Origin of the sequence: Bradyrhizobium dasycarpum, from assembly GCF_042019905.1 — a bacterium.
Taxonomy (GTDB): domain Bacteria; phylum Pseudomonadota; class Alphaproteobacteria; order Rhizobiales; family Xanthobacteraceae; genus Bradyrhizobium; species Bradyrhizobium japonicum_B.
In genome coordinates this window covers 3,808,144-3,922,176 of the sequence record NZ_CP169574.1, presented here as the reverse complement: position 1 = coordinate 3,922,176, position 114,033 = coordinate 3,808,144, and the positions used below count along the sequence as shown (strand labels likewise).

Annotated in this window: 92 protein-coding genes, 1 tRNA gene and 10 pseudogenes (2 of these 103 cut by a window edge); 56 read left to right on the top strand and 47 right to left on the bottom strand. The window is 64.8% G+C overall.

The features are described 5' to 3' along the window. Both ACETMP_RS18915 and ACETMP_RS18910 read right to left on the bottom strand, forming a co-directional pair. A protein-coding gene (locus tag ACETMP_RS18915) for a di-heme-cytochrome C peroxidase (RefSeq protein WP_375157366.1) crosses the window boundary here: on the bottom strand, window positions 1-2,392 show its 5' portion. The gene continues 368 nt to the left of window position 1, outside the view; 2,392 of the gene's 2,760 nt are visible here — the first part of the coding sequence; it begins with the start codon at window positions 2,390-2,392; the stop codon falls past the left edge of the window. A gap of 184 nt (window positions 2,393-2,576) precedes the next feature. Next, window positions 2,577-4,373, bottom strand: coding sequence for an adenylate/guanylate cyclase domain-containing protein (locus tag ACETMP_RS18910; protein ID WP_375157365.1), 1,797 nt, complete (start codon window positions 4,371-4,373; stop codon window positions 2,577-2,579). 221 nt (window positions 4,374-4,594) lie between these two features. Between ACETMP_RS18910 and ACETMP_RS18905 the strand changes: the two genes are divergently transcribed. After that, entirely contained in the window at window positions 4,595-5,227 is a 633-nt protein-coding gene (locus ACETMP_RS18905; protein ID WP_375157364.1) for a LysE family translocator, read from the top strand. Window positions 5,228-5,283: 56 nt separating this feature from the next. Next, window positions 5,284-5,694: a GFA family protein gene (locus tag ACETMP_RS18900; protein WP_375157363.1), complete on the top strand. Its 411-nt coding sequence runs from the start codon at window positions 5,284-5,286 to the stop codon at window positions 5,692-5,694. 2 nt (window positions 5,695-5,696) lie between these two features. Here ACETMP_RS18900 and ACETMP_RS18895 read toward each other — a convergent pair whose 3' ends face one another. Further along, window positions 5,697-6,449 (bottom strand): sulfite exporter TauE/SafE family protein, encoded by a 753-nt coding sequence (locus tag ACETMP_RS18895; RefSeq protein ID WP_375157362.1) that lies wholly within the window; start codon window positions 6,447-6,449, stop codon window positions 5,697-5,699. A gap of 89 nt (window positions 6,450-6,538) precedes the next feature. Between ACETMP_RS18895 and ACETMP_RS18890 the strand changes: the two genes are divergently transcribed. Then, window positions 6,539-7,429: a LysR substrate-binding domain-containing protein gene (locus ACETMP_RS18890; protein WP_375157361.1), complete on the top strand. Its 891-nt coding sequence runs from the start codon at window positions 6,539-6,541 to the stop codon at window positions 7,427-7,429. Between the two features lie 241 nt (window positions 7,430-7,670). On the opposite strand, the gene ACETMP_RS18885 is transcribed toward ACETMP_RS18890, so the two are convergent. The 3 genes from ACETMP_RS18885 to ACETMP_RS18875 all read right to left on the bottom strand — a co-directional run bounded on the left by ACETMP_RS18885 (window position 7,671) and on the right by ACETMP_RS18875 (window position 10,870). Continuing rightward, complete coding sequence (locus ACETMP_RS18885; RefSeq protein WP_375157360.1) at window positions 7,671-8,636, bottom strand: Bug family tripartite tricarboxylate transporter substrate binding protein; 966 nt, start codon at window positions 8,634-8,636, stop codon at window positions 7,671-7,673. 22 nt (window positions 8,637-8,658) lie between these two features. Then, window positions 8,659-9,441: a histidinol-phosphatase gene (gene hisN, locus ACETMP_RS18880; RefSeq protein ID WP_375157359.1), complete on the bottom strand. Its 783-nt coding sequence runs from the start codon at window positions 9,439-9,441 to the stop codon at window positions 8,659-8,661. A 538-nt stretch (window positions 9,442-9,979) separates the two neighbouring features. After that, window positions 9,980-10,870, bottom strand: a complete 891-nt coding sequence (locus ACETMP_RS18875; RefSeq protein ID WP_375157358.1) for an N-formylglutamate amidohydrolase — start codon at window positions 10,868-10,870, stop codon at window positions 9,980-9,982. 333 nt (window positions 10,871-11,203) lie between these two features. Between ACETMP_RS18875 and cpdR the strand changes: the two genes are divergently transcribed. The 6 genes from cpdR to ACETMP_RS18845 all read left to right on the top strand — a co-directional run bounded on the left by cpdR (window position 11,204) and on the right by ACETMP_RS18845 (window position 13,517). Beyond that, complete coding sequence (gene cpdR, locus ACETMP_RS18870) at window positions 11,204-11,563, top strand: cell cycle two-component system response regulator CpdR (protein WP_007597092.1); 360 nt, start codon at window positions 11,204-11,206, stop codon at window positions 11,561-11,563. A 75-nt stretch (window positions 11,564-11,638) separates the two neighbouring features. Continuing rightward, a tRNA-Val gene (locus ACETMP_RS18865) sits at window positions 11,639-11,713 on the top strand. A 198-nt stretch (window positions 11,714-11,911) separates the two neighbouring features. Continuing rightward, the gene (locus ACETMP_RS18860; RefSeq protein WP_375157357.1) at window positions 11,912-12,139 is read left to right on the top strand and encodes a DUF2945 domain-containing protein; all 228 of its coding nucleotides are present in this window, start codon (window positions 11,912-11,914) and stop codon (window positions 12,137-12,139) included. A gap of 31 nt (window positions 12,140-12,170) precedes the next feature. Next, a complete protein-coding gene (locus ACETMP_RS18855; RefSeq protein WP_375157356.1) occupies window positions 12,171-12,707 on the top strand; it encodes a DUF488 family protein in 537 nt (178 codons plus the stop codon). Between the two features lie 73 nt (window positions 12,708-12,780). After that, window positions 12,781-13,266, top strand: a complete 486-nt coding sequence (locus tag ACETMP_RS18850; protein ID WP_375157355.1) for an L-2-amino-thiazoline-4-carboxylic acid hydrolase — start codon at window positions 12,781-12,783, stop codon at window positions 13,264-13,266. An 8-nt stretch (window positions 13,267-13,274) separates the two neighbouring features. Next, entirely contained in the window at window positions 13,275-13,517 is a 243-nt protein-coding gene (locus ACETMP_RS18845) for a hypothetical protein (protein ID WP_375157354.1), read from the top strand. A 211-nt stretch (window positions 13,518-13,728) separates the two neighbouring features. Here the strand turns inward: ACETMP_RS18845 and ACETMP_RS18840 are convergent, their stop codons facing one another. Continuing rightward, window positions 13,729-14,202, bottom strand: coding sequence for an NUDIX hydrolase (locus tag ACETMP_RS18840; RefSeq protein ID WP_375157353.1), 474 nt, complete (start codon window positions 14,200-14,202; stop codon window positions 13,729-13,731). A 143-nt stretch (window positions 14,203-14,345) separates the two neighbouring features. On the opposite strand from ACETMP_RS18840, the gene ACETMP_RS18835 reads away from it, so the two are divergent. The 5 genes from ACETMP_RS18835 to ACETMP_RS18815 all read left to right on the top strand — a co-directional run bounded on the left by ACETMP_RS18835 (window position 14,346) and on the right by ACETMP_RS18815 (window position 19,929). Continuing rightward, a complete protein-coding gene (locus ACETMP_RS18835) occupies window positions 14,346-15,278 on the top strand; it encodes a hypothetical protein (RefSeq protein ID WP_375157352.1) in 933 nt (310 codons plus the stop codon). A 158-nt stretch (window positions 15,279-15,436) separates the two neighbouring features. After that, the gene (locus ACETMP_RS18830) at window positions 15,437-15,607 is read left to right on the top strand and encodes a hypothetical protein (protein ID WP_375157351.1); all 171 of its coding nucleotides are present in this window, start codon (window positions 15,437-15,439) and stop codon (window positions 15,605-15,607) included. Window positions 15,608-15,629: 22 nt separating this feature from the next. Then, on the top strand, window positions 15,630-16,367 hold the full coding sequence (locus ACETMP_RS18825) for an ABC transporter ATP-binding protein (RefSeq protein ID WP_375157350.1): 738 nt from the start codon (window positions 15,630-15,632) through the stop codon (window positions 16,365-16,367). Next, window positions 16,364-18,727 carry an ABC transporter permease gene (locus ACETMP_RS18820; RefSeq protein ID WP_375157349.1) on the top strand — a complete coding sequence of 788 codons (2,364 nt, stop codon included), beginning with the start codon at window positions 16,364-16,366 and terminating at the stop codon, window positions 18,725-18,727. The genes ACETMP_RS18825 and ACETMP_RS18820 overlap by 4 nt, the downstream gene beginning before the upstream one ends. After that, a complete protein-coding gene (locus tag ACETMP_RS18815; RefSeq protein WP_375157348.1) occupies window positions 18,724-19,929 on the top strand; it encodes an efflux RND transporter periplasmic adaptor subunit in 1,206 nt (401 codons plus the stop codon). The genes ACETMP_RS18820 and ACETMP_RS18815 overlap by 4 nt, the downstream gene beginning before the upstream one ends. A gap of 86 nt (window positions 19,930-20,015) precedes the next feature. Here the strand turns inward: ACETMP_RS18815 and ACETMP_RS18810 are convergent, their stop codons facing one another. Further along, on the bottom strand, window positions 20,016-21,107 hold the full coding sequence (locus tag ACETMP_RS18810) for an enolase C-terminal domain-like protein (RefSeq protein ID WP_375157347.1): 1,092 nt from the start codon (window positions 21,105-21,107) through the stop codon (window positions 20,016-20,018). 194 nt (window positions 21,108-21,301) lie between these two features. Between ACETMP_RS18810 and ACETMP_RS18805 the strand changes: the two are divergent. After that, window positions 21,302-22,863, top strand: a pseudogene (locus ACETMP_RS18805) (adenylate/guanylate cyclase domain-containing protein). Between the two features lie 17 nt (window positions 22,864-22,880). Here ACETMP_RS18805 and ACETMP_RS18800 read toward each other — a convergent pair. From ACETMP_RS18800 to ACETMP_RS18780, 5 genes and pseudogenes are all read right to left on the bottom strand, one after another. Then, window positions 22,881-23,801: an alpha/beta hydrolase gene (locus ACETMP_RS18800; protein WP_375157346.1), complete on the bottom strand. Its 921-nt coding sequence runs from the start codon at window positions 23,799-23,801 to the stop codon at window positions 22,881-22,883. Between the two features lie 247 nt (window positions 23,802-24,048). Continuing rightward, window positions 24,049-24,618, bottom strand: coding sequence for an alpha-ketoglutarate-dependent dioxygenase AlkB (locus ACETMP_RS18795; protein ID WP_375161935.1), 570 nt, complete (start codon window positions 24,616-24,618; stop codon window positions 24,049-24,051). A 315-nt stretch (window positions 24,619-24,933) separates the two neighbouring features. Continuing rightward, window positions 24,934-26,510, bottom strand: a pseudogene (locus tag ACETMP_RS18790) (ATP-binding protein); the annotation flags it as partial. Beyond that, window positions 26,507-27,211 (bottom strand): response regulator, encoded by a 705-nt coding sequence (locus ACETMP_RS18785; RefSeq protein WP_375157345.1) that lies wholly within the window; start codon window positions 27,209-27,211, stop codon window positions 26,507-26,509. The pseudogene ACETMP_RS18790 and the gene ACETMP_RS18785, both read right to left, overlap by 4 nt. 13 nt (window positions 27,212-27,224) lie before the next feature. Further along, window positions 27,225-28,735, bottom strand: a pseudogene (locus ACETMP_RS18780) (DUF4153 domain-containing protein). 188 nt (window positions 28,736-28,923) lie between these two features. On the opposite strand from ACETMP_RS18780, the pseudogene ACETMP_RS18775 reads away from it, so the two are divergent. Beyond that, a pseudogene (locus tag ACETMP_RS18775) lies at window positions 28,924-30,266 on the top strand (glycoside hydrolase family 3 N-terminal domain-containing protein). Window positions 30,267-30,326: 60 nt separating this feature from the next. Here ACETMP_RS18775 and ACETMP_RS18770 read toward each other — a convergent pair. After that, window positions 30,327-31,598 carry a DUF892 family protein gene (locus ACETMP_RS18770; protein ID WP_028134261.1) on the bottom strand — a complete coding sequence of 424 codons (1,272 nt, stop codon included), beginning with the start codon at window positions 31,596-31,598 and terminating at the stop codon, window positions 30,327-30,329. A gap of 90 nt (window positions 31,599-31,688) precedes the next feature. Then, window positions 31,689-32,297 (bottom strand): TetR/AcrR family transcriptional regulator, encoded by a 609-nt coding sequence (locus ACETMP_RS18765; protein ID WP_375157344.1) that lies wholly within the window; start codon window positions 32,295-32,297, stop codon window positions 31,689-31,691. A 101-nt stretch (window positions 32,298-32,398) separates the two neighbouring features. On the opposite strand from ACETMP_RS18765, the gene ACETMP_RS18760 reads away from it, so the two are divergent. The 3 genes from ACETMP_RS18760 to ACETMP_RS18750 all read left to right on the top strand — a co-directional run bounded on the left by ACETMP_RS18760 (window position 32,399) and on the right by ACETMP_RS18750 (window position 33,791). Further along, entirely contained in the window at window positions 32,399-33,094 is a 696-nt protein-coding gene (locus ACETMP_RS18760; RefSeq protein WP_375157343.1) for a PspA/IM30 family protein, read from the top strand. A gap of 39 nt (window positions 33,095-33,133) precedes the next feature. Beyond that, the gene (locus ACETMP_RS18755) at window positions 33,134-33,409 is read left to right on the top strand and encodes a YiaA/YiaB family inner membrane protein (protein ID WP_257176388.1); all 276 of its coding nucleotides are present in this window, start codon (window positions 33,134-33,136) and stop codon (window positions 33,407-33,409) included. A gap of 175 nt (window positions 33,410-33,584) precedes the next feature. Continuing rightward, entirely contained in the window at window positions 33,585-33,791 is a 207-nt protein-coding gene (locus ACETMP_RS18750; protein ID WP_028134265.1) for a hypothetical protein, read from the top strand. 153 nt (window positions 33,792-33,944) lie between these two features. Here the strand turns inward: ACETMP_RS18750 and ACETMP_RS18745 are convergent, their stop codons facing one another. Beyond that, complete coding sequence (locus ACETMP_RS18745; protein ID WP_375157342.1) at window positions 33,945-34,790, bottom strand: SDR family NAD(P)-dependent oxidoreductase; 846 nt, start codon at window positions 34,788-34,790, stop codon at window positions 33,945-33,947. A gap of 191 nt (window positions 34,791-34,981) precedes the next feature. Here ACETMP_RS18745 and ACETMP_RS18740 point away from each other — a divergent pair, with 191 nt between their 5' ends. The 4 genes from ACETMP_RS18740 (at window position 34,982) to ACETMP_RS18725 (ending at window position 40,298) form a co-directional block, all read left to right on the top strand. Next, a complete protein-coding gene (locus ACETMP_RS18740; RefSeq protein WP_375157341.1) occupies window positions 34,982-36,478 on the top strand; it encodes an aldehyde dehydrogenase family protein in 1,497 nt (498 codons plus the stop codon). A gap of 118 nt (window positions 36,479-36,596) precedes the next feature. After that, a complete protein-coding gene (locus ACETMP_RS18735; protein ID WP_375157340.1) occupies window positions 36,597-37,724 on the top strand; it encodes an alkene reductase in 1,128 nt (375 codons plus the stop codon). A 146-nt stretch (window positions 37,725-37,870) separates the two neighbouring features. Continuing rightward, on the top strand, window positions 37,871-38,374 hold the full coding sequence (locus ACETMP_RS18730) for a GFA family protein (protein WP_375157339.1): 504 nt from the start codon (window positions 37,871-37,873) through the stop codon (window positions 38,372-38,374). A gap of 262 nt (window positions 38,375-38,636) precedes the next feature. Further along, complete coding sequence (locus ACETMP_RS18725; RefSeq protein WP_375157338.1) at window positions 38,637-40,298, top strand: thiamine pyrophosphate-binding protein; 1,662 nt, start codon at window positions 38,637-38,639, stop codon at window positions 40,296-40,298. A 144-nt stretch (window positions 40,299-40,442) separates the two neighbouring features. Here the strand turns inward: ACETMP_RS18725 and ACETMP_RS18720 are convergent, their stop codons facing one another. Continuing rightward, window positions 40,443-41,822: an LLM class flavin-dependent oxidoreductase gene (locus ACETMP_RS18720; RefSeq protein ID WP_375157337.1), complete on the bottom strand. Its 1,380-nt coding sequence runs from the start codon at window positions 41,820-41,822 to the stop codon at window positions 40,443-40,445. Between the two features lie 303 nt (window positions 41,823-42,125). Between ACETMP_RS18720 and ACETMP_RS18715 the strand changes: the two genes are divergently transcribed. The 6 genes from ACETMP_RS18715 (at window position 42,126) to ACETMP_RS18690 (ending at window position 47,853) form a co-directional block, all read left to right on the top strand. Beyond that, a complete protein-coding gene (locus ACETMP_RS18715; RefSeq protein WP_375157336.1) occupies window positions 42,126-43,523 on the top strand; it encodes a M20 family metallopeptidase in 1,398 nt (465 codons plus the stop codon). A gap of 87 nt (window positions 43,524-43,610) precedes the next feature. After that, complete coding sequence (locus ACETMP_RS18710) at window positions 43,611-44,522, top strand: amino acid ABC transporter substrate-binding protein (protein WP_375157335.1); 912 nt, start codon at window positions 43,611-43,613, stop codon at window positions 44,520-44,522. Window positions 44,523-44,636: 114 nt separating this feature from the next. Next, on the top strand, window positions 44,637-45,368 hold the full coding sequence (locus ACETMP_RS18705; protein WP_126259516.1) for an amino acid ABC transporter permease: 732 nt from the start codon (window positions 44,637-44,639) through the stop codon (window positions 45,366-45,368). A 2-nt stretch (window positions 45,369-45,370) separates the two neighbouring features. Beyond that, window positions 45,371-46,063: an amino acid ABC transporter permease gene (locus tag ACETMP_RS18700; RefSeq protein ID WP_375157334.1), complete on the top strand. Its 693-nt coding sequence runs from the start codon at window positions 45,371-45,373 to the stop codon at window positions 46,061-46,063. Window positions 46,064-46,075: 12 nt separating this feature from the next. Then, window positions 46,076-46,807, top strand: a complete 732-nt coding sequence (locus ACETMP_RS18695) for an amino acid ABC transporter ATP-binding protein (RefSeq protein ID WP_028134276.1) — start codon at window positions 46,076-46,078, stop codon at window positions 46,805-46,807. Between the two features lie 185 nt (window positions 46,808-46,992). Further along, the gene (locus tag ACETMP_RS18690) at window positions 46,993-47,853 is read left to right on the top strand and encodes a D-amino-acid transaminase (RefSeq protein WP_375157333.1); all 861 of its coding nucleotides are present in this window, start codon (window positions 46,993-46,995) and stop codon (window positions 47,851-47,853) included. Between the two features lie 124 nt (window positions 47,854-47,977). Here the strand turns inward: ACETMP_RS18690 and ACETMP_RS18685 are convergent, their stop codons facing one another. Genes ACETMP_RS18685 through ACETMP_RS18675 form a run of 3 tightly spaced genes read right to left on the bottom strand, consistent with a single transcriptional unit; the run spans window position 47,978 to window position 51,226 of the window. Beyond that, the gene (locus ACETMP_RS18685) at window positions 47,978-48,439 is read right to left on the bottom strand and encodes a carboxymuconolactone decarboxylase family protein (protein ID WP_375157332.1); all 462 of its coding nucleotides are present in this window, start codon (window positions 48,437-48,439) and stop codon (window positions 47,978-47,980) included. 24 nt (window positions 48,440-48,463) lie between these two features. Continuing rightward, complete coding sequence (locus ACETMP_RS18680; RefSeq protein ID WP_375157331.1) at window positions 48,464-50,071, bottom strand: MDR family MFS transporter; 1,608 nt, start codon at window positions 50,069-50,071, stop codon at window positions 48,464-48,466. 3 nt (window positions 50,072-50,074) lie between these two features. Then, window positions 50,075-51,226 (bottom strand): HlyD family secretion protein, encoded by a 1,152-nt coding sequence (locus tag ACETMP_RS18675; RefSeq protein WP_375157330.1) that lies wholly within the window; start codon window positions 51,224-51,226, stop codon window positions 50,075-50,077. 133 nt (window positions 51,227-51,359) lie between these two features. Between ACETMP_RS18675 and ACETMP_RS18670 the strand changes: the two genes are divergently transcribed. Beyond that, on the top strand, window positions 51,360-52,271 hold the full coding sequence (locus ACETMP_RS18670; protein ID WP_375157329.1) for a LysR family transcriptional regulator: 912 nt from the start codon (window positions 51,360-51,362) through the stop codon (window positions 52,269-52,271). A gap of 9 nt (window positions 52,272-52,280) precedes the next feature. Here the strand turns inward: ACETMP_RS18670 and ACETMP_RS18665 are convergent, their stop codons facing one another. Next, a complete protein-coding gene (locus tag ACETMP_RS18665) occupies window positions 52,281-55,712 on the bottom strand; it encodes an indolepyruvate ferredoxin oxidoreductase family protein (protein ID WP_375157328.1) in 3,432 nt (1,143 codons plus the stop codon). A gap of 151 nt (window positions 55,713-55,863) precedes the next feature. On the opposite strand from ACETMP_RS18665, the gene ACETMP_RS18660 reads away from it, so the two are divergent. Beyond that, the gene (locus tag ACETMP_RS18660) at window positions 55,864-56,319 is read left to right on the top strand and encodes an Lrp/AsnC family transcriptional regulator (RefSeq protein WP_028134282.1); all 456 of its coding nucleotides are present in this window, start codon (window positions 55,864-55,866) and stop codon (window positions 56,317-56,319) included. A gap of 106 nt (window positions 56,320-56,425) precedes the next feature. Here the strand turns inward: ACETMP_RS18660 and ACETMP_RS18655 are convergent, their stop codons facing one another. Beyond that, the gene (locus ACETMP_RS18655; RefSeq protein ID WP_375157327.1) at window positions 56,426-57,784 is read right to left on the bottom strand and encodes an LLM class flavin-dependent oxidoreductase; all 1,359 of its coding nucleotides are present in this window, start codon (window positions 57,782-57,784) and stop codon (window positions 56,426-56,428) included. A 491-nt stretch (window positions 57,785-58,275) separates the two neighbouring features. Between ACETMP_RS18655 and ACETMP_RS18650 the strand changes: the two genes are divergently transcribed. Then, entirely contained in the window at window positions 58,276-62,403 is a 4,128-nt protein-coding gene (locus ACETMP_RS18650) for a GAF domain-containing protein (RefSeq protein ID WP_375157326.1), read from the top strand. A gap of 51 nt (window positions 62,404-62,454) precedes the next feature. Here ACETMP_RS18650 and galE read toward each other — a convergent pair whose 3' ends face one another. From galE to ACETMP_RS18630, 4 genes are all read right to left on the bottom strand, one after another. Continuing rightward, the gene (gene galE, locus ACETMP_RS18645) at window positions 62,455-63,447 is read right to left on the bottom strand and encodes a UDP-glucose 4-epimerase GalE (protein WP_375157325.1); all 993 of its coding nucleotides are present in this window, start codon (window positions 63,445-63,447) and stop codon (window positions 62,455-62,457) included. A gap of 19 nt (window positions 63,448-63,466) precedes the next feature. Next, window positions 63,467-64,270 carry a WecB/TagA/CpsF family glycosyltransferase gene (locus ACETMP_RS18640; protein WP_375157324.1) on the bottom strand — a complete coding sequence of 268 codons (804 nt, stop codon included), beginning with the start codon at window positions 64,268-64,270 and terminating at the stop codon, window positions 63,467-63,469. Further along, window positions 64,263-66,635 (bottom strand): exopolysaccharide transport family protein, encoded by a 2,373-nt coding sequence (locus tag ACETMP_RS18635; protein ID WP_375157323.1) that lies wholly within the window; start codon window positions 66,633-66,635, stop codon window positions 64,263-64,265. Before ACETMP_RS18635 ends, ACETMP_RS18640 begins: the two co-directional genes overlap by 8 nt. 291 nt (window positions 66,636-66,926) lie before the next feature. After that, window positions 66,927-67,724 carry a class I SAM-dependent methyltransferase gene (locus tag ACETMP_RS18630; RefSeq protein ID WP_375157322.1) on the bottom strand — a complete coding sequence of 266 codons (798 nt, stop codon included), beginning with the start codon at window positions 67,722-67,724 and terminating at the stop codon, window positions 66,927-66,929. A gap of 394 nt (window positions 67,725-68,118) precedes the next feature. Here ACETMP_RS18630 and ACETMP_RS18625 point away from each other — a divergent pair, with 394 nt between their 5' ends. Further along, on the top strand, window positions 68,119-69,147 hold the full coding sequence (locus ACETMP_RS18625) for a glycosyltransferase family 2 protein (protein WP_375157321.1): 1,029 nt from the start codon (window positions 68,119-68,121) through the stop codon (window positions 69,145-69,147). Between the two features lie 3 nt (window positions 69,148-69,150). Here ACETMP_RS18625 and ACETMP_RS18620 read toward each other — a convergent pair whose 3' ends face one another. Then, window positions 69,151-70,143 carry a glycosyltransferase gene (locus tag ACETMP_RS18620; RefSeq protein ID WP_375157320.1) on the bottom strand — a complete coding sequence of 331 codons (993 nt, stop codon included), beginning with the start codon at window positions 70,141-70,143 and terminating at the stop codon, window positions 69,151-69,153. Between the two features lie 243 nt (window positions 70,144-70,386). Between ACETMP_RS18620 and ACETMP_RS18615 the strand changes: the two are divergent. The 3 genes and pseudogenes from ACETMP_RS18615 (at window position 70,387) to ACETMP_RS18605 (ending at window position 73,995) form a co-directional block, all read left to right on the top strand. Continuing rightward, window positions 70,387-71,526, top strand: a pseudogene (locus ACETMP_RS18615) (glycosyltransferase family 1 protein). Further along, a complete protein-coding gene (locus tag ACETMP_RS18610) occupies window positions 71,502-72,854 on the top strand; it encodes an O-antigen ligase family protein (protein ID WP_375157319.1) in 1,353 nt (450 codons plus the stop codon). Before ACETMP_RS18615 ends, ACETMP_RS18610 begins: the two are co-directional and overlap by 25 nt. After that, window positions 72,851-73,995, top strand: a pseudogene (locus ACETMP_RS18605) (GNAT family N-acetyltransferase). Before ACETMP_RS18610 ends, ACETMP_RS18605 begins: the two are co-directional and overlap by 4 nt. A gap of 67 nt (window positions 73,996-74,062) precedes the next feature. Here the strand turns inward: ACETMP_RS18605 and wrbA are convergent. From wrbA to ACETMP_RS18590, 3 genes are all read right to left on the bottom strand, one after another. Further along, complete coding sequence (gene wrbA / locus ACETMP_RS18600; RefSeq protein WP_375157318.1) at window positions 74,063-74,662, bottom strand: NAD(P)H:quinone oxidoreductase; 600 nt, start codon at window positions 74,660-74,662, stop codon at window positions 74,063-74,065. Window positions 74,663-74,814: 152 nt separating this feature from the next. Beyond that, window positions 74,815-75,513 (bottom strand): pirin family protein, encoded by a 699-nt coding sequence (locus ACETMP_RS18595; RefSeq protein ID WP_375157317.1) that lies wholly within the window; start codon window positions 75,511-75,513, stop codon window positions 74,815-74,817. A gap of 37 nt (window positions 75,514-75,550) precedes the next feature. Next, a complete protein-coding gene (locus tag ACETMP_RS18590) occupies window positions 75,551-76,303 on the bottom strand; it encodes an SDR family NAD(P)-dependent oxidoreductase (RefSeq protein WP_257176419.1) in 753 nt (250 codons plus the stop codon). A gap of 118 nt (window positions 76,304-76,421) precedes the next feature. On the opposite strand from ACETMP_RS18590, the gene ACETMP_RS18585 reads away from it, so the two are divergent. Next, window positions 76,422-77,357, top strand: coding sequence for a LysR family transcriptional regulator (locus tag ACETMP_RS18585; protein ID WP_375157316.1), 936 nt, complete (start codon window positions 76,422-76,424; stop codon window positions 77,355-77,357). Between the two features lie 123 nt (window positions 77,358-77,480). Here the strand turns inward: ACETMP_RS18585 and ACETMP_RS18580 are convergent, their stop codons facing one another. Continuing rightward, window positions 77,481-77,738: a hypothetical protein gene (locus ACETMP_RS18580; RefSeq protein WP_375157315.1), complete on the bottom strand. Its 258-nt coding sequence runs from the start codon at window positions 77,736-77,738 to the stop codon at window positions 77,481-77,483. 301 nt (window positions 77,739-78,039) lie between these two features. Between ACETMP_RS18580 and ACETMP_RS18575 the strand changes: the two genes are divergently transcribed. The 3 genes and pseudogenes from ACETMP_RS18575 to ACETMP_RS18565 all read left to right on the top strand — a co-directional run bounded on the left by ACETMP_RS18575 (window position 78,040) and on the right by ACETMP_RS18565 (window position 80,428). Then, a complete protein-coding gene (locus tag ACETMP_RS18575; RefSeq protein WP_375157314.1) occupies window positions 78,040-78,840 on the top strand; it encodes a hypothetical protein in 801 nt (266 codons plus the stop codon). Window positions 78,841-78,976: 136 nt separating this feature from the next. After that, window positions 78,977-79,966, top strand: a complete 990-nt coding sequence (locus ACETMP_RS18570; RefSeq protein ID WP_375157313.1) for a tripartite tricarboxylate transporter substrate binding protein — start codon at window positions 78,977-78,979, stop codon at window positions 79,964-79,966. A gap of 95 nt (window positions 79,967-80,061) precedes the next feature. Next, window positions 80,062-80,428, top strand: a pseudogene (locus ACETMP_RS18565) (hypothetical protein). A 65-nt stretch (window positions 80,429-80,493) separates the two neighbouring features. Here the strand turns inward: ACETMP_RS18565 and ACETMP_RS18560 are convergent. Genes ACETMP_RS18560 through ACETMP_RS18550 form a run of 3 tightly spaced genes read right to left on the bottom strand, consistent with a single transcriptional unit; the run spans window position 80,494 to window position 82,639 of the window. Beyond that, window positions 80,494-81,321, bottom strand: a complete 828-nt coding sequence (locus tag ACETMP_RS18560) for an adenylate/guanylate cyclase domain-containing protein (RefSeq protein ID WP_375161934.1) — start codon at window positions 81,319-81,321, stop codon at window positions 80,494-80,496. Window positions 81,322-81,356: 35 nt separating this feature from the next. Beyond that, entirely contained in the window at window positions 81,357-81,848 is a 492-nt protein-coding gene (locus ACETMP_RS18555; RefSeq protein WP_375157312.1) for a YbaK/EbsC family protein, read from the bottom strand. Between the two features lie 53 nt (window positions 81,849-81,901). Further along, window positions 81,902-82,639, bottom strand: coding sequence for a haloacid dehalogenase type II (locus tag ACETMP_RS18550; protein ID WP_375157311.1), 738 nt, complete (start codon window positions 82,637-82,639; stop codon window positions 81,902-81,904). 858 nt (window positions 82,640-83,497) lie between these two features. On the opposite strand from ACETMP_RS18550, the gene ACETMP_RS18545 reads away from it, so the two are divergent. Next, window positions 83,498-84,622, top strand: coding sequence for a hypothetical protein (locus ACETMP_RS18545; protein WP_375157310.1), 1,125 nt, complete (start codon window positions 83,498-83,500; stop codon window positions 84,620-84,622). A 185-nt stretch (window positions 84,623-84,807) separates the two neighbouring features. On the opposite strand, the gene ACETMP_RS18540 is transcribed toward ACETMP_RS18545, so the two are convergent. After that, window positions 84,808-85,692: an amidohydrolase family protein gene (locus ACETMP_RS18540; protein WP_257176432.1), complete on the bottom strand. Its 885-nt coding sequence runs from the start codon at window positions 85,690-85,692 to the stop codon at window positions 84,808-84,810. Between the two features lie 343 nt (window positions 85,693-86,035). Between ACETMP_RS18540 and ykgO the strand changes: the two genes are divergently transcribed. The 3 genes from ykgO to ACETMP_RS18525 all read left to right on the top strand — a co-directional run bounded on the left by ykgO (window position 86,036) and on the right by ACETMP_RS18525 (window position 87,421). After that, on the top strand, window positions 86,036-86,161 hold the full coding sequence (ykgO, locus tag ACETMP_RS18535; protein WP_006611362.1) for a type B 50S ribosomal protein L36: 126 nt from the start codon (window positions 86,036-86,038) through the stop codon (window positions 86,159-86,161). A 131-nt stretch (window positions 86,162-86,292) separates the two neighbouring features. After that, window positions 86,293-86,934, top strand: a complete 642-nt coding sequence (locus tag ACETMP_RS18530) for a tetratricopeptide repeat protein (protein ID WP_375157309.1) — start codon at window positions 86,293-86,295, stop codon at window positions 86,932-86,934. Between the two features lie 226 nt (window positions 86,935-87,160). Continuing rightward, on the top strand, window positions 87,161-87,421 hold the full coding sequence (locus ACETMP_RS18525; RefSeq protein ID WP_028134305.1) for a hypothetical protein: 261 nt from the start codon (window positions 87,161-87,163) through the stop codon (window positions 87,419-87,421). Between the two features lie 7 nt (window positions 87,422-87,428). Here the strand turns inward: ACETMP_RS18525 and ACETMP_RS18520 are convergent, their stop codons facing one another. Then, window positions 87,429-87,611, bottom strand: coding sequence for a hypothetical protein (locus ACETMP_RS18520; RefSeq protein ID WP_028134306.1), 183 nt, complete (start codon window positions 87,609-87,611; stop codon window positions 87,429-87,431). A gap of 330 nt (window positions 87,612-87,941) precedes the next feature. Here ACETMP_RS18520 and ACETMP_RS18515 point away from each other — a divergent pair, with 330 nt between their 5' ends. After that, window positions 87,942-88,898 carry an alpha/beta fold hydrolase gene (locus ACETMP_RS18515; RefSeq protein WP_375157308.1) on the top strand — a complete coding sequence of 319 codons (957 nt, stop codon included), beginning with the start codon at window positions 87,942-87,944 and terminating at the stop codon, window positions 88,896-88,898. A gap of 1,047 nt (window positions 88,899-89,945) precedes the next feature. Here ACETMP_RS18515 and cycA read toward each other — a convergent pair. Then, window positions 89,946-90,341, bottom strand: a complete 396-nt coding sequence (gene cycA / locus ACETMP_RS18510; protein WP_375157307.1) for a cytochrome c-550 CycA — start codon at window positions 90,339-90,341, stop codon at window positions 89,946-89,948. A 228-nt stretch (window positions 90,342-90,569) separates the two neighbouring features. Here cycA and ACETMP_RS18505 point away from each other — a divergent pair. From ACETMP_RS18505 to ACETMP_RS18485, 5 genes and pseudogenes are all read left to right on the top strand, one after another. Then, a pseudogene (locus ACETMP_RS18505) lies at window positions 90,570-92,062 on the top strand (FAD-linked oxidase C-terminal domain-containing protein). Between the two features lie 61 nt (window positions 92,063-92,123). After that, the gene (locus ACETMP_RS18500) at window positions 92,124-93,362 is read left to right on the top strand and encodes an FAD-binding protein (RefSeq protein ID WP_375157306.1); all 1,239 of its coding nucleotides are present in this window, start codon (window positions 92,124-92,126) and stop codon (window positions 93,360-93,362) included. After that, window positions 93,359-94,681, top strand: a complete 1,323-nt coding sequence (gene glcF / locus ACETMP_RS18495) for a glycolate oxidase subunit GlcF (RefSeq protein ID WP_375157305.1) — start codon at window positions 93,359-93,361, stop codon at window positions 94,679-94,681. The genes ACETMP_RS18500 and glcF overlap by 4 nt, the downstream gene beginning before the upstream one ends. Beyond that, window positions 94,678-95,262 carry a hypothetical protein gene (locus ACETMP_RS18490; protein WP_375157304.1) on the top strand — a complete coding sequence of 195 codons (585 nt, stop codon included), beginning with the start codon at window positions 94,678-94,680 and terminating at the stop codon, window positions 95,260-95,262. The genes glcF and ACETMP_RS18490 overlap by 4 nt, the downstream gene beginning before the upstream one ends. Window positions 95,263-95,646: 384 nt before the next feature. Continuing rightward, window positions 95,647-96,660 (top strand): TorF family putative porin, encoded by a 1,014-nt coding sequence (locus tag ACETMP_RS18485; RefSeq protein WP_375157303.1) that lies wholly within the window; start codon window positions 95,647-95,649, stop codon window positions 96,658-96,660. Window positions 96,661-96,857: 197 nt separating this feature from the next. On the opposite strand, the gene ACETMP_RS18480 is transcribed toward ACETMP_RS18485, so the two are convergent. After that, a complete protein-coding gene (locus tag ACETMP_RS18480; RefSeq protein WP_375157302.1) occupies window positions 96,858-98,615 on the bottom strand; it encodes an ABC transporter ATP-binding protein/permease in 1,758 nt (585 codons plus the stop codon). Between the two features lie 304 nt (window positions 98,616-98,919). Between ACETMP_RS18480 and ACETMP_RS18475 the strand changes: the two genes are divergently transcribed. Continuing rightward, window positions 98,920-100,584 carry an L-lactate permease gene (locus tag ACETMP_RS18475; protein WP_375157301.1) on the top strand — a complete coding sequence of 555 codons (1,665 nt, stop codon included), beginning with the start codon at window positions 98,920-98,922 and terminating at the stop codon, window positions 100,582-100,584. A gap of 139 nt (window positions 100,585-100,723) precedes the next feature. Further along, window positions 100,724-101,122 (top strand): META domain-containing protein, encoded by a 399-nt coding sequence (locus ACETMP_RS18470; RefSeq protein ID WP_375157300.1) that lies wholly within the window; start codon window positions 100,724-100,726, stop codon window positions 101,120-101,122. Window positions 101,123-101,233: 111 nt separating this feature from the next. Here ACETMP_RS18470 and ACETMP_RS18465 read toward each other — a convergent pair. From ACETMP_RS18465 to groES, 3 genes and pseudogenes are all read right to left on the bottom strand, one after another. Next, window positions 101,234-102,446: pseudogene (locus tag ACETMP_RS18465) on the bottom strand (hypothetical protein). Window positions 102,447-102,587: 141 nt separating this feature from the next. Next, window positions 102,588-104,219: a chaperonin GroEL gene (gene groL, locus ACETMP_RS18460; protein WP_028134319.1), complete on the bottom strand. Its 1,632-nt coding sequence runs from the start codon at window positions 104,217-104,219 to the stop codon at window positions 102,588-102,590. 238 nt (window positions 104,220-104,457) lie between these two features. Continuing rightward, window positions 104,458-104,754, bottom strand: a complete 297-nt coding sequence (gene groES, locus ACETMP_RS18455; RefSeq protein ID WP_028134320.1) for a co-chaperone GroES — start codon at window positions 104,752-104,754, stop codon at window positions 104,458-104,460. A gap of 317 nt (window positions 104,755-105,071) precedes the next feature. Here groES and ACETMP_RS18450 point away from each other — a divergent pair. Then, window positions 105,072-105,592: pseudogene (locus tag ACETMP_RS18450) on the top strand (hypothetical protein). 168 nt (window positions 105,593-105,760) lie between these two features. On the opposite strand, the gene ACETMP_RS18445 reads toward ACETMP_RS18450, so the two are convergent. Beyond that, entirely contained in the window at window positions 105,761-106,540 is a 780-nt protein-coding gene (locus tag ACETMP_RS18445; protein ID WP_375157299.1) for a protein phosphatase CheZ, read from the bottom strand. Window positions 106,541-106,855: 315 nt separating this feature from the next. Here ACETMP_RS18445 and ACETMP_RS18440 point away from each other — a divergent pair, with 315 nt between their 5' ends. Next, a complete protein-coding gene (locus ACETMP_RS18440) occupies window positions 106,856-107,713 on the top strand; it encodes a L,D-transpeptidase (protein WP_375157298.1) in 858 nt (285 codons plus the stop codon). 72 nt (window positions 107,714-107,785) lie between these two features. Here the strand turns inward: ACETMP_RS18440 and ACETMP_RS18435 are convergent, their stop codons facing one another. From ACETMP_RS18435 to ACETMP_RS18415, 5 genes are all read right to left on the bottom strand, one after another. Beyond that, window positions 107,786-108,598, bottom strand: coding sequence for a DUF2076 domain-containing protein (locus ACETMP_RS18435; RefSeq protein WP_375157297.1), 813 nt, complete (start codon window positions 108,596-108,598; stop codon window positions 107,786-107,788). Window positions 108,599-108,723: 125 nt separating this feature from the next. Then, the gene (locus ACETMP_RS18430; RefSeq protein ID WP_375157296.1) at window positions 108,724-109,569 is read right to left on the bottom strand and encodes a ChbG/HpnK family deacetylase; all 846 of its coding nucleotides are present in this window, start codon (window positions 109,567-109,569) and stop codon (window positions 108,724-108,726) included. After that, the gene (locus ACETMP_RS18425; RefSeq protein WP_375157295.1) at window positions 109,566-110,612 is read right to left on the bottom strand and encodes a glycosyltransferase family 2 protein; all 1,047 of its coding nucleotides are present in this window, start codon (window positions 110,610-110,612) and stop codon (window positions 109,566-109,568) included. Before ACETMP_RS18425 ends, ACETMP_RS18430 begins: the two co-directional genes overlap by 4 nt. Before the next feature lie 101 nt (window positions 110,613-110,713). Continuing rightward, window positions 110,714-111,691 (bottom strand): ATP phosphoribosyltransferase, encoded by a 978-nt coding sequence (hisG, locus tag ACETMP_RS18420; RefSeq protein ID WP_375157294.1) that lies wholly within the window; start codon window positions 111,689-111,691, stop codon window positions 110,714-110,716. Window positions 111,692-111,693: 2 nt separating this feature from the next. Then, the gene (locus tag ACETMP_RS18415) at window positions 111,694-112,845 is read right to left on the bottom strand and encodes an ATP phosphoribosyltransferase regulatory subunit (RefSeq protein ID WP_375157293.1); all 1,152 of its coding nucleotides are present in this window, start codon (window positions 112,843-112,845) and stop codon (window positions 111,694-111,696) included. Between the two features lie 644 nt (window positions 112,846-113,489). On the opposite strand from ACETMP_RS18415, the gene ACETMP_RS18410 reads away from it, so the two are divergent. Together ACETMP_RS18410 and ACETMP_RS18405 are read left to right on the top strand one after the other, a co-directional pair. Further along, a complete protein-coding gene (locus ACETMP_RS18410) occupies window positions 113,490-114,008 on the top strand; it encodes a hypothetical protein (protein WP_375157292.1) in 519 nt (172 codons plus the stop codon). After that, window positions 114,005-114,033, top strand: the start of a protein-coding gene (locus tag ACETMP_RS18405) for a helix-turn-helix domain-containing protein (protein WP_375157291.1). Its footprint extends 982 nt past the window's final position; 29 of the gene's 1,011 nt are visible here — the first part of the coding sequence; it begins with the start codon at window positions 114,005-114,007; its stop codon lies off the right edge, out of view. Before ACETMP_RS18410 ends, ACETMP_RS18405 begins: the two co-directional genes overlap by 4 nt.

Genomic DNA, 114,033 nt, shown 5'->3' with positions numbered 1-114,033 from the left:
GATCGGGCGCCGGATTGAGACAGTTCTTGCGCGCCAGATTCCACAATCTCGCCCGCTCGGCGTCCGAGACCTTCTCGTCGTCCATCCATTTGCGGGCGACGAGGTCGACCACCGTCATGAGGCCGAGCGCATAGACCATCTCGTTGGGCGATTTGCTCGCGGTCGGGACCTCGCATTGCCACCATGTCTGGAGGTCGGCCGTGTTCACCTTCAGGAAGCCGGGCACGTCGACGACCCTGTTGCTGAGAATCAGGGACTGCTCGGGATCCGTGGCGATCTCCTTGAGTGGAATCGTCACCGCGTTCAGGACCTTGCTGTCGCCGCTCGGCTCCCAGTGCTTCGATGACCAGAAAGCGTCGGTGTTGACGGCCGGAAGGTGACATCCGGAACACATCTCCTCATAGATCTTGCGGCCGTTGTCGGCCTTCTTCTGATCGATCCTCCAGGCGTCACCGAGGATCTGTGACGGCCATTGCGGCGCGAGCAGGCCGCCGAACGTCTTCTTGGGTCCGGGCGATTTGAACGGATCGGGGCCTCTCAGCATGTCCTCGATCCAGCCGAGCGTCCTGATATTGACCGAGGAGCGCCAAATCCTCTCCTCCGGATAAGCGTCGGACAGGTTGAGCAGCGCCGTCACGCCGAGCGCTTCGCCGGCATTGCGGATCAGCGGCTGCTCGATCGAGGCGTCGTATTGGGCGAACTTGAACCAGGGCACGGTCCAGATCGCGGGGTAGCTGACCGGCGCGTCCTGGGCGTGCAGGTTCTTCTCGAAGCCCTTGACCCCGCTCAGCGCCAGATCCTGCGAGAAGACCTGATTGCCGATGCGGTTGAGGGCATCGAGACGGCCGAACCCTTCGACGGTGTCCTGCTGCTTCTTGCCGTCCCAGGTCTTCTTGCCCTCGATCGTCGCCTCGTAGGTCTTTTGCCAGTCGATCAGGAACGTGCCGATCGCGCTGAGCTTCTGCTTGAGGGCGGCGCGGTCCGTCTTGCTGGCATTGGGGCCGAGCACGCGATCGGCGAAGCGCTGGAAGCGGAACGGGACGTAGAGCGTATAGGCGATCGACAGGCCGGTGGAGAGCTCCAGCTTCTTCAGGTCGGTCATGGCCGGGCCGCCGTCGAAGCGGACGTCCACGCCCTGGTAGTGGATCTGGCCGGTGTGGCAGGCCGCGCAGGTCAGCCCGATCATGTCGTCCTCGCGGCGACCGGTCGCGGGATCGACGACGCCGGTCATCCGCGCGAAGCCGACCGGGAGGCCGTCGACATTCTCCGCCGGCGTCCACCTGGTCGACCAGTCCGGCACCTGCGTCGTCTCGTAGACATTGGCGTAGCCGAAGCGGCGCAATGTCGTCGTGTCGGTCTGGATCGACTGCGGACTCGGAATGAAGCCGAAGCCTTCGAGATAGCTGCTGTCCTTCATCAGGCCCGGCTTCGAGAACAGATGCAGACGCGGCTGCTCCAGCGCCACGAACCACTCATAGGGAACCGGAAAGGTCGCGGTACCCTGGCTGGCATGATGGAACCAGTGCCGGTCCTTCAGCGACCAGTTTTGCTCGAGCCAGAAGGCGGCCTTCGTTTCCGGGACTGCAGGCAAGGGCGGCGGCAGGAGGTTCACGAGGATGCCCTTCTGGGGCAGCATGGCGCGGACCTGGTTGGGGAATTCGGCGACCGCGACGAGGGCGACGAGACCAATGGCGATCAGCACGGCCGCCAGCTTGAGGGCGCCCCGCACCACGCGCTGGCAGGTCGATAGCACCGGCGGGACCAGAAGCTGGTTGATGCGCGCAGGGAATTGGCGCTCGTTGAACAGCGTGCGCACGTCGGCGACGCTGAGATAGCGATCCTCGCCTGTCCCCTTGCCGATGATCTTCAGGAGGATCGGCCATTCGAACTTCATCAGCAGCGGGTAGTACCAGCGCGCAGCGCTGCCGGCGCGCTTGAGATTGTCGCGCATGAAGAGCTTGATATCCGAGGCGTTGAGGCCGAGCTCGGCGCCGCCGTTCGGATCGGTGTAGGTCCGGCCGAAGCTCGCGAACCGCGTAATCTCGTCCTCGTTGACCTTGCCGTCGACGCCGAGGATGCGCGAGCCGGCGCCGCGCTTGTCCAGCGGACCGCCGCGTAGCGCGTCGAGCTGCGCGCCCGAGAAGATGCTCTTCAGGATGTGCTTGAAGCCGTTGGCGATCAGCGCAACGCCGCGGACCTGGAGGCGGGCAGAGGCCTTCTTCAGCCCGGTCTCGCCGGTCGCATTCGCGATCGTCTCCGAGAGCTTGCCGAGCGGGACAGTGCCGCCCGCGACGAAACCTTCACCGACGAGGCCGCGCAGGAATGGGCATGGATTGTTCGGCGAGACAGGGATCGAGGGATCGAAGGGAGGCTTCGCGGCGGGATCGTGCATGGCCCAAATCCTGAAAACAGCGAATCGTGAAATGGCGCGCCGATCAAGCGCAGAAAGTCCTAACAAACCGACAGCACAATATACTACTTCAGCGTGTGACGAAGTGTGGCCGATTTCACTGTCGTGTCAATAAGAGCAGGCGTGAGGCCGCCAAGGACCGGAATGGGTGTCCCTGGTCCGTCCGTCAGGACTCGGCGGCGCGTTTGACGTCGCTCTGCACCAGGGTCAGCTTGCCGAGCGGCACGCCGGCTTTCAGCAGGCCCTCGCGATAATGAGCGAGATGTTCGGGCTTCTTCCAATGGAAATTGCGCAGGTGGCGGTCGACGTTGAGGGTCGGGTAGTTGCTCATCAGCACGCGGGCGGCTTCGCTTGCCTCGTCGCTTCGTCCCAGCTGCGCCAACGCGGCGGCGCGAATCGCCAGCGCCTGCATGTGGTTGGGGTTGATGTAGAGCTGCTCGCGGGCCCATGACAGGGTCGCGTCATATTGGCGCAACAGATAGTGGCTGAAGGCGTTCAGCGCCGCCCATTGATAGCGCGGGTCGCTGTTGTCGCGTTGCGACGCCATTGAAAACAGCTCGATCGCCTCGCGGTGCTCGCCGATGACGAAATGGCAGATGCCGAGCACGCCGCGTGCACCGTTGTCGTAGGGGTTCAGCGCGACGGCACGCTTGGCGGCGTCCATCGCGGCCTCGTAATGGCCCTCCATGGCGTGGACCCAGGACAGGATCGAGAACGCGAAGGAGGAGCGCGGATCGAGCCGGACGCTGGTTTCGGCGAGATTCATCGCCTCCGCCCACATCTCCCGGGTGCCCTTGACCCAGCCGAACTGGATGCTCTGGATCTGGATCGTGGCGAGATAAGCGTGCGCGATCGACAGTTTGGGATCGAGGCGGATGGCCTCGCGGAACAGGTCGATGGCGGCGGCCGAGTCTTCCTGGGTCAGCCGGTAGTAGTGCGACAATCCCTTGAGAAAGCGGTCCCAGGCGGTCACGTCCGTCGACAGGCGCGCCGGCGCGGAAGCTTCGGCACGGACGATCTCGGTGGCGATGGCGGCTGACAGGTTGGTAGTGATCTCGTCCTGCATCGCGAAGAAGTCGCCGATGTCGCGGTCGTAGCGCCCGGTCCAGAGCTGCTCGCCGGTCTCCGGCGCGATCAGCTCGGCGGTGACGCGGATCTTGGCGCCGGCGCGACGCACCGAGCCCTGGATCAGATAGGTGGCGTCGATCTCGCGCGCGATCAGGCGCGTGCTGGTGTTCTTGCCCTTGAAAGCGAAGGTCGAGTTGCGGCTCAGCACGCGATAGAAGGATTGCAGCGACAATGCGTGGATCAGATCCTCGGTGAGGCCGTCTGAGAAATATTCGTCCTGGGCGTCGCTGAGATTGGCGAAGGGCAGCACGCCGACGATCGCGGTGCGATATTGTTGCGAGAGGGCGGATGCCTCCCGGAGCTCGGGGGCGAGCGCCGGGGCGCCCTCGGGCGTCCAGGTAAAGACGCCGATCGGATCCTTGATGTTCTTGAAGCGGTGGTTGCCGGCATCGACCAGCGGCACGGTGAGATGCTTGCTGGCCTCGCGGAAGGCCTTGGCCGAGATGGCGAAGCCGCCGGGGCTTGCCACCGATTCCAGGCGGACGGCGATGTTGACATCGTCGCCGAACACCTCGTCCTCGTCGGCGATCACGTCGCCCATGTGGATGCCGAGGCGGAACTGCATGGCGCGGTCGGCGGGCAGATGATGGTTGCGCTCCGCCATCAACGTCTGCATCGCGATCGCGGCCTCGGTGGCGCCGACGATGGAGGGGAATTCCAGCAGGAAGCCGTCGCCGGTGTTCTTCACGACGCGGCCGCCGTGATTGAGGATGATGGGGTGGATCGCGGCACGATGAGCCTTGAAGGCAGCATGGGTACCGGCCTCGTCGCTGCCCATCATGCGCGAATAGCCGGCGACATCGGCGCAGACAATGGCAGCCAGACGTCTTTCCATATTCTCTCAGCTCCAAGGGAGGACAGACCGGCCACGGCGTGGCAGTCGCCTCGAATCCCGCATTTCAAGAACCCTGCCTTTATAGAGCAGATGCAGCCGGGCGATAGTAGGATCCGCATTGCAAATTCGAGGTAAATCCCACGCAGTTCCGGCGGTGGACGGAGGCGGACGAACCGACTAAGTGGTGGGCGACCGCCTGGACGGCGGCAGGGACACCTCACATGCTGGGCATTCACGAGATCTGGCTGTTCATCCTGTCGGGGGTGCTGCTCAACGTCACGCCCGGGCCGGATTCCGTCTACGTCATCGGCCGCAGCATGCAGATGGGCTGGCGGGGCGGCGCCGCCGCCGCCTTCGGCATCAGTTGCGGCTGTTTCGTCCATGTTGCGGCCGCGGCGATCGGCCTTTCGGCCCTGCTGATGGCCTCGTCGACCGCTTTCTCGATCCTGAAGCTGGTCGGTGCGGCCTATCTCGTCCTGACCGGGCTTCAGATGCTGTGGTCGCGTCCGGTGCTGGCAGCGGCGATCGACGAGCCGGTGCGCAGCTCGCTCCGGCGGGTCTTCCTCCAGGGTGTCTTCACCAACGCGCTCAATCCCAAGGTCGCACTGTTCTTCCTGGCCTTCCTGCCGCAATTCGTCGCGGCCGATGCGCCGCAAAAGCCGCTCGCCTTCCTGACGCTCGGCCTGATCTTCATCTTTACGGGAACGCTGTGGTGCCTGGTGCTGGCGGCGTTCGCGGCGAAAGCCGCCCACCGGCTGCGCCAGTCCGAGGGCGCGATCGCCTGGGTCAACCGCGCGCTCGGCGGCCTGTTCATCTATCTCGGCATCCGCGTCGCCATGCTGGAGAGCCGGTAATTCGTTCGAACGGATGCGACGCGGCCCCGATCGAGGCCGCATCTCGGGAGGTTTCGATGATTCGTGGAAGCTGCCTGTGCGGTGCCGTGCGGTTCGAGATCGACAAGGTTCGTGCACTGACGCACTGCCATTGCGCCATTTGCCGCAAGCTGGCCGGCGCCGCCTTCGCGACCTACGCCCATGTCGATGCCGACAAGTTTCGTTTCGTCGCGGGTGAGGACGCGACCGTGGCTTACGAATCCTCGCCGGGCAGTTTCCGCCATCGCTGCAAGACCTGCGGTTGCCCGACGCCGGGCAAGGCGAGCTATCTTCCGACAATCAGCGTTCCCGCCGGCCTGCTCGACGACGATCCGCAAGTCAGGCCCCGCCTGCATGTCTTCACCTCCTCGCGCGCGCCATGGTGGACGATCAGGGACGATCTGCCTCAGCACGAGAAATGGGTGCCCGGCTACGAGCCGAAATCGTAGGTTTAGGCGAGCTCGTTGGCCAGCGCGCTGCCGGCCAGATAAAAGCCGAGCAAAATCATTGCGATCAGGAACCAGCGGCGGAACGCCTCGGCCGGCATTCGCGCCCGCACCGACTGGCCGATGAACATTCCGGCAAAGGCCATGGCGAGGCCCACGGCGCCCGGCACGGCATTGCTCGGCGTCAACAGCCCAACGGCGGTGAGGTTGAAGGCGAGCGCCAGCGTCGCTGTGGTGAAGAACACGCCGAGCGCCTGCACCAGCTCGTCCTTTTCCATGCCGATCGCCTGCATGAACGGCATCGAGGGGATCACCTGGACCCCGGTCGAGGCCGAGATCACGCCGGTGACGACACCGACCACGCCGCCGACCCATTTCTCGTTCCTTGGCGCGACGTGGAATTTGAATTTGTTCAGGCCGATCACCGCATAGACGACGAGCAGGACGCCGAGCACGATCGTGCCGTAGCGCGCATGCGGGCCGGTCAGCGCGCCGGCATTGAGCCAGCAGCCGATCACGGTGCCGAGCATCAGCGGCCACAGCCGCCGCAGGATGTCGCGCAAATACGGGCCGACGAAGGTCTGCCAGATGTTGGTGACGATGGCGGGCACGATCACGATGGCGATGGCGCGGCTCGGTGTCATGCTCACCGCAAGCAGGCCCATGGACACCGTCGGCAGGCCGAGACCGATCACGCCTTTGACGAATCCGGCGATCAGGAAGACGGCGGCGATGAGGATGAGGAGCGGGTCGATCATATCGGGCACATTGACCGAAGCCGCGCCGGCGCACAATCTGGAGGTTACGGAGGAAGCCTTCGCTTGAAGCGAAGGCTGGGAGACCTGCCATGCGCTTCGACCTCATCGACCTTCAGCTCTTCATCGCGGTCGCCGACCAGCGCAGCATCACCCGCGGCGCGGAACGCTCGCATCTGGCCCTGGCCTCGGCCAGCGCGCGGATCAAGGGGCTCGAGCACGCGCTCGGCGTCGCGCTGCTCAAGCGCGGCCGCAGGGGCGTCGAATTGACCGCGGCCGGCGAGAGCCTGCTCGATCATGCGCGGCTCGTCATCCACCAGATCGAGGCCATGCGCGGCGATCTCGCCGGCTTTGCCTCCGGCGTGCGGGCCAGCGTGCACTTTCTCGCCAACACGTCCGGCCTGTCCGAGCATCTGCCCAAGGCGCTGGCCGGCTTCCTGCGCGAGCATCGCGATGTCGCCGTCGACATCGAGGAGCGCGAGAGCACCGACATCGCGGCGGCGATCACCGCGGGCGCGGCCGATCTCGGCTTCGCCGCCGAGCACGCGCTGCCCGACCATATCGAGCGCTTCGTGTTCAGCGAAGACCGCCTGACGCTGGTGACTGCGCGCCGCGGCCCGTTCGCCGGTCGGCGCCAGATCGATTTTCAGGAGGCCGGAGCCTGCGATTTTGTCGGGCTGACCAGCGCCACCGCGTTACAGATGCACATTTCGAAGCACGCGGCCCGGCTCGGCATGCGCCCGCACTTCCGCGCGCGCCTGCGTGATTTCGACGCGATCTGCCAGATGGTCGCCGCCGAGGTCGGCGTTGCCCTGGTGCCGGAATCCGCCGCCCGCCGCTGTGCCAAGCTGATGCCGCTCGCACTTGTCCGGCTGCGCGACGCCTGGGCCAATCGCCGCCTGGTGATCTGCGCGCGCAGCTTCAAGGCGCTGCCCCGGCCGGCGAAGATGCTGGTGGAGCATTTGCGTGCGGCGGCGGTGTGAGGAAGTCGTGCACACTGATCTGAGCCTGTGTCCTCGCGCCTCTTGTTGTGAATCTACGCTGCCGCCATGCACACAACTGCGCTTCCTCCCCCTTTGCGGGGGAAGGTGGGGGAGAGGGGTACCCAGCAAAAGGTGTCACGAAGAAGTCTTCGCTCTCGATGGAGTCACCGTGTGGACCCCTCCCTAACCCTTCCCCGGAAGGGGGAAGGGAACCCGGCGGCGGTTGTTGCGAGCATCCTGCCTACTTCGCCGTCTCCACCCCGGCGTCCTTGATCACCTTGGCCCACTTCGCGGTCTCGTCGGCGATGAAGGCGCGAAAATGCTCCGGCTCGTCGCCGACCAGCGTCGCGCCTTGGGCCGCGAGCTTCTCCTTCACCGCGGGATCCGCCATGGCCTTGGTCGCAAGCGCATGGAGCGCCGCGACGATCTCCTTCGGCGTGCCCTTCGGCGCGACCATGCCGTACCAGTTCTCGATGTGGAGGCCGGCAAATCCCGCTTCCGCGGTGGTCGGCACCTCAGGTGCGGCCGGCGCCCGCGCGGCCGAGCCGATCGCAATGGGGCGCAAGGCGCCCGCCTTGACCTGTGGCAGCAGCACCGGAAGATCGAGGAACGTCATCTGCACCTGCTGGCCCAGCAGATCGTTCACCGCCGGCGCGGCACCGCGATAGGGCACGTGCACGATGTCGATCTTGGCCGTGAGCTTGAACAATTCGCCGGCCAAATGCGGCAGGCTGCCGGGGCCGGACGAGGCGAAGTTGAGCTTTCCGGGCTGCGCCTTGGCGAGCGCGATCAATTCGCCGATGTCTTTCGCCGGAACGTTGGTCGCCACCACGAGCATTTCCGGCACGGTCGCAACCAGCGTCACCGGCGTAAGGTCGGTCAGCGTGTCGTAGGCGACCTTCTCCATGCTCGGACTGATCGCGAGCGCGCCGGCCGATGAGATCGCAATGGTGTAGCCGTCGGGCGGCGCCTTGGCGACCGCGTCGGTGCCGAGCACGCCGCCCTGGCCGCCGCGATTGTCGATCACGACCGGCTGGCCCGAGAACTCCGACATGCGCTGGCCGATCACACGCGCGATGATATCGTTGGGACCGCCGGCCGGAAACGGCACGATCAGCTTGATCGGTTTTGCGGGAAAATTCTGCGCCGCCGCCGCCGACGGCAGCAGCAGCAATAAACCAAGGAGAAGCCTGCGTGAGATCGTCATGCAAGCCTCCCGCTCGCGTCTGCTACTGGTTGAGAAGCTTCAGCGCTTCTTCGTGGACCCTGGCGTCGCCGGCCGCGATGATCCGGCCGCCGCCCTGGGCCGGCCTGCCTTCCCAGGTGGTGACGACGCCGCCGGCGCCGGTCACGATCGGGATCAGCGCCGCGATATCGTACGGCTTCAGCTCGGTCTCGACCACGAGGTCGACGTGACCTGCGGCCAGCATGCAATAGGAATAGCAGTCGCCGCCATAGCGCGACAGCCGCGCGCCCTTTTCGATGCGGCCGAAGATGGCCCGGTCGCTCTCGTTCATCAGCAGGGGGCTCGTGGTGTAGGACGTCGCTTCCGCGAGCGAGGCGCAGCGGCGGACCTGGAGCCGGCGCTCGCCGGAGGGGCCCTTGTAATTGGCCGAGCCGTTGTCGCCGGAGAAGCGCTCGCCGATGAAGGGCTGATGCATCATGCCGAACACCGGCGCGCCCTTGTGCAGCAGCGCGATCAGCGTGCCCCAGATCGGAAAGCCGCCGATGAAGGATTTGGTGCCGTCGATGGGATCGAGCACCCAGACATAGTCGGCGTCCTCGCGCTCGCTGCCGAATTCCTCGCCGACGATGCCGTGCTGGGGGAAATTGGCCTTGATCAGCCGGCGCATCACCGCCTCCGCGGCGCGGTCGGCTTCGGTGACCGGATCGAAATCCTTGGTCTTGCTCTTGTCGTCGATCGACAGCGAGGTGCGGAAGAACGGCAGGATGGTTTCGCCGGAGGCGGTGGCGAGCCGTCCGATGAAGGCGGAGAAGTCGATCACCGTCACAGGCCAGATCCTCGAAGCGAAAGTTGGATGAAGCTCGCCTCCTGCCTAGCTCAATTCGCCTCCCGCGGGCAGCGGTGTCTTGGCTTTGCACCCTGGTATTTTGGATGCCGCAGCGCGTCGCTCCTCATAGCCATCCCTTTCAGTCATCCCTTGGCCAAATATCGATCACGACGTTGAAAACTTAGTTCCGTCGCTGCCTCGTTCGTATGCAAACATCTATCAACCCATTGAAATTCCTTATCAAAGAAACTGAATCTGGGTTTCCCTGGAAGCAACTGAGCCATGTGCGTATTGCATGGGAAATGGCTCAAAAGTCCTTGCACTTTGTGCGGCGCGGTCGCATATTGTTGCGGTGCGGTAGCGCTTGGCGTTACCGCTGCCCTCCTTGGGCGTTTCCTCCCTAGACTTGGGCCGCTTGCGTCATTCGCGAGCGGCCCTTTTTTTTTGCCGCCGCCGTTTTCGTTTTTGGGCGCGCAAGCTTGCGAAGCGAAAACGCGATCGCGCTCAGAACATCGTCATTGAAGCGAGAAGCCGGCGACTATTCCGCCGCCGCCTGGAACGGGCCGAGATCGCCGAACGGAATCGTGGTCGCCAGCACGTCGGCAAGAACGCCGAAATCGGTCGCCACCTGCGCAAAGCGTGGACCGCGCTCGCGCCGCCGCTCGTCCATGTAGATTGCGCGGTTGAGCTCGAGCTGCACCGCATGCAGGCCGCTCGCGGGATTGCCGTAATGCTCGGTGATGAAGCCGCCGGCATAGGGCTTGTTGCGGCCGATCGAATAGCCCAGGCCGGTGAAGGTCTCCTCGACCCGGTCGGGCAGAAGCGGCGTGCAGCTGGTGCCGTAGCGGTCGCCGATCACGACGTCGGGCCGGCGCGGCTCGTCGCGGGCCACGCCGACCGAGGGCATCGAGTGGCAATCGACCAGCACCACGGTGCCGAACATCTGGTGCACCTTGTTGATCAGCCGGCGCAGCGCGCGATGGTAAGGCTTGTACAGCGTCTCGATCCGCCCCAGCGCGTCGTCGACGAGAATGCGGTCGCGGTAGATCTCCTGGCCGTCGCCGACCACGCGCGGAATGGTGCCGAGGCCGCCGGCGACCCGCATCGAGCGGGTGTTTGCGAAGCTCGGCAGCCGCCCGGTGAACATGCGCGGGTCGAGCTCATAGGGCTCGCGATTGACGTCGACATAGGAGCGGGGAAAGTTGACCCTGACGGTCGGAAAACCGCGCTCGCTCAAGTGGCCGATCAGCTCGTCCATGAAGGAATCTTCGGACCGCCGCAGCGTCAGCAGGTCGATCCTGGAGGCCGCGAGGAATTCGTCCGGATAGGTCGAGCCGGAATGGGGCGAGTTGAAGATGACCGGCGCGCGCCATTGCGCGGGCTCCACGATCTCGAAGGCTGGCGACGTCTCGCCGTCAAACCGGGTCATCTTCTCAGGCTTCGTCCCTTCGCGCCGGGATCTGGCAGGGAGCCAGACCGCATTGATTCGGCCGACGGATGCGGCTCTTATGTGTCGTCATTGTCCGGAATCGCAACCATTCTGCCAAGCGAAAAGATGTACCGGTCCATTGGAACACGTCTTAACCGTGCGGGCAGGGAAGCGGGGACGCGGCGGCGCGGCTCGATTGATTCGAGCCGCTTTCCGGTTCACAAGAGTGCGGCAGCGCAGCCGGCCCAGGGTAAAGATTTTCACCCCAAATTTACCCTCTGTCGGGCTTAGTGACCTCTGCTGATATCCTCTGGGGATGCGACGATTCCTGCCATGCCAAAGATCCTGCTCGCCGAAGACGACAACGACATGCGCCGTTTCCTGGTCAAGGCGCTGGAAAACGCCGGTTTTCAGGTCTCGTCCCACGACAACGGCATGGCCGCCTATCAGCGGTTGCGGGAAGAGCCGTTCGAGATGCTGCTCACCGACATCGTGATGCCGGAGATGGACGGCATCGAGCTTGCCCGCCGGGCTTCGGAACTCGACCCGGACATCAAGATCATGTTCATCACCGGCTTTGCCGCAGTCGCCCTGAACTCGGATTCGGACGCTCCCAAGAACGCCAAGGTGCTGTCCAAGCCCGTGCACCTGCGCGAATTGGTCAGCGAAGTGAACAAGATGCTGGCGGCCTGAATAGGCCCCGTTCCGTCCTTGCACAGGGTCCCTTGAGCCGTTATAGGGACCCCACCCGACGCAAGTGGACTATTAGGGCGCGTAGCTCAGCGGGAGAGCACTACCTTGACATGGTAGGGGTCACAGGTTCGATCCCTGTCGCGCCCACCATCCTTCGCTCGCGATAGCGAGAGAAGGATGCCGCGCCGAAGCCCAAAGGGCGCAGGCGGGCTGGTCGCCGCGAGCTTCGGCTCGGCAAGCCGAGAATCACATGGCGAAGCGTGTCCGGCGTAGCTCGAAGAGCGTAGACGGACTGGAGTCTCCTGCTCGATATCTGGAACGCCGCTGCGCCCCCGGCATTGGTCATTCATGCCGAAGCCCTCCACAAAATCCTTCAAGCGTGGCGATCACGTCAGCTGGAATTCCGAGGCCGGCCGTGTGCGCGGCCGTATCCTGCGCGTGCACAGGAGGGACGTCGACTACAAGGGCTACACCCACCACGCCCGGCCTGACGATCCGCAATATGAGATCAAGAGCGACAAGACGGATCACGTCGCCCTGCACAAGGGCCGCGCCTTGCGGCTGTTGAAGAGCTGACGGCCCCGTGAGCCGAGTCGGCGAGGCGTCCATGGCTCATCCGTTCTTCACCGTCGGTCATGCCACACGTTCGATCGAGGAGTTCGTCGGGCTGCTGCAGGACAGCGCGGTCACCTTCGTGGCCGACGTTCGCACCGTGCCCCGCTCCCGCACCAACCCGCAGTACAATCGCGAGACCCTCCCTCAGTCGCTCGCGGCCTTTTCGATCGGCTACGAGCACATTGCCTCACTTGGCGGCCTGCGCAGCCGCAAGCGCGAGGTGCCGCGCGAGACCAATGCGTTCTGGCAGAACGGCAGCTTCCACAATTATGCCGACCACGCCATGAGCGCGGCTTTTCATGAAGGGCTCGCGCATCTGCGGGCGCTCGGGCAGGTGCAGCGCTGCGCCATCATGTGTGCGGAGACGCTGTGGTGGCGATGCCACCGGCGGATCATCACGGATTATCTGCTCGCCGCCGGCGAGACGGTGTTTCACATTCTCGGACCCGGGCAGGTCAAACCGGCCGAAATCAATCCGGCGGCGCGGGTCGCAGCTGGCGGCCACCTGACCTACCCTGCCGAGAGTTAGCCAATTCTCGCCCACGAGGTTATGCTGACGATGCACCCTGGCTACGATGTGGCCATCCGACGCGAGCCCGGCCATGAGCATATCCGTCATCGAGCAAGCCAAGATCCAGGCGCAGGTGCTGGTGCCGCTGGTTAGGGCGCTCCAGGCCGAGCTCGGCGAGGCGCGCGCCAACGCGATGGTGCGCAAGGCGCTCGGCGATCTCTATCGCGGCTTCGGCGAGCAATTCTGGAAGGCCAAGAATCAAGACGAGAACGACGCCGATCTCGGCAGGGCGGTCTCATCGGCCTTCAGGACCTACGCGCGCGACGACGCGCTCGCCTATGATGTCATCGAGCAGTCGCACGACGCCTTCGCCTTCGACGTGACGCGTTGCGCCTACGCCGAGTTCTACAAGGCGCTCGGCGAGCCGGAGCTGGGCTTTCTCCTGGTCTGCACCGCCGATTTCGCCACCGCGGAAGGGTTCGGTCCCGACGTCAGGCTCACGCGCACGCAGACCATCATGCAGGGCGCGCCTCATTGCGATTTCCGCTACCGGCGCGATGGAGGCGGATCGCAGTGAGGGGAACGATGCGGACGATCTGTCTCGCCGTGGCGATCCTGGCGTCGATCGCCTCGCGCGCCGACGCCGCGATCATCGACTGGCAGGCCGAGCTCCAGCGCTGCCGCGAGCTGCGCGCGAGCGTGGCGCCGCTGCTTCAGGCCGGCGAAGGCATCTCCGCGGTCGGACGCTCCAACAGATCCGTCCGGCGCTGCATCGGGATCCAGCGCGTCGCGGTGCGGAAGAAGATCCCGGGCGCGGAGGTGTGGTAGCGTTGAGCGCCATGTTGTCGCCTCACATTCCGTCATTGCGAGCGCAGCGAAGCAATCCAGAATCTTTCTGCGCTTCGTCCGAATCCGTAACCGTCACCCTGAGGTGGCCGCTTCTTCAGCGGCCCTCGAGGACGACGGCCCCCGCTATATCGGGGGTCGTTCATCCTTCGAGGCTCTCAGCGCAGTGCGGACGCACTGCGCCGCTCACACCTCAGGATGACGAAGTTGAGAGTTTGCTCCCGAGCAGCATGTCCTTCAGCCCGGTCGGATAGAGGCTCGGACCGCCGTCTACGTCGAGATCAGCAAGGTCGAACCAGCGCGCGACAATTTCTTCGCCATTGTCCTCGCGGAAGTCGATGCGGTCCTGGCCGGCGAATGCGCCATCCGGAAACGCGATCTCCGCGATGAACGTCACTTCGTGCCCGGTCGAGCCTTCGTGCACAAAGATGTTCTCCATCGCCCGCGACTCGCTCGTGATGGCGACGTCGACGCCGAGCTCTTCTTTGAACTCGCGCACCAGCGCAGCCTGCCAGCCTTCGCCGAACTCGATCTCGCCGCCGAGCGGCCGCACGCCCTTGATCCGCCCCGCATCGTCGCGCACCTCGGCCGCCAGCAGCCGCCCGTCCCGCCAATGCAGGCCGAGTGCGACGACGCGGATGTGGGGATGGGGGCGCCATGTGGTCATGGAGGCATGGTTAGGCCGTCTCATCAGCTTTCGCAACGAGGGTAGAGCGGGTTGAAAGCGAGGCGGCTGCTGCTTGCTCCGCCATTGCGAGCGCAGCGAAGCCATCCCCTTTGCGGCACAGCTCCGTCGCTGGGATCAATGCGTTGATCCTGATCAAGGTAGTGGCAACCAAATGGGGCAAGCTCAACGAGCAGGCGCAAACTGGGGGAATGGCCGTGCGTGCTTGTCTCTTAGCGCTGACATTCGTGATCGGCCTTCTGGGATCGTCCGCGGTGCATGCGGGTTGCTGGCCGAGCGATAGCTTTAAGATCGTCTGTTGGATCGACACCAAGGGTGTGGATTGTTCGGCGCACCATGCCCTGACCAGCGCCAAAGTAGTGACGTACTCATATCCGAGCCAATCCATCTACGAGTTCGAAACCACTCATTGGTGGACCGGGCCCAAGGAGACGGCCTGTCCGCCGAACAAGACGGTCAAGTTCAGCAGCGTTTGGGACCGCGAGACGGGCAAAGCGGAGGAGAAGGTGTCCGTGGGCTGGTCGTCCTGGTCGCGCTACGTCTATTGCAGCAACAATCCCTGGACCGGGCAAGGCCCGTCGACGGTGCCTATTTGCTCAGGGCCGGCCAACGACCCAAATGTGGGGCAGCCAGTGACCTCGGCGATGCTTTCGCAAAGTCAGAGACTGAATCTGCTTCAGGTCCAGGAACCGCTCCACACGAGGTGCCTGCAGGTCGAACCCGATCCATTCAGTCCGAAATGGCTTACGGGAAAGCCATTTGTCGAGGTCGTCGTTTCGCACCATGAATATCAAAAAATCGAATGGCATCGTTTCTTCCAGGAATTCTATTCCTCCGACGGCTGGAAGGAAGTTCCCGCGCCCAAGACGAAGATCCCGTTGTTTTCGACAAAAAAATACACCGAGCGCCGCGTCGCGACCACGACAGGACGGTTCTGGCTCAACAAGCAGGGACGTTGGAAGATCGTCGCAATCCCGAAGGCGACCTCGTTCGCCGCCCAGCTGGTCGCAACGACCGAAACCAACGAATGCCCGGGGGCTCTGTTCAATATCCAATAACGGCAGATCGACGAGAAGGCCTCTCCCGAAGTGCCAGAAGGTCGTGGTCGGCCGCAGCCTCTCATAGCCAGGGAGCAAGCCGCCGGTACTCTGAGCTAGATCAAGCTGTCCGGAACTCGCGTGAATATGCTCAGTCAGCATCAGTTCGGAGAGTTCAAATGGCAGTCCAGGACGTCTTGCTCGCTCTCACCAGCTATCCTCACCCGACCCCAGTCGTGGTGATCGACCGCGCCGTATTGCTGGCTGCTCTCCTCGACGCCCGCGTCGCGACGATCTCCTGTGAAATTCATGTTCAGGTGCCTGGCAGCTTCGGGCAGAAAAACCGCTGAAGGCGGCGAGCGGATTATGCCCATGGACGCCCAGCCGTTCGAACAGGAGAACAAGAAATCCCCGGTGTTTCATGCCAGGGGTCTTTCGAAGACCTATCGAATGGGAGAGATCGAGGTGCATGCGCTGCGCGATGTCGACCTCGACATCTTCGAAGGCGAGTTCGTCGTGCTCCTGGGGCCGTCCGGATCGGGCAAGTCGACCCTGCTGAATATCCTGGGGGGGCTGGACAGCCCGAGTTCGGGCGAGGCTCATTGGCGCGATCACAATCTGGTCGGCGCGACTGATGCGGAGTTGACCCGGTACCGACGTGAGCACGTGGGCTTCGTCTTTCAGTTCTACAACCTCATTCCCAGCCTGACGGTGCTTGAGAACGTCGCGCTGGTCACCGAGATTGCGGACAAGCCGCTCGAGCCCCGGGAGGTGCTTACGCTCGTCGGGCTCGAAAAGCGGACCGATCACTTCCCCTCGCAGCTGTCCGGCGGCGAACAGCAGCGCGTCGCGGTTGCCCGTGCCATCGTCAAGTCGCCGGATGTGCTTTTGTGCGACGAGCCGACGGGTGCGCTGGACTACGAGACCGGCAAGGTGGTGCTGGCGGCGATTGCGCGAGCCAACGAGCGCCTCGGCACCACAACGATCATCATCACGCACAATGCTGCAATCGCGGGTATGGCGGATCGCGTATTGCGGCTCGGCGGCGGACGGATCGTCGGTGAGGAGCGCAATGCGCATCGGCTCTCGGCGGACGAGGTGCACTGGTGAGCCTGCTCGATCGAAAACTGCTGCGTGACATCGGCGCGATGCGAGGGCAGGTGCTGACGATCGCGCTGCTGGTCGCAGCCGGCGTCGCCGTCTTCATTGGGTCTGTCTCGACTTACGAATCGCTCAATGCGGCCGTGGAGCGCTTCTACGCGGCTGCGCGGTTCCCGCAGATCTTCGTGAGTCTCAAGCGGGCACCGCTGTCGATCGTCCCGCAACTTGAAGCAATTGCCGGCGTTGCCACGGTTGAGCCCCGTATCGTTCGTGAGGTCATCGTCGATTGGCCGGCTGCAGCCCAGCCGGTGTCGGCGCGGATGGTGTCGCTCAGCCGTGCGGGCGACGAAAGGCTCGCCCGACTTCATTTGCGCCGAGGCGCGGCGCCCGAGCCGGGCTCTGCGAGAACTGCAGCGATTAACGAAGCGTTCGCGGAAGTCAACGGAGTGAACCCCGGAGACGACGTCCGCGTCCTGCTCAACGGGAAGGTGGAAGCTTTTCACGTCTCCGGCATCGCGCTCTCGCCCGAATATGTCTATGCCGTCAAGCCGGGCCTGCCGATTCCCGACGATCGGCTCTATGCGATCCTTTGGGTCGACCGCAGTGCGGCGGAAGCCGCCTTCGATATGAAGGCAGCCTTCAATGACGCCGTCATTTCGCTGGCGCCGGGCACCGATCCGAAGCCGGTTATCGATGAATTGGACCGGTTGCTTGAACAGTACGGATCGGTCGGCGCCGTCCAACGGCGAGATCAGCCTTCCAACCGCTTCCTCGAGGATGAACTGAACCAGCAGAAGGTGATGTCTATTACGATTCCGTTCATTTTCTTCGGGGTTGCGGCGTTCCTGCTCAACAGCGCTCTGGGGCGGATCGTGGTGGTCCAACGCGAGCAGATTGCCGCGTTGAAGGCACTGGGTTTTCCAACCTCGGCGCTGACCGTGCACTATCTCAAGCTCATTCTCGTTATCGTGCTGATTGGATCTGCGCTTGGCATAGGAGCCGGCTGGAGCTTCGGGAAAGCGATGATTGCAAGCTACCAAAGCTTCTTTCGCTTGCCTGACCTGCCGTTTCGGCTGACGCCGTGGTCGCTGGCGCTCGGGATTGCGATCAGCCTGGCTGCGGCATCGCTTGGCGTCTTGACAGCGCTGCGGCAGGTCGTCCGGCTGGCGCCGGCGGTCGCGATGCGGCCGGCGGCGCCGCTGGGCTTTCGCCGCTCGTGGATCGAAGCACTTCTGCCAAGCAACCGGATTCGATCTCGCCTCCTGATGATCTTGAGGAACACCGCCGGACGGCCACTTCGTTCGCTGCTGACGATCGCCGGGGTGGCCTTTGCCGTCCCAATGATGGTTCTGGGAATCTTTTGGCGCGACGCGATCAACGAGATGATCGACCTGCAGTTCAACCTGGTGGAGCGCGGCAACACGACGGTGACGTTTCCGCACCCCATGGACCGGACCATAATGCGGGACCTGGCTCGTGAGCCCGGTGTCCTGGCGGTGGAGGGACAGCGCATCGTGCCGGTGCGGCTACGCGCCGGGCAGCAGAGTTATCTGACCTCGGTGATCGGTCTATCCGCGGGAGATGAGCTGCGGCGGCCGCATGATGCGATGCTGCGCCCGATCGCGGTAAGCCCCGACGGGATTACGCTCACCCGGCGGCTTGCCGAGCGGCTCGACGCGAAGGCCGGCGACGTCCTCGCGGTCGAGGCGATGGAAGGACGACGACGCAAGCGTGATCTGCCGGTCAGTGCCGTCGTCGACGAGGCGATCGGAATGGCATCTTACATGGAGATCGAGACCCTGAATCGCTTTACCGACGAGGGTGCCGTGATTTCCGCGGCGAGCCTGTACGTTGAGCCGACTGCGATGATGGCCTTGGGGGAAAAGTTCAAGAGCTTGCCGACCATCGAATCAGTGACGATGAAGGCGTATGCGCTCACGTCGTTCATGGAGAAGATCGCCGATCTCGTTTTCGTGACCGCCGGCATCCTTGCGGCCTTCGCCACCATCATCACGGTAGGGGTCGTCTACAACAGCGCGCGCATCAGCTTGCAGGAGCGCGCATGGGAGCTGGCCAGCCTTAGGGTGCTGGGCTTTACGCGCGGCGAGGTCGCGAGCATCCTGTTTGCCGAGTTCTCTATCGAGATCGTGCTGGGGATTCTGATCGGCCTGCCGCTCTCTCATGCCGTTATCGGACTGATCGCCAGATTTCACTCCAACGAGAGCTTTCAGATACCTGCCGTGATCGCCCCGCAGACTTATCTCGTTGCCGTCGGCGTCGTCCTTGCTGCGGCTGCCGCCAGCGCCGGCATTGTCAAAGGCCGTGTTGATCGAATCGACTTGGTCGCGGCTCTCAAGACCAGGGAATGAACATGCACGTCACGGGCCGTCATATCGGAATTGTTGCCGGACTCCTGGCCGCCGCCGGATTTACGGCCTGGCTCCTGATTCCAGCCTCAGTGCCGGTCGAGACTGCAGCTGTGACAAAAGGGAGGTTCACCGCCACCGTCGATGAGGATGGCAAGACGCGCGTCCGCGAGCGGTACGCGGTCGCCGCGCCGCTTGCGGGGCGGCTGAGCCGAATCCGGTTCAAGGTTGGCGATCAAGTTCAGGTCGACGACGCCGTCGCCACGATCACCCCATCTCCAGCTCCCCTGATGGACTCGCGGACTCGCCGGGAGGTCGAGGAGAGATTGGGAGTGGCCGAAGCCAATCTGGAGCGCGCCAGGGCGGTCGTCGAACGGGCTAAAGCCCAGAGCGATCAAGCCAATACCGATTTGACCCGGGCGCGGACTCTGGTCCAGCAAGGCGCCGCGACGACGCAGGCGCTCGAACGTGCAGAGCTTGCGGTGCGTCTCGCCGACCGGGATCTGCGGGCGGCAGAATTTCAGAATCATGCCGCCGAGCATGAGATCAGCCAGATGCGTGCATTGCTGGCCCGGTACGGCAACGAAGGCAACGGGCACCCGGATAGCTGGAACGTTGTGTCGCCTGTCGCCGGCGTGGTGCTGAAGGTCGCGCAGGAAAGCGAAACGATCGTGCAGCCGGGTACGCTGTTGCTTGACGTCGGTGACGCCAGCGATCTCGAGATCGTGGCCGACGTTCTCAGCACCGATGCGGTCGAGATCCGTCCCGGAGCCGATGTCAGCATCGACCATTGGGGTGGGGAGGGAAAACTGACGGGTCGGGTGCGCCGGGTCGAGCCGGCAGCTTTCACCAAGATCTCCACGCTCGGTGTCGAGGAGCAAAGGGTCAATGTCCTCATCGACATCCTCTCGCCCGCGAAGCAGTGGGCCCGACTGGGAGATGGCTATCGGGTGGACGTTCAGATCACCGTCCTCGCGCGGGACGAAGCCACGGTCGTCCCATCCGGCGCGCTGTTTCGTCGGGGCGAAGGCTGGAATGTCTATGTTGCGAAGGGCGGGCGGGCCGAACTGCGCCAAATCGAGCTCCTGCGCCGCTCCGGCCGCTTCGCGGCCGTCGCTTCCGGCCTCGCCCCTGGTGAAGAGGTGATCGTCTATCCCAGCGACCGCGTTGCACCGGACGTGCGTATCGCACCCAGATCACCTTGAAGAGATCACCGGCGACAGCAATGCAGTCGCCCTCATACGAGGATATTGGCCGCAATGACGGACATGTTGAGAGCCTCCGCCCCGACCTACCCCACCAGATACTTCTTCACCGCCGCCTCGTCCCATTCGATCCCGTTGCCGGGCGTCTCGCTCGGCAGGGCAAAGCCGTCCTTGATCTGCAGCCGGGTCGAAAGCACCGCGTCGGCCCAGTCGACATATTCCAGCCAGTGCGCGGTCGGTGTCACGCAGAGCAAATGCGCGCTGACTTCCGAGAACAGATGCGAGGACATTTCGATGCCGGCAGCATGCGCGAGTGCAGCGGCGCGCAGCCAGCCGGTGACGCCACCGATGCGCTGGACGTCCGGCATCACGAAGTCGCAGGCTTCCGCCGACAATGCGGATTGCATCGAAAAGGCGCTGTCGAAATTCTCGCCGATCTGCACCGGCGTATGCAGCGCGTCCGCAATGCGGGCGCAGCCGGCATAATCGTCATGGCGGATCGGCTCCTCGATCCAGGTGAGGCCTTCGTCGTCGAGCATCTCGCCGCGGCGGATGGCCTCGGTCACCGTCAGCGCCTGATTGTAGTCGCACATCAGCGTCACCTGATCGCCGACGGCCTTGCGGACCGCACGCACGACGGCAAGATCCTCCCGCGCATCAGGCCGGCCGACGCGGATCTTGGCGGCCTGGAAGCCTTCGGCCAGCAGCTTGTGGGCTTCCTCGACGGCGGCGCCGGCCGGCATGATGCCGAGCCCCTTCGAATTGTACGCCTTGACCGGCTTCGGCGCGCCGCCGAGCAGGCGCGCGAGCGGCAGGCCGCGTGTACGCGCCAGCGCGTCCCAGGCCGCCATGTCGATGCCGGACTGGGCCAGTCGTTGCAGGCCGGCGAGGCCCAGCAGCGTGAAGCGTTGGGTCAGCTTGCGCTCGATCTCGAACGGCAGCAACTCGTCGCCGGCGAGGAGATCTGACATCTCCGTGACCATCGCCGCCAGCGGCTTCAGGGCCGAGGGCGTGAGCGAGAACAGATAGGCATGGCCCACCGCGCCCTGATCGGTCTCGCAATCGATCAGCACCAGCGGCGCCTTGGCGACCGCGCCGGTCGCGGTCTGGAGCGGCAGGTTCATCGGCACGATCACGGGGCGCGCCTGGAAGCGCTTGATGCGGATGGTTTCGGTCAATGGGCTTCTCCCGGCCGGGGTGGATGCAGATCGATGCCGATCTTAAGCATCCGTGATCAAACGAAAAGCCATTTGCTGCGACCACCATAAAATGGGGTTGCGCCGGCCGGCAATTCTTGGCTCTGTGCCGCCGCATGCTTTGCCGCGGATTCCAAAAGGATTTGCGACAAATTCGCACAGAACGGAGCCACGGCGTGAAACGAGAGATCTCCGAAGAGCAGCGCAAGAACGGCATCCTCACCGGGGCCGTGATCGCCTTCCTCCTGCTCGCTTTGCCGCTCGCAGTGTGGCTGGACCTGACCGAGCTCAGCAAGACGGCGTTGCGCCGCCAGGCGATCGATCTCAATTCGGTGATCACGAGCGTGCGCGGCTATTACGCCTCCAACGTGGTCGGGCGCGTACTGGCCAATCCCGACGGGACCACGAAGGTCGTGCACAATTACGAATCCGTTCCCGGCGCGATCCCGATTCCGGCGACGCTGTCGCTGGAGCTCGGACGGGTGATCGGCGCGCAGCAGGAGAACATCACCTACCGATTCGTCTCGGACTTCCCGTTCCAGAACCGCGCGGCGCACCAGCTCGACAAGTTCGAGAAGGACGCACTCGATTCGCTCAGGAAGGATCCCGAGCAGAAGATTGTGGACACCGAGACCTCGCTGTTCTCGGACAAGGTCCGCCTGGTCGCGCCGGTCACGATGGGCCCGGCCTGCGTGAGCTGCCACAACAGCCACCCCGAGAGCCCGAAGAAGGACTGGAAGGTCGGCGACGTCAGAGGCATCCAGGAGGTGATCATCGCGCAGCCGATCGCCGCCAACATCTTCTCGTTCAAGTTCCTGCTGGCCTATTTCGTGATCGCAGCCGGTAGCGGTCTGGCGTTCCTGTCGCTGCAGCGCCGTCAGGCGCGTCGCATCAAGGGCATGAACAAGGAGCTCGAATCCGCCAACGACTTCCTGGCCTCGCTCTCGATGAAGATCTCCCGCTACATCCCGCCGCAGGTCTACAAGAGCATCTTCTCCGGCCAGAAGGACGTCACCATCCACACCGAGCGCAAGAAGCTCACCATCTTCTTCTCCGACATCCAGAATTTCACGGCCACCGCCGAACGGCTGCAGCCGGAGCAACTGACCCAGCTCCTCAACGAATATTTCACCGAGATGTCGGCGATCGCCCACGACTATGGCGGCACCATCGACAAGTTCATCGGCGACGCCATGCTGATCTTCTTCGGCGATCCCGAGACCAGGGCGACCGCGCCGATGCGCAGGCCTGCCTCCAGATGGCCTGGCGCATGCAGCAGCGCCTCGCCGAGCTCAATGCGAAATGGCGGGCGTCCGGCATCGAGCAGCCGTTCCGCTCGCGCATGGGCATCAACTCGGGCTATTGCAATGTCGGCAATTTCGGGAGCGCCGACCGCATGGACTACACCATCATCGGCGCCGAGGCGAACCTCGCCGCGCGCCTGCAGTCGATCGCCGAGCCCGGCGGCATCGTGCTGAGCTACGAGACCTTCGCGCTCGTCAGCGACATCGTCCGCGCCCACGCCTTGCCGGCGATCACGATGAAGGGCATCAGCCGCGAGGTGATTCCCTATTCGGTCGATGCGCTCGATGACGGGGCGGCGGAGCGAAGCGGCATCATCACCGAGCGCGCGCCGGGGCTCGAGCTCTATCTCGACCCCGCGGTGGTGAAGTCAGGCGATGCCGCCCGCGTCCGCACGCTGCTGGAGAACGCGCTGGCTTCGCTCAAGCCGGCGTGAGGGTGCCCGGTCGGCCGCTACGGCAGCCCCCGTGCCTCCAGCTGCTTCACCAGCAGCAGCGTCGGCTCGGCGAGGCTGTCGCCCGAGCCGTCGAGACCGAAGGCGCTCGCGATACCTTCGCGGCTCCGCAGCAGCGTGCTGCGCGGGCAGTGGCCGGCGCCGCAGAGCGTCTTCTTCAAGGTTTCGCCCTGTGCCACGGTGCCGGCGGAATCGTCGGCGGCCCAGGCCAGCACGATCGGCACATCGACGTTGAGGATGCCCGGGAAAACCGAGCGCTTGTTGTATTGGCCGGCGTCGCTGCCGAGATAGGCCTTCTCGCTGTCGCTGGCATCCTTGCCGGCGCGGTAGATGCCGGACACCAGCACAACGGCGGCGACATCGGCGCCATCGGTCTGAAACTCGGGATGCGCCAGCAGGGTGGCGACATGGAAGGCTCCTGCGCCGTAGCCGACCGCGACGATCTCGCGGGCATCGCCGTTGAACAGGTCGATATTGCCGTGAACCCAGGACAGCGCCGCCGCCACGTCGGTCGCCCCGGCCGGCCATGTCGCTGAGGGCGCCAGCCGGTAGTTGACGCGTACGCCGATCATGTCGTTGCGCGCGGCAAAGCACATCGCCTGGTCCTGGATCTGGCGCGACAATTCCGGCGCGGCGTGGTCGCCCGTGAAGGTGTCGCCGGTCACGAACAGCAGCACCGGCCGCGGCGTGTCCGCCTTGGTGGCGCTGGCGGCGACATCGAGCACGTTGGCTTCGCTCTCGCCGTAGCGTAGGCCGCGCGTGAAGGTGACCTGCTCGCACAGCCGCGCGGTGCCGCCGGCGGTGGTGTCGGAATCGGTGAGGCCGACCCGGACGAGATCTGAGGGCCTGCCAGCCTTGCCGGCGATACGACATGGGCAGACGCCGCCGTCATGGTCAGAAGCAGGAAAAGTGTCAGACAATTCTTCATGGCGATGCCGGCCTTCGGGACCCAATTCGGCCCGCTGATGTGGCCCGTCTTTTCAATTCGTCTCATTAGTCAGCTGGCCTTGAGGCGAATTCGCGGCACCTCCCCCCGATCCGCGGCCGGCGCGGAACGGGCTGCCGGTGCGGCGAGCGGCCGCGCCAGAAAGGCACGTTCGAGGCCAGAGAGCGCTTGCGCTCTACTGTGCATGGGGTTGTTTTCGTATTTTTAGCTTGGAGGGCCCGTCAGGCCCGTTTCATGGTCCGGAACGTGACCGAGTAACGGCGCGCCTCGACCGGCGGGATGCTGTGCTCCCATTGCGAGCGCGCTTCGCCTTGCATCATGTAAAGGGAGCGCGGCTGCGCCTCGAGCGTGTGGCGCTCCCATTTGTCGCCGCTTCGGCGGCGGAAGCGGAACTTGCAGGCCGAGCCCAGCGACAGTCCGAGGACCTCCTTGAACTGCGGCTTGTCCCGGTGCCATCCGATGCCGACGCCGATGTCGTATTCGGTACAGAGCACCTGCCGGACGCCGGCCTCGGGCAGCCCCGCCCAGGCCTCGACCCGGCGCGCGATCGGCTGGAGCCAGTCCGGGATCGGCTCCGCCTCGGCCAGCCGCTGCAGCGAATAGTCATAGCGGTAGCCGAACGACGCCACGCGCCGGTTGCCCTCGAACGCCCCGAACTGGAAGCGCTGCAGCGGCAATGCTGCGATGCGGCCGATCAGATCCTGCTCGACGGCGGCCTCGATAAAATTGTCGACATGGCGAAGCCCGGAAGGCCCTGCTTCCGGCTCAGTGAACAATCCGAGCTGGGTCATTCCTCGCATTTCCGTGACGGAACCTTTTGCCGCCCCAAGCGACTTACATAGGACGCGGGAGGTAACGTGCGAGAGGCTGTCATGGCACAGAAGCATACCGCAGATCCGGCAGAGATCATGCGGGCGACCGGTCATCCCGAGCTGGAATATGCCGCCGGCTGGACCATCGCCGGCCTGGTCACCATCGGGACCATCGTCGCCGCCTGGGTGTTCGCGATCTAAGCAGATCTGGAAAAGTGTGAAGCGGTTTTCCGGATAGATCATGCCCAAGCTAGAAAACTGAGGTGTGATGATCTCATCGCACCTCCAGGTCGCCGGAAACTGGAGCTCGAAGGCCGCGCCCTTCTCGGTCGGCTTGAGGCTGATCGAGCCGCCATGGCTCGCCATCACCGCGCGGGCGATCGCAAGTCCCATCCCGGTGCCGCCCTGGTCGCGGCGGGTGGTGAAGAACGCATCGAAAATTCTGTCGCGGTTCGGCGCCGAGATCGGTTCGCCGTCATTGCTCACCGTCAGACGCAGGGTCGTGCGCTCGAAGGCCGCCTCCAACCGGATCTCCTCGCCTTGTGCCGCATCGCATTGTCGGCAAGATGCGATAGCACGATCAGCGCCTTTTCGCCTGACATGGCGATGGAGCGGTCGAGGCTGCCGCTGGCCTCGATCGCGCTTTCCGGAAACCGGCTCCTGAGATCGGCGATCACAGGCGCGAGCTCGGTGCGCTCGTTCTGCGGCAGGCTCTCGGCCCGGGCGAGCTCGCGCAGCCGTTGCGCCATCGCCTCCAGCCGCTGGGTGTCGGACAGGATGTTGGCGATGAAGGTGTTCTGCTCGGCCGGCGTCAGGCTGCCTGCCTTGCCTTGCACCGAATCCTGCAACAGCTCGGCCGCGCCCTTGATCGAGGTCAGCGGCGATTTCAGCTCGTGGGTGAGGTGGGCCGAGAATGTCGCGATATAGTCCGAGCGCCGCGCCAGCTGCTCGGCCATGCCGAGGAAGCTGTGCGAGAGCTGGGCGAATTCGCGGGTGCCGTAATGGCGCAGCGGCCGAAACGCCTCGCGGTCGCCACGGCCGATTCGCGCAGCGCGGTCCATCAGCTCACGCATCGGCAGGGTGATGGTGCGCGAGAACACGAGGCCGATCGCGATGGTGCCGAGAATGACGGCGAGACCGGCCAGCACGAACTTGGCCCGCTCCTGGTAGAGATGGTCGAAGATATTGCTCGGCGTCCGCGTCGTGTAGATCACGCCCGCGACGCGGTTGTTGACGATGACGGGCATGGCCGAGAACACGTGCATGCCGAGACCGCGGCTGAAGGAATAGATCGGCGGCGGCGGCTTGTCCGGCACGCGGTTGCGCAACGTCGCGCGGTATTGCCCGTGCAGCGCGTCCGCGACCTCCTCGATATGGGCGAGCGACTGCCCGACCTCCTGCCGCCCGGCAATGACGACGCCCTGCGGATCGAGGATCCGAAAGCCCGCCAGCGTCACCTTCTGGGTCTCGCGGATGATCGGCATCAGTCTTGCGCCGATCTCGACATAGCCGGGCTGCGCAGGGCGCGATGCGAGCAGCGCATCCGGTCGGCGCCGCAGCAGATCGTTGGCGGTGAGATCGAGCGCGGGCCGGATCGGCGTCACCGGGTCGCCGGGATCTGGCAGCACGTTCGGCGGCACTTCGGCCCCGAGCGTCAGCCCGCTGTCGAGCCGCACCGAGACTTCCTGCGCGTAGATCGTCGCCAGCACGCGGCTCTGCGCGATCAGCTCGGCTTGGGTCTGGCGGATCAGCTGATTGTCGTAGAGGCGAAAGAAGAACAGGCCGACCAGCGGCAGCACGGCGACGGTGGCCAGCACCGTGAAGATCACGAGGCCGAGCGACGGCCGCCATTTGTCGGGCGCCGCCTTCATGCCTCTTTCTCGCAGCGGCCGAGCTTGAAGCCGACGCCGTGGATGGTCTCGATCGCGTTGTCGCAGGCAAGCGCCGCGAGCTTGGCGCGGATGTTGCGGATGTGGCTGTCGATGGTGCGGTCGGAGACCTGGATGTTGAGCTGATAGGCCGCCCGCATCAGCTGCTCGCGATTGAAGACCGACGTCGGCCGGGTCAGGAACGCACGCAAGATGCCGAACTCGATCGCGGTCAGTTTCAGCGGCGTGCCGGCGAAGGTCGCGACATGCTGCTCGGGGTCGATCAGCAGTCCGCCCTGGGTCAGCGCGGCGGGGCCAGCCTTGGTCTCGCCGTTGCGCGGGTTGAGCCGGCGCAGGATGACGTTGACCCGCGCTACCAGCTCGCGCGGGCTGAACGGCTTCGTCACGTAGTCGTCGCCGCCGATCTCGAGGCCGAGGATGCGGTCGATCTCTTCGTCGCGTGCCGACAGGAACAGGATCGGCACGTCGGACGTCTTGCGGATCTCGCGGCAGACGTCGAGGCCGTCGAACTCGGGCATGCCGATGTCGAGCACGATCAGGTCGGGCTTGTCGGCGGCCACCCGGCCGAGCGCCTCCTTGCCGTCGCGGGCCTCGATCACGTCCATGCCGGCCTTCTTCAGGGCGACGCGGATGACCTCGCGGATGTGGCCCTCGTCGTCGACGATGAGAATGCGATGCGCCAAGAAAACTCTCCGCTCACCCCGCCGGCCGGCTGCCGGACTGATCCTTCGCCAGCGCGTCGAGCCTGCGCTGAAGCCGCCAGCTCCGAAAGCCCCAACTCCGCCAGGCCAGATCCTGGCGCTGCTGTTCTACAAGGCGGTCGCGTCGCGACACAAGGCAGCTCTCGCTTGAGCCGGGCCGGAGCGCGATGGCCCTGTCGATGGCCGGCAGCGCCTGTGGTCCGGGAGCGTCAGGAGATAGTCGATGTCGATATGCAGGCCGTTGCCCGACGCTTCCCGGCTGTGCGTGACATTATAGTCGGCGATGAAGGCATCGAAGTTCACGAGCGAGCAGCCATAAAGCACGGTCGCGAGTGCGATCAGATTGGCGCCGACGAGCCATTTGTTGGACCGTTGGAGGGCGATGCGGGCCACGATCAGGACCAGTCCGAGCGCGACCAGCCCCATCCAGATGAAGGCCGCGATGCGCCAGTAGGTCAGCATGTAGACGTTCACGTAGAGATCGAGGCGCAAGATGGAGGAGGCGACGAGAAGCACGTTCTGTCCCACCCAGAGATAGACCAGCGGCCGGATCACCGTCGAGTTCTCGGCAGGCCCACCCGGGCGCATCGCCACCAGCACGAAGGCCGCGGCGAGCAGGGCGGTTGCGATCAGCGGATAGGCCCCGCGATGCGCGTAGCCCGCGTAGGTCAGATTGTCGGGCAGTGCCACATGGCCCCAGAGATAGATGCCGTCAAAAACGGACTGCGCCGCGAACAGCAGGTTGAACAGGATCAGCGAGCGCAGGATGGTCGAGGGACCGAGGAATTCGGCTGCGACAACGGGTGGGAGCGGCGGCGGCACGAGGCCGTTGGCCACAGCGGCGTTGACGATCGGCTTGCGCCGCCAGCGCACGTGAATGAATGGCCAGACCAATGCCAGCATCAAGGCCCAGAACAGGACGCGCGGGATGCTGACATAATGAAGGATGAGCTTCGGATTGAGCAGGGACACCCATTGCTCGATCACCGGATTGGCGGCGGCAAACAGCGCGACGAACACTACGCTGAGCGCTGCCGGCAGCAGCCAGCGCGCGATGCCGCTTGTGAGCGCCGACGCGTTGAACGCCTGGGGCGCATCGAGAAAGAACCTGAAGGGACCGAGCAGAACGAAGTTGCGCAGCGCGCGGCCGCGGTCGGCGAGCCCGGTCGCTTCCACATCGGTCGCGAGCAGCAGCGCGATCATCAGTGATGTGACCAGGATCAGGAACGACAGCGTGCTGAGCTCCTCGATGACCGGCACGAGACCGGCGGCGAGAACGGCCGAGCCGATCATGGCGCGGCGCAGGTTCAGGGTCGCATGATTGAAGAGCACCGACACGCCGGCGGTCGCGATCGCAAACAGCGCCAGCGACAGCCCGACCCGCTGCCCGTAGAACAGCCAGTCGGCGAGCGCGGCGAGCACCAGCGCGAGGCCGACCTTGGCCGGGATCGAGGAATGACCGATCGGCTTGATTTCCTCTGCCATCGTCGAAGCCAGGCTCGTCATGTCCAGAAGACCTTTCGTGGTGGTTGGCACGACGAACTGTGAACGCCTCTCGTGCAGAAGGCGGGACCATCGTCTGCACGGCTTCAGGAGTCTTTTGCAGATTTCGTGCAGGCACGCTTTTGCCTCTCGCGCAGCGCCAATCGCTTTGATAGGTGCGAAGCGTTCGCCCTCATAGCATGTGGTACATCATGCAAATCCTCCGTCGTCTCGGTCTCGTTCTGCTGTGGCTTGCCGCGCCTGTGGTCGCGTTCGCGGCCGTCAACAAGAACGATCCCTATCTGCTCGTGCTGCGCGGCGCCGGAAACATCGCGCTTGTCGCCGCAAGCCTCCTGATCGTCGCCGTTCTGCTGCGGCGGGGACATTGGCGCATCATCGCGGGCAAGCTGCTCGTCATGCTCTGGTGCCTGCCGCCGGTGCTGATGTCCGCGGCGCATCTGAAGTTCGAGTTGCGCAGGCACGACGTTCTCAGCGCCGGCGCCGCCGAGGCGCGCCAGCTCGGGGCCCACTTCATGGTCGGCTATTCATCCTTCCCGGAAGTGGCGCGCCTTGCCAGGCAGGGACTGATCGGCGGCGTCTATGTCACCCGGCACAACATCCGCGGCGGCACGGTCGAGTTGCTCCGGAGCGAGATCGCCGCGCTCCAGGACATCAGGCGCGCAGCCGGCCTGCCGCCGCTGGTCGTCGCCGCGGACCAGGAGGAGGTGGCATCGTCGGGCATCTCGCGCCGCCGCTGACGAAAGTGCCGGCCCTGGCGACGCTCGCCGGGCTTGCTCCCGACGACCAGCAGGCCAAGGCGGAGGAGTTCGGCCGCATCCATGGCCGCGAGCTCGCCGGGCTCGGAGTCAATCTCAATCTCGCCCCGGTGCTCGATCTCAAGCCCGCGGCGCGGCGCAACCGGCTCGATTTCCACACGCTGATCGGCCAGCGCGCGATCGCGAGCGATCCGGCCGTCGTCAGTACGATCGCGAGCGCCTATGTGCGCGGGCTGGAAGCATCCGGCGTCGGCGCCACGCTCAAGCACTTTCCGGGTATCGGCCGCGTACGCGCCGACACGCATCATTTCAGCGCCAATCTCGACACGCCGGTCGAGGAGCTGGAAGCGACCGACTGGCTTCCGTTCCGCGAGGTGCTATCGCATTCGCGTAGCGCGCTGATGGTCGGCCACGTCACGCTCACTGCCGTCGATCCCGATCGCGCCGCCTCGCACTCGAAATCCGTCGTCCAGGGCATCATTCGCGACAAGTGGAATTACCAGGGGGTGGTGATGACCGACGACCTCGTGATGGGCGCGATCTACCAGAACGACGTCTGCAAGGCCGTGGTCGAGGCGATCAATGGCGGCGTCGATCTGCTGCTGGTCGCCTATGACGGCGCGCAATTCTATCGCGTCTTTGCCTGTGCCCTGGACGGGGCGCGGCAGGGCAGGCTCGACGCGGCCATGCTGCACGCGAGTGAGACGAGGCTGACGAGGGGCCTTCTGTCCGAGAAGGCGGGGGCCGCCTCGCTCCAGAGAAGCAATAAGCGGGGCTGATCCACGTATCGCCCCGCGCATGATGGCGCGAGGCGATCGAGTGCTGTCGTCGCGGCTGTCCTATTCCGCCTGCTCCAGTGCCGCCGGCATCTTCGCCACCGACATCAAGGACCGTGCGACCTGATTGAGCAGGAGGTCGGCGTTCTCTTCCTCGGCGAGGGATTTGGAGAGCAGGGCGACGATCGCGCTATGCCGGAGCTGCTGCGCCAGGTTGCGTGCCGTGGTGTAGCCGGACATCTCGTAGTGCTCGACGCGCTGGGCCGCCGAGATCAGCGCGAGGTCGGCAGCTGCGTCCTCCTTTTCCTGGCCTTCCTTCATGACCTCCTGGCCTTCCTCGATCAGGCCCATCATGCCCTTGCAAGGCTTGGCGCGAGCGGTCTCGCCGAGCAGCTCGAAGCATTCGTTGATGCGTTCGACCTGATTTTCGGTCTCGGCCAGGTGTTGCTCGAACAGTTCGCGCAGCTGGTCGAAGCGGGCGGATTGCGCCATCTTGGGCAGCGCCTTGGTCAATTGCTTCTCGGCATGGAGAATGTCACGCAGCTCGTGGAGCAGGAGATCGGTCAGCCCGGCCTCGTCGACGGGCGACGAACTCTCCGCGACGATCGGGCTGGCTATGCCGGGATCCGAGGACTGAAGCGCCGGCGATTCCGTGAACACCCAGTCCTCTCCTTCGTTCCAGGGGCCGCGGGTGTCGATCTCGCCGTGGTCGCCGCTGCCGGTGGAGTCGTTGAAGTACTGGTTCACGAGGCCGGGCGTTGGCGCAATCCTGCCGACACTGAAGGCAGGCTTGGACAGGCTTTCGAGCGCGCGCGCGAAGGCCTTCATATGCGTGATCTCGCGCGTCATCAGGAATTGCAGCGCATCCTTGGAGCCGGCGTCGTCGCAGAAATTGATCAGCCTTTCGTAGACGATCTTCGCCCGCGCCTCGGCGGCGATGTTGCTGCGAAGATCGACATCGAGCTCGCCGGTGATCTTGAGATAGTCGGCGGTCCAGGGATTGCCTTGCGAGTTGAACAGGTTGACACCACCTCCGCCGGCGATCGCGATGAGCGGATCGGCTTCGGCTGCCTGACGGTCGTTCTTCGAAGGCGCAAGATGCATCCGGGCAAGGCAGCCGACGACTTCGAGATGGCTGAGCTCTTCGGTCCCGATGTCCATCAAGAGGTCCTTGCGATCGGGGTCCTCGCAATTCAGCCCTTGAATCGAATATTGCATCGCAGCCGCGAGTTCCCCGTTGGCGCCGCCGAACTGCTCGAGCAGCATATTGCCGAAGCGCGGGTCGGGCTCGTCGACGCGCACGGTGAACATCAGCTTCTTGACGTGGTGATACATGGAATGACTCGCGCTGTGAGGGAAACGATGCGCGTCAACCGGTGCTCGGAATGTTCGTTCCTAACCGAGCTCGAGATTCAATTCGCGCTTCTACGTCTCCCGCGCGATCAATCCGTCGATCATCGCGCGCACCAGGGCCGCGATCTCCTTGCGTAGCGCCGGCAGCGGCACGGCAACCAGCTTCTGCTCCAGTCCGAGCGCCACCATGCCATGCACCGCCGAGAACAGGCTGCGCGCCGTGATGCTGAGCTCCTCGCGGCTGCGCTTCGGAAACAATGCGGCCAGCGGCTGGTAGATGTGGCGGAACAGCTGCATCTGATCCTGGACGGACCAGTCGGGGACGACCTTGTCGGCTTCCATGCGGTGCTCGAACAGCGCGCGCCAGAGCTGGAGATTGTCGGCCGCGAAATTGCAATAGGCGAGGGCGATGCGGACCAGCGTCTCCTGCGGCGACGGCTCGCCCGCGCTCTCCGCGGCGCTGAGCGCCTGGTCGAGCCGGTGCAGGGTGCGCGAGCCTACGCGCAGGATCAGCTCGTCCATGTCGGCCACGAGGTTGTAGACCGCGCCATTGGCGCAGCCGATCTCGCGGGCGAGATCACGGGTCTTCACCCCCGACAATCCGCGATCGGCAATCATCCGCTCCGCCGCCAGGATCAGGTCGGACCTGAATTTCTCTCGTCGTTCCAAAGCCTTAGACATGCTAGCCAAAATCTTGAGCGCTGCTCATATTTTTCTTGAACCTTGTTCAAATTCCTTGCTACAAAGCATATGTGAGCAACGCTCATAACAGGGAGCTGAAGATGTTCAAGACTGTAGTGACGCTTTTCCGCGGCAGCGTGGCCGCCGCGGGCGAAGAGCTGGAAGACCGGACGGCCCTGCTGATTCTCGACCAGCAGATGCGCGATGCGGCTGCCGCCGTCGAGCGCAGCAAGCGGACGCTGGCGCTGGCGATCGCGCAGGACCAGCAGGAAGGCCGCAAGCTCGAGGCGACTCTCGCCCGCATCGCCGATCTCGAGACCCGCGCGGTGGCGGCGCTCGACGGCGGCCGTGACGATCTCGCCAGGGACGCCGCCGAAGCGATCGCGGGCCTGGAGGCGGACCGCGATGCCGCGATGACGGCCCGCGCGCTGTTCGCGACCGAGATCGCGCGGCTGAAGCGGCACGTCGCAAACGCGCAGGCCCGCATCACCGAGCTCGATCGCGGCCGCCGCGTTGCCCGTGCCTCGGAAGCGGTCCGCTCGTTACGCCGCAGCGGCATCGAGGCCGCGCGTCCGTACGAATCCACGCTGCCGGAAGCGGAGAGCACCTTGCGGCGTCTGCGCGATCGGCAGATGGAAGCTCAGGCGGCCGACGATGCGCTGGTCGAGCTCGATGCGGCCACCGGTCCCATCGCCGTCGCAGAAAGATTGGCCGAGCAGGGCTTTGGCCCGCGGCTGAAGACGACCGCAGACGACGTGCTGGCGCGGCTGAGGTCCAAGCGCCCGGCGTCGGCCTGATCGCAACCCCCTCATCATTCGTACTCACAGGAGACCATCATGAACCAGAACGGCCAGCCCCACAGCAGCGCCTGGGTGACCTTCACGTACGCGTCCTTCGCAGCTTCCGCCTTTCTCGTCGCCATCGGCGTATTCTTTCTGCCGGTCGACGTCTGGATGAAGGGCTATCTCACCATGGGTATCGTCATGCTGGTTCAGACCTGCATCACCCTGACCAAGACCGTGCGCGACAATCACGAGAGCAGCCGGCTGGTGAACCGCATCGAAGATGCGAAGGCCGAGCGGCTCTTGATGGAGGTGTCCAAGGCCGCATGAAAAGCCTTGAGCCGATCCGGGAGACAAGCAGGAGATCCGCGGAGCAATACGCGCCGCGGCTCTCGCGTCCGCAACCATCGGGGATGACGCCTTGATGGCTGCAATCCGCATCCCGCATTGTGCTACGGCTGCAGGTGCGATATGGCTCTCGCGCGTTCAGAGGCGGAGACCAGCTTTGTCGAAACAATCGCTGCGCGAGGAGGCCGAGCGCCTGATCCGCGAATCGATGGAAAAGAAGTCCATCGTCGTCAAGCAGGGCACGACCCGCATTGAGGCTGTCTGCGGCAAGTGCGGCGCCCCGAACCGGGTGCAGGCGGAAAAGGGCCAGAGCCGCGTCAAGTTCGCCTGCAAGAATTGCGGCCATCAGCAAGAGACGTTGTAGGGCGCCTGCCCAGCTTGCCGCGCCGCGACACTCTAACCCCTCATCCCGAGGAGACCGCTGAAAGCGGTCGTCTCGAAGGATTGAGGCCGGATTGCCTCGGCCGGGCCTGCATGGTGCGAGACGCGCGCAAGGGCGCGCTCCTCGCCATGAGGGCTACTCCCCCTCCACGAACTTCTTGAACGCATCAGCATAATCCGGATGCCAGCGCGACAGCGGCGGGCGGTTCGCGACGATGTCGCCGGCGGCCCACAGCATGCGCTTCTCATCGAGTGCGCGCGGCACGTCGTTGTCCGGGCAGAGAATGTAGAAGTCGCCGGCCTCAAGCCGCGCCAGCATGAAATCCACCGTCTGCTCCGGCGTCCAGGCGCCGGCCGGTTTCTCCGTGCGCCCCTTCGCGGTGAGGCCGGTGAAGACGAAGCCCGGAATCAAGAGGTGCGCCGTGACGCGACAATTCTTCGTGTTGCGCAGCTCGTGCTGGAGCGCCTCGGTGAACGCCTTCACGCCGGCCTTGGAGACATTGTAGGCGGGATCGCCCGGCGGCGTGGTGATGCCCTGCTTGGAGCCGGTGTTGATGATCAGGCCCGACCTGCCGCGCGCGATCATGTTGGGTGCGAAGATGCGCGAGCCGTTGATGATGCCCCACATGTTGACGGCGATGATGCGCTGCCAATGATCGGGCTCGCCGAACAGCGTGCTGCCCGGCTGGATGCCGGCATTGTTCATGAGGATGTCGGTGCCGCCGAACCGCTCGCGCACGGCGCGCTCGAGTTCCGTCAGGCTTTCTGTCTCGCTGACGTCGACCACGGCCGTCATCACGTTCGCGGCACCGGCGATGGATGACAGTTTTGTTGCGGCCTCGACCAGGCGTCCCTGATCGACATCGGCGATGCACACCTTCATGCCGGTGCGCGCAAACGCCGCGGCGGCGGCAAGCCCGATTCCGGCTGCGCCACCGGTGATGACGGCAACGTTGTCTTTGACGATGGCGGGATGCGACATGGCTGAACTCCGGCGAAGCTAAAGTTGCGCTCGGTCGCGTTATAGCACGCGCTCCGTTCGACCCTGCACAAGTCGGCATGGGAGGTCTTCGCTCCATGCCGTCTTTACGCCCCTACGGCCCGGCTGTACCCTGTCCGACGAACGATCCCGCCCAGATCGAACCAATCAATCACCTGACAGGGAGTGCAGCCATGGCTGTATCGCAGGCTATTCCGATCACGCGCCATCCGTTCGCGAATGGGTCCTACAAGCAGATGCTGATCGACGGGAAGTGGGTCGATGCAGCCTCGGGCAAGCGCTTCGAGACCCGCAATCCTGCAACGGGCGAGCTGCTCGCAACCGTCGCCGAGGGCGACAAGGAAGACATCGATCGTGCGGTTGCCGCCGCACGCCGCGCCTTCGAAGGGCCCTGGAGCAAGGTCAAGCCGTTCGAGCGGCAGAACCTGCTCCTGAGGCTTGCCGACCTCGTCGAGAAGAATTTCGACGAATTGTCGCAGCTCGACACGCTCGACATGGGCGCGCCGCTCAGCCGCACCCGCGCCTATCGCCTGCGCGCCGTCGGCATGCTGCGTTACTATGCCGGCCAGACCACCGCGATCCACGGCGAGACCATCGAGAACTCGCTGCCTGGCGAAATCTTCTCCTACACGCTGAAGGAGCCGATCGGCGTCGTCGGTGCCATCATTCCCTGGAACGGGCCGCTCACCGCGACGATCTGGAAGATCGGTCCTGCGATCGCGACCGGCTGCACCGTGGTGCTCAAGCCCGCCGAAGAGGCGCCGCTGACCTCGCTGCGCATCGCCGAGCTGGCGATGGAGGCGGGCATTCCGCCCGGCGTCGTCAACGTCGTGCCCGGCTACGGCGAGACCGCGGGCGCCGCGCTCGCTTCGCACCACGACGTCGACAAGGTCGCCTTCACCGGCTCGCACGTCACGGGACAGTCGATCATCCGCGCCTCCGCCGGCAACCTCAAGCGCGTCTCGCTCGAGCTTGGCGGCAAGTCACCGGACATCGTGTTCGCCGATGCCGATCTCGATGCCGCCGTGCCTGGCGCGGCGATGGCGGTGTTTGCCAATTCGGGGCAGATCTGCAGCGCCGGCACGCGCCTGTTCGTCGAGCAGGCGATCTACGAGGAGTTCGTCGGCCGCGTCGCCGAGTTCGGCAAGAAGCTGCAGGTCGGCAACGGTCTCGATCCCAATGTGCAGATCGGCCCGCTGGTCTCCGAGCAGCAGCTCGAACGCGTCACCGGCTATCTCGACATCGGTCAGAAGGAGGGCGCGAAGGCGCTCGCCGGCGGCGGCCGGGTCACCGAGGGCGCACTGTCGAAGGGCTTCTTCGTCTCGCCGACGGTGTTCGCGGGCGTCCAGGACAACATGCGCATCGCGCAGGAGGAGATCTTTGGCCCCGTCATCTCCGCGATCGCGTTCAAGGACATGGACGAACTGGTCAAGCGCGCCAACAACACCACCTTCGGCCTCGGCTCCGGCCTGTGGACGCGCGATGTCAGCAAGGCGCATGCGGTGGCGAAGCGACTGCGCGCCGGTTCGGTGTGGGTGAACTGCTATCAGGCGATGGATCCGGCCGTGCCGTTCGGCGGCTACAAGATGAGCGGCTACGGCCGCGAGTCCGGCAAGCAGCATGTCGAGGAATATCTCAACGTGAAGGCCGTCTGGATCAAGACGGCGTAAGGCTTGTCCCTCGTCGCGTTCCGCGAGGGGGAATATCTGCTTCTTGTGGGGCGGCGACTTTCCGGTGGCCGCCCCGCGCTATATGATCAGCATCCTTCCAAAGAAAATCGGGGCCAGCATGAAATTTCCGGCGTTGTTCAAACCGTTGCAGGTCGGTCCGTACAAGCTTGCGCATCGCGTTGCGATGGCGCCGTTGACGCGCATGCGGGCCGAGCGCGAGAGCTTTTCGCCGCGGCCGCTGAACGCGGAATATTACGCCCAGCGTGCCACGCCCGGCGGCCTGATCATCGCCGAGGCCTCCCCGGTGCTTTCGCACGGCCGCGGCAATCCGGCGACGCCCGGCATCTATTCGCAGGCGCAGATCGACGGCTGGCGCAAGGTGGTCGATGCGGTGCACGCAAAGGGCGGCATCATCTTCCTCCAACTCTGGCATGTCGGCCGCGTCTCGCATTCCTCCTTTCATGGCGGCGAGCTGCCGGTCTCGGCCTCGGCGATCCCGATCAAGGCCGAGGGCATGAAGGCGATGACCGCCGACGGCAAGATCGCGGACTACGAGACGCCGCGCGCGCTGGAGACCGGGGAGGTTAAGGGCATCGTCGAGCCCTTCAGGCAAGGTGCGAAGAATGCGCTCGCGGCCGGTTTCGACGGTGTCGAGATCCACGGCGCCAACGGCTATCTGCTCGAGCAATTCCTGCAGTCGCGCAGCAACCAGCGCACCGATCAATATGGCGGTTCGATCGAGAACCGCGCGCGGCTGCTGCTCGAAGTCACGCAGGCCGCGATCGATGTCTTTGGCGCGAACCGCGTCGCCGTCCGGCTTTCGCCTTACGGCATCGCCAATGATTCCGGCGAGCCGGATCCGATGCCGCTCTACACCTACGTCGTGAAGGCGCTTGATAAGCTCGGTCTTGCCTATCTGCATTTCATCGAGCCGCGCTCCAGCGGCGCCGGCCGTGCCGACGTCCACTGGGACAACGTGCCGTCGGCGATGGTGCTGTTCCGGCCGCTCTACAGCGGCGTGCTGATGACCGCGGGCGGCTTCACCGGCGAGACCGCGAACGCGGCCATCGCCGACGGCCATGCCGACATCATCGCCTTCGGCCGCATCTTCATCTCCAACCCCGATCTGCCGCGGCGGCTCGAGCACGGCTATCCGATCACGCCGTACAACCGCGCGACCTTCTACGGTGGCGAGGAGAAGGGGTATACGGATTATCCGGTGTATGACGAGCTGACGCCGGCGTAGGCGCTGCCGTAGCCCGGATGGAGCGAAGCGAAATCCGGGTCAGCCTCTCCGCCGGTGAGACTTTCCCGGATTACGCTTCGCTCCATCCGGGCTACGGAGTTATCGTGTCGCTCCGTCTGCACCACAATGACGACGGAGAGACTCCCATGGCCAAAGCCGCAGCCGCCGCAGGGATAGCCACCGGCCAATGCCTCTGCGGCAAGGTCAGCTTCGAGATCGACGTCCCCGCACGCTGGGCCTGGCATGATCACTCCGCCGCCAGCCGCCGGGCCCATGGCGCGGCCTACGCGACCTATGTCGGCAGCTGGAAGAAGCGCTTTCGCATCACCTCGGGCAAGACCGCGCTCACGCGTTACGAGGACAAGGCCACCAGGACCACCCGCAGCTTCTGCTCGCATTGCGGCACCCCGATCGCCTATGAACGTCCGCGCGGGCCGCACGTGGTCAATATCCCCCGCGCGCTGTTTCGGGAGCGCACCGGCCGCCAGCCGCTCTATCACATCGCGATCGAGGAGCTGCAGGAATGGGCCTATACCGGCGAGCCGCTGGTGCCGCTGAAAGGCTTTCCGGGCGTGGTCTGGCAGCGCTCGAAAAAGAAGAAGCGCGCCGGCGGCGAGGACCCGTTCGAGCTTGGACGGGAGGAGATGTAGCGCGGGCTGGGCGCACAACTCTCGTGCCCCGGACGCGGTGCGGCACGAAGTGACGCACCGCAGAGCCGGGGCCCATGCATTAAAGAACTCGGAGCGAGTCTGTCCCGGCTCTGCGTCGCAACGCTTCGCGCTGCGTCGCGTCCGGGACACGAGAGTGAGGCTCCGACGCAACGCAGCCATGACCGCGCTTCCTTGCGCGCCTCCTTCGATTTCGGCCATCATGCCTTCCGTCCTTGCGGCCACGTCCGCTCCTGGAGGAAACATGAAGAACAAGATCACCGGCCGCTCCGCCTTTCTTGCGCTGCTCAAGGACGAGGGCATCACGCATCTGTTCGGCAATCCCGGCACCACCGAACTGCCGATCATGCATGCGCTGAAGGACCATCCTGATCTCACCTATGTGATGGCGATGCAGGAGAGCCTGGTGGTCGCGATCGCCGACGGTTACAGCCGCGCCTCCGGCAAGCTCGTCGCCTGCAACGTCCATGTCGCGCCCGGCCTCGGCAATGCCATGGGCTCGCTCTACAACGCCCAGTTCACGGGCACGCCGATGATCCTGACCGCGGGCCAGCAGGAGCAGGGCCATGGCCTGATGGAGCCGGTGCTGTACGGCCCGCTGGTCCGCATGGCCGAGCCGCTGGTGAAATGGGCGGTCGAGGTGACGCGGCTGGAGGATCTGCCGCGGATCGTGCGACGCGCGGCCAAGATCGCAACCACGCCGCCGACCGGGCCGGTGTTCATCTCGCTGCCTGGCGACATCCTGAACAGCGAGGCCGGCATCGACCTCGGCCGCTCCACCCGCATCGACGCCCGCGTGAAGCCGTCAGACGAAGCGCTGAAGGCCTTTGCCGCGCGGCTGCTCAAGGCCGAGCGCCCCGTCATCGTCACCATGGACGAGGTGGTCAAGAGCGACGCGCTGAAGGAGGCGGCCGAACTCGCCGAGCTGCTCGGCGCGGCCGCTTACCAGTCTTCGACGCCGTATGGATCGCACTTCCTCTCGGAGAGCCCGAGCTTCGTCGGCACGCTGGCGCGCGTGCAGAAGGTCGCGCGCGACACGCTGGCGCCATACGACCTCCTGATTGCGCTCGGCGGCGATCCCTTGCGGATGTCGGTCTATAGTGAAGTCGATGCGTTGCCGGACGGGCTCGGCATCGTGCAGATCGGCCTTGTCGACTGGGAGATCGCCAAGAATTACGGCGCCGAGATCGCGCTGAAGGCCGATCTGAAGGAAACCCTGCGCGCACTGATCCCGGTGCTGAAGGAGATGGGCGGTGCAACACTTGCAAACCGCGCCAAGCAGCGCCTTGCCGAGCTCGCGCCGGACAACTGGACCGCACGCCGCGCCGCGCTGGTCGAGCAGATCGGCAAGAGCGCGGGCCGCAGCCCCATCGATCCGGACTACCTGGTGCTGCAGATGGTCGAGGCCATGCCGGAGAAGGCCATCCTGGTCGACGAAGGCCTCACCTCCAGCCGCCAGATCACGGCGCTGCGCCCGCATCGCGACCGCTATGGCTATCACGGCCTTGCCTCGGGCGGCATCGGCTGGGGCCTGCCGGCCTCGGTCGGTGCCAGCATTGCCAATCCGGATCGCCCGGTGGTGTGCTTCTCCGGCGATGGCAGCGCGATGTATTCGATCCAGTCGCTGTGGACGGCGGCGCATCACAAGCTGCCGCTCAACGTCGTCATCGCCAACAATGGCGGCTACCGCATCATCAAGCAGCGCCTGCTCGCCTTCCACGGCGACGACAATTATGTCGGCATGGATTTCGCCGATCCGCCGGTGGATTTCACCGGCGTCGCGCGAGCGCTCGGCTGCGAGGCGATCAAGGTCAGCGATCCCGGCGAGCTGAAGGCGACGCTGGCGTCGGCGTTCAATCGGCCGGGGACCAAGCTGATCGAGGTGATGGTGGACGGGAAGGTGTAGGGCGGCGCTGCCTCCCGCACTCAACGGTCATCGCCCGACTTGATCGGGCGATCCAGTATTACAGCGACGATTGTGATTCCTCGAGAGGCCACGGCGTACTGGATGCCCCGGTCAAGCCGGGGCATGACAGCGACTTTGTGACAGCTACCCCTTCTTCCCCACGCGATGTCCTGCCGCCGGATGCGGCGCATCGAGCCTCGCGCGGCCTTCGCCGAACAGCTTCTCCCGCAGCGTGCCCTTTGCGTATTCTTTCTTGTACCGTCCGCGCTTGGTCAGCTCCGGCACCAGCATGTCGGCGATGTCCTCGAAATCGCCGGGCGAGATCGCGAAGGCCACGTTGAGGCCGTCGACGTCGGTCTTCTCCAACCAGTCCTCGATCTTGTCGGCGACGCTTTCGGGCGTGCCGACCACGACCGGGCCGGCGCCGCCGATGCCGACATGCTCGATGACGTCGCGCACGGTCCAGACGCGGTCAGGGTCGCCGCGCGTGACGTTGTCCAGTGCGCTGCGACCGGCATCGTTCTGGACGTGACGCACCTGCTGGTCGAGCTCGTAGCCGGAGAAATCGATGCCGGTCCATCCCGACATCAGCGCCAGCGCGCCTTCCGGATTGATGTGCGAGCGGTAGTCGGCATATTTCGCCGCCGCCTCGGCCTCGGTGTTGCCGAGGATGATGGTCATCATGCTGAACATCAGGATCTCCGCCGGGTTGCGGCCGAGTGCGGCGGCCTCCTGGCGGATCGCCGACACGCGCGGCGCAATGATCTTGGCCGACGGTCCCGACATGAACACGCATTCGGCGTGCCTCGCCGCAAACTGCCGGCCGCGCGGCGAGGTGCCGGCCTGATACAGCACCGGCGTGCGTTGCGGCGACGGCTCGCTGAGATGGATGGTGTTGTTGATGCGATAGTTCGCACTCTCGTGATTGATACGGTGAACCTTGCTGGGATCGGTGAAGATGCCGCGCTTGCGGTCGCGCAGCACGGCGTCGTCCTCCCAGCTGCCTTCCCAGAGCTTGTAGACGACCTCCATATATTCGTCGGCGATGTCGTAGCGGTCGTCGTGCCCGGTCTGCTTGTCCTTGCCGGCGCCACGCGCGGCGCTGTCGAGATAGCCGGTGACGACGTTCCAGCCGATCCGCCCTTCGGTGAGGTGATCGAGTGTCGACATCCGCCGCGCGAACGGATACGGCGGCTCGAAGGACAGATTGCTGGTGACGCCGAAGCCGAGATTCTGCGTCACCGCGGCCATCGCCGAGAGCAGCAGCAGCGGCTCGTTCGACGGCGTCTGTGCCGCGTTGCGCAAGGCCGCGTCGGGGCTGTTGCCATAGACGTCATAGACCCCGAGCACGTCGGCCAGGAACAGCCCGTCGAAACGGCCGCGCTCCAGCGTCCTGGCCAGATCGATCCAGTAGGGCAGGCGGTTGTAGTCGGCGGTGCGGTCCCGCGGATGGGTCCATAGGCCGGGTGACTGATGAGCGACGCAATTCATCGCAAAGGCGTTGAGTCTGATCTGCTTGGCCATGCTGGCTCCCGGCGCACTGTACTGAGCGCTCTTCGAATGATAGAGGTGCGTCCGAACTTGACGCCTGACTTGGCGAAGTTCTTGCATATCGCTTGCGCTTGGCAAGGCCCAAATCGGTGGCGCTGCTGGGCCTGGCAAGCCAATCTCAAGCAAGCAAGGACGAAATCCCAAGAGAAGTACAAGAGAACTGGAAGTACAAGAGAACTGCAAGCGAAGTACAAGATCGATCCAACCCCCTGCCACTTTCGGAGGCCAACCCGTATCGGGTAAGGTCCTTCGTCCTGAAGTCCCGAAAAGCAAGTCATGACCAGAGCCGACGCCATCGCCCGCGCCCGCGAGGATTTTCGATCCGGCGCATTCCTCGCCGAGCTCGACCGCCGCGTCGCCTTCAAGACCGAGAGCCAGAACCCGTCGCGCGGCCCCGAGCTGCGCGCCTATCTGGAGCAGGAGATGCAGCCGGCCTTCGCCGCGCTGGATTTCACCAGCCGTATCGTCGAGTCCCCCAGCGGCAAGGCGCCGTTCCTGCTCGCCGAGCATCACGAGGGTGCCTCCGCGCCGACCGTGCTGATCTACGGCCATGGCGACGTCGTCGACGGCATGGAAGGCGAGTGGCGCGATGGGCGCGATCCATGGCGCACCAGTGTTGCGGGCGCGCGGCTCTACGGCCGCGGCACCGCCGACAACAAGGGTCAGCACAGCATCAACATGGCGGCGCTCCGCGCCGTGCGCGATGCCCGCGGCGGCAAGCTCGGCTTCAACGCCAAGTTCATCGTGGAGATGGGCGAGGAGATCGGCTCGCCCGATCTCGGCAAGGTCTGCGACCTCAATCGCGACGCGCTCAAGGCGGACCTGTTCATGGCCTCCGACGGGCCGCGTCTGTCCGCCGACCGTCCGACCCTGTTCCTCGGTTGCCGCGGCGGCATTCGCATTCATCTGGATGTGAACCTGCGCGACGGCGGCCATCATTCCGGCAATTGGGGCGGCGTTCTGGCCAATCCCGCGACCATTCTGGTCAACGCGATCTCGACGCTGGTCGACGGCCACGGCCGGCTCCAGCTTGAAGCGCTGAAGCCGCCGCGGCTCACCAACCAGATCCGCTCCTATCTGGCCGATGTGCAGGTGGTGCCGAGCGCGGACGAGCCCGCACTTGCGGAAAACTGGGGCGAGGAGGGTCTTTCGGCCGCCGAGCGGCTCTACGCCTGGAATACGCTGGAAGTGCTGGCGATGTCGTCGGGCAATATCGAGAAGCCCGCCAACGCCATTCCGGGCCATGCCAATGCCGTGCTGCAACTGCGTTTCGTGGTCGGGACGAAGATCGAGGGCCTGGTCGAGGCCATCCGCTCGCATCTGGTCGCAAAGGGTTTTCCGATGGTCGAGGTGCGGGCGGCCCAGAGTTTTGCTGCATCGCGCACAGATTTCGACAGCCCGTGGATCAAATGGGCGGCGGATTCGGTGCAAGCGACCACCGGCAAAGCACCCGCGGTGCTGCCGAATTTCGGCGGCTCGCTGCCCAACGACGTATTCTCCGAAATCCTCGGCCTGCCGACGATCTGGGTGCCGCACTCCTATCCCGGCTGCTCCCAGCATGCGCCCAATGAGCACATCCTGCTGCCATTGACGGAAGAGGCCTTGACGGTGATGGCCGGGCTGTTCTGGGATCTCGGTGAGTTGCCAAAGCCGCTGACGGGCCCGTTAACCTGAGCCTTTGATCCAGCCAAAAGTAACATTCTAATCCGGCCCGATTTGTGCTTGCATCCGGGCCGCATCATCCGAAAGGGGAAGAAGAACGTGAAACATTTCCGCCACATCGGGCTCGCGCTCGCCGCGACCTTCGTCGTCAGCCAGGCCGGCGCCCAGGAGCTGACCGGCACGCTGAAGAACATCAAGGACACCGGCGCCATCACGCTGGGCTTCCGCGACTCCTCGATCCCGTTCTCCTATCTCGACGACAACCAGAAGCCCGTCGGCTTCGCGATGGACATCTGCTACAAGATCGTCGACGCCGTGAAGAAGGAGCTCAAGCTCGACAAGCTCGAGGTCAAGCTCAACCCGGTGACCTCGGCGACCCGCATTCCGTTGATGGCCAACGGCACCATCGACCTCGAATGCGGCTCGACCACCAACAACGCCGAGCGCCAGAAGCAGGTCGCCTTCACCAACACCCACTACCTGACCGCCAGCCGCTACGTCTTCAAGAAGTCCAGCGGCCTCAAGTCGATCGACGATCTCAAGGGCAAGACGGTGGTCTCGACCGCCGGCACCACCAACATCAAGCAGCTCACCGAGGCCAATGTCGCCAAGGGCCTCGGCGCCAACATCATCCCCGCCAAGGACCACGCCGAGGCCTTCCTGATGGTCGAGACCGACCGCGCGGTCGCCTTCGTCATGGACGACATCCTGCTGGCGAGCCTCGTCGCCGGCTCGAAGTCGCCGGGCGACTACGAGATCTCCAAGGACGCCTTCTCCAAGCCCGAGCCTTACGGCATCATGCTGCGCAGGGACGATCCTGCCTTCAAGAAGGTGGTCGATGCGGCAACCGCCGCGCTCTATACGTCGGGCGAAGCCCAGAAGATCTACGACAAGTGGTTCACGCAGAAGATCCCGCCGAAGGGCCTGAACCTCAACACCCCGATCTCGGCCGAGCTGAAGAACGAGTTCGCCAAGCCGACGGACTCGCCGAATCCGGACGACTACAAGTAAGCAAACCTCGATCTTTCGATCGGGATCATGTCCGGCCACTCTTGACACTGGAGTGGCCGGACATTTGCATAGGCGCCGGGACATCCATAGCTGGCGCGTTCGCGCGGGGGACACGTGAACTACAACTGGAACTGGGGAATCTTTTTCCAGCCGAACCCGATGGGGACCGGCACCTATCTCGACATGCTCTTGTCGGGCCTGGTGCTGACCCTCAAGACCGCGGCGCTGGCCTGGGTCATCGCGCTGATCACCGGCTCGCTCGTCGGCGTGATGCGCACGCTGCCGTCGAAGGGGGCGAACTGGTTCGGCTTTGCCTATGTCGAATTCTTCCGCAACATGCCGCTGCTGGTGCAGCTCTTCCTGTGGTACTTCGTGCTGCCGGAACTGCTGCCGAAAGGCGCCGGCACCTGGCTGAAGCAGCTGCCCAACGCGCCGTTCTGGACGGCGGCGATCGGCGTCGGCTTCTTCATGTCGGCGCGCGTTGCCGTGCAACTCCAGGCCGGCATCGGCTCACTGCCGCGCGGGCAGAAGATGGCCGCGACGGCGCTGGGCCTGACCACCGCGCAGGGCTATCGCTACGTGCTGCTGCCGATGGCGTTCCGCATCATCCTGCCGCCGCTGACCTCTGAATTCCTCAACACCATCAAGAATACGGCGGTCGCGATCACCATCGGACTGCTCGAGCTGACCGGACAGGCGCGCTCGATGCAGGAATTCTCGTTCCAGGTGTTCGAGGCCTTCACCGCCGCGACCATCCTTTATCTCCTCGTCAACGCCGTTGTCGTGACCGCGATGCGCTTCCTCGAGCGCTGGGTCGCGATCCCCGGCTACATCACGGGGAAATAGTGATGTTCGGCAATCTCGATTTCGACGTCATCCGCCGCGCGCTGCCTTATCTGTTCTTCGAGGGCATGACGTTCACGCTGACGCTGACGGGCCTCGCAGCGCTGGGTGGTCTTATCTTCGGCACGGCCCTCGCCATGATGCGGCTCTCGGGCTTCAAGATCCTTGGCCGGATCGCCGGAGTCTATGTCGACTTCATGCGCTCGCTGCCGCTGGTGCTGGTGATCTTCTGGTTCTACTTCCTGGTGCCCTATATCGGGCAGTGGGTGACCGGTGCTTCGCGCCCGATCAGCGTCGGCGCCTTCGCGTCCTCGCTCATCACCTTCATCATGTTCGAGGCGGCGTATTTCTCGGAGATCATGCGCGCCGGCATCCAGTCGATCTCGCGCGGCCAGCCGGCCGCCGCCAGTGCGCTGGGGCTGACCTACGCCCAGACCATGCGCTACGTCGTGCTGCCGCAGGCGTTCCGCAATATGCTGCCGGTTCTGATCACGCAGACCATCGTGCTGTTCCAGGACACGTCGCTGGTCTACGTCCTCTCGATCACGGATTTCCTGGGCGCGGCGAGCAAGGTCGCGCAGCGCGACGGGCGCCTCGTCGAAATGTACCTGTTCGCAGCCGTGGTCTACTTCACCATTTCCTGTATCGCGTCCTTCGCCGTCCGCCGGCTGCAGGCGCGGATCGCCATCATTCGCTAGGGCTAGACGCTCATGATCGAAATCAGCCATGTCAACAAATGGTACACGCCGAGCTTCCAGGTGCTGACCGATTGCACGACCAGCGTCACCAAGGGCGAAGTCGTGGTGGTCTGCGGCCCCTCGGGCTCGGGCAAGTCGACGCTGATCAAATGCGTCAATGCGCTGGAGCCGTTCCAGAGCGGCGACATACTGGTCGACGGCACCAAGGTCAACGATCCCAAGACCGACCTGCCGAAGCTGCGCTCGCGCGTCGGCATGGTGTTCCAGCACTTCGAGCTGTTTCCGCACCTCAAGATCATCGACAATCTCTGCCTCGCGCAGGAGAAGGTGCTCGGGCGGCCGCATGACAAATCGGTCACCAAGGGCATGCAGCTGCTGGAGCGTGTCGGCCTCAAGGAGCAGGCGCAGAAATTTCCGGCGCAGCTCTCCGGCGGCCAGCAGCAGCGCGTCGCGATCGCCCGTGCGCTTGCGATGGACCCAATCGTCATGCTGTTCGACGAGCCGACCTCGGCGCTCGATCCGGAAATGGTTAGCGAGGTGCTCGACGTCATGGTCGATCTCGCCCGCGAAGGCATGACCATGATGGTCGTCACCCACGAGATGGGCTTTGCCCGCAAGGTGGCCAACCGCGTCATCTTCATGGACCGCGGCGAGATCGTCGAGGACGCGGCGAAGGAGGACTTCTTCGGCAAGCCCCGCAGCGACCGCGCGCAGAAGTTCTTGTCGAAGATTCTCTCCCACTAGAGGGTCGTCATCCCGGGCGCGCACAGCGCGAGCCCGGGATCCGTCGGGCGGCAGTACCGGGGTGAGATGGATTCCGGGCTCATTCGCTGCGCGAATGCCCGGGAATGACGGAACCAGGGGTGATCGGCGCCCCCGAGTCGCGTATAACCAGCCTAAATCCCTCATTCTCTCCCAGGAGACCTGCCTTGGACCCGATCGCCTACGTCAATGGTTCATTCGTCCCGCTTTCCGAAGCCAAGATCTCGGTACTCGATCGCGGCTTCCTGTTCGCCGACGGCATCTACGAGGTCTCGGCCGTGCTCGACGGCAAGCTGGTCGACAACGCCTCGCATCTGGCGCGGCTGGAGCGGTCGGTCGGCGAGATCAAGCTGAAGTTGCCGGAGACGCTCGAGCGCATCACCGAGCTGCAGAAGGAGCTGATCGCGCGCAACAAGCTCGCGAACGGTCTCGTCTATCTCCAGGTGACGCGCGGTGCCGACAAGGGCCGGGACTTCGCCTTCCCCAAGGGCGACGTCAAATCGAGCCTGGTGATGTTCACCTCGGAAAAGGACATCATCAATGCCGCGTCGGCCAAGACCGGCATCAGCGTCATCACGGTGCCAGACATCCGCTGGGAGCGGCGCGACATCAAGAGCGTGGCGCTGTTGGCGCAGGTCTTGGCGAAGCAGGCCGCGGCCGAGGCCGGCGCAGGCGAGGCCTGGATGCTGGAAGACGGCTACGTCACCGAGGGCGGTTCGTCATCGGCGTTCATCCTCACCAAGGACGACGTCATCGTGACCCGCAAGAATTCCAACGCGATCCTGCCGGGCTGCACCCGCAAGGCCGTGGTGGCGCTCGCCGAGGAACGCCAGCTCCGCGTCGAGGAGCGTTCGTTCACGGTCGCCGAGGCGCTTGCCGCCAAGGAGGCCTTTGCCACCTCGGCGTCGCTGTTCGTCCAGCCGGTGGTTGCGATCGACGGCAAGAAGATCGGCGACGGCAAGCCGGGCCCGATGGCCACGCGCCTGCGCGAGATCTACGTGGAGTTCGCCAAGGCCACGGCGGTCTGAGCCACGCGCAGCTGTCGTAGGGTGGGCAAAGGCGCGAAGCGCCGTGCCCACGTCCTCTCTCCTGTCAGCCACAGAACGTGGGCACGCCCCGCGTTGCCCACCCTACGAGACCTCTCCTGGCAGCCTACGCCACCGACGCCTTCATCCTCACCGGATGCACGGCGCGGAACGCGATCACGATCCTGTTCCAGGCGTTGATGGCGCCGATCAGCATGGTCAGGTTCACCGTCTCTTCCTCGGAGAACTGCGCGCGAACCTGCTCGTAGACATCGTCGGGCGCGTGGGTCTGCGAGATCAGCGTTACCGATTCCGTCCAGGCCAGGGCCGCGCGCTCGCGGTCGGAGTAGAGCGGGGATTCGCGCCAGGCATTGAGCAGGTAGATGCGCTGTTCGGTCTCGCCGCGCTTGCGAGCGTCCTCGGTGTGCATGTTGATGCAGAAGGCGCAACCGTTGATCTGCGACGCCCGGATCTTGACCAGCTCGATCAGTGATTTCTCAAGTCCGGTGGACTGGATCTGTTGATCCAGCGCCATCAGCGCCTTCATCGTATCGGGCGCGGCCTGGAAGTAGTTCATGCGGGGCTTCATGATCGTCTCCTTCTTGGGGTGAGGTCAGTGAGCGCCACCGGCCGAGGTCTGGCCGGGCTTCTTCAGGAAGAAGACGGCGAGCAGCGCCACGATCAGCGCCATGCCGAGCAGATAGAAGGTGTCGCTGAAGGCGAGGATATAGGCCTGCTTCTGCACGATATTGCCGATCGCGACATAGGCGCGATGCGCGGCGTCCGCACGATCGAGGATGCCGTGATTGACGAAATACTGCGTCAGTTGTTCCAGCCGGGTGCGGGTGGCCTGCTCGAATACCGAGACCGACTGCATCAGCACGTTGGAATGATACTGCTCGCGCTTGGTCAGGACCGTTTGCAGCAGCGCGATGCCGACGGCGCCACCGAGATTGCGCATCATGTTGAACAGGCCGGAGGCCGAGCCCGCGTTCTCCGGCTCGATGCCGGCGGTCGCGACGGCCGACAGCGGCGCCATCACCAGCGCCTGGCCGACTGCGCGAACGATGTTGGGCCACATGAGCTGATCGGCGGCGTAGTCGCTGGTCATATAGATGTTCATGAAGTTGGAGGCCGCGAACAGGACGAAGCCGATGCCGATGATGATCCGCGCGTCGAATTTCCGCATCAGGCGAGGCACCAGGGGGATCAGCACGAGTTGCGGCAATCCGGTCCAAGCCAGCACCATGCCGATCTGCTCGGCGTTGTAGCCCTGGATGCGTGCCAGATATTGCGGCAGGATGAATACAGAGCCGTATAGCGCGATGCCCAGCAGGAAGTTCGCGAGCATGCCGAAGCCGAAATTACGGCGGACGAGCAGGCGCAGATTGAGCAGCGGCTTCTTCACCGTCAGTTCGATGATCAGGAAGGTGATCAGCGCAACGGCCGCGATCACTGAGAGCTTGACGATGAAAGGCGAGCCGAACCAGTCGTCCTTGTTGCCTTCCTCCAGCACGGTCTGCAATGCCGATAGGCCGATGGCCATGGTGACGATGCCGGCCCAGTCGCCCTCGCGCAGCAGTGAGAGCCTCATCGGCTTGGGTTCGAGCGCGTACCAGAGCATGCCGACCATGACCGCGCCGGGGACGAGGTTGACGTAGAAGATGTACTCCCAGCCGAAATTCTCGGTGAGATAGCCGCCGATGGTCGGGCCGATCGCAGGCGCGAACGTTGCCGACAGCGCGAACAATGCCAGGCCCACCGGCTGCTTTGCGCGCGGCAGCAACGTGATGATCAGCGTGAACGCCATCGGGATGAGCACGCCGCCGGTGAACCCCTGCACGGCGCGCAGCACGATCATCTGGGACAGGTCCTGCGCCAGCGCGCAGGCGGCCGACAGCAGCAGGAACAGGATCGCATTGGTGAGGAGATAGATGCGGATCGAGAACACCTGCGCGAGCCAGCCGGAGAGCGGGATCACGACGATCTCGGCGACGAGATAGGATGTCGAGATCCAGCCGCCGTCGTCGATGCCGGCGCCGATCGCGCCCTGGATGTCGGCGAGCGAGGCGTTGACGATCTGGATGTTCAGCACCGCCATGAACGCGCCGAGCGTGGCGCCGATCACCGCAATCCAGGTTCTTGCGGAGATTGCCGGCGCGGCGGGAGCAGCGGCGGGGAGGCGGCCGGCGACGTTGACGGTCGGTTGGAGCGTGCTCATGGTTCAGCCGCCGTTCGCGCGTGAGGTGTCGCCGGCGAGGCGCTTTTCAGTCTCGCGCTCGGCAAGCACCGTGGCTTTCGTATCGACGGTCGGCACTGCCGACATGCCGGGGCGCAGCAGGCCGCTGAGGCTGTGGTCGTCAAGCACGATCTTCACGGGAACGCGCTGCACGATCTTGGTGAAATTGCCGGTCGCGTTGTCCGGCGGCAGCAGCGCGAATTCGAGCCCGCTCGCCGGCGACAGGCTGTCGACGTGGCCGCGCAGGGTCTTGTTGCGGAAGCTGTCGACGCGCAGCTCGACCGGCTGTCCAGGTCGCATATGCGTGAGCTGAGTCTCCTTGAAGTTCGCAACGACGTAGACCGCATCGAGCGGCACCACTGCCATCAATTGCGTGCCGGCCTGGACGTATTGGCCGACCCGCAAGCTCCGGGCGCCGACCGTGCCTTCGACCGGCGCGGTGATCTCGGTATAGGACAGGTTCAGCGCCGCCTGCTGCGCGGCCGCGCGTGCGCGCTCGAGCTGGGCGGTTGCCTGAGCGCGCTGGGTCGTAAGCACGTCGACCTTGCGCTGCGCAGCCACGAGGCCGGACTTGGCGTGCTGCAATTGCGCGCTGCTGGCGCGCAGCGCCGCGTCGGTCTGTTGCGCACGCTGAATCGTGCCTGAGCCCGACTTCATCAGATCGTCGTAGCGGGCACGCTCTTGCTGCGCGAATTTCAGATTGGCGTCCGCCGCAGCGACATCGGCCGTGCTCTGCTCGATGATCGGCTGCTGCAGTTCGAGCTGGGCGTCGATGTTGCGCACCGAGCCTTCGGCGGCAGCGACGTCGGCTTTGGCCTGGTCGAGCGCCGCCTTGAAGTCGCGGTCGTCGATCTTGGCCAGCGGCTGGCCTGCCCTGACCCTCTCGTTGTCGCTGACAAGCACCTTCGCGATGTAGCCCGAGACTTTCGGTGCGATGATCGTGGAGTCCGCCTTCACATAGGCGTCGTCGGTGGATTCCAGGTAGCGGCCTGTTTTCAGGTAGTCGTAGCCATAGTCGCCGGCCACCGCGACGCCGATCGCCAGCGCCAGACCGAATGCTGCGCGCCTGATCGCGTGCCGGGACGGGAGCATGCCTATTTTTTTATTGTTTTCAGCGACATAAGCAGTGTTCGACATGGCATCCTCGGGCTTTCCAGACGCTCCTTCGAAATGGTGCGCTGTGGGTGCCTGTAAGATGCGCTGTCCCAGTCATTGTGATAATTGCTGGATTGATGGAAGCATTGTCCAGTAGAAGTGGATAATCTCGGCCGTGGATCGCTTTACCAGCCTGACCGCCTTCGTCCATGTGGTTGAAAATGGCGGCTTTTCTGCCGCCGCCCGCCGGCTCAACATGTCGACGACCATGGTCAGCAATCACGTGCAGGCGCTGGAGGACCGGCTCGGCGTGCGCCTGCTCAACCGCACCACGCGGAAGGTGAGCCTCACCGAAATCGGCAAGGCCTATTACGGTCGCTCGATCCAAATTCTCGCCGATCTCGAGCAGGCCGACGACATCGCGAGCGAATTGCAGTCGGTGCCTCGCGGCACGCTGCGCATTCACGTTGCCACCCATATGGTGCCGTTCGTCGCGCCGGTCGTGGCGAAGCTGCTCTCGACCTATCCGGAGCTCAAGGTCGATCTGCGCATGGGCGAGGCCGATGTCGATCTCATCGAGGAAGGCTACGACGTCGCCTTGCGTATGACCCCGCCGCCGGATTCGAGCCTGATCGTGCGGAGCCTTGCGACCTGGCGTCACGTGCTGTGTTGCTCCCATGATTACATCGAGAAGCATGGCAAGGTGCAGAAGCTCGACGAGCTCACGGGGCACAATTGCGGACGGCATTTGAACTATCCGTTCGGCGACGAATGGCGCTTCCTTGATCGCAAGGGCACGCCGGCCTCCGTCCGTATTTCGGGCAGCTTCGTCACCAACAGCGGGGAAGCGCTGCGAAAGGTCGCGCTGGAGGGTGCGGCCGTCTGCCTGACGGCTGGGTTTCTCATTCAGGACGATCTCGAAGCCGGCCGCCTCGTGCGGCTCTTGCCGGAATATCGGACGGTCGAGCTGTCCATGAACGCAGTCTATCCGCACCGTCATCATCTCTCGGCGAAGGTCAGGACCTTCATCGACCTGATCGTGCATCACAGCGCCGAGCAGCAGAAGCTGATCAATCCCTATTCGTGAGGCCTGCGGTCAGGCCGCTCGCCGCGCCGTCGGCCGCACCAACAGGGACTCGACCTCCGACTTGACCGAGGCGATCGCGGCCTCCTTCACGGGTCCATAACCGCGGATCTCCATGGGCGCCCTGGCCATCGCGACGAGATCGGGAAGCCGCGCCGCGTCGAGCTCGCCGAGCATCCGTTCGATCAGCGCTTCATACCACGCAATCAGGTCGCGCTCGGTGCGCCGTTCCCGGGTATGGCCGAACGGATCGAACGGCGTGCCGCGCAGCCCCTTCAAACGCGCGAGGATGGCGAGCGGCATCTGGATCCACTGGCCGAAAGCGCGCTTGCGCGGGCGGCCGCGCGCGTCGCGCTCCGCGGGGAGGAATGGCGGGGCGAGGTGATATCGGACCCTGAAGCCATCCTCGAATTCGCGCTTCAGCTCGTCGAGGAAGCCGCTCTGCATGTGCAGGCGCGCCACCTCGTACTCGTCCTTGTAGGCCATCAGCTTGAACAGGGCGCGTGCAACCGCCTCGGTCAGAGCCTCGCTGTTCAGGGCAGCCTCCGCGCTGCGAACCCTTGCGATCGTGGTTCGGTAGCGCGCCGCATAGGCGCTGTCCTGATAGGCGGTGAGAAAGTCGGCACGACGGTCGATGATCTGGTCGAGCGTCTCGACCTCCGGCGCTTCGGTCATTTTCGGCAGGAAGCCGGGATCGGAAGCCGCGATCCGGCCCCAGGCAAAGGCCTGCTTGTTGCGCTCGACCGCGACGCCGTTGAGCTCGATCGCGCGCAGCAGCGCCTGCAACGAAATCGGGACCAGCCCGCCCTGCCAGGCAAAGCCGAGCATGATGATGTTGGCATAGACGGCATCGCCGAGCAGCCGTTCGGCCAGCGCGTTGGCGTTGATCGTGGCGAGATTGTGCTCGCCGACGACCCGGCCGATCGCGCCCAGCCGGGCGGCGGAGGCGAGATCGGCATCGCGGAAGCGGACCACGTCACCGGTCGGCATCTCCGCGGTGTTGACCGCGGCCCGCGTGCCGCGGCGGTAGGTGCCGGATGCCTTCGGCGAGGAGCTGACGACCACATCGCAGCCGATCAGCGCATCGGCCGCACCCTGGTCGATCCGCACCTGGTGCAGGGCCTCGGGATCCGGTGCGAGGCGAATATAGCTCAGCACGGGCCCGAACTTTTGCGCAAAGCCGGTGAAGTCCAGCACCGAGACGCCGCGGCGTTCGAGGTGTGCGGCCATGCCGATCAGCGCGCCGACCGTGATCACGCCGGTGCCGCCGACGCCGGTCACGAGCAAGTCGTAGGGATGGTCGAGCGCGGCAGCGACGGGTAGGGGAAGCGTAGCCGCACGGCCGATGGCATCGATCCGGCTCGCGGCCTTGGTCCGGCGCGTCGCGCCTTCGACGGTGACGAAGCTCGGGCAGAAGCCGTTGAGGCAGGAAAAATCCTTGTTGCAGGCCGACAGGTTGATCTGACGCTTGCGGCCGAACGGCGTCTCCTTCGGCTCGACGCTGAGGCAGTTGGATTCCACCGAGCAGTCGCCGCAACCTTCGCAGACGAGGTCGTTGATATAGGTGAAGCGCCTGGGGTCGGCCATCTGACCGCGCTTGCGCCGGCGCCGCTTCTCCGTGGCGCAAGTCTGCTGGTAGATCAGGACCGAGACGCCGGGGATGTCGCGCAGCTCGCGCTGCACGGCATCCATCGCCTCGCGCGGATGGATGGTGACGCCGGCCGGAAGGTCGGCGGGCGAGAACTGCGCGGGATCATCCGACACCAGCGCGATGCGCCTCACGCCTTCGGCGCGAACGCTGTGCGCGATCGCATGGACGCTGACGGGACCGTCGACCGGCTGGCCGCCGGTCATCGCGACGGCATCGTTGAACAGGATCTTGTAGGTGATGTTGGTCCCGGCCGCGATCGCCTGCCGGATCGCCATCGAGCCGGAATGGTAATAGGTGCCTTCGCCGAGGTTCTGGAAGATGTGCTTGCGGCCGGTGAATCTCGACGAAGCCGCCCAGTTCACGCCTTCGCCGCCCATCTGGATCAGCGATGAGGTCTCGCGGTCCATCCAGCTCGCCATGAAGTGGCAGCCGATGCCGGCCAGCGCCTTCGATCCCTCGGGCACCTTCGTCGAAATGTTGTGCGGGCAGCCCGAGCAGAAATAGGGCGAGCGCGTTGCGCCCGCGACGTTGATGCTGCGTGCCGCCTCCGCCAGGAGCGCGGCTGCGCGGGCAGCGAGATTGAGGCCCGGAAACATCGGATCGAGCCGGCGGGCCAGGACGCCGGCGAGCGCGCGCGGCGACAATTCCCCGATCCAGGAGATCAGCCTGGCCCCGGTTTCATCGTGCTTGCCGACCATGCGTTCGGGCTTGCTGCCGGGATAGTCGTAAAAATACTCCTTGAACTGGCTCTCGATGATGCCGCGCTTCTCCTCGACCACGAGGATCTCGCGCTTGCCTTTTACGAAGGCCATGGCGTCGTGCAGCGCCAGCGGCCAGACCATGCCGACCTTGTAGACGTCGATCCCGATGCGACGGCAGGCGGCCTCGTCGAGGCCCATCAATCGCAGCGCCTCCATCAGATCGAGATGGGCCTTGCCCGTGGTGACGATGCCGTAGGTGGCGTCCGGAATATCGTAGATGTGACGGTCGATCGGATTGGCCTTTGCGAAGGCATAGACCGCGTGCTTCTTCGCCTCCAGCCGCTCCTCGATCTGCGGGCCCGGCAAGTCGGGCCAGCGGTAGTGCAGTCCATCAGGGGGCGGCGTAAACTCGGGCGCGCGGAAGAGGCGCGGTGGGCGCAGCGCGACCGATGCGCCTGACTCCACGATCTCCGAGATCGCCTTGAAGCCGACCCACATGCCGGAGAAGCGGCTCAGCGCGTAACCATATTCGCCGAACGCGAGATACTCGCCGACGCTGGCCGGATGCAGCGTCGGCATGAACCAGCTCATGAAGGCGACGTCGGATTGGTGCGGCATCGAGGAGGAAACGCAGCCATGGTCGTCGCCGGCGACGACCAGCACGCCGCCATAGGGCGAGGAGCCGTAGGCATTGCCGTGCTTGAGCGCGTCGCCGGAACGATCGACGCCGGGGCCCTTGCCGTACCAGAGTCCGAACACGCCATCGACCTCGCGGTCGCGTTGCGTCTCGACCTGCTGTGAGCCGAGCACCGCGGTCGCCGCAAGGTCCTCGTTGACGGCCGGCAGAAATTCGATGCGGTCCCGCTTCAGGCGTTCCTGGATGCGCCAGAGTTCGAGATCGATGCCGCCGAGCGGCGAGCCGCGATAGCCGGAGATGAAGCCGGCGGTGTTGAGACCCGCGGCACGGTCGCGCCTCGCCTGGTCGAGTGCGATGCGGACGATGGCCTGCGTGCCCGTGAGGAAGACGCGGCCCTCGTCGCGATCATAGCGGTCGGAGAGCTCATAGCTGTCGAGTGACGAAATGGCGTCCATGGCAGACCTCGCGCGGCACCCCCCGAACAATGGAAGGGTATGCCCGAAGCCCTGGTAGTTCTTACCTATTCATTCGCATCGAAGCCAGTTTATGGTATAATTTTTCAAGGGAGGGCGGATTTTGGTAGGGTTGACTGGATTGTGAGGTCCCATGATTGAAGACCAGGACACCCGGATTCTTGCCCACCTCCAGAAGGACGGCCGCGCCACCAATCAGCAACTGGCGGAGGAGGTCGGCATGTCCACCTCCGCCTGCTGGCGCCGGGTGCGTGCGCTGGAGGAGGCTGGCGTCATTCAGGGTTATGCGGCCCTGGTCGCGCGCGAGCAGGCAGGGTTTGCGATGTCGGCCATCCTCCACGTCTCGCTGGAGCGGCACGACGCGAAGTTCGTCGACGAATTCGTCGCCAGGGTCACGAGGCGCCGCGAAGTGCTGGAGTGCTTTGCGACCACGGGCGATGCCGACTATCATCTGCGCGTCGTCGTGCAGGACATGGCGGCCTACAACCGCTTCCTCGACGAGTTCATGTTTCGCATCCCCGGCATCCGCTATGTCCGCAGCAACGTGGTGTTGAAGGAGATCAAGTCGAGCGTCGCGCTGCCGTTTTGAGACGCGGGAGGTGCCGTAGGCTGGGCAAAGGCGCGTTCGCCCCGTGCCCATCATCTCGCCTTGATTTGCGAAAGTGGTTGGCAGGCTTCCGCCTTCGCTCTGCGAGCTAATCGCGCGGCCGGACCTTCCAGGCACCGGCCGCCGGCCGCTCGAGCCCGAGATTCTCCCGGAGTGTCTTGCCACGGTAGTCCGTCTGGAACAGGCCGCGGCGCTGCAGCTCCGGCACGATATGCTGGACGAAATCGGCGTAGGAGCCGGGCACACAGGTCGCGGCGATGACAAATCCGTCGCAGCCGCGCTCGACGAACATCTCCTCCAACTTGTCGGCGATCTCCTTGGGGCCGCCGACCATCGCATCCTGGACCTGGCCGCGGCCGGAGAAGGTGACGAAGTCGCGTGCGGTCGGATTGCTCTTGCCGGACGCCTTCAGCACACCATCGCGGATGCCCACAATGCCCTGCATGCTCTTCAATTCGTCCGTCGTCAGCGGCTCGTCGAGGTCCTTGGAGGCAAAGTCGTAGTTGAGCGCTTCGGCAAGCAGCGACAGGGCGTCGATCTCAAGCGGCAGCTTGTTGATCAGCGCCATCTTGTCCTCGGCCTCCGCCCGGGTCGCTGCGCAGACCGGCGTCGTCAGATTGCAGAGGAACATGCGGTCGGGATCGCGGCCGGCCTTGGCGGCTTCGTTGCGCACGGCCGCGTAGCCCTCCTTGGCCGCGGCGAGATTTCGCGCGGCCGTGAAGATCACCTCGCCCCATCGGCCCGCAAAGCGCTGGCCGCGGCCGGAGGCGCCGGCCTGGATGATCACGGGATGGCCCTGTTGCGAGCGCGGCACCGTGAACGGGCCGCGCGACTTGAAGGCCGGTCCCTTGTGATCGAGCCGCTTCACCTTGCTCGGATCGGCGAAGCGGCCGCTTTGCTTGTCCACGATGAGCGCGCCGTCTTCCCAGGTGTCCCAATGACCGAGCACAACCTCCATGAACTCGTCGGCGCGGTCGTAGCGGGAATCGTGTTCGGGATGCGAATCCCGTCCCATGTTGAGGGCTTCGCCGTCATTGAGCGAGGTCACGACGTTCCAGCCCGCACGCCCGCCGGACATCAGATCGAGCGTTGCAAAACGGCGCGCGACGTCGAAGGGTTCGTAATAGGTGGTCGAGCAGGTCGCGCCCAGACCGAGCTTGTCGGTGACCATGCCCATCGTGGTCAGCACGATCAGCGGATCCATCTTCACGCAACGGATGCCGTATTCGACGGTGTGGGCGTGGTCGTTGCCATAGCGGTCCGGCATCGCCAGGCGATCGTCGAAGAAGGCCATGTGGAACTTGCCGGCTTCGAGAATTCTGGCGATCTCCTGATAATAATCCGCCGACATCGAATCGTCGCGCGAGTCCGGATGCCGCCAGGAGCTCGGCAAGTTGGTGCAGTTCTGCGCCTGGAGGAAGCCGACCAGGACCATCTGTCGCGTCATGCTGTTCTCCCTTCCGTCACGCCACGTCGAGGACGGTGTCGCGCCGGTAGTCCTGCGCCAGCGGGCAGCTTTTGCCACGTGGCACCCTTGACCTCGATCCTGCGCACGCAGGCCCGCGATCCCGCCAGGATAGGAGACGCCTGGCGGAGCAGGGCCGCGCTGACGTGCGTGAGACGATCGGCCTTGGCGATCGGCATGGCGTTCCCGGAGGTTCTTGCCCTTGGCGGACAATGGTTGTTGAGGCCATCGTCTCAAAGCGCAGTTGCGATATCAACCGGCCGTAAACCAATACAGGGCTGCAAATTCCCAAAGAGACCGCCTTCGGTGGAGGAATCGTCCGCGCTGCGGTATTCTCCGGCAGTCTGGCGCGGTCGTTCGCAGCTCGTTCACTTTGATTGACGGTTTGCAGCGCGCAATAACGACCATTTAGGCGATGGGCGTTCATAAAGTCACCTGGGAAAAACTGGCAGAATGCCCCGGGAGCTGAGATCGTGACGACGACACTCGCGCGCACCTTTGCGGCGCTGAGCGCCATCAACGAAGCGATTCTCTATGCCACATCGCCGGACGAGCTGTACCAGAAGGTCTGCGACGCCGGGTTCTCCAGCGGGGATTTCGTGGCCGTCGCCGTGTTCCTGGTCGAACCGGACGGCCGCCGTTTGCGGTTCGCGGCCGGCTCCGGCGACGACCTCCCGCGACTGCGCTCGATCGTCATCACCACGGAGGCCGGCACGCCCGAGGGTTCGGGCGTCGGGGGCGAGGCGTTTCGCCAGCAGAAGCTGTGCATCAGCAACGATTATCTCAACGATCCGCGCTCGCTGGCATGGCGCGAGGGCGCGGCTTCAGCCCACATCGGCGCGGCTGCCGCGCTGCCGCTGCTCTGCAACGGCAAGAGCGTCGGCGTGCTCTATGTGACCCGCAGCGAGGCCAATTCGCTGGACGACGAGATGGTGTCGCTGTTCGAGCGCATGTCGGCCAACATTTCCTATGCGCTGGACAATTTCGCGCGTGAGACCGCGCGGCAGACCAGCGAACGGGCGACGCGGCGGCTCAATCGCATGTTCGGCGCGCTCAGCGCCACCAACGAGGCAATCCTGCGCGCCAAGACCGAGCAGGAACTCTATCAGCGCGTCTGCGACGCCTCAGTTCATGGAGGCAAATCGCTCTCGACCGTCATTTTGCTGAAGGAGCCGGATTCCGATTGGCTGAAGCCGGTTGCGGGTACCGGCCAGAACCTGGAATTGGTTGCTCGAACCCGGTATTCCGTCGATCCGGCAAATCCCTATGGCCGCGGAATTACAGGGGAAGTATTCCGCTCGCAGAAGCCGTGCTTGGAAGACGATCTGCCCGGCCGGATCAAGGGGACGCCGTGGGAGCAAGCCAACATCAATACCGGCGTCGCCGCCTGCGTCGCAGCGCCTCTGATCAAGCATGGTCAGAGCGTCGGCGTCATGCTGTCCTTCATCAGCCGGTCCTGGGCCAAGGACGAAGAAGTCGTCGCGCTGATGCTCCGGCTTGCCGAAAACGTCTGCTTTGCTCTCGACAATTTCGATCGTGAGTCCGAGAAGACCAGGATTGCGGTGGAGGAGGAACGCCTGGCGCGCATGTATGCCGCGCTCAGCGCCACCAACGAAGCCATCCTGCGCGCTCACTCGCGTACCGAGCTGTTCGATCTCGTCTGCGAGGCGACCGCCAAGGGCGCCAAGTTCACCTCGGCCAACATCGCGCTGGTCGACCATGAGGCCGAGCTGCTGCGCGTCGTCGCCTGTTACGGGCCGAATGCGAACGAGGTTCGCAACTTCAAGTTCTCCACCTCCGAGCAGGTGCCGGAAGGCCGCGGCCTGACCGGCACCGCCTATCGTACGCGCCGGCCCGCCGTCAGCAACGACGTGCTCGCGGACGAGCGCATTGCGCCGTGGCACGCCAGCGCGCGCCGCACGGGAATCGCATCCTCCGCCGCCTTGCCGCTGTTCAGCGGCGACCGGCTCGAGGGCGTGTTCCTGTTCAACTCTCCGGAGGTCGGTACCTTCACGGACGAATTCGTCGAGTTGCTGAGCAGGCTCCAGGCCAACGTCGCCTTCGCCCTGGAAAGCTTCGATCGCGCCGAGGAGAAGGCGCAGGCCGACAGGCAGCGCAATCGCCTGAGCGGAATGTTCGAGGCACTGAGCGCAACCAATGAGGCCATCATCCGCGCCAAGACGCGCGAGGAGCTGTTCGAGGCCGCCTGCCAGGCTGGCGTCCTCGGCGACGTGTTCGCTTCGGCCACGATCGGCATCATCGACAGGGACAACGAAGTGCTTCGTGTCGCCGCGGTGAAGGGACGTCTGCGGGAGCAGATGGTCGGGCGCACCTGCAATCTCGCCGCCGGCCATCCCGAGGGTCAGGGCATCATCGGGATGTCGATCCGGACCCGCCGGCCCAGCGTCATGAACGACTATCTCAACGACCCGCGCTCGATGCACTGGCGGACGAAGGCGATTGAGGACGGAACGCGCGCTGCCGCCAGCTTTCCGCTTCTGAAGGCAGGCCAGGAGCCGATCGGTATCCTGCTTTTCCTTGCGACCGAAGACAACACGTTCACGCCCGATCTGGTCCAATTGCTTGGCCGCCTCGCCGAGAACGTGTCGTTCGCGCTCGACAATTTCGACCGGGCCGAGGAGAAGGCCCGCACCGAGAGCCAAAAGGAGCGGCTGACGCGCATGTTCGCGGCCCTGAGCGCGACCAACGAGGCGATCATGCGGGCGAAGTCGCGCGCCGAGCTGTTCGATCTCGTGTGTCTCGCGGCCTCGAATGGTGCCAAGTTCACCTCGACGACCATCGCGCTGGCCAGGGCCGAGAGCGATCAGCTGGAAATCGTGGCGAGCGCGGGCCCGTCTGCCGATACCACGCGCAACGTCCGCCTCTCCATCGATCCGGAGCGGCCCGAAGGGCGCGGGATGAGCGGCACCGCGTTCCGCACGCGCCAGCCCTGCATCAGCAACGACTATCTGAACGATGATCGCGTCCGCGCCTTCCACGCCATCGTGCGCAGCGACGGCGCGCGCTCGGGCGCGGCGTTTCCGCTCATCGTGCACGACCAGGCCGTCGGCGTCATGATCTACATGTCGACCGAGCCCGGCACCTTCACGGCAGAGTTCGTCGAGCTGTTGCAGCGTCTCGCCGACAACGTTTCCTTTGCGATGGAGAATTTCGATCGCGCGGACGCCAAGAACCAGGCCGACGAGCGGATCGAATACCTCGCCTCGCATGACAGCCTGACCGACCTTCCGAACCGCGAGACCTTCAACGGGCTGTTGCGCGAGGCGATCGCCACGGCAGAGCGTCACGATCAACGCTTTGCGGTGCTGTTCATCGATCTCGACCGCTTCAAGGTCATCAACGATTCGCTGGGGCACGAGGCCGGCGACCTGCTCCTGCTCGAAGTGGCGAACCGCCTGCGCGGCGCGTTGCGGGCAAGCGACGTGGTGGCGCGGCTCGGCGGCGACGAGTTCGTGGTGATCCTCGACCAGTGCGGCAGGATCGACGACGTCCAGCGCATCGCGACCGAGCTTCTGGCGGCGCTCGCCAAGCCCATGGAGCTGGCCGGCCACGAGTGCCATACCACGGCGTCGATCGGCATCGCGATGTATCCGGCCAACGGCGCCGACGCGCAGACGCTGACCAAGAACGCCGACATGGCGATGTATCTCGCCAAGGAAGACGGCAAGAACGGCTATCGCTTCTTCTCCAAGGAAGTGAAGACACAGTCGATCGAACGGCTGTCGCTGGAGAGCGCGCTGCGCCGGGCGCTGGAGCGCGGGCAATTCTCGCTGAACTACCAGCCCAAGGTGGAGATGGAGACCGGCCAGATCACCGGCGTGGAAGCATTGCTGCGCTGGGCACATCCCGATCTCGGCAACGTCTCGCCGGCGCAGTTCATTCCGCTTGCGGAAGAGACCGGGCTGATCGTGCCGATCGGCCGCTGGGTGCTCAACGAGGCCTGCGCGCAGGCCATGGCCTGGCAGCGCAGCGGCCTGTTGCCGCTGTCGATGGCGGTCAACCTGTCGCCGCGGCAGTTCGCCGACGAGCATCTGTTGCAGGACGTCGACGAGGCGCTGGCGGCCAGCGGCATGTCGCCGGTGCTGCTCCAGCTCGAAGTCACCGAGAGCATGATGATGCGCAATGTCGGCCGCGCGCTCAAGGTGCTCGACGCCATCCAAAGCCGCGGCATTCGCCTCGCCATCGACGATTTCGGCACCGGCTATTCGTCGATGTCGCTGATGAAGCACTTCCCGATCGACACTATCAAGATCGACCGCTCCTTCGTGCGGGACCTGCCGCAGGATTCGGAAGACCAGGCGATCGCGCAGGCGATCATCAGCATGGGCAAGGCGCTGGGCATGACGGTCGTCGCCGAAGGCGTCGAGAACGCCGAGCAGGAGGCGTTCCTGCGCGCTCATGGCTGCGACGAGATGCAGGGCTTCCTCGTCTCGAAACCCCTGCCGGCACGGCAGATGGCCGAGCTGCTGCGGCCGATGGTTCTGCCTGTCGCCCCGCCGCTCCAGCCGGAGCCGGACGCTGCCGCCAGGGAAGCCGCGATGGAAGCCGCGGCGGCACGGCTGAAACGCGCCGCCGTCTGACGGCTGCGGCTGTCCGCCCCCGCCGGAGCAAGGCGCGGGCGCGTCGGTCGCCTATCGCGCCCTGAACGGGTGTGCCTTCTGGTGCCAGGCCCAGGCGGTGCGGATTACCGTCGCGAGGTCGGAGTGGCGCGGCACGAAGTTCAGCACCTTTCTCGCTGCCGACGGATCTGCGACCAGATAAGTGGGATCGCCGGCGCGGCGCGGCTTGACGGTGTGCGGCACCTCGCGCCCGGTCTCCTGCCGGATGGCGTCGAGGATCTGGCGCACCGAGAACCCGGAGCCGGTGCCGAGGTTGAAGCTGCCGCCGGCATGGCCGCCTTCCAGAAGCTTCAGGGCCGCGACATGCGCCGCCGCGAGGTCGGTGACGTGGATGTAGTCGCGGATCGCGGTGCCGTCGGGTGTGGCGTAGTCGTCGCCGAACACCGCGAAGTCGACATGTCCCTGAAGCGCCATCATCGCGCGCGGAATGAGATGGGTTTCGTTGTCGCGCAGTTCCCCGATGCCACCGCCCGGATCGGCGCCGCTGGCGTTGAAATAGCGCAGGCAGAACGCGCCGAAACCATAGGCGGTGCGATAATCAGCGAGCATCCGCTCGATCATCAGCTTCGATGCGCCGTACGGATTGATCGGCGCGCAGGGGAAGTCTTCCGGCAGCTCCTTGGAATCGGCGTTGCCATAGACCGCGCCGGTCGAGGAGAACACGATGCGATGGCAGTTCGCGTTGCGCATCGCCTGCAACAGCGACAGCGTTCCCTGCACGTTGTTGACATAATACTTCTGCGGGTCGGTCATGGACTCGCCGACCAGGCTCGCCGCCGCGAAATGCATCACCGCCGTGATGTTGTGGTCGGCGAAGGCGCGTGCCAGCGCCGCGCCGTCGAGCAGATCGCCGGTGACCAGGGGACCGGCGACGAAGCTGCGATGGCCTGTCGAGAGATTGTCATAAACGACGGGCTGATAGCCGGCGGCGGTCAATGCGCGGCAGGCGTGCGAGCCAATATAGCCCGCGCCTCCTGTGACGAGGACGGTCGGTCGGTCGGTCATGTCGTCTGGTGCTCTTCTCTTAGCAGAGGGGTCGGTTGCGGCTGAAGAGAAGATAGAGCGCGCGGGGGTTGGTGGTCAAATAGCGCCAGAGCAGGCGGCGTGGCTCGAGCCAGGTGCGCCAGGCCCATTCGAGTCCGACTTTTTGCATCCATAGCGGCGCGCGGGAACGGCTGCCTGACAAGAAATTGAAGAGGCCGCCGGATGTCTTGATAACGCCAACATTGGTGAGATGCGGCGTGAATTCTTTCACGAATGCCTGCTCGTTAGGCACGCCGAGCGCGACCCACAGATAATCCGGCGCAAGCGCGTTGATCTCCTCGACCTTCGCGCGTAGCTCTTCGCCGCGCAGATAGCCGTGGCTGTGCCCGACGATCTTCAGATTTGGATACATCTTCCGGACGTTCTCGACCGCGGCGGTGTTCTCGGCCTCGCTGGCGCCGAACATGTAGAAGGTGCGGCCCAGCGCTTCCGCCTTGCGCGCGACGACGTGGAACAGGTCCGTGGTTGCGACGCGCTCCGGCAGCGGAAACCAGGATTGCAGCTTCGAGGCGGCGACCAGCGGCTGGCCGTCGGCGTTGATCAGATCGGCGGCGCGGAACAGGTGCTCGGTCTGCGGCTCGGTCGAGCAGCGCGCCAGCACCTCGCCATTGGCCGAGGTCAGGAACAGCGGACGGCCGATGCGGCTGTCGGGATCGGTCGCCTCGATCATGAAATCGGCGGTCTCTTCCAGATCGATCGCGGCCATGCGAAGCCCGCCGACGGTGATCCGCGGCACGTCGGCAGTTGCTGCCCGTCCATCGAGGTTGACGCGGCGCTCAAGCATATTGTCTGCCTCGCTGACGCGCTTCAATTGCAGGGGTGAGCTCGTCGAGCACGACGCCGACGAGCTTGCGCTCGGCGTGGCCGAGCGCGGTCAGGATCTCTTCGAGACTGTCGTTGATGTCGAGGCTGGTCGGCAGCACCGCCACCAGCGCGTCGGTGTCGTCGAGCAGCTTGCGGCTGCCGGCAAGCAGCGGCATCGCGGGGCCGTCGAGGATCGCGAGGTCGTAGCCGCCCGCGGCGCGCGCCTGCGCGATCGCCTTGCGGATCGCGTCGGCGGCCTTGCCGGCGTCGCCCTCGCCGGCCGGCAGCACCGAAATGCCGTTGACCGTCTTGAGCTCGCGTGCGGCCTTGCTGCCGATCGAGAGCCAGCCGAGCCTGTTCGGTTCGTTCCTGCCGGGGCGGGCGACCTTGTTCGACAGCGCGTGGGTCCGATGGTCGGCGTCGATCATGAGCACGCGGGCGCCGTCGCGCGCAGCCGCGAGCGCGAAGTTCAGCGCGCTCACGCTGCGCCTGGCGGTCTCGCCGCTGCCGACCAGGGCGATGACGGGCATCGGCTTGTCGCCGGCGCGCCGGGCCGCGGCCGTGCGCATGTCGCGCCAGGCGTTGAGCAGCTTCGTCAGCGGAAAGCCGGGCCGCAGCGTCGGCCAGCCCAGCCGGGTGAGATCGACGCCGCCGCCGGTGGCGAGGATGGCGCCGAGCGTGTGGATGACGTCGGCCTCCTGAAGGCGCGCGATCAGCGGCTTCTCGATCGAGGGGCCTTCGACCATCGCGGGCTGCAGCGGTGGCGCGGCAAGCTCGGGCGGGATCTGCGCGATCTCGGGGGCCCGCGACGATGGTTCGGACCGCGAAGCTTCCAAGGCCCGCGAAGGCTCGGGAGCGCGCGTTGTCTCCGGCGCCGGCTTGCGTTCACGGCGGGCTGGCGCGGGCATCGGTGCGGTTGCGCCGGCGGACAGAAGCTCGACTGCGACGAACCAGCTCGAGGCCGCAAGCGCGCCGAAGATGAAGCCGATCATGGCGAACAGGCTCATCGCGGGCGGGAACGAGCGCCGCTGCGGCACGGTCGCCTCGCCGATGACGCGGGCCGCCGAGGTGTTCAGGCTCTCCTGCTCCTCGGTCTCGCGGGAGCGCTTGAGGAAGGATTGGTAGACGTCGCGGCTGGCATCGGCCTCGCGCTCCAGCTCGCGCAGGCGCACGGCGGCCTGGCTGAGCTGGACGCTCTGCCGCTTCTGCGCTTCCAGCGCCCGGTTGAGCGAAGCTTCATAATCGCGGGCGCGCGTCAGATCGTTCTTGGCGGCCTGGGCGAAGCGGTCGATCTCTTCGCTGATGGTGCGCTTGAGGTCCTCGACCTGCTTCTCGGTCTGGCGCAGCGCGGGGTGACGTGGCCCGAGCTCGCCGGCCTGCTCGGCGTATTTCTTGCGCGCATCGGCATATTGCGCGCGCAAATTCGCGATCGTCGGCGATTGCAGCGCTTCCGGAATCGCGCCGGCATCGGCCGCGGTCCGGCGGCTCGCCTCGATCTGGTCGAGCCGTGCCTGGGCATCCATCGTCGCGGCGCGCGCCGCGGAAAGCCGCTGGTTGCTGGCGGAGAGCTGCTGGTCGCTGATCAGCGCATCCTGGGTGCCGACGAAATTGTTCTGCGCCTTGTAGGTGGCGAGCGCGGTCTCGGCGTTGCGCAGCCGCTCGCGCAGCTCCTTGAGGCGGCCGGAGAGATCGCTGGTGGCGCGCCGTGCGGCCGAAGCCTGCGAATTGCGGGATTCCGCGAGATAGGCATTGGTCAGCGTGTTGGCGAGCATCGCCGCCTTCGCCGGATCGGTCGACCAGACTTCGATGTCGACGATGAAGCTCTTCTCGGTCTTGCGGATCGTGATGTGCCTGTTCAGCGCCTCGAGCGCCGCAAGCTGCACCTCGGTGTTGGCCGCAGCGGAGGGCGCCCGGGACTGAAGGCCGATCAGGCCGAGCAGCGAGGACATCAGGCTCCTGCCGTCGCCGCCGCCGAATTCCGGATCCTTGTCGAGACCGGCCTGCTCGATCACCTTGAGCAGGACGCTGTTGGCGGTGATCAGGCGCGCCTGGCTCTCCACCACCATGGACATGCCCGAGACGTCCTGCGCGCGCGGCGTCAGCTCCCGGTCGACGAGCTGAAGCTCGCGCGGGTCGACATAGAGCTGGGCGGTGGCGGTGTAGCGGGGCGTCAGGCTCTTGCCGATGGTGACGGCAAGCGTTGCGCCGAGCAGGGCGGCCGCGGCAATCGCGACCTTGCGCCGCCACAGCAGATGGGCGAGCTCCAGCACGTTGAAGCCGGCCTGGGATCGCTGATGCGGAAGCTCGGGTCTCGCCCGATCTATCGGCTGGTTATAGTCAAGCATGATCCCCAGCTTTCATTCCGAGTGCCGCAGGCTGAGGGGTTACTCTTCGCTCTACGCCACGCACCCGGGATATAGGTGCCCAATCAACGCAACAGGGAAAATTAACCATACTCATTGAGGGACTATTCACCGAAATGGCAAACAAAGCGTTTAAGCGCCTGCCGGCCAGCACAGTCCCCTTGTGACGTTCGAGCCGCGGGGGCTCTCCGGAGATTAACGGTTCGTTACCGCGCACGGCGCTGCCGCGGGACTCCGCTTGCTCTGCTATGGGCCGCGTGCGCGCCACGATGGTCAGCTTTTCCGCAGGATGACGTGATAGTCGCCGCGGCGGACGTCGACGCCGCGCGGAAGCATGGCGTTCAGTACCGCGGCGCCGGCGTCCACGAGAGCCGCGAACAGCGGCTTGCGCCGGCGCATCTCGGGATAGCGCGGACTTTCCACCTCACGGCGGTAGATCATCTCGAGGCCGTTGGCGGCCGCGAATGCTTCCAGCCGGGGCAGCGTCACCAGCGGGTGAAAGAAGGTCGGGAATGGCGGCTCGCCGGGCAGACCGGCATCCTTGATGCCGCGAATGTGCCGGTAGAACCAGACGTGGAACCAGTGCGGCGAATATTTGGTGACGATTCCGGACAGCGAGCGGGGATTGGGTGCGCCGATCAGGATCAGGCCGCCGCGCTTGAGCGCGTCGCGGAAATTCAATAGCGCGGCGTCGACCTGCGGCAGATGCTCGATCACGTTGTAGCAGATCACGAGATCGAAGGTCTCGCGCTCGAAACGATAGGTCTGCACGTCGCCCAGGATCGCCTCGTCCGCGTAGCTGTTGTTGCGGACCTGGTCCTCGTCGATGTCGACGACGGTGACCTTGCTGCGGCGGAGCAACTCCGGCGGAAGCACGCTGCACGAACCGCCGCCGGCTTCGTAGATGGCGAGTTCAGTGTTCGGCAGCTCGCCGCGCAGCACCTCGTGCACGGCGAGCAGGCTGTCGCGGGCTTCGCCGGGGACGAGATCGTGCAGGGCCTGGACGGGTGCAGTGGCGGGGATCCGGATCGCCGTGGCTGTCGCGAAATCGATCGTGGCTGGCTTGTTCATATTTTCTGACCGCGCTTGTTCTAATCAAATTTACAGGAAAAGACTCGCTTGCCCGAAGAGCAAATCCGATGCCGCGCCGTCTCACCGGTTGCGGTGCTTACGGTTGGGTTAATGCGCACACGCATTAACTACGGCATTGTTCATGTTGGGGCTCTGTCGGCGCGTGGACCGCGAATTGCAGCATCACGCACGCATCATCGCGCGGGAGAAGCAGGCGAACGCGGTCAAGCGCGCGATGTTGTTTCAGGACGGCCGGCGGATCGGCGCGAGGCCTCGGCACGCGCCTTCGCCGGGCTGCCCATTTTGGGACGCATCTGTCCCGCGGCGGTGTGCCGTCGCGGGATGCACGATCGAAGCAGGGCTTTCTCAACATATCTCGGACATCTAGAACGTCATGACATTGATCCCGACAGACCTGTCCGCCACGCAAATCTCCGATGCCGTGCGCGATCCCAACCGGGAGATCGCGGCGAGCTCCCGCGTCATCGACCTGTCGGTCGGCATTGTCGTCTGCATTCCCTGCTTCCGCCGGCCGCAGCACCTGCGGCTGACGCTGGAATCGCTGGCGAACCAGCGTACTCCGCGTTCCTTTGCCGTCGTCATGGTCGAGAACGACGCCGCGCGGCGCGAAAGCGCGCCGGTCGCTACCGAGTTTCTGGCCGCCAGCCGGCTCCAGGGCGTGTGCCTTGTCGAGAAGCGGCAGGGCAATTGCCAGGCGATCAACGCTGCGTTCGAGACCGCGCAGGCGCTGTTTCCCGCCGCGACCCGCTTCCTGATGATCGACGACGACGAGATCGCCTCACCCGACTGGCTCGAGCTGATGGTCCGCACCGCGGAGGCGACCGGCGCCGACGTGGTCGGCGGGCCGGTGCTGCCGGTGTTTGAGGATGACAGCAAGCCGTGGCTGTCGCGTCATCCCGCCTTCCGCCCGGCCTACGACTATTCCGGCGCGGTGCCGCTGATCTACGGCTGCGGCAATTGCCTGATCACGCGCGCGGTCTTCGAGCGGTTCGGGCGTCCCGCGTTCGACCTGCGGTTCAATTTCCTCGGCGGCGGCGATTGCGACTTCTTCGTGCGGTGCCGTGATGCCGGGATGACATTCCACTGGACGGCGGAGGCCGTCATCACCGAGACCGTGCCGCAAAGCCGCACCAGCCTCGGCTGGATCGCAAAGCGCGGCCTGCGCATCGGCGCGATCAATTATCGCGTGCAGTACAAGGCTGCTCGAAGCGCCGGCGGGCGCGCATGGGTATTTGCGCGGATGCTCGGACGGCTGCCGCTGTCGTTGGTCCGGTCCGTTCGCCTGCTGGCGACGTCGACGGCGGTCGTGGCCATGCATCCGGCGCTGGTGGCGCTCGGCTCCATGCTCGCGGCGTTCGGCTTCGCGCCGAAGCCCTACGAGGCTTCCAAGATCGTGTCGTGACGGCTAGATGCCGAAGCGGGCGAGGGCGGTCCTCGCCGCGGCGCGCGGCAGCGCCTTGAGCGAACGCCGGCCGATCATTCCGAGATAGCCGAAGGCCTGGCGATATCTGCCGAAGCGTACGGCTTGCATCGCCGCATAGGTGATGAGGTGCAGTTCGGCGGCAAGGCGCAACCCGGGTGCGGTGCCCGCGGGTAGTCTCGCCAGGATCAGCCCGTCGTCGAACACCCGCGCGATGGCCGGGAAGAAGTCCTTCGGCGTCCGGACCGCGGCGTTCATGGTGTTGGCGGTGTGCAGACGATAATCGAGCAGCAACTGCGGCGCGAACTCGAACTCGCCGATCGCGGCGAGGCGGCACCAGCAATGCCAGTCCTCGCAATATCGCAGCGAGGTGTCGAAGCCGCCGACGGCGCGGAACGCCTCCGCACGCGCGAGCGCGATACCGCCGTTGACGATGAAATTGCCGGCCGCGAGCCGCGTCAGCACGTCGCCGGACGGCTTGCGGCGTCCCTTCAGGAGGCCGCGCCGGCCGATCTGGCGTCCGTCGCTGTCGATCGTGTTGTAGTCGCCATAGACCAGAACCGCCCGCGGCGCGCCGCGCGCCGCTGCCAGGAGTGCAGCCACCGCGCCGGGGCGGAGGCGGTCGTCGGCATCGAGGAAGAGCAGCCATTCGCCGCCGGCATATCGTGCACCGAGATTGCGCGCGGCCGATACGCCGGCGGATTCATTCGTCACCAGGCGCAGTCGCGGGTCGTGAATGGCACGGACGATCGCGGTGGTGTCGTCGGTGGAACCGTCGTCGACGACGATCACCTCGCCCACCTCGCGCTGCGCCAATGCGCTGGCCAGGGTCTCGCCGATATAGGCGGCAGCGTTCTTGGCGGGAATAACGACAGATACCGATGTGGTCGGGCTCGACGGCAGCGGCTGGCGCGAAGCCGGCACGATGCGGGTGGAGGCCGGCAAGTCGAGAACCTGTTCGGCGGTGATCTGAACCACGGTTCGCCCTTAAGAGTCTGTTAACCAGGGCGCGGCTGCTGAATGGACGATACGATCGAGCGCAGCGTTGGCCCCTTGCGAATGATACCCGCATTACGGCCTGATCGTTGACGCGAAGGCGTATGTCGGCGTGCTTTCGTCAATTAGCGTTAAGCCGCTGGCATTAAGCCTGTGGCAAATTTGGAAGAGGGCGTCAGCCGGTCCCATGCGAGAATGCGGATACGGTTGCCGCGGATGGATCCAGTGCCCGCCAAGACGTTCGAATACGACCCCGATGCGATGATCCTCAACCTCTTCTACGAGGACAAGGACGATCGCTGGTTTCCCGGCGACCGGCATCTGCGGCGCACGGCGCGCCGCTTGCTGCTCGGCGAGCCGCGCATGAGCGGACAGCTTCGCGTGTTCCTCAATCTCTGCGCGGGGCTCGACCGGCTCGGTATCCGCTACCGCGTCAACGATTACCGCTACATCGCGCAGCATCCCGACGAGCTCGCCTGCATCATCGGACGGACCTTCCTGCTCGACAAGTTCGCGTGGAAGAATCCGATCCTGCTCGGTGTCGCCGCCCACAATCATCCGCTCGACGATCCTGATCTGTTCAAGCGTCTGCCGGTCAAGAAGGTCGTGGTGCCCGGTTCCTGGTACGTCGACATGTACCGGCCGTACTGGCCCGACACCGAGGCCTGGCCGGTCGGCATCGACACCGATCTGTGGACTCCGTCGCAGGCCGCGCAGAAATCCGTCGACGTGCTGATCTACGACAAGGTCCACTGGGATCGCGCGCGCTATGCGCCGGAATTGATCGAGCCGGTCCGTGCCCGGCTCGCCAGGAGGGACACTCGTTCACGGAGTTGCGCTACGGCAGCTACAAGGAGGAAGAATATCGGGAGGCGCTGGCGGCCTCGCGCGCGATGATCTTCCTGTGCCAGAGCGAAAGCCAGGGCATCGCCTATCAGCAAGCTTTGGCTTGCGGCATACCGGTGTTCGCCTGGGATCCGGGCGGGCCGTGGCGAGACCCCGATTATTATCCGCACCGCGTGCAGTTCGCGCCGGTGTCCTCGGTGCCCTATTGGGACCAGCGCTGCGGCGCCAAGTTCGTCGACATCGCGGGGTTCGAAGCGGGATGGGACGAGTTCTGGGCCGGCTGTGCCGCGGGCGCGTTCGACCCGCGCGGCTATATCCTGGACAACCTCACGCCTCGAGCAGCGAGCGCTGCAATATTACGAGATCGCGCGGAGCATCGTGCGGCCGCACGCTGCGCAGAGCTCCGGCACGGCTGTTGACGGCCGCTCGACGGCGCTGAGCCAGGACCCGGAGCCCCCCGGCGTCTCCAGATGTCTTGAGCGATGGACCGCAGCATGGACCGCAGCATCGCCGATATGACCGACCTCGAGACCCGATCGCTGGGCGGTGTCCTGCGCGATGGCCTGGCGGAGCTGAACGCGGCGCGGGCCGGGCGCTGCCTCGTCGCGGTCGCGTCGCTGCTGCTGGTGCTGGTGACGCTCGATCCGTTCCCGGACCTGCGCAATCCCGACGTCACCACGATCGTCGGCGGTCGAATGGCCCTGACCTACGTCTCCTGGGGTCTGTTGGCCGCGGTCGCGGTGCTGTTCGCAGCTCGCACCGATGCGCCCGCGCTGAAGACCCTGGTGACGCCGCTTCATCTCTGTCTCTTGGGCTGGCTGCTGATCAATATCGTCCTGTCCGAGAGCCGCGGCGTGTCGATGCAGCGCTTCGTGCTCCTCGTCAGCATGACGTCGCTCGCCGTCCTGCTGCCATTGCTGCCGCCGACGCAGCGCAGCTTCAACCTGTGCCTGGGTGCTGCCGCGCTGGTGTTGCTCGCGCTCTGCTATCTCGGCGTCCTGCTCGCGCCGCAATACTCGATCCACACCGCGCTCGATGTCACCGAGCCGCAGCTCGCCGGCGACTGGCGCGGCAGCTTCGGCCACAAGAACGTCGCCTCGCCCGTGATGACGATCCTGGTCTATGTCGGCATCTATCTGTCCGCCGTCGGCTCGTTCGTGATGGGGCCTGCGATTGCCGCGCTGGCCGGCCTGTTCCTGATCTTCACCGGTGGCAAGACCTCGTCGGTGCTATGCCTTGCGATCTATGCGCTCGCCTCGCTGGTCTATGTCACCCCCAGCCTGTGGCTGAAGCGGATCATCTGCTTCGTGCCGCTGATCGCGATGAACCTGCTGACCGTCGGCAGCGTCCTGAGCCCGGCGCTCGGGTCCATGACGCGGCTGCTTCCGCTCGATCCCACCTTCACCGGCCGCTCCGCGATCTGGGAGTTCGCGCTCGCGGCCGTCGCCGAGAAGCCGATCACCGGTCACGGCTATGCGGCGTTCTGGGACGACGTCACGGCGCGGCAGACCGCGCAGGGCGCCGAATGGGCGACGTCCGCGGCGCACAGCCACAACGCTTATCTCGACCTCGCAGTGACCATCGGTCTGCCGGGGCTGCTCCTGGTGATCCTGGTCTTCGTGCTCGCACCGCTCGGCAATTTCCAGTCGGCCCAGGCCCACAGCCGCAGTGGCGCCCTGGCAAAGCTGTTCCTGACCGTCTGGCTGTTCGGCCTGTATTACGGCACGACCGAGACCTTCCTGCTCGAACGGCGAAATCCGATCTGGTTCATGTTTGCGCTGGCCGTGGCCGGCCTGCACTTCCTGGCCAGGTTTCAATGCGTTGCGCAAGCGGATCCGAAGCCATGACGTGTCTCGGCGTCGAGCAACTGGATGGTCTTGTCGCCACCACGTCGGGACTGGCGATCGATTTCGTGCGTGACTGGCGGCAGGCCGCTTCCCGCCTGAGCGCCGGGCATCGCACCGCCTTCCAGCATGGTTACTGGCTCGATGCCTGGTATCAGGCGTTCGATGACGTCGTGCCGCTGATTGCCGTGATCTGCGATGCCGCCACCGGCAAGGAGATCGCGATGGTGCCGATGATCAGCCATGTCAGGCGCGGCATCCGCATCGTCGAATTTGCCGATCTCGGCGTTTCCGACAACAATGCGCCGATCGTGGCGCCCGATGCCGCGTTGGACGCGGCGGCGGCGAATGCAATCGGCATGGCGCTGGTCGAGGCGTTGCGCGCTTTGCCGGACCGCTTCGATCTGCTGCGGCTGAGGAAGATGCCGGCCCAGGTCAGCGGCAAGCCGAACCCGCTGGTGACGCTCGGGCGGATCGGATCCTGCTCGCTCAACGGCAATCTCGTGCTGATGGGCGATGACTACGGGACCTATCAGGCGTCGATCAAGCGCATGCAGATGCCGCGCTGCTGGCGCGTCTTCAACCGGCACCAGGGCGCCCGGTTCGAGATCGCTACGGACGTTGCGCGCGCGCGTGAGCTGCTGGACGTGATGGACGTGCAGCAGCAGGCGCGTATGCAGAAGCTTGGCTCGCCGTTCGTTCTCAACGACGAGACCCACGCGCGGTTCTATCGCGATGTCGTCCGTCAGGGCCTTGGCGAAGGCTATGCCGTCGTTTCGGCATTGGTCTGCGACGAGGGTGTCATCGGCACCTCGTTCGGCATCAGGCAAGGCGCGACTTACTACTTGCTGCGCATCAGTCACGCCGGCGATTCCTGGTCGAGCTGCTCGCCCGGGCTGCTGATCATCGAACGCACCATGGCGGCGCTGCATGCAAGGGCGTGCGCCGCTTCGACCTCAGCATCGGCAACCAGGACTACAAGCGCCGCTTCGGCGCCCAGCGGGTGCCGCTGACCGACGTCAGTGTCGCGCTGTCATGGCGAGGCTTGCCCTTTGCGTGGCGCGATCATGCCGCGCAAGGCCTGCGTCGCTATCCCGCGGCCGCCGCTCTTGCGGCGCGAGCCATGGGCAAAGGCATACGCTGAAGCGGCATTCCCGGATGGGAATGCCGCGACGCATCGGCCTTGCGGCCGTGCAGCTCAACCGCGCAGCTCAACCATGAAGCTTCTTGGCCGTCTCCGCGATCTGGCGGCCCTGGTAGCGCGCGCCGGCGAGCTCGTTGGCGCTGGGCTGGCGGCTGCCGTCGCCGCCGGTAATCGTGGTGGCGCCGTAGGGCGCGCCGCCTGTGACCTCGTCGAGCTTCATCTGGCCGGCAAAGCCGTAATTCATGCCGACCACGACCATGCCGAAATGCAGCAGGTTGGTGATGATCGAGAACAACGTCGTCTCCTGGCCGCCATGCTGGGTCGCGGTCGAGGTGAAGGCGCCGCCGACCTTGCCGTGCAGCGCGCCCTTGGCCCAGAGCCCGCCGGCCTGATCGAGGAAGTTCGCCATCTGCGAGGCCATGCGGCCGAAGCGGGTGCCGGTGCCGACGATGATCGCGTCGTAATTGGCGAGGTCATCGATCTTGGCAACGGGAGCGGCCTGATCGAGCTTGTAGTGCGAGGCTTTCGCGACCTCGGCCGGCACCAGCTCGGGCACGCGCTTGATGTCGACGGTCGCGCCGGCCTCGCGCGCGCCTTCGGCGACGGCATTGGCCATCGCTTCGATATGGCCGTAGGCGGAATAATAGAGGACGAGAACTTTGGTCATGGTGGTCTCCGTTGGGGATGGTGTTCGTTTTTCACTCTGTCGTTCCGGGGCGATGTGAAGCATCGAACCCTGGTGCGCAATTGCGCACCTGAGAACCTCGAGATTCCGGGTCTGGCGCTTCGCGCCATCCCGGAATGACGGCAGACTACGTGCTACGCCGCGTCGACGAGCACGAACTCGGTGTCTTCGAGCGCCGTGATCTTCAGGTGCGCCTCGTCGCGGATCGCGGCGCCGTCGCGGGCGTTGACGCGCACACCGTTGATGTCCACGGCCCCCGCCGCGGGCACCAGATAGAGGTGCCGCGATTGCTGCGGCGCGTACTCCGCGCTCTCGCCGGCTTTCAGCGTGGTGGCGAGCACCCGCGCATCGGCGCGGATCGGCAGCGCGTCGGTATCGCCCTCGAGGCCGCTCGCAATGGTCACGAGCTTGCCGGAGCGATCGGCCTTCGGAAACGGCTTTGAGCCCCAGGTCGGCTGTCCGCCGCGCTGCGTCGGCTCGATCCAGATCTGGAAGATGCGCGTCCTGGTCGGCTCCAGATTGTACTCGGAATGGCGAATGCCGCCGCCGGCGCTCATCACCTGCACGTCGCCCGCTTCGGTGCGGCCCTCGTTGCCGAGGCTGTCCTGGTGGGTGATCGCACCCTCGCGCACATAGGTGATGATTTCCATGTTGGCGTGGGGATGGGCGGGAAAGCCGGTGTTCGGCGCAATCTCGTCGTCGTTCCACACCCGCAGGGCGCCGTGACCCATGTTGTTGGGGTCATAATGGCTGGCGAAGGAGAAATGATGTTTTGCTTTCAGCCAGCCATGGTCGGCGCCGCCGAGCTTGTCGAAAGGTCTGAGTTCGATCATCTGCGTGATTCCTTGAGTTGAACGGTCGGCGCCTTGATCATGCGCCAAATCCGCCGTCAACGTTGAGCACGGTGCCGGTGACGAAGGAGGCCTCGGGGCTTGCGAGGAAGACGATTCCGGCTGCAACTTCCTCCGGACGCCCGAAGCGTTGCAGCGCGTGCTGCTTGCGCTGGGTCTCGGCGAACTCGCCGCCGTCCTTCGGGTTCATGTCGGTATCGATCGAGCCGGGCTGCACCACGTTGACAGTGATGCCGCGCGGGCCGAGGTCGCGGGCCGCGCCCTTGGTGTAGCCGACGACCGCGGCCTTGGTGGCGACGTAGTCGGCAAGACCGGGAAACGACGCGCGGTCGGCCAGCATCGACCCGACGGTGACGATGCGGCCACCTTCACCCATCAATTGCGAGGCGGCGCGGATCGCCGCGATCACGCCATGCACGTTGATCTGATCCTGGCGCGCCAGCGCTTCCGTGTCGGCCTTGGCATCGTCGATGGCGCCGCCGGCGGCGACGCCGGCATTGTTGACGAGGATGTCGAGATGGCCGAATTCCCTGGCGACGTCGTTCACGAGCTGCGTGACGTCCCTGGCCGAGGCCTGGTCGGCCCTGAAGGCGCGAGCCTTGACGCCCTTGGCCTTCAATTCAGTGACGACCGCTTCCGCCTTGTCCGGCGAGGCGACATAGCTGATGGCGACATCCGCCCCTTGGTCAGCGAGGGCGCGGGCAGAGGCCGCGCCGATGCCGCGCGAACCGCCGGTGACGAGGGCGACCTTGCCTGAGAGCTTCTTGGTCATTTGGATTTCTCCATTGCTTTGGTCTGCGGTTGACCCCTTGGATAAGCCGTGGGCCGTGGTATAGAAATAGAAACTATCGAAACACATTGTTTCCTAGAATAACCCAGGCATTGCTCTCATGGCGAAACTCCCGGATTTCGAGGCCCTCGCGATTTTCGCAAAAGTCGTGGAATTGCGGTCGTTTGCGGGAGCCGCGAGCGAGCTGGCGACGTCCAAGGCGACGGTGTCCAAGGCGGTCACGCGCCTGGAGGAACGGCTCGGCGCGCGGCTGTTCAACCGCACCTCGCGCCGGCTTGCGCTGACCGATGCCGGCCACAAGCTGGCCGAGCGCGCCACGCGCCTTCTGGCCGACGGCGAGGCGGCGGAGAACGAGGCGCTGGCGCAGTCGGTGGCGCCGCGCGGCCTGGTGCGGCTCGCCGTGCCCATGACGTTCGGCGTCAAGGCGGTGGCGCCGCTGCTGCCGGAATTCTTCGAGACCTATCCGGAAGTTTCGGTCGATCTGCACTTGAGCGATGCGACCGTCGACCTGATCGGCGAAGGCTTCGACATGGCGGTGCGGATCGCGCGGCTGCCGGACTCCTCACTGATCGCGCGGCGGCTCTTCACCATGCCGCGCTTCACCGTGGCCGCGCCGTCCTATCTCAAGCGCCATGGTCGGCCGACGCACCCGATGCATCTGGCCGCGCACAAATGCTTCAGCTACGCCTACATGTCGACACCGAACGTCTGGCACTACACCAATTCAGCCGGCGAGCAGGCCAGCGTGCGGCCGGGTGGACAGCTCCGCGTCAACAATGGCGAAGCCGTGATGCCGGCGCTGATCGCCGGCCTCGGCATCGCCGAGCTGCCTGAATTCATCGTCGGCGAGGCGATCTCCTCCGGCGCCGTCGAAGTGATCCTGAAGGACTGGAAACAGGCCGAAGGCGCGGTGCACCTGGTGACGCCGCCCGGCGGCCCCAGGCCGGCGCGCGTCGAGGCACTCGGCGACTTCCTCGCGGCCAAGCTGCCGGGCACATGCAAGCGGCGGCCGCGTGTGAGAGCAAAGGCGTCGTAAGAGAGCGAGCAGCTTCGACGCTCGTCATTGCGAGCGGAGCGAAGCAATCCAAAGTGTCTCCGGGGAGAGATTGGTTGCTTCGTCGCAAGAGCTCCTCGCAATGAAGCGTGCCCACGTGCTCGACTACGACACCTTCACGCCGTCGATCGCGACGACGCGCAAGCTCGGCTTCAGCGTCTCGTCGAGCTGCGCCTTCAATTCGTGAACGCGCGGGTCGCGCGATCGTGCGGCGCACACGCCGTATTGACGGACCGATTGCGTCAGGGCGCGCCGCGCCTCCGGCGTCCGCGTCAATTCGGGCTGTGCAAGCCGCAACACGATCGCGGCGAGATTCACCAGCATCTCGTCGAGCGCGACGTCGATGGTCGCCGGATTCCGCATCGCTCACTCTCCTCGATCGGGCAACGGCGGGTCCAGACATGCGTTCCAGGCGAAGCCGGAGATGGCTAACGCTTCGTAAACGTCTTGTTCTCGCCGCTCGGCGCGTTAGGCTGGCAGCCAAACAAGGAAAATCAGGGGAGGCACCATCATGGATCGACGCGATCTCCTGCGCCGCTGCTTCATTGCTGCTGATGGAGTTTTCAACCAAGCAGTTTGCCAAGGCGAAGAAACGCTAGGCGCCATCGCGTTGCGGTCATAAACTTTGTTGTCTATATCCGCGCCGCGTTTTGTTTCCTGCTTCGTGTTTCTCAACAACCCGATCGACCGCTACATGATGCTTCGTCTTGTTTGCCTCATCCTGCTCGCACTCTGCCTGGCCGGTCCCGCGCAGGCGCAAACCACCCAGCCGGCGACGGTTGCCAAGCCGGCAAAGAACGCCCTTTCCAAGCCGGCACCTGCTTCGCGGTCCACGCCGCAAGCTGCAGGACCGTGCGTCGGCGTGATATCGCTGCTGGGCGATCGCTTCATCGTGAAGAAGATCGGCGTGACCGTGTTCGGCAACGAGAACAAGGAGGTTCCGGTCGAGGGTTTCGGGCTCGATGACCTCGTCGTCGAGCGTGTGAGGGCCGCGGTCGGATCCGGTCTTGTCGTCCGCAGGATCGCCGCCGATAAATCCGCATTCAGTTCGTACGATCCCGGGCTTGGCATGTTCGCTCGCAGCGACAAGGCCGGCGCCATCGTCCGACAAATTGCCGGTCAGGCCGGATGCAAACGCTATGTCGTCGTGATCAAGGGAATACGCCAGGGTGGATTCTTCGGCATCGGTGTCATGAAGGGCAGCCCGCTGTACAACATGGCCGACATCTACGCGGTAATACGGATCTATGTTCATGACGGGCAAAGCTTCGATATTCTGAAGAGCGGCGAAGGCTCGATCAGCGGAAGCAACTTTATGACCGGGCCGCCGACGCTGCGTATCGATTGGGCGCAGTGGCCAGAACCGCCGGAAGCCGCCAACAACCCAGTGATGCGCGCGTCGACGCGGCAACTGCTCGGCAACGTCCTCGACAAGAGCCTGCCTACCTTGTTGCAGTCGCAGTAGTTGAGGAGATCCGGCCAACCCGTCGCCCCCCTCCAGGCCCCCTCCGAGTGGGGTGCAGGCGCACGGCTATCGCAACACAATCCATTTCGGCTAGGCTGCCTGCCAACAACGAGAACAATCGGGGAGGTACCAACCAATGAACCGCCGCGAACTCCTGAAGGCCGCTGCCATGCTGCCGCTGGCACAGGCAGCTTGCTCTCAATCAAGCTTTGCCCAAGCTCTTTACCCCTCGCGCAACATCACCATGATCGTGCCGTTTCCGGCCGGAGGGCAGGCCGATCTCGCGGCGCGTCCGGTGGCGATGGCGCTGGAGCGGATCCTCGGCAAGCCCGTGATCGTCGACAATCGGGCCGGCGGCGGCGGCGGATCGGTCGGCAATGCCGCGGCGGCGCGCGCGGAGCCCGACGGTTACACGCTGCTGATGACGCTGTCCTCGCTCGCGGTGCTGCCCGAGGCCGACCGGCTGTTCGACCGTCCCGCAACCTACGAGGTCTCGCAGTTCATGCCGATCGCGCGGGTGCTCGCCGATCCCACGCTGCTGGCGGTGCCGGCCTCGGCCCCATGGAAGACGGCGCAGGATTTCGTCGAAGATGCGAAGAGGCGCCCCGGCCAGATCACCTACGGTTCGTCAGGGCCGTACGGCACGCTGCATGTGGCGATGGAGATGTTCGCCAGCAGCGCCGGCATCAAGCTGCTGCACGTGCCGTTCCGCGGCGCGGGTCCCGCGCTCACCGCGATCCTCGGTGGCACCGTGCAGGCGATCGCCGCCGCGCCGGGGACGCTGAAGCCGCAGGTGGACGACGGCAAGCTGCGCGTGCTCGGCAATTGCGGCGCGCAGCGCATCGCGAGCTTTCCCGACCTGCCGACCTTCCAGGAACTCGGCTATAAGGACGTCGAGTTTTACATCTGGGCCGGGCTGTTCGCGCAGAGCGCGCTTCCCGCGCCGATCGCGACCCGCCTGCGCGAGGCGATGGCGCAGGTGATGGCGAGTCCCGACGTGCTCAAGGTGTTCGAAACCTCGGGCAGTCTCGTCGCCTATCAGGACGCGCCTGCCTTCGCGCAGTTCGTCGCCGCGGACAGCGCGCGGCTGATCGCGGCGGTGAAGAAGATCGGCAAGGTGGAATAGGTTCCGAAGCCGTTTTCACATTTTGTTGTTGGTCCAGAACCGGCTCCCGCCTCATTGATTGATGAAAGTCGACGGGAATCGAGAAGGATCGGGACATGCGAACAGAGCGGATTGCGCTGGGTGTCGTGCTCGCGATCGGCGGCATGGTCGCGCCGGGCGCAGCATTCGCCGAAGAATATCGCGGAACTCTGGAGCAGCAGATGGCCTGCACACCAGATGTGTGGCGCTTGTGCAGCGACCAGATTCCGGACGTGGGCCGCATCACGGCCTGTCTGCAGCAGAACACACCGCAGCTCTCGAGGCGGTTGCCGCGCGGTGTTCCAGGCCAACAACCAGATGCCGCCGCAGCAGCAGGCTCCGCGGGGGCGCGCCGCGCCACCGCCGCCGCGCTACAATGCTGCGCCGCCGCCAGCTGCGCCGGCACAGCCGCGTCCTTATGATCGTCCCTATGATGACGAATAGACTCGTGAAAGCTTGATCGCGAAACCGCGCGCGGCACGGACGCAGATCCGGCCGTGCCGCCTCGTTCAACGCTCCGTTCTGCTGTCCGATTCCGGTCGGTTTCCGAGCACCATCCGCATGACCGCCCCGAACAGAATGGCTGCAACGGGCCAATGGAACCAGATCGTGCGGCTGGTGAGCAGATTGATCACAATCAGCAAGGCCGACACCGTCAGGGCCGCCGCAACCGGACGGGGCAGCCTTGCGAGCCAGGCCGAGACGACATTCGTCGCCGAAATTGGCAGGCCCCTGTTTTCCATCCGCGCAGCACGCGCACCCTCTGAGGGAGCCGCGCTCGCCTCGGTCGGGAAGCTCCGGTGTGCGGCTTGGCCGCCCAAGGTCAGGCGATAACTGGTCAAGGGAGCGATGTTCTTCATCGGGCGCTGGCCGAGGCAGTCGAAGCCGACGGACAATTTGTTGTGGACCTGGTCGTAGACCGAGCTCGAGATCACGACGCCGCCGGGCTCGGCCAGCTCTTGCAGCCGCGATGCGATATTGACCCCGTCGCCATAGATGTCGGAGCCGTCCACCATCACGTCGCCGAGGTTGATGCCGATGCGAAACTGCATCGGGCTCGCCTGCGGCGCGTCCGAGGCCTGACTGGAGATTTCCTGCTGAATCTCGACCGCGCATTGCACGGCCTCGACCACGCTGGCGAACTCGGCGATCACCGCATCGCCCCAGGTATTCACGATGCGGCCGTCATGGCGCTCGACCAATCGCGCAATCGCCGTGCGGTAGCGGCGCAGCGTCTCCAACGTTCCGGTCTCGTCCGCTTCCATGAGACGGGAATAGCCGTACACGTCAGCGCACAGCACGGTGGTCAGTCGTCGCTTCACCTTGTCGTCGGTCATGGTCGCCATGCTAGCCTCCCTGGCCGGCAAATGCATCAGGCATCCTGTCCGGTGCCGCCGTTCGGCCTGACCTCGCAGACGTCGACCCATTCGGCCGCGGTGAGCTCGGCCATCCGCTCCGGCGTGATGCGCACCGCGCTGTGGGTCGAGCCCGCGGCCGGCACCACGACGTCGAATGCCTTCAAGGAGACGTCGCAATAGACCGGCAGCGGCGACTTCAGGCCGAACGGGCAGACGCCGCCGACCTCGTGGCCGGTGATGGCGGCGACCTCTTCCAGCCCCAGCATCTTCGGCTTGCCGCCGAACTGCGCCTTGACCTTCTTGTTGTCCATCCGCGAGGTGCCGGCGGCGACGATCAGGATCACGCGTTCGCCGACGCGCAAGCTCAGGGTCTTGGCGATCATGCCGGGCTCGACGCCATAGGCCTCGGCGGCGAGCGGCACCGTGGCCGAGCTGATCGGCGATTCCATCACGGTGATGTCGGGGGCTTTCTCGGCGAAGAAGGCGCGAACGGATTCCAGGCTCATTCCAGGCAGCTCATGTCAGACGTGCGGGCGGCGATGCCTGAGCAATCCCTGGGTCATCCGTGGATGATCCCTGGCAGCTCGGACAGCGAACGGACGCGGTGGTCCGGTGCAAAGCCAAGCTCGTCCATCTGGGTGCGGATCGCCTTGAACATCGTCAGCGGTGCCACGAGTTCGGTCTCGACGCAAGCCAGCGCCATGGCTTCCGGCGTCACCCGCTCGATCCAGGCGACGTTGAGCCCAAACGACTTTGCCCCCGCCGCGTCCCAGGGATTGGAGGACACGAACAGGACCTCGTTCGGCGCCGTGCCCAGCGCCTCGCCGATCAGCTCGTAGGCCGCCGGGCTCGGCTTGAAGATCTTCTTGGCGTCGACGCTGATGGTGGCATCGAGCAGGCGGTCGAGCCCGGAATTGCGCACCAGCGCATTCAGCATGTCCGGGCTGCCATTGGAGAGGATGGCCAGTCGCCGCGGCCTCAAGGCGGTGAGCGCGGCGGCTGCATCCGGATAGAGATCGAGATGCAGATATCTCTCGATCACCCGCTCGAACGCTTCGTTCTCATAGGCAAGTCCCAGCATCCGCAGCGTATAGGCGAGGGAGTCGCGGGTGACCGCGGAGAAATCCTGGTAGCGTCCCATCAGCGAGCGCAGCCAGGTGTATTCGAGCTGCTTGATGCGCCAGACCTGCGTGATGATCCCGCCATAGCCCGGAAACGCATCCTCGGTGACGTCGGCGACCGACTGGATGTCGTACAGCGTCCCATAGGCGTCGAACACGACGGCTTTGATGCTCATGGGCTGTCCTTCCAGGCAGTTGCGGTCACAAGAACTCCGCTTCAGGGAGTGCGCATCATCGTCAGCTTACCAGAGCAAAGCGGAAGTCTGCCACTGCAAGTGTGATCGGCGGCTCGTGACCCAAGGCGGACCGCGACTAGCAGCGAAAGTTTCGCGGCGAGCGGCCGGTCGAGGTATCGCTGCGCTTAACGGTTTCTTTATCGATGTAGCGCTTTTCGTGAGCCTTCAAAGGTTGTTTGTCGGTTTCCCTACAACTAGCCTTGTGGAAGGCCGCCGTTTAAGAGATCATCGTAGTGTGGGGAAACCGACGAGTTCGAATGCGGAAATTGCTGCAAACCGGTAAAACAATAGCCGCACTCGCGCTTGGTCTGCCTTTCTTCGCCTTCGGGATGTGGCTGGGGCTAGCCCAAATATGTCGCGTATTCACGACAGGCGAACTCTACTCGCGCGGTTACGGCCCTGGTTGGATGGGCTGGTCAAGACTCGTCAGCTTTGAAAGCGACCCAATCACCTTCGTATCAGCTCTCGCGACAGCCGTGCTCCTCACTGCTACTGGGCTGTTCATTTTCGGACGGCTGTTCTCTAATGTACGAGGCTGGTGGAACGCGCAGAACTTTTAAAAGTCCGCACTCGGTCGGTGGTAACCTACATAGCGATGCCCGCTGAGCGCCGCTTATGACCCGAAGCGGTCATGCTTAACTGTGGCCAAATGCTTCCCCTGAACTTTTCGGTATTCGATTCCTGTATTCTTGTTCTGTAGATTGGAGACTTGGGAGCAGTTTATCGGCGTGACGGGAGCCGCTCAGATGCGCACTCAGCCGCGCGAGCTTTGCTTGCTCCTCTGCAAGGTGAACGAGAATGAAAAAGTGGGCGCTCTTTATTGCGTTGATCTGGCCGCATATCGCATCCGCTGCCCCCGAAGCTCCGTTTCTGCCTTTGCCTGATGCGCCAGATTATGTTGCCACGATTCTCGTGAAACTCTCCCATGGGCCAACCTATAGGGAAATTCGTACTTTCCACGACGGCTGGATGCGGATCGATGGGAGTTTCGACCAAAAGGCCTATCGTTCGACGAGCTATTTCGGTCCCGGAGGACTGTTCATCACCTTCGCTCGCGAGCCGACTGCCCAAAGCGAGGGCCACGACTGGTTGCATATCATGCGCGGTCCCGCCACAGCCCATCTCGTTCGGTGGGGTGATAGCCCATTCAAGACCGGTGAACGCCAAACGGTGCTCGGCGAAGGTTGCGAAGTCTGGAACTTGTCGAAGACCCTTGGCCGCCCCAATGCCAGACGTTTGAGCTGCGTGACCCCCGACGGCATCGAGCTATGGTCCCGGATTGAGGGCGACTTCCTGCCGGGCACGTCCTTCGACATTATCGAGATGGTGCGAAAACCAGTAACTCCTGATGAAGTGCTACCGCCCGGCGATAAGCTTGAACTGAAGTCCTGGCTTGCGACACCAACCGTGCCGAGACCATCCAACTCGCCGGGAGACGTTACCGTGATCATGCAGAGTAGGCTCAACGCGAGCCCGGATCTGTGGGTCCAGACGCGTACAATCCGACGACACTATCCCTGGACTTACACCGAGGACGTGGATGGAAAAGGGGGGCGTAAGATCACGTTCAAAAATGAGGTAGAGCGGCTCAGTGTCTTTTTTCAAAACGACGCGGCCGGCGAGCCGCTACGATTGAGCGTCCAGAAGGCGCTTAGGGCATTTGCCGATCAGACGTTGCCGGAAAGCAGCCGAACTGAAACGATCCTTGGCGAGACATGCATGGTCTCCGAGAAACGCTTCCGCGAAGGACATTCAAGCCGATGCCGCACCGCGGACGGTGTAATGCTAAGGGACACGACAAGCGAGCGTGGTGCGATCTACGATCTGGTTGCAGTCAAGTTGGACCGCGCCCCGGTTGACCTGGACGCCGTGCTGCCGCCGGCCCGTTTATTTGTGCGTGCCAACTGGGGGATACCTGACTAGGCTCGGTTTCTTCTTCCGCTTCTGGCCCTTCTCGACCATCCGTGGCAGTTACTCGAATGTCGGTTGTCGGCTGCAATTCCGACCCGGCCGGGAGTGTCGACGAAGGGCTGGCGTAGCCTCAAGCGCCTGAGGGTGAGGGCTTCGATCATGGGACCGAAGCCCTCTTTTCGATGACGAGTCCGAGGCTAGATCCCCAGCAGTTTCCTTGCGTTGGCCTTCAGCACCTTCGGCCGGACCTCGTCGCGGATGTCGATCTTGGCGAAGTCCGACAGCCAGCGGTCCGGCGTGATCACCGGCCAGTCCGAGCCGAACAGCATCTTGTCCTGCAGGATCGAGTTGATGTAGCGCACCAGGATCGGCGGAAAGTATTTCGGCGACCAGCCGGAGAGGTCGATATAGACGTTTGGCTTGTGGGTCGCGACCGACAGCGCCTCTTCCTGCCAGGGGAAGGACGGGTGCGCGAGGATGATCTTGAGGTCCGGGAAATCGGCCGCGACGTCGTCCATGTACATCGGGTTGGAATATTTCAGCCGCATGCCCATGCCGCCGGGCATGCCCGAGCCGACGCCGGTCTGGCCGGTGTGGAACAGCGCGATGGCGCCGCCATTGTTGATCTCTTCGTAGAGCGGATAGGCCATGCGGTCGTTGGCGTAGAAGCCCTGCATGGTCGGGTGGAATTTGAAGCCGCGCACGCCGTATTCCTCGATCAGCTTGCGCGCCTCGCGCGCCCCGAGCTTGCCCTTGTGCGGGTCGATCGAGACGAAGGGGATCAGGACGTCGAGATGATCGGAGGCGACCTCCAGCATCTCGTAATTGTTGTAGCGGCGGAAGCCCGTCTCGCGCTCGGCATCGACGGGGAAGATCACCGCGGCGATGTTCTTGGAGCGGTAATAGGCCGCGGTTTCCGGCACCGTCGGCGGATGCTTGTTCGGCGACTTGAAATACTCCGCCATCTGCGCCTGGAAGTCGTCATAGCCGTCGTCGGGATGGCAGCCGCAGGGCTCCTCGGCATGGGTATGGATGTCGATGGCGACGACCTTCTCGATATCAGGCAGCTTCAGCTTCGGCATTGGTGTCCTCCCGACCGGTTGCCGAATTGATTATAGTATATAACGAATTTGGCAAGGCGTCGCTGGAGGCGACATTGTTGTCGGCAAGCGGTCCTGACTCCCCTCGGCCGGTCGGGAGGGCAGATCGGGCCGATCCGGCCGCTTTGACCGTGCATGGGGTTGTTTTCGAGAATTTGCCGGTTCGGAAGGCGGCAGTGAACATTGACATCACCTGCCGCCATGCCTTAAGAACCGCCCCGTCCCGGGCGGTCGTCCGCCAGCGGGAAAAATCTCATTTTGCCACATTCGCGCGTGCCGCAACGGTAGTGCCGAACACGGCCTTTCGAACGTTCAGGATTCCGCCATGAAGGTCCGTAACTCGCTGAAATCGCTGCGCGGTCGCCATCGCGCCAACCGCCTGGTCCGCCGCAAGGGCCGGGTCTATGTGATCAACAAGGTGCAGCGCCGCTTCAAGGCGCGCCAGGGCTGATCTAAGGGGCTGATCTAGGGGGGCTGATCGCGCCCGGCCCGCCCTCGCGCGTTCCCGCAACACCACGGCTCACACGAGTTTGACGCCGCCTTTGCTTTGCAAGGGCGGCTTTGCGCGTTTAGACTTTCACCATGGCAGTGAGATTCCCGCATCCGCGCACGTTATGTCTGGCCCTAGTGCTGGGAGCCGTCGGGCTCGCTCCGGCGCTGGCGCAGCAGATTGAACCGCCGAACCCGCCCGGCAAGCAGAAGAAGCTGCCCGAGGCGCCGGCCAAGCTGCCCAAGGTCGATCGCACCAAGAATCTGGATTTCCTGTTCGGCGCGCTGAAGGCGGCGCCCGACGAGGTCAGCGCCAAGCATGTCGAAGCGCGGATCTGGGCGATCTGGCTCCAGACCCCCAGCGACACCGCGGCGCTGTTGATGGCGCGCGCCAAGACCGCGGTCGACGCCAAGAGGATCGAGGTCGCGATCAAGCTGCTGGACTCGGTCATCAAGCTCAGGCCCGACTACATCGAGGCCTGGAACCGGCGCGCCACGCTCTATTACATGCAGAACGATTATGGCCGCTCGCTTGCGGACATCCAGCAGGTGCTGATCCGGGAGCCGCGCCATTTCGGCGCGCTCGCAGGCCTCGGCATGATCATGCAGGAGGTCGGTGACGAGAAGCGCGCGCTCGACGCCTACCGCAAGGCGCTCGCCGTCAATCCGCACCTCGAAAAGATCCCCGATCAGGTCAAGGCGCTGACCGAGAAGGTCGAAGGCCGCGATATCTGAAGCGCATGAGATTCGGACGAATCGTCATCGCGCTCCGGGCTGGTGCTTTGCGCATGATCTTTCCGGACAATTGCGGGGCACCTGTCCGGATCATGCTTTAGCCGACAACTCGATCATTTCTTGAGGGAGCGTGGCGTCTTCGGATTAACCACGATCGCAGGCGCGGCATCGTGAGGACTATTGCCCGGGCCGCCGCAGGCCTACCTGCATGGCAGGAGCGAAAGTCATGAAGCGTTTGATCTTTGCGGGATGCTTGCTGCTCGCGTCGGGGACGGCGAGTCTGGCCGACGGATTGTTCTGGGTGGTCGGCAACCGCGCCACCGGAAAATGCAACATCGTGACCAGCAATCCGGTCATCATCGGCGATATCTGGTTCGGCGACGGTCCCTACAAGTCCAGGGCCGATGCCAAGCTTGCCCGTTCGACGATCCGCGTCTGTCCCGCGCTCACGCCGGACGAGGAAAAGGACGAGGACGGCACGAACTAGCCTGCCTTCAATGCAGGACGCTGCCGCCGCGCTCGACCAGGCCGCGATCGGCCGCTGCCGCGTAGGCCCGTGCCAGCTCCGCTTCGAGATGCTCGTTGATCAGCAGCAGCGCCCGCACGGCGCCGCGCAGGTCGCCGTTGCAGCTCGCGACGATTTCGTCGATCGCAGTGTCGTTCGATCTGAAGCTCATCGAAAATCCTCCGGTTCAAACCAGGACAATGTCTGCCGGTCTTTCCCACATCCCCTGAGGCCTGCGAGGAGGATCGGCGCCCACCCGCGCCTAGATGGCGGAACCGACCATGGCGATTATATGGACACCGCGATGACGGCTGCATGAAGCCGTTCCGGGCTTGCGTATGCCCGCGTAATATTGTTGATTCCATTGAATTTTTACCTTCTGCAATTGTGCACATATCCACAGCCCCGGCATTTTCGGTGGAACACGGAAAGCCGGGGGCGCGAAACTGCCGCCCTCCAGACCCGTAACTGCCCTGTGCCCAGGATCACCCGGATTCTCCCCATGATCGTGATGTCAGTCGTGACGGCGCTGGTTCTGCTGGCGCTGGTCACGCAGGCCGGGATCGTCGCCGTGCAGCGCGCCTTTCCGCCGCAGGGCGAGATGGTGGACGTCGACGGCGCGACGCTTCACGTCGTCGATATCGGCCCGCGCGATGCGGGCGTGCCGATCGTGATGCTGCACGGCGCGAGCTCCAATCTCGAAGCGATGCGGCGCCCGCTCGGCGACATCCTCGCCAAGGACCATCGCGTCATCCTGGTCGATCGCCCCGGCCATGGCTGGAGCACGCGTGCGCGGCGCCAGGATTCCACGCCGCAGATCCAGGCGCGGATGATCGACGAGGCGCTTGCAAAGCTCGGGATCGAGCGTGCCGTCTTCGTGGTGCATTCCTGGAGCGGCGCACTCGGCGCGCGGCTTGCGCTCGATCATGCCGGCCGCGTAGCGGGTCTCGTCATGCTCGCGCCTGTCACCCATCCCTGGCGCGGCGGCGTCGGCCGTTACAACGAGATCATCGCGACGCCGGTGATCGGCCCGCTGCTCGCCTACACCATCACCCTGCCGCTCGGTTACTTTCTCGCCGAACCCGGCGCGCGCAGCGTATTCCTGCCGCAGATGATGCCTGATGGATTCGTGCGGGATTCCGCGACGCCGCTCTTGCTGCGCCCGCGCGAGTTTATCGCCAACGCCTACGATCTGGTGACGCTGAAGGAGGCGGTCGCGGCGCAAGTCGCACGCTATGGCGAGATCGAGGCGCCGGTGACGGTCATCGCCGGCGAGCCCGACAAGACGGTGAAAACCAACATCCACGCCCGCCCGTTCGCGGCCACGGTGCCGAATGCGAAGCTGATCGTGTTGCCCGATCTCGGCCACATGGTGCAGAATGCCGTGCCCGACCGCGTGAAGGCGGAGATCGAGGCAATGATCGGGAGAATCGTCCCGGCACAGGCGGCCGCCGATTAGAGCTCTTGCGGGCGGGGTGATGCTCCCGTAGCCCGGATGGAGCGAAGCGCAATCCGGGGCCGCTCGCACCGTCCTGGATTACGCTGGCGCTCCATCCGGGCTACGGCAACATGCCTGTGTCGCCCGCTGTCAATCGCTTTTCCTGAAATATTCCACTTTACCGAAATTCGGTTTTGGCGTATGTGTCGGCCATCCTGGCTCAACCAAGAGGGGCGATCTCGAGGTCGTCTTGATCGCGAGCCGGGCTTGCGGTGGACGCGGCAGCGTCGGCACGAGAGGTGCGGGCAGGGCGGGTAATCCCTGTGAGTCCGTAACCGCGTGCGGACGAGCGGCGCTGCTAGGCTTCGTCTCGCCTGTAAGTTTCCGGCTTCGTCGACAGGGCTGGGAATACTGCGGCGAAATGGCGGGCCGTGCGTACGGCAAAACCGTGTGGTCCTGGCCGTCGTTGCTACGGTCAAGCTTTTCGAAGATGCGCGCGAGCCCGACCGGGCAGACGGCATCGCCAATTCGAACGGCGAGGGAGGCCAGAAGGAAAGTTCGGCTCCCGGGAGAGCACGGCATAAGCCGTCCGACCATCGCGCAGGGAAGGCCGAGTGATCGGCACCACCTGTATGCTGCTGTGCGGTTCTTCTGCGTGTGCATTTTGCGCAGCAGACCGCGGGTGCGATGTCAGCACCCGGCCTTCCCTGCGCCCTCTTGGATCAGAGGGTGGAGACGCAAGCAAAGCTCGGGCGAATTCAGCCGCGAGAACAAGAAGGCGTGTCTGCAAGCGAGATGGTGCGGGAAGAGCGGAACCGTTGCGTCACACTCCGTCATGGCGAGCGCAGCGACTTGTCCGCCGAAGCCTTGGCGAAGGCGGAAGCAATCCAGAATCGCTCCGCGGGGGCAGTCCTGGATTGCTTCGTCGCATCTGCGCAAAATTGCTTCGCAATTTTGTCGTTGAGCTCCTCGCAATGACGTGAAGAGAGTCTGCGTCACAATAAAAAGCCGCAGCTCCGGTCCCGATGCGATCGGAACCGAAGCTGCGGCGGCCGTTTCAGGCGAAGCTTACTGCTTGATCTTCCCGTCCTTGTCGTATTGGGCAAGGAAGGCCCAGAGATTGTTGATCTCGGTCTCGTTCTTGATGCCGGCGAACGCCATCTTGGTGCCGGGGATCTTGGCCTTGGGGTCCTTGATGTATTCCTTGAACACGGCCTCATCCCAGGTGATGCCGGAATTCTTGTTCGCGTCCGAGTAATTATAGCCCTCGACCGTGCCCGACTTGCGGCCGTTGAGGCCGTTGAGTTCGGGGCCGACCTTGTTCTTGGCGCCTTCGCCGATCGCGTGGCAGGCCAGGCATTTGTTGAACGATGTCTTGCCGGCCGCGACATCCTGCGCCATCGCGGCGGGTGCGGTGGCAATCACGGTGAGGATCGTTAGCGCGCCAAAAGTCAGTTTTGTCATAAGTGTGCTCTTCGTCTCTTCCCGGGTCAGATGGAGGGCCGTGTTTTGGCAGGTCCGATGCAAGTGGACAAGCCGCGAAACCTTGACAGGTTTCCTGCTAGCAGGCTTGTCCCAGAGAGAACTTGCGCTGCAACAAAGCAATGCGACCTTCGGAGGACCTACCCAAAGCGGGCAAGACATGATTGATTTGCTGCGACTTTTCCATCTGGCGGACGAAAGCTTCTGAAAATGGCCATCATGATGCCCGCAAGCGACCAGGCCGTGCTCGCACGCCGCGCCGAGATCGTTGCTGCGCTGCGCGCCATCGTGCCCGGCGAAGGCGTGATCGATACGCCTGCCGAAATGCGGGCCTATGAGTCCGACGGGCTCACGGCCTATCGGCAGCCGCCGATGGTCGTCGTCCTGCCCGACACGACCGAGCAGGTCTCGCTGATCCTGAAATATTGTGCAGGGCAAGGCATCAAGGTGGTGCCGCGCGGTTCCGGCACCTCGCTATCAGGCGGCGCGCTGCCGCTCGAGGACGGCGTCTTGCTCGGCCTCGGCAAGTTCAAGCGCATCCGCGAGATCGATTTCGACAACCGCGTCGTCGTCACCGAGCCCGGCGTCACCAATCTCGCCATCAGCCAGGCGGTGGCCCATGCCGGCTTCTATTACGCGCCCGACCCGTCCTCCCAGATCGCCTGCTCGATCGGGGGCAATGTCGCGGAGAATTCCGGCGGGGTGCACTGCCTGAAATACGGCATGACCACCAACAACGTGCTCGGCTGCGAGATCGTGCTGATGAGCGGCGAGATCCTGCGCATCGGCGGCAAGGGGTGCGAGAACCCGGGCTACGATCTGATGGGCGTCATCACCGGTTCCGAGGGCCTGCTCGGTGTCATTACCGAGATCACGGTGCGCATCCTGCAGAAGCCGGAGACGGCGCGCGCGCTGATGGTCGGCTTTGCCGAGGTCGAGGCCGCCGGCGAATGCGTGGCGCGCATCATCGGCGCCGGCATCATTCCCGGCGGCATGGAGATGATGGACAAGCCCGCGATCCACGCCGCGGAAGCCTTCGTCCACGCCGGCTATCCGCTCGACGTCGAGGCGCTGCTCATCATCGAGCTCGACGGCCCCAAGATCGAAGTCGACGAGCTGATCATTCGTGTCGAAAGCATCGCAAGAGGCTGCGGCTCGGTGACGCTGCAGATCTCCAATTCGGAGGCCGAGCGCAATCTGTTCTGGGCCGGCCGCAAGGCTGCGTTCCCGGCGGTGGGCCGCATCTCGCCCGACTATCTCTGCATGGACGGCACCATTCCGCGCGGCGCGCTGCCGAAGGCGCTGGCGCGCATCCGCGAGCTCTCGGAGAAGTACCAGCTCGGCTGCGCCAACGTGTTCCACGCCGGCGACGGCAATCTGCACCCCTGATCCTCTACGATGCCAACAAGCCCGGCGAGATCGAGCGCGCCGAAGCCTTCGGCGCCGACATCCTGCGCGCCTGCGTCGAGTTCGGCGGCGTGCTCACCGGCGAGCACGGCGTCGGCATCGAGAAGCGGGACCTGATGCCTGACATGTTCAGCGAGATCGACCTGAACCAGCAGCAGCGGCTGAAATGCGCGTTCGATTCGCAAGGGCTGCTCAATCCCGGAAAAGTGTTCCCGACCCTGCACCGCTGCGCCGAGCTCGGCCGCATGCATGTTCACGCGGGCAAGCTGGCGTTTCCGGATATTCCGCGGTTCTAGCCTCGATCGCTGCCATGCGCGAAATTTGCCTTTCGCTCTAAACTTGGATACCCGCTCAGTCGTGGATACGCTCAAGGTCAGAGACGCCAAAGACGTCGAAGAGGTCGTGCGCGCGGCGATCGCGAACGAGCAGCCGCTCGAGATCGTCGGTCATGGCTCCAAGCGCAGCATCGGTCATGCGATGGCGACCAATGCGGTGCTCGACGTCTCCGCGCTCAATGCCGTCACCTCCTACGAGCCCAACGAGCTGATCATCACGCTCCAGGCCGGCGCGCCGCTGGCCGACGTGCTGTCGCTGATCGATGCCAAGAACCAGCAGTTCGCCTTCGAGCCGATGGATACCGCGCCGCTGCTCGGCACGGCGCTATCAGGCACCATCGGCGGCATGATCGCGGCCGGGCTCGCCGGTCCGCGCCGCATCAGGGCGGGCGGGGCGCGTGATCACCTGCTGGGAGCGCACGCCGTCTCGGGCTTCGGCGACAGCTTCAAGACCGGCGGCAAGGTGGTGAAGAACGTCACCGGCTACGACCTCTGCAAGTTGCTGGCGGGATCCTGGGGCACGCTGTCCGTCATGACCGAGGTCACGCTGAAGGTGATGCCCAAGCCCGAGGCGGAGCGGACGCTGCTGCTGCGCGGGCTCGACGATGCCACGGCCAACAAGGCCATGACCGCGGCGCTCGGCTCGCCCTTCGACGTCTCCGCCGCCGCGCATCTGCCATATCAGGCGTTCCGCGCCAAGACCGATGGGCTTGGCGATCTCGCCGGGGAGGGCGAGGCGCTGACCGCGCTGCGGCTCGAGGGCATCACGGCCTCCGCCGCCCACCGCGCCGGATCGCTGCGCGAATTGCTGGCGCCGTTTGGAACCGCGGACCTGATCGAGGACTCTGCCTCCGCGGCACTGTGGACCGCGATCCGCGACGTGCTGCCGTTCGCGGCTAGCGGCGCGCTCGGCGCCTGGCCGGTGTGGCGGATCGTCTGCCCGCCCGCCTCGGGTGCTGTGCTCGGCACGCAATTGGCGCGCGAGACCGGCGGCGAGGTGATCTACGATTGGGGCGGCGGCCTGATCTGGGCGGCGCTGCCGCCGAAGGACGACGCGCATGGCCCGGCGGTGCGCGCCCGTGCCAACGCGCTCGGCGGGCACGCTACGCTGATCCGGGCGGCCGAGGAGGTCAGGCGCAATGTCGATGTGTTCCATCCGCAGGCGCCCGGCATCGCCGCCCTGAGCGAGCGGGTCCGCGCCAGTTTCGATCCGAAGACCATCCTGAACCGGGGACGGCTCACGCGGAGCGCTGCCGAATGAAGACCGAATTCTCCCTGGCGCAGCTCGCCGACCCCGACATCGCGGAGGCCGACAAGATCCTGCGCGCCTGCGTCCATTGCGGCTTCTGCACCGCAACCTGCCCGACCTATGTGCTGCTCGGCGACGAGCTCGATAGTCCGCGCGGCCGCATCTACCTGATCAAGGAGATGCTGGAGAAGGATCAGGCGCCGACGGCCGAAGTGGTCAAGCATGTCGACCGCTGCCTGTCGTGCCTGGCCTGCATGACGACCTGCCCCTCGGGGGTGAACTACATGCACCTCGTCGACCAGGCCCGGGTCAGGATCGAGCAGCGCTATCAGCGGCCTCTGGCCGAGCGGCTGCTGCGTCGGGTGCTGGCTTTCGTCCTGTCGGACCCGCAGCGCTTTCGCTGGAGCATGATGCTGGCGCGGCTGGCCCGGCCGCTGGCCGTGTTCCTGCCGACGCCGCGCCCCTCGGCCACGCCCGGCCTGATCCAGCGCCTCAAGGCGATGCTGGCGCTGGCCCCGCAGCGGCTGCCGTCACCGGGGCCTCTGCCGGGCAGCGTGTTCGCAGCGCTCGGCAAGAAGCGCGGCCGGGTCGCGCTGCTGCAGGGCTGCGCCCAGCAAGTGCTGGCGCCGCGCATCAACCAGGCCGCCATCAGCCTGCTCACCCGTCACGGCATCGAGGTCGTCCTGGTCAAGGACGAGCAGTGCTGCGGGGCGCTGACCCATCATCTCGGCGACGACCGCGACGCCTTGGCCCGCGCCCGCGCCAATGTCACGGCCTGGCAGAAGGAAGCGGCAGGCGAGGGGCTCGACGCCATCCTGGTGACGGCCTCCGGCTGCGGCACCGTGATCAAGGACTACGGCTATCTGCTGCGGGAAGACAAGGCGTTCGCGGCCGATGCGGCGAAGGTGTCTGCGCTCGCCAAGGATATCACCGAATATATTGCAGGCCTCGGACTCGAACCGACCGCGCGCCAGGACAACATCGTTGTCGCCTATCACTCCGCATGTTCGTTGCAGCACGGGCAGAAAATCACAGCCCTTCCGAAAGAATTGCTTTCCAAGAATGGATTCGTGGTGAAAGATGTGCCCGAGAGCCATTTGTGTTGCGGTTCGGCGGGGACTTACAACATTCTCCAACCCGAGCTTGCGGGCCGGTTGCGCGATCGCAAGGTCGCCAACATCGCGAGCATCAAGCCGGACATGATTGCCGCGGGCAATATCGGCTGCATGGTGCAGATTGCCAGTGGCACGTCAGTTCCGGTCGTACACACGATTGAGCTTCTCGATTGGGCGACGGGCGGGTCGCGGCCGGCACTGAACGCGTCAGTTTGAGCTTTCAGAGCCTGAACTTTCCTCCCGAGGTGACGACTGAAGACGCCCGATCGACCATTGTTCGGCGGCAACAGGAGGACCACGATGGCGAAAGCGAAGAAGAAGAAAAGCAAGAAGGCCAAAAAGGCCAAGAAGGTTGTAGCGGCGAAGAAGAGCGCCAGGAAGGCAACCAAGAAGTCCGCGAAGAAGTCGGCCAAGAAATCTGCCAAGAAGTCTGCCAAGACATCGAAGAAGGCCGCTCCCAGGAAGGCCGGGAAGAAGGCTGCGAAGACGTCGGCCAAGAAGGCTGTGAAGAAGGCCGCCAAGAAGGCTGCACCGAAGAAAGCCGCGAAGAAAGCGGCACCGAAGAAGGCGAAGGCAGCTCCCGCGCCGAAGCCGTCAGCACCGTCGGCCGCCCCGGCTCCCGAGCCGGCAGCGGAGACGAGTTGGGCGATGCCTTCGTCTTCTGCGGAAGCGGCGCCGGCCGAGGAGCAACGCTAAAGCACGATCCGGAAAAGTGCGCAGCGGTTTTCCGGAAAACATCGTGCGCAAACAACAACCTGAAGCGCGATGACCATTCGTCCGGATCTCATCGCGCTTGAGGTCCCGGCCGATAGCCGCGATTGCTAAACGAAGGCCGCTGCGGTGACGCTGCGGCCTTTTTGCATCGCGACAGGGATCTCCGGCAAGGCGTCCCCTGCCACGTGGCTGATTCGTAGCCGGATTGCCACGCGAGCGCCTCCCCGTACTTGCACGGGCCGCTCCGTGCACGTTGACATGCAAATGATGTGATCAAGAAGACACACAGGCCGACAACCTTTCGTGGAATGATCAAAACGCCCAAAAAGGCGGCAGATGCCCGTGATTTTTGCTTCACGGGCCCCATCCCACCATCCAGATTGTCGCAGTAACGTGATTTTGCACACAGGTCGTTCGCCGGGGGGCTTCCGGGATCCGACTGCGTAGAACTGGCGATGGGGATCGAAATGAAGAAAGTGGCTTTGTTGGCAACGGCGCTGGCAATCGTGACGACGGGTTCGGCTTTCGCGGCAGACTTGCGCGTGAAGGCGTTGAAGGCCCCGCCGCCGCCCGCCTTCGATCCGTGGGATATCGCCTTCGGCGGCGCGATCATGAGCAACTACGTCTTCCGCGGTATCACGCAGTCGAACAACAAGCCGTCGGTCGCGGCCTATTTCGAGCCGCGCTACAACGTCACCAAGGACCTCCAGCTCTATATCGGCGTGGCCGGCGAGAGCATCTCCTTCCCGAACCGCGCTGCGGCCGAAATCGACATCTACGGCGGTATCCGCCCCACCTTCGGCGCGTTCGCCTTCGACATCGGCGTCTGGGGTTACCTGTATCCGGGCGGGACCTGCTATTACGGCGCGCCTGGCGTCGACTTCGCCGGCAACTTCCAGGGCGCCGAGTGCGCCGAGAAGGCCTTGTTGAACACCAACGTCATCAAGCGGGACCTGAGCTTCTTCGAAGTCTACGGCAAGATGACCTACACGGTGAACGACAACTGGTCGTTCGGCGTCACCGAATACTACACCCCGAGCTTCCTGAACTCTGGCGCCTGGGGCAACTACGCCTCGATCGTCGGCAAGTACACTGCACCCAGCACGGTGTTCGGTTCGAGCGGCGTCGGCATGTACGTGTCGGGCGAGTTCGGCCGTCAGTGGCTCGGCACATCCGACAGCTTCTACGGTACGTTGGCCTTCCCGAACGGCATCAACTACGCCGATTACAACACCTGGAACGTCGGCATCGGCTTCACCTACAAGGTGATGACGCTGGACCTGCGCTACTCCGACACCGATCTGTCGAAGGGTGATTGCAACGCCTTCACCAGCGACTATTCGGCCCGCGGCAACCTCACGGCTTCGACCGGCACGTACCTGACGCCCATCAATCCTTCGGGCGTCGGCTCCAGCTGGTGCGGTGCGACCGGTATCGCCAAGCTCTCGTTCGACCTGACGGCGATGACCAACCTGAAGTAGGTTTCTTCCGAAACGACTTAGCGAGGGCGGCAGGACAACCTGCCGCCCTTTTGCTTTGTGGGAGCCGCTTGCGTTGACTGCCGCTCCAGATGCCGGTCATGATCGGGCCTGTCCCGGCCATCCGCGCAGCCGCACCCAAGAACGTGAACGCCCGGGGACAGGCCCGGGCATGACGATGTAAGAGCCTGAGCGCCGCCTCAGCCCGCTGCGCTCGGCTGCTTGCTGGCCAGCGCGCCGCCGCCGAGGACGTGAATCGCACCGTCCTCCACCAGCGCTACCTTGCGGGTATGGAAGGCATCCAGCGTCGAGCGGTGGCCGATCGAGACGATGGTGGCCTGCGGCAGCTTCTCCGTCAGCAGCCGGTAGAGCCGGTCCTCGGACGGCTCGTCCAGCGAGGCGGTCGCCTCGTCGAGGAAGAGATAGTCGGGCACGTGCAGCAATGCGCGGGCAAGGCCGAGGCGTTGCTGCTCGCCGAGCGACAATGTCCGATTCCAATGCGCGTCCTCGTCCAGCCGGTCCGCCAGGCGCGGCATCCCGACCGCGACCAGGGCGTCGCGGATCTTCTCGGGCGGGATCGAGCCGTGCCCGGCCGGATAGATGACGGCGTCGCCAAGCGGGCCGATCGGGAAATACGGCCGCTGCGGCAGCATCATCAGCTTCGCCTTCTCGGGAATGGCGATCGTGCCGGTGCCGAACGGCCAGATGCCGGCCATGGCCCGGAACAATGTCGATTTGCCGGAGCCCGACGCGCCGGTCACCAGCACCCGCTCCGACGGCTGGATCGTGAAGGCATCGGCCGCGACCAGAGGCGCGCCGTTCGGCAGTTTGACGAGCAATTGCTCGAGCGTGATGGCCTCGGCCCTCGATGGCACGACGTCGATAGCCGGTTCGAGCGTCGCGCCGCGGGCGGCGGCGCTGACCGACATCTCGAAGCCGTCGAGGCGGGCGATCACGGCGCGCCACTCGGCGAGCGAGCGATAGGCCGTGACGAAGAACGACAGCGCGTCCTGCACGCTGCCGAACGCCGAGCCGGTCTGCATCATGTCGCCGAGCTGGATGCGCTTGGCGAAATAGGCAGGCGCCACCACCACATAGGGAAACAGCGTCGCGGCCTGACCGTAGCTTGCCGTGAACGCGGTTAGCCGCTTGGTCCGGCTCATGATCTCGTACCAATTGCCGATGACGAAGCCGAAGCGTTGCAGCAGACGCCCCCGCTCGGCGTTCTCGCCTTTCAACAGGGCGATCTGCTCCGAATTCTCGCGCACGCGGATCAGGTTGAAGCGGAAATCGGCCTCGAAGCGCTGCTGCTCGAAATTCAGGTTGATGAGCGGGGCGCCGATCCAATGCGTCAGCGCGGTGCCCGCGATCGCGTAGGCTACCGCGCACCAGACCAGAAAACCGGGGACGATGATGTCGGTGCCGTAAATGTACAAGGGCGCCTTGTAGGACAGGCCCCAGAGGATGACGATGAACGAGGCCAGCGTCACGATGGAGGACAACAGGCCGAGGCCGATGCTCAGCGTCTGTTCGACGAAGGTCTTGACGTCCTCGGTGATACGCTGGTCCGGGTTGTCGGCGGCGTCGCCCTTGAGCTGCATGCGGTAATGCGTGGCGCCGTCGAGCCATTCGCCGAGATAATGTCGCGTCAGCCATTGCCGCCAGCGGATTTGCAGCCATTGGTTCAGGTAGAGCTTGTAGACCGCCAGTGCGACGAAGGTGAAGGCAAGGCCAAGGAAGATCCAGACCTCCTTGACGAACTCGGGCAGATCGTAGGCCTGCAGCGCGCTGTAGAACCGGTTCTGCCATTGGTTGAGCAGCACGTTGATCGCCACCAGCACCAGCTCCATCGCGACGATGACGGCGAGCAGGCCGCGGCCGGCCCATTTGTCCTCCGACCGGAAATAGGGAGCGGCGATTCGCCAGACGATCGCGAGCGTGGCGCTGATGTTCTTCACAGAGCGGGGTCTCCTCGGGGAATGTGGACAAATGGCCGGAGCCAAGGACTTGAAACCCTGGCGGAAAGCGGCGCGCTTAGACTAAAGTCGCAAGTTCTGCAATTTGCGTTGTCTTGTCGCACCCCGCAACCCTAGCATGGCATTCGACGGCGCGGGCCAGGGGCGCTCGGGGATTTCGCGACCTTGTGAGCGGACGGGAACCGCTGCATTCGCGAGGTATTCGCCTCGGGGTATCGCTTCGAACATCAAGCAGGATCGGCTCTCCACGCGGGCCGCCTGCCGCAACATGCGTGGGGAGAAGACCATGTGGAATCAAATCTATGATCCGTTGCACAGCCCGGTGCTGTCGACGATTGCGGCGGCAGTGCCCGTCGTCACGCTGCTGGTCCTGATCGCGAGCGGCCGCGTCCAGGCCCATATCGCGGCTATCGTCGCCGTGATCGTGACCAACCTGATCACGATCTTCGTTTTCACCATGCCGGCGAACATGTCGATCCGCGCCTCGGTGCTGGGCATCGTCACCGGGTTCTTCCCGATCGGCTGGATCGTCCTCAACGTCATCTTCCTCTACCAGGTGACGGTGAACACCGGCCGCTTCGAATTGCTCAAGCGCGCGGTCGGCGGCGTTACCGAGGACCGGCGGCTGCAATTGCTGCTGATCGCGTTCTCGTTCGGGGCGTTCTTCGAGGGCGCCTCGGGCTTCGGCACGCCGGTCGCGATCACCGGCGCCGTCCTGATCGGGCTCGGCTTCTCGCCGCTCGCGGCCTCCGGCCTGTCGCTGATCGCCAACACCGCGCCGGTCGCCTATGGCGCGCTGGGCACGCCGATCCAGGGCCTTGCCTCGGTCACCGGGCTCGATCCCTACATCCTCGGCGCGATGGTCGGACGGCAATTGCCGTTCTTCTCGCTGCTCGTGCCGTTCTGGGTGGTGTGGGCGTTCGCGGGCTGGAAGGGCATGAAGGATGTCTGGCCGGCGATCCTCGTCACCGGCGTGTCGTTCGCAATCCCGCAATTCGTGATCTCGAACTACATCAATCCCTGGATCGTCGACATCGGCGCATCGCTGATCTCGATGGGCGCGCTGATCCTGTTCCTGAAGGTCTGGCGGCCGAGGGAGCTCTGGCTGTCGCCGGCGCTGCGCGGCCGCGACGAGTCGGCGGCCACCATGGCGGCCGCAAGACCGCTCGACCGGACGCCGCTGACGCAGAGCGAGCTGTTCAGCGCGCTGTTGCCGTGGGCCATCGTCTGCATCGTGATGCTGATCTGGGGCAACGGCGCCTTCAAGGGTTGGGCGAATTCGATTTTCGTCTGGAACTATCCCGTCCCCGAGCTGCATCAGATGATCAACAAGATGCCGCCGGTCGCGCCGGGGCCGACCAAAGAGAGCGCGGTGTTCGCCTTCACCTATCTCTCCTTCACCGGCACGGGCATGCTGATCGCCGCGATCATCTCCGGCGTCCTGATGGGGGTCGGTCCCGGCCGGCTCCTGACCGAATACGCCCGGACCATCCGGCTCTGTGCGATCTCGCTGGTGACGATCTCGGCGATGCTCGCGATCGGCACGCTGACGCGCCTGTCGGGCGTCGACGCGACGCTCGGCCTCGCCTTCGCGGCCACCGGCGTGCTCTATCCCTTCTTCGGCACGCTGCTCGGCTGGCTCGGCGTGGCGCTGACGGGATCGGATACGTCGTCCAATATCCTGTTCGGCAACCTGCAGAAGATCACCTCCGAGCAGCTCGGCCTGTCGCCGATTCTGATGAGCGCGGCGAACTCGTCCGGCGGCGTGATGGGCAAGATGATCGACGCCCAGTCGATCGTGGTCGCCTCCACCGCGACCAATTGGTACGGGCATGAGGGCACCATCCTGCGCTTCGTGTTCTGGCACTCGATCGTGCTGGCGTGCCTCGTCGGCGTGCTCGTGACGTTGCAGGCCTATGTCTGGCCGTTCACGGCGATGGTCCTGAAGTAGCGGGCCACGTCCGGCTTTCGACGCAGATCCCCGCGAGGTTCGCCCTCGCGGGGATCTTTGCATCCTGATTGAGCGAACCTTCTCAATGGCGCCGCCGTCTTATAGAAGGTGCGGAAAATCAGCTCGGACGAGAGGTCTCATGGTTGGGTTCAAGCGGTTGGTGTGTGCGGCGGTTGCAATGGTCGCGATGTCCACGCCCGCGCGTGCCGAGGACGGTTTTCCGTTCGGCACCGAGATGACGCTGGAAGCGTTGCCGCAAGCCGGCTCCAAGCGGATTCCGAACATCGAGATCGGCGACCACGGTGAGGTCGTGCTGGAGCTCTGGTGCAAGGGCGGCAAGGGCCAGTTCTCGGTCGCCGGCAACACCGTGATCTTCGTTCCCGGGCAGATCCAGGACCGCTCCTGCCCGCCGGCAAGAGCCCAGGCCGACGATGAGCTCGTCGCAGCGCTCTCCAGCGTCGAGACCTGGAAGCGCCAGGGCGATGTGCTGACGCTGATCGGCCCCAAGCCGCTGCGCTTCCGCACCACGGGGAATTGACCGTCAGGTCGTTCCGGGGCGCGCGAAGCGCGAACTATGGTGCGCAGTTGCGCACCTGAGAATCTCGAGATTCCGGGTTCGACGCTGACGCGTCGCCCCGGAATGACTACGTCACTTCCATTCCGATTTGTCGGCGTCCCAGCGCTGCCCCTTCAGCTCCTTGACAAGCGCCTCGATCGAGCCGTTGTCGTCCGGCAGATCGCCTTCTTCGTCCAGGCTCGCATCGTCGGAGAGCTTGAGCTTGGCGCCGCTGCTCTCGTCGGCCGTCGTCGTGGCGGGGCTGCCGATCCACAGCATGAGCTTGTCGGTCGTGCCGGGCTTGTCCGGCGAGACGAGCCCGGCGACCTCGATCGTGTCGGTCAGCTCGAGGCGCCGGAAAATCCTGGTTCGGCCGCTTGAAGACCAGCATGAGCTTGCCCGTGGCGGAGTTGAAGGTCTGCGAGACCGGCTTGGCTGCGAGCGTTCTGCTCAAGACGTTCGAGACGGCCGCCGCCAGCTTGCTGCGGTTGATCTTGTCGCCCTCGCGCCAGTCGGCCGCGGCAAAGCGGATGGTGCGGTCCATCTCGGTCATGCCGGCGGTCCAGCCTGCGGCCGTGACGCCGGGCATCGCCTTGAACTTCGCCAGCAGCGCGCCGGCGCGCTCGGGATCGACCGACATGTTGATGGTCTGCTCGCCCGCGCGCAGCGCGTCGCAGCCGACATTGAGGCTGGCCAGCGTCACCTCGACCTCCTGGCCCTTCAGGCTCTTCAGGAAGTCGGTCGCAGCCTCGAGCTTGACCTTGACCGCGATCGCCTCCGGCGAAACGTCGGTGAAATCCTTCGGCTGCGGCGTGATGCCGTCGTCGGAGGTCTGGTTGTCCAGGAATTCCCTCTCGCTGAGATCGGAATTGTCGGGCGATGTGACCTCGGTCACCGCCTGGCCGATGCTGATCTGGCCGCGAAACTCGAAGCTGTCTCCGCTCTGCTTGCGCAGCAGCTTGACGCTGACGGGCGCCTTCTCATTGACGCTCTGCGTGGTGCCGGTCAGCGTCTGGCCAGCGACCTGGAGATTGACGACGAAGCGGTCCTTGCGGTCGGAATTCTTCGCGATCGGGTAACAGACGTCGAGCACGGCCGCGGTGACCGTCTTGCCCTGGCGCGTCTCCTTCAGGATCACGTCGGCATTGCCGTCCATCAACCCGTCGAGGGAGGTGAAATAGCGCGTCTCCACGCCGCCGGGCGCCGTGGTCTTGGGCGACAGCTTCATCTGGGCGGAGGCGACCTCAGGCGCAACCGCAAGCAGGGCCGCCAGGACAATCGTCAGACAAACCGGAAGCGCGCGCATCGCGAAAATCCCTGATCAAGAATCGGCGCGCCACCGTAGTGGGTTTCGGCCGTCGGTTGAATCGGAAAGCTGAAGGCAGGGTCGGCAAAAAAGAAGGCCGCCCGGAGGCGGCCTTCACAACATTGTAATGCAAAGACGGACTTAGAAGCCGCCCATGCCGCCGCCGGCGGGCATGGCGGGCGGGGCTTCCTTCTTCGGCGTCTCGGCCACCATGGCCTCGGTGGTCACCAGCAGGCCGGCCACGGAGGAGGCGTCCTGCAGCGCGGTGCGCACCACCTTGGCGGGATCGATGATGCCCTTCTCGACCATGTCGACATAGTCCTCGTTCTGGGCGTCGAAGCCGAAGGTCTCGGACTTGTTCTCCAGGATCTTGCCGACCACGATCGAGCCTTCCACGCCGGCATTCTCGGCGATCTGGCGGATCGGGGCTTCGAGCGCCTTCAGCACGATGTTGATGCCGGCCTGGACGTCGTCATTGTCGTTGGAGAGGCGGCCGACGGCCTTCTTGGCGCGGAGCAGCGCGACGCCGCCGCCGGGGACGATGCCTTCCTGCACCGCGGCGCGGGTGGCGTTGAGGGCGTCCTCGACGCGGTCCTTCTTCTCCTTGACCTCGATCTCGGTCGCGCCGCCGACGCGGATCACCGCGACGCCGCCCGCGAGCTTGGCGAGGCGCTCCTGGAGCTTCTCGCGGTCGTAGTCCGAGGTGGTCTCCTCGATCTGGGCCTTGATCTGGCCGACGCGAGCCTCGATGTCGGGCTTCTTGCCGGCGCCGTTCACGATGGTGGTGTTCTCCTTGTCGATCACCACCTTCTTGGCACGGCCCAGCATCTTGACCGTGACGTTCTCGAGCTTCATGCCGAGGTCTTCGGAGATCAGCTGGCCGCCGGTCAGAATCGCGATATCCTCGAGCATGGCCTTGCGGCGATCGCCGAAGCCCGGCGCCTTGACGGCGGCAACCTTGAGGCCGCCGCGCAGACGGTTGACGACCAGGGTGGCCAGCGCCTCGCCCTCGACGTCCTCCGCGATGATGACGAGCGGCTTGCCCGACTGCACCACCGCTTCCAGCACCGGCAGCATGGCCTGCAGGCCCGAGAGCTTCTTCTCGTGCAGGAGGATGTAGGCGTCCTCGAGTTCGGCGGTCATCTTCTCGGGGTTGGTGACGAAGTAGGGGCTGAGATAGCCGCGGTCGAACTTCATGCCCTCGACGATGTCGACTTCGGTGTCGAGCGACTTGTTCTCCTCGACGGTGATGACGCCCTCGTTGCCGACCTTCTGCATCGCCTGGGCGATCATCTTGCCGATGGCGGCATCGCCGTTGGCCGAGATGGTGCCGACCTGGGCGACCTCGGAGGAGGCGGCGACGGGCTTGGCGCGCTTCTCGATGTCCTTGACGACGGCTGCCACCGCGCTGTCGATGCCGCGCTTGAGGTCCATCGGGTTCATGCCGGCGGCAACCGCCTTGGCGCCCTCGCGCACGATGGCCTGGGCCAGCACGGTCGCGGTGGTGGTGCCGTCGCCGGCGAGGTCGTTGGTCTTGGAGGCGACCTCACGCACCATCTGGGCGCCCATGTTCTCGAACTTGTCCTCGAGCTCGATCTCCTTGGCGACGGTGACGCCGTCCTTGGTGATGCGGGGCGCGCCGAACGATTTCTCGATGACGACGTTGCGGCCCTTCGGGCCGAGCGTCACCTTGACGGCGTTGGCGAGAATGTCGACGCCGCGCAGCATGCGATCGCGCGCGTCTCCGGAAAACTTGACCTCTTTGGCAGCCATTTCTGCAATCCCTCGTGTTTCGTGATGTGTCTTGTTGTGTGCTGGGTTGCGCTCTCTCCGTCATTGCCGGGCTTGACCCGCCTGCGGGGCCGAAGGCCCTTCGGCGCGGCGTAGGCCCGGCGATCCATCTTCTTGCGAACAAGGACGGATGCCCGGGTCGTCCAGCGCGAAGACGCGCTTCGGGCTTTTGCCCGGGCATGACAGTGGCGACATTCAGCGGCTGTTCAGGCGGATGGCCTTAGGCCAGCACGCCCATGATGTCCGACTCCTTCATGATCAGGAGCTCTTCGTTGTCGATCTTGACCTCGGTGCCCGACCACTTGCCGAACAGCACGCGGTCGCCGACCTTGAGGTCGATCGGGGTCAGCTTGCCGGTCTCGTCGCGGCCGCCTGGGCCGACGGCGACGACCTCGCCCTGGGACGGCTTTTCCTTGGCGGTGTCCGGAATGATGATGCCGCCCTTGGTCTTTTCCTCGGCGTCGATACGTTTGACCACGACACGGTCATGCAGCGGACGAAATTTGGATTTAGCCATGACGTTTCCCTTTGGAGGCTCGCTTCGGAAGTAGTGGAAGTGGGTGCGGCGGCGCTTCCGTCCATCCCCTATCCCGAAGATCGAACGGCGCGCTTAGCAATCGGGCTTTCCGAGTGCTAATAGTGGGCTCGGAAATATGGCTTGGCCGCGATCCTGTCAAGCAAAGGTGGTTAAGCGATTGGTGAGGCGGATATAGGATGGTGGCATTGGAAACTTGTTCGGGGCGCCGACGTGTCAAAGGACGTCATTGCTCCGGCAGCTTTTTTTGCGCTTGGCTGCAGGAGGGGTGCGGCCATGGTCTTGCTCGGGGGAATGCCATGATCAGTTCAGCTCACGCGCGCGCGGTTGCCAATCTGGCGGCCGCCTCTTGTCTGGCGCTGTTGCTGGGCGCCTGCGGCGGCGGCCTGAGCCTGCCGCCCTTCTCGTCGTCCGCGCCGCCGCCCGAAGCGGAGCCGGGCGTCGCCCCGGAAATGCCTGCGACCATTCGCGCCGACGAGATCGTGGGCCGCTGGGGACTGGCCTCGTTCCAGAACCCGGCCGACCGCGCCCGCACCGAGGCGGCCGCCCGGGCGCAGTGCAAGAATCCTACGTGATCACCGCCGGTTCCTCCGGCGGCGTGATCATGCATCTGGCCGACCAGGCGACGCCCCAGGAGCTGCGGCTGAAGGGCTCGCCGAGCGGCAAGAACTACATCGGACCGGCGGGGCCGACCCCGGGCGACCAGGACCGCGAAATCATCTCCTTCGACGGCCGCGTCCTGATCACCCGCTTCATCGACAAGGACGCCGCCACCCGTTACGGCAACATGGTCTACGTCCGCTGCGCACCGAGGGCTTAGCTTCTGTCGTTCCGGGACACGCGAAGCGTGAACCCGAACCTCGAGATCTCAGGTGCGCAATTGCGCACCAGAGTTCGGTCCTGCGGACCGCCCCGGAATGACAGCGTGAGATAAAACAAAAACGCCGGCCCCAAGGCCGGCGTTTTGTTTTCTGCCTGCCGCGTCCGCTCAGTCGAACAGCGCGTCGATGTCGTCCTGCGAGGCGTGACCGACGTCGCCGTTGAGCTTCGGACCGTTGAGAAGCTTTTCGTCCTCGCTGCGATTGTCCACATGCGCCGGCACGTGGGACTTGATCGCGTCGACGCCGCCCCAGATGTCCATCATCGCATTGATGTGCTGCTCGATGAACTTCATCGTGGTCATGACCTTGCTGATGCGCTGGCCGGTCAGGTCCTGGAAGTTGCAGGCTTCGAAGATCGAGATGACACGTTCCTGGATGTCGTCGGCGAGCCGCTTCTGCTGGTCGATCGAGTCCACCTTGGACATCGCGCTGGCGGCCTGGTCGATCGATTCCGCGGCTTCGAGGATCTGCTGCGTCGCCTGCTCGGTGCCGCCGACCACGGCGCCGAGCTCGCCATTGACCTTGGCCATTTCGCCGCCGTCGAAGCTCTTGCCGTGCAGCGTCGCGATTTCGCGCTTGGTGCGGTCGATGGCGTCGTGGATGAGGTCGAGCTCGACCTTCAGCTTCTCGCACTGCTCGATCTGGGCCCGATAGGTCTCGAGCATCGTGCGCGCCTCGGAAAGCTCGTGGGCGGTGGAGGCGTCGATCGCCGCCATGGCCGCGCTGCCGGACAGCGGGGCCGTGCCCTTCGCCATCTGCGCGCGGATCGCGCGTAGCTCTGCCATGATCTCGCTATGCATCGGGCCTGCCTCTTCGGTTACGTCTAAAATAGGCATCTCGCCACCGACGATGTCCTCGACGCGAAAACGCTTGCGGTGAACAGCCATCAGGATACTCCCCCACCTCACACACGCGTCTTTGTAGGCAGAAGCGATTTAACACGAAGTTCACAGCCGGAACTGTTGTGCGGCGTCGCGCGCGGCGTTGCAAAGAAGCGATTAACCATGGCCGCGCCGCGTTCATCGAAAATAAACGCTGATCGCCAAATTGCCGCTGCGCTCGCGACGTGGTGAATCCAAACGCGCCTTCCGTTTACCAAACAAAACGGCTTTTGCCTTTTATTGACCACGTCGAAGGGCGCGGATCAGCCACCGGCTCTCCACGACGCATGTGATCTAGACGAAACAGTGCAGAGTACGTCGATGTTCAAGAAAATGTCTGTCGCGCTGCTCGGCAGCGCTTGCACCTTCATGGCCGGCGCGAGCGACGCCAGCGCCTTCGACAACAGCGTGCCGAACGATCCGCCCGCGGTGCTCTATGCGCCGCAGCTGCCGCCGGCGCCGGTGCGCGTCGCCTCCAATTCGAACATGGGCGGCGGCTTCATCGAATTCCTGTTCGGCGACGGTCCCGGCCGCGGTCCGGCCTACGCGCCCGAGCGGCCGGTGTATCAGCAGCAGCCGGCCTATTACGATCAGCGCCGCCTGCCGCCGATGGGCGAGCCGCAGATGCAGAGTGGGTATCAACAGAGTGGGTATCAACAGGGTGGGTATCAACAGGGCGGATATCAGCAGGGCGCGCTCCAGCAGGACGCGGTCGATCCGCGGCAGCGCCAGTTCGATCCGAAATTCGAGAAACAACTCGTTGACTATAGCGGCAAGGAAAGTCCCGGCACGATCGTGGTCGATACCCCGAACAAGTTCCTCTACCTCGTCGAGGGCAACGGCCGGGCGATGCGCTACGGCATCGGTGTCGGGCGTCCCGGCTTCACCTGGTCGGGCGTGAAGTCGATCACGGCCAAGCGCGAATGGCCGGACTGGACGCCGCCGGCCGAGATGCTGGCGCGCCGGCCGGATCTGCCCCGGCACATGGAAGGCGGCCCGGAAAATCCGCTCGGCGCCCGCGCGATGTATCTGGGTTCGACGCTCTACCGCATCCACGGCTCCAACGAGCCCTGGACCATCGGCACCAACGTCTCCTCCGGCTGCATCCGCATGCGCAACGAGGACGTCATCGATCTCTATGGCCGCGTCAATGTCGGCACCAAGGTCGTGGTGATGTGATCGCCTGAGTTGCGAAATGAAAACGGCCGCCATCTGGGCGGCCGTCTTTGCTTGTGCGGCTATCGGCCGACGTCACGCGTAGTCGCTGCCGCCGTCGTCGTCGCCGCCGAAATCGCTGTCGTCGGCCATGTCCATGTTGTCGCCGTGATCATCGTAGCTGTGATCGCTGTTGCTCCGGTCGTCGTTCGACGCCTGGTCGAAGAAGCCCTGGCGGGAATCCCGGTTCGAGCCGATGTCGTTGAGGCCGGCATCGCGCGCGAGCGATCCGTCGGACTGGTCGCTGCCGCCCCAAGGACTGCCACCGGCGCTGCGGTCGCCGAGCGAATTGCCGTCGCCGAAGCCCTGCTGGTGCGATCCGCCGCCCATCATGCCGCGGATGCTGGAAAGCAAGAGCGAGCCGCCGACGACGCCGGCTGCGGCCGCCGCGGCGGTGCCCAGGAACGAGCCGCCGCCACCGCCGCCCACGGGCGGGGCACCGTAACCTTGCCCCGGACCTTGTCCGTAAGGCGGCGCGCCGTAGCCCGGTTGGGTCTGCATCGCCTGTCCGGTGTTCCACGTCGGCCGCGAGTCGCGCGGCGGCACGTTCGGAACCGAGCCGCGCGGGGGGCCGCCGCCGAACAGCGTGTCACGCATTGTGTCGAGGAAGCCGCCGGACTGTGCCTGCTCGGGCGCATGCGCCGCTTCCAGCTCCTGGATGCGGGCATTCGCTCGCTTCAGCGCCTCGTCCTGCACCAGCGTGGTCTGCACCAGCGCATAGACCGCGCCGGGCGCCTTGCGCAGGCCATCGGAGATCGCGGCGATCGCATCGGGATCGCGGGGTGCATTTTCCAGCTTTGAGAGCCGGTCGAAAAGGTCGTCGACGAGCTGGCGTTCCTGCGGCGTCATGATCAGTCTCCCTCGCGCAAAACAAGCGCGAGCCAGATGTAGGGTTCCATTGTGGCCCCAACAGTGCCGGCCGGATTAAATTTCGGTATGCGACAAGCTGCCCCGCGGCTTGCCTTCCGCCGTTTTCACCCCAGCGTGGCGCGGCTGTCCGCCAGCAGGCGCGCGAAGGCGTCGCTTGCGAGATAGGCGTGCTCGCGCTCCCGGACATCCGTCATCGGGTCGAGGCCGGCAAGGATGTCATCGACGAAGCCGGGATGGCACATCACGAGGCCGCCGTCGGGGAGCCCTTCCAGGAACTGGCGCATCAGCGCGCCGAAATCGGCCGCCCGCGTAAAATCATAGGCGCCGGCAAAGCCGGGATTGAAGCTGAGGCCGGCGCTGCCGGCGCGGCGGCGGAATTGCGCGCTGAGGATATCGAGCACCATGGCCTTGGGCGTGGCCAGCCGCGCCCTGAGCGGCAGGTCGCGGCCGCCCTGGCGCACCCAGGCGCTTGGGGCGGCATCGATGACCGCATCGACGAAGCCGTCGCGCACCTGCGGATAGAGCTGCACATGCTGATGGCCGTCGACGAAGTCGGGCGCGCGGCCGAACGCTTCCGCGAAGGCGACGAGCTGCGCCTTCACCTCGTTGCGGACAAATTCGCGGTCGAGCCGCCGTAAAACACCCGCGCGCAACAGCTTCGGAAACGGCATGAACATGTCGCCGTCGAGCGGACGGAAATGCATGGTGAGGGGGCGGAACGGCGCCGACAGCGTCACGTGCAATCCGATCGCGCAGTGCGGGCTGGCTGTCGCGGCGGCCTGGAGCGCCTCGATCTCGCTGCGCGCGATCGCAGGTCCCACCATCATCACAGAGGTGGCGTTGAGGCGGCCGCGTTCGATCAGGTCGCGGATGGCGCGGTTGACGCCAGGGCTGATGCCGTAATCGTCGGCGCAGAGCCAGATCCGCCGCAGGGTCGCGGCCGCGCTCATTCGGCCGCCGTCCTCTTGGCATCGTCGTCGGCCTTGCCCGCCTCGAAGTGCTTCTCGCTGTGCTCGGCGACGAAGTAGATCGGGCGCGCCTTCAGCTCGGAGAGGATCTTGCCGATATATTCACCGACGATGCCGATCATGATGAGCTGCACGCCGCCGATCGTCATCAGGCCGATCACGAGCGAAGGATAGCCGGGCACCTGCTTGCCGGTCGTGAGCACCTCCCAGAGGATCGAAAGGCCGAACAGGAAGGCGCCTCCGGCGAGAATGACGCCGAACAGGCTGGCGAAGCGCAGGGGCGCCACCGAAAACGAGGTCAGGCCCTCGATCGACAGGCCGAGCAGGCTTGCGGCGTTGAAGGTCGTGACGCCATGAGCGCGCGCCGCGGGCTCGTAATCGACGCGAATCTGGCGAAATCCGATCCAGCTGGCGAGGCCTTTGAAGAAGCGGTTGCGCTCGGGCAATTGCCTGAGCGCGGCGACCGCGCGCGGGGAGAGCAGGCGGAAGTCGCCGGCGTCCTCGGGGATCTTCTGCCGTGCGCCCCAATTGATCAGCGCGTAGAAGCCGTGCACGGCGAGACGGCGCAGGAAGCTCTCGTTGTCGCGATGCGCCTTGGCGGTATAGACGACGTCATAGCCGTCTTCGATCCAGTGCCGCACCAGCTGCTCGATCAGGGCCGGCGGATGCTGGCCGTCACCGTCCATGAACATGACGGCGCCGAGCCGGGCATGGTCGAGGCCGGCCATCAGCGCCGCCTCCTTGCCGAAATTGCGCGATAGCGACACCACCTGGACGTCGATCGCATCGGCTGGCAGGCTGCGGGCGATCGCCAAGGTCGCATCCTTGCTGCCGTCGTCGACATAGACGATCTCGCAAGACAGCCGATAGCGCTCCCGCAAGGTTCGCGCGAGATCGCAGATGCGCTGATGCAGGCCGGCAAGGCCCGCCGCCTCGTTGTAGACGGGGACGACAATTGACAGTCCCTTCGCGGCGGCGGTGCTCGCGGTGGTCGTCATGCCTGATACGTCAGAGCCCAGCATCATCGATCGAGGTTCCAGAGGCGTTCAAAGTCATCTCAACAGCATATGGTAGCTGCCGGTTGCTGTCGCAAAGCTGAACGGAAAAGCCGAACCGGCCCTGGGGCTCACCGCCGCAGGAACGCCTCGAGCTTCGCGAACAGCGGGTTTTCCCGGTCGAACACGTAGTCCAGCGAGACCACCGAGACGGTGTCGGCGCCATGCTCGCGCAGGAAGCTCGCCAGCGCATATAGCTGCCCCGGCGGGCAGTGCAACGTCAGCATGCCTGACGAGGTCGGCCCGCCGAACGGAGCCTGGACGCCGAACCGGCTATGGGCTTCGCCGAGCAGGGCGGCGTCGCATTGCCGGAAGCGGGTGCGGACCTCGCGGTATTTGTTGGCCCGCGCCCTTGCGGCGATGTGATCGAGAATGATGCGCGCGGTCTCCCGCGCCTGCGGCGACCAGTCGGCTTCCTTCGAGGCGACCAGATTGGCCTGGCTGCGAAGGATCACGCCGTCGTCGAGCACCCGCAAGCCGTTGGCGGCGAGCGTCGCGCCGGTCGTGGTGATGTCGACGATCAGCTCGGCGCTGCCGGCCGCAGGTGCGCCTTCGGTCGCGCCGGCGCTTTCGACGATGCGGTAATCGGTGATGCCGTGGCTCTGGAAGAACGCGCGGGTGAGATTGACGAACTTGGTCGCAACCCGCATCCGCATGTGATGCTGCTCGCGGAAACCCGTAGTGACGTCGTCGAGGTCGGCCATGGTGCGGACGTCGATCCAGGCCTGCGGCACCGCGACGACGACGTCGGCAAAGCCGAAGCCGAGCCCGTCGATCAGCGACACGCGCTTGTCGGCATCGGCGATGTTCTCGCGCACCAGATCCTCGCCGGTGACGCCAAGATGCGCGAAGCCGCGCGACAATTGCGATGCGATCTCGCTCGCCGAGAGATAGGCGACCTCGACATCGTCGAGGCCGGCGATGGTACCGCGATAGTCGCGGGCGCCACCGGCCTTCGACAGCTTCAGACCCGCGCGGGCGAAGAAGGCCTCGGTGTTTTCCTGCAGGCGGCCCTTGGAGGGAACGGCCAGAACGAACGGCGCGCTCATGATCAAGCCCCCACCTTGCGGCCGATCCTGGTCAGTGCATCCACCCAGACCGAGAAGCCGACCGCGGCAATGGGTTCAGCCGACCCGAGCTGGGTCATCAGCCCGTCATAGCGGCCGCCGGCGACCAACGGCTCGGCGCCGTTGCCCCGGTGATGCAGCTCGAATTCGAAGCCGGTGTAATAGTCGAGGCCGCGTCCGAACGCGGTCGAGAAGCGCGTCTGCTTCACGTCGATGCCGCGCGCGGCCATGAAGCCGACCCGGCTCTCGAACTGGTCGATGGCCGCAGCAAGGTCGAGCTTTGCATCGGTGGTGAGCGCGCGCAGCGCGGCGATGGAATCGTCGGGATTGCCTGATATCGACAGGAAGCGCTTGAGCACGGTGATCGCCTCACGCGGCAGCGCGCCGCCCTTCAGCGTCGACTGCTCGAGGAAGCGATCGGCGATCTCGGCGGTGGTGCGGCCGCCGACATTGGTGGTGCCGGCGATCGACATGAGGTCGGTGACGAAGGCGAGCGCGGCCTTGCGGTCGGAGCCGGCGAGCGCGGCCAGCACGCCCTGATATTCGCTGCGGGTCGCGGTGGTCGCAGCCGCCAGCCGCTCCAGGTCCTGCTCCAGGCTGATCTTGCGGTTGAAATCCTTGACCAGGCGGCGGCGCCAGACCGGATAGAGGTCGAGCGCGTCGAGCAGCGCGTTGAACAGCGCCACGTCACCGGTGCGGATCTCGACGTCGCGGACGCCGAAGGCCGCGGTCGCCTCCAGTGCCAGTGCCAGCGTCTCGGCGTCGGCCGCGGCGCGGTCCTGGCGGCCGAACGATTCGATGCCGGCCTGCAGGAATTCGCTGGCCTGGCCACTGCGGTAGCGAAACACCGGGCCGAGATAGCTGAACCCGGCCGGCTGGCCGGCGCGGCTGGAGGCGAGGTAGTCGCGGGCGACCGGAATGGTCAGGTCCGGACGCAGGCACAGCTCCTCGCCCGTGAGGTCCGTGGTCAGATACAGGCTCTTGCGGATGTCCTCGCCGGAGAGGTCGAGGAACGGCTCGGCCGGTTGCAGGATCGCCGGCTCGGCCCTGACATAGCCGGCCTGCGCGAACGACAAGAGCAGCGTATCCGCCCAGGCGGCGGAGCCGGCAGCATTTGAGGTGGCAGTCGCGGTCATGACGGAGGTCCATCGTCCCGGTGGAACCGGGCAGGGCAGGTAAGGACAGGAATTGCGCAGCCCTTAGCATGGCCCGAAAGCGGTTTCGACCTCCAAAGGATCAATCGCTTAACGAGTTTGGCGCGAAGCGGGCCGGTCGGTCAGGTCCGCAAGGAAGGTCGGCCCTCGATTCGACTTAAGTAACATAATACCGCGGTTTCTTGTTGCGGCTGGCGAGCCGGCGTTATTCGCTCGGCCGAGCGACGTCTCTGATCGGCTCCGAGGCATCGGTCGCGACAAAGGCTGGTGTGGCCGCCGCGGACGCGGCCTGAGCCAGCCGCTCTGCGCATTCGAGTACCTTCTGTCGTCTGCCGGGGTCGGTGAGGCGGAGAAAGGCCCTGATGAGGCGGAGCTCCTCGCACCGGCTCGCGTCCGGCACGACATCGTCATTCATCGCCTTGTCTCTCCCTTCGCGATCGTCACCTCGATGTGACCCGCGCTGTTCGCGAACGCATCGACGCACGATGGGTCGATGCGGCCGACGGTCCGGCGTCACATTGAGAAATTGAGAACTGCTGGCAAGCCGCCGCATACTCATTTTGGGTATGGCGAGTGATCCGTTCGCCGCAGCCATCGTTTACAAGATGAATGTTGGTATCCGATTCATGCGCAATACTTCAGATATCATCCGGACGGTCTCGCGACACACGCTGGCCTACATGCTGTTCTCGATGAGCGAGCTGTTCCGGCACTATGACGAATTCGATCCGCTGGACCTTCTGATCATTCATGCGGTCCTGAACGCGAATGTCATTCATGTGATGAACGATCCGGTGTTGGACGAGAAGTTTTCCAGCATCCACGCGGTCGAGCCGGACGTGATCAAGCAGGGCGTCTCTCGTGCCGCACTGTCTCGCTTCCTCAGCCTGCCGCTCGAGACGGTCCGCCGCCGCGTCACGGGATTGAAGCGGCGGAAGATCCTCGAAGAGACCAAGGCAGGACTCATCGTGACCGAGCAGAACGCGTTCAGGTTCGGAAACAACCACGAACTGCAGAAGACCAACATGCTGCTGCTGACCAAGCTGCTTCGCGATCTCAGGCGTGCCGGCATCACCGGGCCGGATGATCTGCGCGCTTCCAAGGGGGGCTGCGGCAAGGAAAGCAAAGCAAGCGGCACCACATGAATCGGGGCGATCTCGATATCGCGCG

Bases quoted from the DNA above. Each gene is read 5' to 3' on its own strand.
- hisG (WP_375157294.1), bottom strand. From the start codon at position 111,691: ATGAGCGCGCCGTTCGTTCTGGCCGTTCCCTCCAAGGGCCGCCTGCAG.
- ACETMP_RS18585 (WP_375157316.1), top strand. From the start codon at position 76,422: ATGGCGAAACTCCCGGATTTCGAGGCCCTCGCGATTTTCGCAAAAGTC.
- ACETMP_RS18430 (WP_375157296.1), bottom strand. From the start codon at position 109,569: ATGAGCGCGGCCGCGACCCTGCGGCGGATCTGGCTCTGCGCCGACGAT.
- ACETMP_RS18860 (WP_375157357.1), top strand. From the start codon at position 11,912: ATGCCGAAGCCCTCCACAAAATCCTTCAAGCGTGGCGATCACGTCAGC.
- ACETMP_RS18695 (WP_028134276.1), top strand. From the start codon at position 46,076: ATGATCGAAATCAGCCATGTCAACAAATGGTACACGCCGAGCTTCCAG.
- ACETMP_RS18485 (WP_375157303.1), top strand. From the start codon at position 95,647: ATGAAGAAAGTGGCTTTGTTGGCAACGGCGCTGGCAATCGTGACGACG.
- ACETMP_RS18675 (WP_375157330.1), bottom strand. From the start codon at position 51,226: ATGTCGAACACTGCTTATGTCGCTGAAAACAATAAAAAAATAGGCATG.
- ACETMP_RS18520 (WP_028134306.1), bottom strand. From the start codon at position 87,611: ATGAGCTTCAGATCGAACGACACTGCGATCGACGAAATCGTCGCGAGC.
- ACETMP_RS18425 (WP_375157295.1), bottom strand. From the start codon at position 110,612: ATGATGCTGGGCTCTGACGTATCAGGCATGACGACCACCGCGAGCACC.
- cycA (WP_375157307.1), bottom strand. From the start codon at position 90,341: ATGACAAAACTGACTTTTGGCGCGCTAACGATCCTCACCGTGATTGCC.
- ACETMP_RS18730 (WP_375157339.1), top strand. From the start codon at position 37,871: ATGGCCAAAGCCGCAGCCGCCGCAGGGATAGCCACCGGCCAATGCCTC.
- ACETMP_RS18720 (WP_375157337.1), bottom strand. From the start codon at position 41,822: ATGGCCAAGCAGATCAGACTCAACGCCTTTGCGATGAATTGCGTCGCT.
- ACETMP_RS18595 (WP_375157317.1), bottom strand. From the start codon at position 75,513: ATGATCGAACTCAGACCTTTCGACAAGCTCGGCGGCGCCGACCATGGC.
- ACETMP_RS18770 (WP_028134261.1), bottom strand. From the start codon at position 31,598: ATGTATCACCACGTCAAGAAGCTGATGTTCACCGTGCGCGTCGACGAG.
- ACETMP_RS18885 (WP_375157360.1), bottom strand. From the start codon at position 8,636: ATGACGATCTCACGCAGGCTTCTCCTTGGTTTATTGCTGCTGCTGCCG.
- ACETMP_RS18850 (WP_375157355.1), top strand. From the start codon at position 12,781: ATGAGCATATCCGTCATCGAGCAAGCCAAGATCCAGGCGCAGGTGCTG.
- ACETMP_RS18845 (WP_375157354.1), top strand. From the start codon at position 13,275: ATGCGGACGATCTGTCTCGCCGTGGCGATCCTGGCGTCGATCGCCTCG.
- ACETMP_RS18610 (WP_375157319.1), top strand. From the start codon at position 71,502: ATGGACCGCAGCATCGCCGATATGACCGACCTCGAGACCCGATCGCTG.
- ACETMP_RS18580 (WP_375157315.1), bottom strand. From the start codon at position 77,738: ATGCGGAATCCGGCGACCATCGACGTCGCGCTCGACGAGATGCTGGTG.
- ACETMP_RS18890 (WP_375157361.1), top strand. From the start codon at position 6,539: ATGCGCTTCGACCTCATCGACCTTCAGCTCTTCATCGCGGTCGCCGAC.
- ACETMP_RS18855 (WP_375157356.1), top strand. From the start codon at position 12,171: ATGGCTCATCCGTTCTTCACCGTCGGTCATGCCACACGTTCGATCGAG.
- ACETMP_RS18415 (WP_375157293.1), bottom strand. From the start codon at position 112,845: ATGACCGCGACTGCCACCTCAAATGCTGCCGGCTCCGCCGCCTGGGCG.
- ACETMP_RS18475 (WP_375157301.1), top strand. From the start codon at position 98,920: ATGTGGAATCAAATCTATGATCCGTTGCACAGCCCGGTGCTGTCGACG.
- ACETMP_RS18895 (WP_375157362.1), bottom strand. From the start codon at position 6,449: ATGATCGACCCGCTCCTCATCCTCATCGCCGCCGTCTTCCTGATCGCC.
- ACETMP_RS18550 (WP_375157311.1), bottom strand. From the start codon at position 82,639: ATGAGCATCAAAGCCGTCGTGTTCGACGCCTATGGGACGCTGTACGAC.
- ACETMP_RS18825 (WP_375157350.1), top strand. From the start codon at position 15,630: ATGGACGCCCAGCCGTTCGAACAGGAGAACAAGAAATCCCCGGTGTTT.
- ACETMP_RS18760 (WP_375157343.1), top strand. From the start codon at position 32,399: ATGTTCAAGACTGTAGTGACGCTTTTCCGCGGCAGCGTGGCCGCCGCG.
- ACETMP_RS18635 (WP_375157323.1), bottom strand. From the start codon at position 66,635: ATGCTTGACTATAACCAGCCGATAGATCGGGCGAGACCCGAGCTTCCG.
- ACETMP_RS18905 (WP_375157364.1), top strand. From the start codon at position 4,595: ATGCTGGGCATTCACGAGATCTGGCTGTTCATCCTGTCGGGGGTGCTG.
- ACETMP_RS18735 (WP_375157340.1), top strand. From the start codon at position 36,597: ATGAAATTTCCGGCGTTGTTCAAACCGTTGCAGGTCGGTCCGTACAAG.
- groES (WP_028134320.1), bottom strand. From the start codon at position 104,754: ATGGCTAAATCCAAATTTCGTCCGCTGCATGACCGTGTCGTGGTCAAA.
- ACETMP_RS18570 (WP_375157313.1), top strand. From the start codon at position 78,977: ATGAACCGCCGCGAACTCCTGAAGGCCGCTGCCATGCTGCCGCTGGCA.
- ACETMP_RS18555 (WP_375157312.1), bottom strand. From the start codon at position 81,848: ATGAGCCTGGAATCCGTTCGCGCCTTCTTCGCCGAGAAAGCCCCCGAC.
- ACETMP_RS18795 (WP_375161935.1), bottom strand. From the start codon at position 24,618: ATGACCCAGCTCGGATTGTTCACTGAGCCGGAAGCAGGGCCTTCCGGG.
- cpdR (WP_007597092.1), top strand. From the start codon at position 11,204: ATGCCAAAGATCCTGCTCGCCGAAGACGACAACGACATGCGCCGTTTC.
- ACETMP_RS18625 (WP_375157321.1), top strand. From the start codon at position 68,119: ATGACATTGATCCCGACAGACCTGTCCGCCACGCAAATCTCCGATGCC.
- ACETMP_RS18410 (WP_375157292.1), top strand. From the start codon at position 113,490: ATGCGCAATACTTCAGATATCATCCGGACGGTCTCGCGACACACGCTG.
- ACETMP_RS18910 (WP_375157365.1), bottom strand. From the start codon at position 4,373: ATGGAAAGACGTCTGGCTGCCATTGTCTGCGCCGATGTCGCCGGCTAT.
- ACETMP_RS18525 (WP_028134305.1), top strand. From the start codon at position 87,161: ATGAAGCGTTTGATCTTTGCGGGATGCTTGCTGCTCGCGTCGGGGACG.
- ACETMP_RS18685 (WP_375157332.1), bottom strand. From the start codon at position 48,439: ATGAAGCCCCGCATGAACTACTTCCAGGCCGCGCCCGATACGATGAAG.
- ykgO (WP_006611362.1), top strand. From the start codon at position 86,036: ATGAAGGTCCGTAACTCGCTGAAATCGCTGCGCGGTCGCCATCGCGCC.
- ACETMP_RS18435 (WP_375157297.1), bottom strand. From the start codon at position 108,598: ATGACGCCGCAGGAACGCCAGCTCGTCGACGACCTTTTCGACCGGCTC.
- ACETMP_RS18900 (WP_375157363.1), top strand. From the start codon at position 5,284: ATGATTCGTGGAAGCTGCCTGTGCGGTGCCGTGCGGTTCGAGATCGAC.
- ACETMP_RS18830 (WP_375157351.1), top strand. From the start codon at position 15,437: ATGGCAGTCCAGGACGTCTTGCTCGCTCTCACCAGCTATCCTCACCCG.
- ACETMP_RS18440 (WP_375157298.1), top strand. From the start codon at position 106,856: ATGTTCAAGAAAATGTCTGTCGCGCTGCTCGGCAGCGCTTGCACCTTC.
- groL (WP_028134319.1), bottom strand. From the start codon at position 104,219: ATGGCTGCCAAAGAGGTCAAGTTTTCCGGAGACGCGCGCGATCGCATG.
- glcF (WP_375157305.1), top strand. From the start codon at position 93,359: ATGAAGACCGAATTCTCCCTGGCGCAGCTCGCCGACCCCGACATCGCG.
- ACETMP_RS18530 (WP_375157309.1), top strand. From the start codon at position 86,293: ATGGCAGTGAGATTCCCGCATCCGCGCACGTTATGTCTGGCCCTAGTG.
- ACETMP_RS18540 (WP_257176432.1), bottom strand. From the start codon at position 85,692: ATGCCGAAGCTGAAGCTGCCTGATATCGAGAAGGTCGTCGCCATCGAC.
- ACETMP_RS18715 (WP_375157336.1), top strand. From the start codon at position 42,126: ATGACCAGAGCCGACGCCATCGCCCGCGCCCGCGAGGATTTTCGATCC.
- ACETMP_RS18740 (WP_375157341.1), top strand. From the start codon at position 34,982: ATGGCTGTATCGCAGGCTATTCCGATCACGCGCCATCCGTTCGCGAAT.
- ACETMP_RS18655 (WP_375157327.1), bottom strand. From the start codon at position 57,784: ATGACGCGACAGATGGTCCTGGTCGGCTTCCTCCAGGCGCAGAACTGC.
- ACETMP_RS18640 (WP_375157324.1), bottom strand. From the start codon at position 64,270: ATGCTTGAGCGCCGCGTCAACCTCGATGGACGGGCAGCAACTGCCGAC.
- ACETMP_RS18725 (WP_375157338.1), top strand. From the start codon at position 38,637: ATGAAGAACAAGATCACCGGCCGCTCCGCCTTTCTTGCGCTGCTCAAG.
- ACETMP_RS18545 (WP_375157310.1), top strand. From the start codon at position 83,498: ATGAAAAAGTGGGCGCTCTTTATTGCGTTGATCTGGCCGCATATCGCA.
- ACETMP_RS18560 (WP_375161934.1), bottom strand. From the start codon at position 81,321: ATGACCGACGACAAGGTGAAGCGACGACTGACCACCGTGCTGTGCGCT.
- ACETMP_RS18665 (WP_375157328.1), bottom strand. From the start codon at position 55,712: ATGGACGCCATTTCGTCACTCGACAGCTATGAGCTCTCCGACCGCTAT.
- ACETMP_RS18815 (WP_375157348.1), top strand. From the start codon at position 18,724: ATGAACATGCACGTCACGGGCCGTCATATCGGAATTGTTGCCGGACTC.
- ACETMP_RS18875 (WP_375157358.1), bottom strand. From the start codon at position 10,870: ATGACCCGGTTTGACGGCGAGACGTCGCCAGCCTTCGAGATCGTGGAG.
- ACETMP_RS18590 (WP_257176419.1), bottom strand. From the start codon at position 76,303: ATGACCAAGAAGCTCTCAGGCAAGGTCGCCCTCGTCACCGGCGGTTCG.
- ACETMP_RS18765 (WP_375157344.1), bottom strand. From the start codon at position 32,297: ATGTCTAAGGCTTTGGAACGACGAGAGAAATTCAGGTCCGACCTGATC.
- ACETMP_RS18445 (WP_375157299.1), bottom strand. From the start codon at position 106,540: ATGGCTGTTCACCGCAAGCGTTTTCGCGTCGAGGACATCGTCGGTGGC.
- ACETMP_RS18680 (WP_375157331.1), bottom strand. From the start codon at position 50,071: ATGAGCACGCTCCAACCGACCGTCAACGTCGCCGGCCGCCTCCCCGCC.
- ACETMP_RS18660 (WP_028134282.1), top strand. From the start codon at position 55,864: ATGATTGAAGACCAGGACACCCGGATTCTTGCCCACCTCCAGAAGGAC.
- ACETMP_RS18515 (WP_375157308.1), top strand. From the start codon at position 87,942: ATGATCGTGATGTCAGTCGTGACGGCGCTGGTTCTGCTGGCGCTGGTC.
- galE (WP_375157325.1), bottom strand. From the start codon at position 63,447: ATGACCGACCGACCGACCGTCCTCGTCACAGGAGGCGCGGGCTATATT.
- wrbA (WP_375157318.1), bottom strand. From the start codon at position 74,662: ATGACCAAAGTTCTCGTCCTCTATTATTCCGCCTACGGCCATATCGAA.
- ACETMP_RS18840 (WP_375157353.1), bottom strand. From the start codon at position 14,202: ATGACCACATGGCGCCCCCATCCCCACATCCGCGTCGTCGCACTCGGC.
- ACETMP_RS18755 (WP_257176388.1), top strand. From the start codon at position 33,134: ATGAACCAGAACGGCCAGCCCCACAGCAGCGCCTGGGTGACCTTCACG.
- ACETMP_RS18700 (WP_375157334.1), top strand. From the start codon at position 45,371: ATGTTCGGCAATCTCGATTTCGACGTCATCCGCCGCGCGCTGCCTTAT.
- ACETMP_RS18745 (WP_375157342.1), bottom strand. From the start codon at position 34,790: ATGTCGCATCCCGCCATCGTCAAAGACAACGTTGCCGTCATCACCGGT.
- ACETMP_RS18630 (WP_375157322.1), bottom strand. From the start codon at position 67,724: ATGAACAAGCCAGCCACGATCGATTTCGCGACAGCCACGGCGATCCGG.
- ACETMP_RS18470 (WP_375157300.1), top strand. From the start codon at position 100,724: ATGGTTGGGTTCAAGCGGTTGGTGTGTGCGGCGGTTGCAATGGTCGCG.